Raw genomic sequence first — 114,249 nt, 5'->3', positions numbered from 1 at the left:
TACAACAATCTCGGCGGGTTCGGCGAACGCCCCCTGCGCGAGTTGATCGCGGCGGCCGGCGCCGACTGTACGCCTCTCAAGACCGCCAATCCCGACCCGAACGTGCTGACCGCGGACCTGCCCGCCAACAGCTGGACGCCCGAGAGCTATCTCGGTGTCGATACCGGCCGGGCGAACGGTGTGCGCGCCACGCTCAAGTTCTCGAACGACGATGGCCTCACCGGCTCCACGACGATCCAGCGCTCCGAGCGCGTGGGGCCGACCCGTTGGTTTTACGAGTATGCGCGCCCGCTTTGGCGCAAGGACTACACCCATGTGCGCGTCGAACTCGACCAGCCGGCCGAGAAGGACGCCACGCTCTCCACATGTACCTTGAAAGGATCCCAGACATGATGAACAAGCGAACGCTTCTGCTTTCCCTCCCTGTCGCGCTGCTGACCGCGCTGCCCGCGGCCGCGCAGGATGAAGGGCTCTACCCCGAGCCGTCCTCGCCGGATGCCTCCTTCCTGCGCGTGATCGCGCCCGATGCGGATTCGGTGTCGATCGACGGTACGCGGCTCGAGACCTCGGATGCGGGCCTGACCCCCTATGTCGAGGTTTCTCCCGGCGACGTGGACCTCACCGTCGGCGACGAGGAACGCTCCGTCGAGGTGGGCGCCAGCACCCATTACACCATCCTGTCTTCGGTCAAGGACGAACCGATGATCAAGGACGACATAACCGAAAGCCCCGCGCAGGCGGATCTGCTGCTCTACAACCTGAGCGACATGAAGACTTTCGATCTCTATGCAACCGAGGCGAAAACGGCGGCACTGTCCGATGTAGCGCCCGGCACTGAAGGGGCAGTCGGCCTGAAGGCACCGCTGACCCTGACCTTCGAGCTGCGTCAGGACGGTGAGACGCTCTCGAGCCTCGATCCGCTGGAGCTGCGTCGCGGTACCGCGACCACGGTGATCGTCGGCGCCGATGGCGCGCTGACCGCCACCGACAGCACCTACGCGAACTGAAACTGACACGCCTCGTCCTGGAGAAGATCACCATGTCTCTGACACGCATCCTTTCCGCCATAGCATTGGGCCTGATTGCCCAGACCGGATCGGTCCATGCAAAACCGGTCTCGGTGCCGTTCGATCCTCCCCAGGTCGAGGCTGGCAGCGATACCTGCAGCCCCCGGCCTCCGCAGCACGTCCTGACCGAAAGGTGGAAGGACTATGACGGCGGGCCACTGGGCGACCGCGACGTTAGGCTCATCCGCCGCGACCTGCGGCTGCTGCGCCAGAACGACGCGAAACGCTGGTTCGACGTCATCGAGGCGGCGGACCAGCGCCTGCTCAAGTCCGGAGACGGCTACGACAAGACCAACCTTCTTCTGGACCGCATCGACCTTCTCGTTGCTGCGGGCCGGATGCAGGATCTCGCGGATGAAGGTCTGGTCAAGAGCCTGCTCGACATGGCGCCGGCCGGGTCGGCTTCGGTCAAACGCACGGCGGCGGAACTGCTCTATAACGGCACCGGTGTCGCGCGCGATCGCAAGCGGGCCATCGCGCTCTGGCGTCAGGCCGCCTATGCGGGCGACAGTAGCTCGCTGCTGCGCATGGTCGAGCTGTCATACAAGCAGAAGATCGACGACTGGAACATCGCGCCCAACGTGGCCGTGACCATGGCGCTCGGGAACCTGCTGGGCGATCTCGATCCGCTTCTGTGCGACCGCGTGAACCGCATTGCCGCGATCTTCCGCGACGGCGAGGTCGTCGCACCAGATCCGAAACTGGCCGAGGACTGGTACCGTTTCGCGGCCAGGCTGGGCGGGGCCAACGCCGCCTGGAACCTTGCCGAAATGAACCGCGAGGCGACCGAAGTCGACCGGGACAACGACCTGATGATGAAGAGCCTGCGTCAGGCGGCGGATTTCGATCTGCCCTACGCGATGCTGCGCCTCGGGGGCATCCTCGAACGCGGTGCCCTGACCGAGCGTGATCCCGAAGAAGCCCGCGCGCTTTACGAGGAGGCCGCCGGTTACGGCGACCCAACCGCGCGGATCCGTCTCGTGAACATCGCCCGCGCCCATAAGAACGAGCCCGGCGGGCGGGCGCGTCTTGCGGATGCGCTGGACCGGATGATCGACGCGCCGGGTACCCCCGCCTGGGCCTATGCACAGCGCGGCAATCTCGTCCTCGAACAGCAGGGGCGGTGGGCCGGCGAGGACCGTGCCGCCAAGCTCTATGCCGAGGCGCTGAAGATCGATCCGACGCTCTCGGCGGCCCGGATGCACCTTGCGGAGATCAAGATCCGCGATGCCGACGGCGAGCAGGACCTGCTCAACATCGTCTCGGAGCTGCGTGACGCGGTCTATATCGACGGCAAGACTGAACCGATGCAGGATCTCCAGGCCATTTTCCAGTGCCGGTCGCGAGATGCCCCGATCCTCTCGGAGTCGAAATACTGGACGAAGATGGAAGAATTCGCCGGCGACTCGACGGTCGAACTCACTCCGAGCCAACTCGACGCGGTGAACCCCCAAGACGATCCGCTGACGGTGGCCCGGCTGCAATCGCAGGCGATCAACATGCGCGCGCGGTCGCTGGCCAATTTCCATGACGTGAACCCCGAAGGCGCGGGCGACAAGATGCGTCGGATGACAGAGGCCTCGGGTGGCGCGCTCTACACGGCCGAAGCGAAACTCGCGCTCAATCGCGGCCATGTCGGCGCCGCCGAGGATTTTCTGGCGCAGGCCATCGACGCGGGAGAGACGGGGGCGAAGACGCTCTACCTCTCCGTGCTGGGAAGCCGCACCGAACTCGACAAGACCCAGCGTGAACGGATGATCTCGCTTGCCCGCGACCTTGCGAAGAACGGCAACGGCACCGCGATCGGGGTTCTGATCGATCACGGTATCATGGATTCCGACACGGCATGGCGAACCTATCGCGACGCCATCGCGCGAAACGGGGACGTGAAGGCCATGCTCTTCGCGCTGCCCTATCTCAAGAAGGCCGGCGATGTCGCGACCTACCGGGCCCGCATTCGCAGCACCATCGACTGCACGACGTCCATGGCGCTCGACTATGCACATGTCCTGCGCAAGATCGACGCCAAGGATGGGGCGCATCATTGGCTCAAGATCGCGAGCGCGGTTTCCGAAGGCGACGGGTGGGAAGACGTGGCCGTTGCCGACGCCCTGCGCGAAATGGGGTCGACCGAGGACGACAAGGCGCGCGCGATGAAGCTTTACCGCGCTGCCGCAGACCGTGGCTATCCCCTTGCGCTGCGCCGGCTTCTGTCGCTGCGCCAGGACGGCAAGATCGAGATGAGCACCGAGAAGACGGCTGCGATGACGGTCCGCCTGCTGAAGATCGCGGCGCCCAAGGACATCGCCGATATCTTCAATTTCCTCGAATATTCGGACCCGAAAGTGCGCGAGATCGTTAACGCGAAGGTAGATCGCCGTGCCCTTTACGCCGAGGCCGCAAAGAAGGGGAATGCCGCGGCACAGCTCGAACTGGCCCGGATCGTGCGCGAAAGCGACGCACCCGACGACACGGCAGAGCGCTACGCCTCGCTGCTGCAAAGCGCGGCAGACGGGGGCAACGCCGACGCGATGTATCTGTTGTCGCAGGCCTATGCCTACGGGGTTGGCGTCGACCAATCCATGGAGCGGTCGCGGAAACTGCTTCTCGCCGCCGCCCGTGCGGGCAACGAAACGGCCGCCGCCACGGCGCGCCTCATTCAGTAACGCGAGACACGAAAGAAGAGTCATGAAACGATTTCTTATCATCGGGGCGCTCGTCGCTGCCTTGCCGGCGCCCGCCCTCTGGGCGCAGGACGCAAGCGACGTCACCTGCATGAACGTGCCAGAGCCTGTCGTCTCTCTCGACTATGGCAGCCGCTACACGGACGACAGCAAGGACCGTTCGGACATCGACAAAGCCTCGAACGCGGCGGTGAACGAGGCGCTGGGACCGATCGACGATTTCATCGTGGATCTCACAGGCAAGGCCAACAAGGCCGCCAAGGGCGGGGACGGCGCCGAGGACGCCGCCGCCTGCGTGGTGGACGCGCTTAACGTCTGGGCGAAAGCTGATGCGCTCAGCGATCTTCAGAGCATGAACGCCAATCTCTCCTCCCCGTCGCGCTTCGGCGCGATGGCGCTGGCCTATCTTCAGGCTGAATCCGCCACGGAGGTCGATCCCGACAAGGCGAAAACGATCGAGGACTGGCTGAAGGCGCGGGCGCGTCACACTGCCAAGTGGTTCGACACCGAAGCGCCTGACATGGCGAGTCAGAACAACCTGCGCGCCTGGGCAGGGCTCGCCGCAGCGGCCGTCGGCAATGCTGCGGGCGACGATTACCTCAAGGCCTGGGCCAATACGAGCTTCGCGCTCGTCGCCTGTCAGGCCGACGAGGACGGCGCGCTGAAATGGGAGATGGAGCGCGGTCCCCGCGCGCTGCACTATCAGCTTCACGCCGTCGCCCCGCTCGTAGTCGGCGCGGCGCTTCTGCAAGGTGATGGCTATCCGACCTTCGACATGTGCGACGGCGCGATCCATCGCGCGGTCAAATTCATCCCGGCCGCCTTCGACAACCTCGACATGGTCGCCGAGAAGGCCGGCGAGGAGCAGACCTTCGCCACCGGCGACGAAAAGCTGAAAAGCTTCGAACTGGCTTGGGCCGATGCGTATCTGTCGCTCTTTGACGCGCCGGAAATCGCTTCCTTCGTCGAGGAGTATCGCCCCCTCAGCAATTCCAAGCTCGGCGGTGAACAATCCGCCCTGTGGTAAGCAAGGCGAAGCCGAAGCGAAGGGTCCGCCCTGATGTCCGGACGGGCAGGGCGGACCTCACCGGAGCTTAGCTCCACATCTGTCGCATCGACGCTGCGACGTCGATGGGGGCGGGGGAAGGGCGTTGGGCCGCCCCGCCATGTTGCACCGGCGACCAGTGAACGGACTCGAAATGGTGCAGGATTTCCCGCGGGATGAACCGCGTCCGCATCGCATAGACATGCCGGTCGCCGTTGCGGGTCTGTTGCGTGACGTAGAACCGCAGCGGTAGCCCCAGGGTCAACTGATCCTTCGCCCGCGTCATCGCGACGTAGAGCAGCCGCCGCTCCTCCTCCAATTCGTGGCTCGAACCGGTCCCGAGGTCTGACGGCATGCAGCCGTCGACGGCGTTCAGCAGATGGACCGATTTCCATTCCTGCCCCTTGGCCGAGTGGATGGTCGACAGGATCAGGTAATCCTCGTCCTTGAGTGGCGCGCCCGCCTGATCGCTGGTGGCGTCGGGCGGATCGAGCGTGAGATCGGTCAGGAACGCCTCGGCTGAAGGGTAGCCGGTCGCGATCTGTTCGAGTTGCAGCAGATCGGCGCGCCGGGCCTCGGCATCCTCGTGCAGCCGGTCGAGATGCGGGTCGTACCATGCGCGGGCAAGGCCAAGTGCTGCGGGCCATGCGGCCTGCGTGCTCATGGCCTCGACAAAGCCTTCCCAGTCCGCTCCGGCGCGGGCTGGCGGCGCGACATCGGCAAGCGCTGCGCGGGGATCGGGGGCGAGGTCGAGCGCGTCCAGAATGCGCCCCGCCGCCTTGGGCCCGATGCCCGGCATCAGTTGCAGCACCCGGAACCCAGCCACCCGGTCGCGCGGATTGCGCGCCAGCCGCAGGAACGACAGCAGGTCTTTCACATGCGCGCTGTCGAGGAACTTGAGCCCGCCGAATTTCACGTAAGGCACATTGCGCCGCGTCAGCTCGGCCTCGATCTGCACCGAGTGGCTGGAAGTGCGGAACAGCACCGCCTGCTCCTTGAGCTTCATGCCGGTCTCGCGGTTCTCGAGAATACGATCGACCATGAAACGCGCCTGCTCGGTCTCCGTCTGGACGGTCACCAGCTGAGGTTTCGGCCCCGAAGCGCGCTCGGTCCAGAGATCCTTGGTGAACCGCTCTTTCGCGAGGCCGATGACCGCGTTGGCTGCGGCGAGGATCGGCTGGGTCGAACGGTAGTTGCGGTCGAGCGTGATGACATCGGCGCGTTGGTCGAAACTGTCGGGAAAATCGAGGATGTTGCGCACGGTGGCGGCCCGGAAGGCATAGATCGACTGGGCGTCATCTCCGACCACGGTCAAGCCGCGCCCGTCCGGTTTCAGCGCCTTCAGGATACGCGCCTGCAGACGGTTGGTGTCCTGATACTCGTCGATCAGAACGTGGTCCCAGGCCCCGCCGATATGCGCGGCAAACCCCGGATCCGCCATGACCTGCGCCCAGGCCAGCAGCAGGTCGTCGTAATCGAGCACGTTCTGTGCCTGCTTGGCCTGCACGTAAGCGCCGAAGAGTTGCTTCAGCTCCTCCTGCCACTGCGCGCACCACGGAAAGCTGTCGCGCAGCACCTCGCCCAGCGGCGTTTCGGCATTCACCGTGCGGGAATAGATCGCAAGGCAGGTGCCCTTGGCGGGAAAGCGGCTTTCGGTTTTCGAAAAGCCCAGCCCGTGACGGCAGAGATTCATCAGATCGGAGCTGTCTTCGCGGTCATGGATCGAGAACTCCGGGTGAAGCCCGATCGACAGCGCATGCTCGCGCAGGATCCGCGCGCCGATGCCGTGGAACGTCCCGGCCCATGTCAGGGCCTCGGCGGCGACAGATGTGCCCATGGCCTGCGCGGTGATCCGTTCCACCCGACGCGTCAGCTCGGTCGCGGCGCGGCGCGAGAAGGTCATCAGCAGGATGCGTCGCGGATCGGCGCCGTTGACCAGCAGATGCGCGACCCGGTGGGCGAGCGTATTGGTCTTGCCCGACCCGGCCCCCGCGATCACCAGAAGCGGCGGCGAGAGCGCCTCGCCGCCGACGCCGAATTCCACCGCGGCCCGCTGGTTGTCGTTCAGCTTGTCGAGATAGCCTGCCTCTGGCATTCTCTGTCCCCCGTTCCGGTCCGTGGAGGAAAGTTAACGGAATGGGAACGAAATGAGAACTCGAAATGTTCGCCTTTCGTGCCGAGCTTGCACGGTGGGCTATCAGCCGCCGACTGAACGCGCGCGGCGCCGGATCACCTGCACCAGCGACATCACGATCAGCCCCGCAGCTGCGATCATGAAAGCCGCGGCGAGCGGGCGCTCGAGAAAGACCATCGGGTCGCCGCGGGCGATGAGCAGGGCGCGGCGCAGGTTGGTCTCGATCAGCGGGCCCAGCACGAAGCCCAGCAGCAGAAGCGCCGGGTTGAACCGGGCCAGCGAGAGCGCGTAGCCCACCAACCCGATCGCGGCGACGGCGAACATGTCGAAGCTAGATCCGCGCACCGAATAGACGCCGAGGCAGACGAAAATCAGGATCGCCGGATAGAGCCAGCGGAACGGGATACGCAGCATCGACACCCAGATGCCGATCAGCGGCAGGTTCAGGATCAGGAGCAGCAGGTTGCCGATGCCGAAGCTCGCGATCAGGCCCCAGAACATGTCGGGCCTTGCATCGAGCATCAGTGGGCCGGGCTGCACGCCGTGAATGACCAGCGCGCCCAACATCAGCGCCATGATCGGATCGCCCGGGATGCCAAGCGCGAGCGTGGGGACGAAGGCGCTGATCGCGGCGGCGTTGTTGGCGGCCTCGGGCCCCGCGATCCCCTCGATCGCGCCGGTGCCGAACTGCTCGGGTCGGCGTGAAATCCGGCGTTCCGCAGCATAGGCGAGGAAGGAGGAGATCGTCGAACCGGTGCCGGGCAGCGCGCCGAAGAAGCTGCCGAGGCTGGCGCCGCGCAGGGCGGGGAAGGGGATGCGGCGCAGCTCTGCCCGGCTGGGCAACAGCTCGCGCAGCGCGACGCGGGGCGGCACGCCGGTACGCTCGGCGACGTGGATATTGGCGATCACCTCGGCCACCCCGAACAGGCCCATTGCGAGCGCCACGAGGTTGACGCCGTCCATCAGCTCGGTCTGGCCGAAGGTGAAACGTTGAACGCCGGAATTCACATCGGTGCCGATGCAGCCGAGGATCAGCCCCAGCACCACCATCGCCAGCCCCTTGGCGGGGTATTTCGCCCCCACCGTCGAGGCGGCGACGAGGCCGAGGATCATCATCGCGGCATATTCCGCCGCACCGAAGGCGATCGCTGCCCGCGCCAGCGCGCCCGACAGCAGGATCAACACGACGATCCCGATCATCGAGCCGGAGAAGCTGGAGATCATCGAGGTGAAGAGCGCCACGCCCGCGCGGCCGCTCTGGGCCAGCGGATAGCCGTCGAGCGTTGTCACCGCCGATTGTGGAGTCCCGGGCAGGCGTAGCAGGATCGAGGCTACCGCGCCGCCATATTGCGAGCCGTAATAGACCCCGGCCAGCATCACCAGCGCCGCCTCGGGCGACAGGTAATAGGTGATCGGCAGCAGCAGCGAGATCGTCGCCATCGCGCCGATCCCGGGCAGGACGCCCACGAAGGTTCCGAGGAGCACGCCGAAGACGCAATAGATCAGCACGTCGGGTTGCGCCGCGACGCTCAGCCCGTGAAGGAACCCGTCCCAACCGCTCATAGCCAGATGCCTCTCATCGTCCCGGCCAGAGCGGGACGGTCATTTTCAATCCAAAGGAGAACACCGCGACCGACAGGAGCGTGACGACGATCGCGAGCGCGATGCGCCAGCCGATCCGGCGGTCGGGAGCGGCCAGCGTCGCGATCAGTACGCTGGCTAACGTCACCGGCACCAGCCCCACGCGGTCGAGGCCCGCGGCAAAGACGAGGATCGCCGCCAGCACCGCGAGACATTCCTTCCACGCGATGCGGATCGCCTCACCACGCCGGGCGAGGGCGGGTAGGGCGATCATCACCCCCAAGACCGCCAGCACGCCGCCAAGAAGCGCCGGGAAGAACCCCGGTCCCATCCGGCGCAGCGAGCCGATCTCGTAGTGATCCACCGCGTAGAGGGTGACGAAGAGGCCGATGGCGGCCAGAAGGACGCCACCCGCCAAATCAGGAATGTCGCGCTTCATCGATCAGTTCTTCGCGTCGATCCGGTCGAGCACCGCGCCCCAGACCTTGGTGTCTTCGGCGATGCGCTGTTTCAGATCCTCGGGCGAGCCGCCAGCCGCCTGCCAGCCCATGTCCAGCAGCCGCTTCTGCACGGCGTCATCCGCGAGGATCGCGTTGATATCGGTGTTGAGCGTGTCGATGATCGCAGGATCCGTCCCAGCGGGGGCGATGAAGGCGTTCCACAGCTCGGCGCGGAAATCGTCGGGCAGACCGGCCTGACCCGCCATGACCGGGACGCCCGGGGCCTGCGCGAACGGCTTCTCGGAGGTGATGCCGAGGATCTTCAGCTTGCCCGCCTCGACATATTGCATCGCAGCCGAGGGCGCCATGAAGCCGCAATCGATTTCGTGCGCGATGATCGCGGTGGTGACCTCGGCATAGGAGGTGAAGGGGATATGCAGCATCTCGACGCCGGCGCGGTCGGAGAACAGCTCTGCCGTCAGATGCGCGCCCGAGCCCTTGCCGACCGAGCCGTAGGCCAGCGCCTCGGGCTCTTTCCCGGCGGCTTTCACGAAGCCCGCGAGATCGTCGGCGGGGAAATCGGCAGCCACGACAAGCACCAGCGGCGAGGTCGCGATCAGCGTGACCGGCGCGATATCCTTGGCGACGTCATAGCCGAGATTCGGCGTCAGGCGCGGTGCGGTGGTCAGCGGGCCGTTGATCGTGGTGGCGAAGGTGTTCTTCTGATCCTGCGCGTTCAGCATCTGCTGGATGCCGATCACGCCGCCCGCGCCGGGCTTGTTCTCGATCACGATGGGCTGGCCCAGCTTGTCGGCCAGTGGCTCGGTCACGATCCGTGCCAGCAGGTCGGGCGAAGAGCCCGCGGGGAAGCCCACGAATACGTGCTGCGGCTGGCTCGGCCAGTCGGCATTCTGCGCCAGAGCGGGCTTGCAAAGCGAAACAGCGGCAGCGCCCAAAAGGGCCGCGCGACGCGAAATGATCATGGTAGAGCCTCCCGGAGTCATATTTGGCAAAAATGCCCGTAATCGCGCGCAAGATTGCGGAATGTTCTGGGCTTGGCAAGGCGTTACCGGAAATTGGTCGGCATCGGCGCAGCTGCTACTCCGCCGCCAGCCGCAACAGTTCGTCGCGCAGTCTGAGCGCGAGTGGCGACAGCGGGCGCCGCTTGAGGCAGAGCAGGTAATAGGGCGACACGCTTAGCTGATGGTGCATCCGCAGGATCTTGAAGCTCGCATTCACCGGCGCGCGGATCAGCAGTTGCGCGACCTCTTCCGAGACCGAGGCGACCGCGTCGCTCTGCGCGAGATAGGCGATGGTGAACAGAAGCGAGGGGCTGTTCACGCAATCGCGCGGCTCGGACAGGCCGAGCGCGGCGAAAGCCTCGAAGGTGGCCTCCCGGATCGGCGCGCCGCGCTGCTGCATGATCCATTCATACTCGCCCAGCTCGGTCATCGTCACGATGGGCGCGCGGGCCAGCGGGTGATCGGAGCGCACGAGGAAGACGACCTTCTCGTCGCGCATCGGCGTGATGTCGAACAGTGCGCTGTCGAATTCGGGCAGAACCCGGGCGAGGATGAAATCCATCTCCCCCGCCGCGAGATAGCCCAGAAGATCGCGCGAAGGCAGAACCTCCACGGAGATGTCGGTCTCGGGCGAGGCGCGCTTGATCGCGCGGATCGCGGGCACGAGATAGCCCACCGCCGGGCCGGTCACCGCGCCGATCCGCACCCGCCCTGCGTGGCCGTGGCGCAGCGCCTCGATGTCGGAGCTCATGCTCTCCAGTTCGCGCAGAACCGCGCGGGCGCGGCGCAGGACGGTGAGCCCGATCTCGGTCGGCTCCATCCCGGTGGGCAGACGGTTGAAGAGGGGGGCGCCGACGCGGCGCTCCACCTCGGCCAGCATCCGCGACGCGGCCGGCTGGGTCATCGCGCAGCTTTCGGCGGCGAGTTGCAACTGGCCGGATTCAGCGACGGCGCGGATCAGGCGCAGCTGCGCCGGTTTCAACATCAGGTGGGAAAGTGACATATCAATATTGGTATGCAGATCGCGTTGAATGTAATTTTATCATCATGCACCGACATTGCTAGTGTCTCTTCCACGCCCGGTATCGGGCTGCGCGAGGAGATCGACGGACCGCGCACCGTCATAGGGAGGACACCATGAAAATCAAAACCGCCGCCGCAGCGCTGGCGATCGGCACCGCATTGCTCGGGACCGGCGCCTGGGCCGAAACTGTCGGCATCTCGATGCCCACCAAATCGTCGGCCCGCTGGATTTCCGACGGCAACTCGATGGTCGAGCAGTTCCAGGCCGCAGGCTACGACACCGATCTGCAATACGCCGAAGACGACATTCCCAACCAGCTCGCCCAGGTCGAGAACATGATCACCAAGGGCGTGGACGTTCTGGTGATCGCCGCGATCGACGGCACCACACTGTCGAACGCGCTGGCCAACGCGAAGGCCGCCGATATCAAGGTCATCGCGTACGACCGCCTGATCCGCGACACCCCGGATGTCGACTATTACGCGACCTTCGACAACTTCAAGGTCGGCGTCGAGCAGGCCAATTCTCTGGTGCAGGGCCTCGAAGAGCGTTTCCCCGATCAGAAGCCGTGGAATGTCGAGCTGTTCGGCGGCTCGCCGGACGACAACAACGCCTATTTCTTCTACAACGGCGCGATGTCGGTGCTGCAGCCGCTCATCGACTCGGGTGATATCGTGATCCCCTCGGGCCAGATGGGCATGGACACGGTCGGCACGCTGCGCTGGGACGGTGCGGTCGCACAGGCGCGCATGGATAACCTGCTCTCGGCCAACTACACCGACAAGAAGGTGCAAGGGGTTCTGTCGCCCTATGACGGGCTGTCGATCGGCATCCTGTCCTCGCTCAAGGGCGTGGGCTACGGGTCCGGCGACATGAAGATGCCGATCGTCACCGGTCAGGACGCCGAAATCCCCTCGGTGAAATCGATCCTCGCGGGCGAGCAGTATTCGACCATCTTCAAGGACACCCGCGAACTGGCGAAAGTCACCGTCGGTATGGTCAACGCGATGCTCAAGGGCGGCGAGCCCGAGATCAACGACACCGAGACCTATGACAATGGCGTCAAGGTGATCCCGTCCTTCCTGCTCCAGCCGGTGCCGGTGGACAAATCGAACTGGGAAAAGGTTCTGATCGACTCCGGTTACTACACCAAAGATCAGATCGAGTAAGCCGGGCCTGCCCCGACTTGCCACGCTGGCCGCCCTTCGGGGCGGCCAATTCCCCCCGATTTGACGCCGGAGAGGTCGGATGACCACCCTTCTTGAAATGCGCAACATCACCAAGACCTTTCCTGGTGTGAAAGCGCTCGACGACGTCTCGATCGCGGTCCGCGAGGGCGAAATCCACGCGATCTGCGGCGAGAACGGCGCGGGAAAATCGACCCTGATGAAAGTGCTCTCAGGCGTCTATCCCGCAGGCAGCTATGAGGGCGAGATCGTCTATGACGGCGCCGCTGCCGAATTCCGCGACATCCGCGACAGCGAGGATCGCGGCATCATCATCATTCACCAGGAGCTGGCGCTCGTGCCGCTTCTGTCGATTGCCGAGAACATCTACCTCGGCAATGAACGCGCCCAGAGCGGCGTGATCAACTGGCAGGAAACCTTCCAGCAGACCGAGGGCCTGCTGAAGAAGGTCGGGCTGCGAGAGGCGCCCGGAACGCTGGTCGACAGCCTCGGCGTGGGCAAGCAGCAGCTTGTCGAGATCGCGAAGGCTCTGTCGAAGAACGTGCGCCTGCTGATCCTCGACGAGCCGACTGCGGCCCTGTCGGAATCCGACAGCCAGGCGCTCCTCGATCTGCTGCTGGAGCTGAAGGCGCAGGGCGTGACTTCGATCATCATCAGCCACAAGCTGAACGAGGTGAAGCGCGTGGCCGACAGCGTGACCGTGATCCGCGACGGGGCCACGATCTCCACCATCGACGCGCGCGGCGGCGATCTTACCGAAGACCGCATCGTGCGCGACATGGTGGGCCGCGACATGGCGCATCGCTTCCCCGACCGGGAACGGCGCGCGGGCGAGGTGCTGTTCGAGCTGAAGAACTGGAACGTGCGCCACCCCGAACACCGCGACCGCCAGATGATCCGCGACCTGTCGATGCATGTCCGTGCCGGCGAGGTAGTGGGCATCGCGGGGCTGATGGGCTCGGGCCGCACGGAACTTGCCATGAGCGTCTTCGGGCGCAGCTACGGGCGCGACATCTCGGGCGAGGTGCTGATCCACGGCAAGCCCGCCGATGTCTCGACCGTCGACCGCGCCATCGCGGCTGGGCTCGCCTATGTCACAGAGGACCGCAAGAGCCTCGGGCTGATCCTCGAGGAGACCATTCAGCGCAACACCACGCTGGCCAATCTCGGCGCGGTGGCGAAGAACGGCGTTGTCGAGGATTATCGCGAAACCGAGGTGGCCGAGAAATACCGCCGCGACCTCAATATCCGCACGCCTTCGGTGTTTCAGAAGGTGATGAACCTCTCGGGCGGCAACCAGCAGAAGGTCGTGCTCGCGAAATGGCTCTTTACCGAGCCGGAGGTGCTGATCCTCGACGAGCCGACGCGCGGCATCGATGTCGGTGCGAAATACGAAATCTACGGGATCATCAACGAACTGAGCGCGGCCGGGAAGGCCGTCATCATGATCTCTTCGGAGATGCCGGAACTCCTGGGCATGTCCGACCGAATCTATGTGATGAACGAGGGCAGTTTCGTGGGCGAGTTGAACGCCGACGAGGCCAGCCAGGAGCGCATCATGTCCTTGATCGTTAGGGAATAGGAAAAGTCATGGACCAGATCGAACAAGCGAATTCCGAGCCCTCCGGTGGCCTTGGGATCGGCGCCTATATCGCGCGCCACATCCGCGAATACGGACTGCTGTTTGCGTTGATCGCGATCATGCTGTTCTTCCAGATCGTGACGGGCGGCACGCTGCTCAAACCGGTCAACATCACCAACCTGTTCCTGCAGAACAGCTACATCATCATCATGGCCTTGGGCATGCTGCTGGTGATCGTGGGGGGCAATATCGACCTCTCGGTCGGCTCTGTCATGGGCTTCATCGGGGCCTTCGCCGCCGTGCTGATCGTGTCTATGGACCTGCCGGTCGCGGTGGCGATCCCGGCGTGCCTCGTCATGGGCATGGCGATCGGCGCGGTGCAGGGTTATTTCGTGGCCTATTGGAAGATCCCGTCCTTCATCGTGACGCTGGCGGGGATGCTGGTGTTCCGCGGTCTGTCGCTCTGGCTGCTCGAAGGACAGTCCATCGGGCCGTTCCCGAAATCGTTCCAGGCGCTCTCGACCGGGTTCATCGCTGACCCGTTCGGCGTGGGCCGCCCCAATTCGCTGGCGCTGGCGGTGGGTGTCGCCGCGGTCGTGCTGCTGGTGTGGCTTGGCGTCCGTGCGCGCTCCCGCGATGCGCGCTACGGGATCGAGGGTGAACCCCTTGGCCTTTTCGTGCTGCGCAACGCCATCGTCGCGGCAGCCCTTCTCTTCGTGACATGGAAGCTCGCATGGTTCCGCGGCCTGCCCAACGTGCTGCTATCGATGGTGATCCTGACGATCATCTACGTCTTCGTCACCGAACGCACCACGCTGGGCCGCCGGGTCTACGCGGTGGGCGGCAATGCGAAGGCTGCCAAGCTGTCGGGCATCCGCACCGAGCGGCTGACCTTCCTGACCTTCGTGAACATGGGCCTGCTGGCCGCGCTCGCCGGTCTCGTCTTTGCCGCCCGCCTGAACACCGCCACGCCGAAAGCGGGCTTCGCGGTGGAGCTGGACGTGATCGCGGCGGTCTTCATCGGGGGCGCTTCGATGTCGGGCGGCTCGGGCAAGATCATCGGCGCGGTCGTCGGCGCCTTCATCATGGGCGTGATGAATAACGGCATGTCGATCCTCGGGATCGGCATCGATTACCAACAGGTCATCAAGGGGCTCGTGCTGCTCGCCGCGGTCTTCTTCGATGTCTACAACAAGAACAAGGAAGCCTGAGATGTTGCTCTCGCAATTGACCCTTGCCGACGGATCGCGCGCCGTGGCCGTGCGTGAAGACGGCCCCGCGCATCTGGTGCCGGGTGTCTCCACCACGCGCGATCTGGCACTGGCCGCCATCGCCGCCGGACATGATCTGGCTGCCGAGATCGCCGCGCGCGGGCAGGGGGACGAGGTGGACCTGGAGGCCGCCTATGCCGAGGGGCGCATGCTGGTGCCGCTCGATCATCCCGTTGCCGCGCATCTGCATCTGACGGGGACGGGGCTGACCCATCTGGGCTCCGCCTCCACCCGCGACGCGATGCACACCAAGGTCACCGAGGAGATGACCGACAGCATGAAGATGTTCCGCATGGGGCTGGAGGGCGGCAAGCCCGCCGCTGGCTCCGTGGGTGTGCAGCCCGAGTGGTTCTACAAGGGCAACGGTCTGGCCGCTGTCGCGCCGGGCGCTGCGCTGACCTCGCCGAACTTCGCGCTCGACGGTGGCGAGGAACCGGAGGTCGCGGGGCTCTACGTCATCGCGCCCGACGGGCAGCCGGTCCGCGTGGGCTTCGCGCTGGGCAACGAGTTCTCCGACCACGTCACCGAGCGCGGGAACTACCTGTGGCTCGCCCATTCCAAGCTGCGCCCGGCGAGCTTTGGTCCCGAGATGCTGGTGGGCGATCTGCCGGACAGCGTCGAGGGCACCAGCCGCATCCTGCGCGGTGGCGAAACGCTCTGGGAAAAGCCATTCCTGTCGGGCGAGGCGAACATGTCCCACACAATCGCCAATCTCGAACATCATCACTTCAAATACGCGCCGTTCCGCGATCCGGGCGATGTGCATGTGCATTTCTTCGGCACCGCCACGCTCAGCTTCGCCGACGGGATCAGCGCCGAGCCGGGGGACGTCTTCGAGATCGAATGCCCACAGTTCGGTCTCGCGCTCCGCAATCCGCTCGCCCGCAATTCCGACGCGTCGGCCCCCGTGGCCGTCGCCAGCCTCTGAGGTCCGACATGGCTTTCACCCCCGCCCCCTGGCCCCGCAAACTGCGCTCGCAGGAATGGTATGGCGGCAATACGCGCGACACGATCTACCACCGCGGCTGGATGAAGAACCAAGGCTATCCGCATGACCTATTCGACGGTCGCCCGATCATCGGCATCCTGAACACATGGTCCGATCTGACGCCCTGTAACGGCCACCTGCGCGAGCTGGCCGAGAAGGTAAAGGCGGGCATCTGGGAGGCCGGTGGCTTCCCGGTCGAAGTGCCGGTCTTCTCGGCCTCCGAGAACACCTTCCGCCCGACCGCGATGATGTTTCGCAATCTCGCGGCCCTCGCGATCGAAGAGACCATCCGTGGCCAGCCGATGGACGGGGCGGTGCTGTTGGTGGGCTGCGACAAGACCACGCCATCGCTGATGATGGCGGCGGCGAGCTGCGATATCCCGTCCATCGTCGTCACTGGCGGTCCGATGCTGAACGGTTATTTCCGGGGCGAGCGCGTGGGCTCGGGCACGCATCTGTGGAAATTCTCCGAAGCCGTGAAGGCGGGCGAGATGACGCAGGAAGAGTTCCTCGAAGCCGAAGCCTCGATGTCGCGCTCCTCGGGCACCTGCAACACGATGGGCACGGCAAGCACGATGGCGAGCATGGCCGAAGCGCTCGGGATGGCGCTGTCGGGCAATGCCGCGATCCCGGCGGTGGATAGCCGCCGCCGCGTGATGGCGCAGCTTTCGGGGCGGCGCATCGTGCAGATGGTGAAGGACGATCTGAAGCCCTCTGACATCATGACCAAGCAGGCCTTCGAGAACGCGATCCGCACCAATGGCGCGATCGGGGGCTCGACCAATGCGGTGGTGCATCTGCTGGCGCTGGCGGGCCGGGTCGGCGTCGATGTCACGCTCGACGACTGGGACCGCTGCGGGCGCGATGTGAAGACCATCGTGAACCTGATGCCATCGGGCAAATACCTGATGGAGGAATTCTTCTACGCGGGCGGTCTGCCGGTCGTACTGAAGCGTCTCGGCGAGGCGGGGCAGCTGCACAAGGACGCGCTGACCGTGTCGGGCGGGGCGATCTGGGACGAGGTCAAGGACGTCGTGAACTGGAACGAGGACGTGATCCTGCCCGCCGACAAGCCGCTGACCGATCAGGGCGGCATCGCGGTGCTGCGCGGCAATCTCGCGCCGAAAGGGGCGGTGCTCAAACCCTCCGCCGCGAGCCCGCATCTTCTGACCCACCGTGGGCGCGCCGTCGTCTTCGAGGATATCGACGACTACAAGGCGAAGATCAACGACGACGCGCTCGATATCGACGAGACCTGCGTGATGGTGCTGAAGAATTGCGGCCCCAAGGGCTATCCCGGCATGTCGGAGGTGGGCAATATGGGCCTGCCGCCGAAAGTGCTGAAGAAGGGCATCACCGACATGGTGCGAATCTCGGACGCACGGATGTCGGGGACGGCTTACGGCACGGTCGTGCTGCACACCTCGCCCGAGGCCGCCGCCGGTGGTCCGCTGGCGGTCGTGCAGAACGGCGACATGATCGCGCTCGACGTGCCGAACCGCAGCCTGACGCTCGAAATCTCGGACGCGGAACTGGCCGAGCGGCTTGCCAAGTGGCAGCCGAGCCATGAGCGGCCGGAAGGTGGCTATGCCTGGCTGCATCAGGCGCATGTGATGGGCGCGGATACCGGGGCGGACCTCGATTTCCTCGTCGGCTGCCGCGGCAACCCGGTCGGAAAGGACAGTCACTGATGAAACTCGCGCTCGTCGGCATCGGCAAGATCGCCTTGGATCAACACGTGCCCGCCATCTCCGCCAGCCCGGATTGGGAACTGGCAGCGACGGTTTCGCGGCATGGCACGGTCGAGGGGGTGCCAGCCTACACCCGGATCGAGGAGATGCTCTCCTCCCATCCCGAAATCGAAGTTGTGAGCCTCTGCCTGCCGCCCGTGCCGCGCTTCCTCGCGGCGCGTGCAGCTCTTGAGGCCGGGCGGCATGTCATGCTCGAAAAGCCGCCCGGCGCGACCCTGGCCGAGGTGCATGCGCTCGAGGCGATGGCCGCCGCGCGGGGCCTCACGCTGTTCGCGACATGGCATTCGCGCATGGCCCATGCGGTGGCGGCCGCCAAATCATGGCTCGCGGATCGCAAGGTTCACTCGGGCCGGATCATCTGGCGCGAGGACGTGCGCAAATGGCATCCCGGGCAGGAATGGGTGTTCGAGCCCGGTGGCATGGGCGTCTTCGATCCGGGCATCAACGCACTCTCGATCCTGACCGAAATTCTTCCCGCGCCGGTTCACCTTACGGCGGCAGAGCTGGAATTTCCCGCCAACCGGCAGGCCCCCATCGCCGCGCGGCTGAGCTTCACCGGCTCCATCGAGGCGGATTTCGACTGGCGTCAGGAAGGCCCGCAGACCTGGGATATCGAGATCGACACCGATGCCGGGGCGATGGCGCTGCGTTTGGGCGGCAATGTGCTTGAGATCGGCGGTACGAAAGCCGAGGGTGCCGAGAGCATCATGGAAGAATACCCCGCGCTCTACGCCCGCATGGCAGGGCTGGTGCGGCAAGGCGCATCCGATGTGGATCTTGCGCCGATGGTGCATGTGGCCGACGCGTTCCTGCTGGGCCGCCGCACCGCTGTTGAAGACTTCGAATTCTGAAGGATACCGAAATGACCTATACCCCGCATGGCAAGCATCTGATCGCAGGCGACTGGATCGAGACCGAGCCGAAATTCACATCGGAGCCTGTCGAAGGGCCGTCGCATGAGTTCTGCATGGGTACGGTCGAGATGGTGAATGCTGCCTGCGAGGCGGCGGAGGAGGCGTTCTGGGACTATGGCTATTCGAGCCGCGAGACCCGGGCGACATTCCTCGACACCATCGCCGACGAGATTGACGCCCGCGGCGAGGCGATCACCGAGATCGGGACGCAGGAAAGCGGTCTGCCCGAGGCGCGCCTGAACGGCGAGCGCGGCCGAACCGTTGGCCAGTTGCGCCTCTTTGCCGATCATATCCGAAAGGGCGATTACCTCGACCGGCGTCACGATGAAGCACTCCCCGACCGCCAGCCGCTGCCGCGCCCCGATCTGCGGATGATCCAGCGTCCGATCGGCCCCGTCGCGGTCTTCGGCGCGTCGAACTTCCCGCTGGCCTTCTCGACCGCGGGCGGCGACACAGCCGCGGCGCTCGCGGCGGGCTGCCCGGTCGTCGTGAAGGGCCATCCGGCGCATCCCGGCACCGGCGAGATCGTGGCCGAAGCGATCAAGGCCGCGGCCGATAAATGCAACATGCCCAAGGGCGTGTTCAGCCTCGTCCAGGGTGGCTCGCATGATGTGGGGCAGGCGCTGGTGCAGCACCCGCGGATCAAGGCCGTGGGCTTCACCGGATCGCTGGCGGGCGGCAAGGCGCTCTACGATTTGTGCGCCCAGCGTCCCGAGCCGATCCCGTTCTTCGGCGAGCTGGGCTCGGTCAACCCGATGTTCCTGCTGCCCGAAGCGACTTCGGCGCGCGGCGAGGATCTGGGCGTCGGCTGGGCAGCCTCGCTCACCATGGGCGCGGGCCAGTTCTGCACCAATCCCGGCATCGCGGTGGTGATGGAGGGCGACGCGGGTGAAGCCTTCGTCAAATCCGCGCTGGCCGCCCTCGAGGCGAGCGGCGCGCAGGTCATGCTGACCGACGGCATCGCCGAAGCCTATCGCAAGGGCGCGGCGCGGATGCAGGAATCCGGCGGCGTGCAGGAGCTGCTGACCCAGGTCTGCGACCGGCGCGAGGCGAAGCCCTACCTGTTCCGCGTCTCCGCCGCCGACTGGCTGGAGAACGCGGCTCTCTCCGAGGAGGTGTTCGGCCCGCTCGGCCTGATCGTGACCGTCAAGGATGCCGACGAAATGGTGAAGGTCGCACGCAGCTTCGAGGGCCAGCTGACCGCGACCTTGCAGATGGATGACGCCGACGCCGATCTCGCCCGCCGCCTGCTGCCGGTGCTCGAGCGCAAGGCGGGCCGGGTGCTGGCGAACGGCTTCCCCACCGGTGTCGAAGTCTGCGACGCGATGGTGCATGGCGGGCCGTATCCCGCATCGACCAATTTCGGCGCGACCAGCGTTGGCACGCTCTCGATCAGACGCTTCCTGCGCCCGGTCTGCTATCAGAACATCCCCGAGGTGCTGTTGCCCGAAGACCTTCAGGGCTGAGGAGGCCCGCCGGTTCGGGCAGGGCTTAGCGAAATGGCATTCGGCCCGGCGAGCAGATCGCCGGGCCGAATGTCGTTCGGATGCGCAGGTAGTTCTTTGCTTGGGCTCGGGTCTTCAAGGCCGGCGTTGGTAAAGGACCGCGATCAGACGCGCCGGGTGAGCTATGCCATTGAAATGCAAAGGTGAGGGAGACGAAGCGGGACCGCGTGGCTCTGCCGCTCTCGCGGAATTTGGGCCGACCAATCGCCTGGCCGAAACCCGGCAGGCATAACTGGAATGTGTGATGGCGGAGACGAAGGGATTCGAACCCTCGAGACCCTTCCGGGCCTACTCCCTTAGCAGGGGAGCGCCTTCGACCACTCGGCCACGTCTCCGTCGACGCGTATAGCCAAGGAAACGTGGGGGTTACAAGGCGAAACTGCCCTTCATCGCAAAAAACTCTCCACCCCCTTAAATCTGCTCAAAGTGCATGGAAATGCACTGGAAAGCACCGAGTTTGGGCAAGATTTGGTCAATTTCCCTTACGGCGAAAGCGGCTTCAGTTCTGTCGAGAAGACCAAATCACGACACAGGCCAAGCGTTTTACTGCGACCGAGAATATTCTTACCGCAGTTGTACGCACGAACCGATCTCCTTCCTGGAAGGAGATGTTCAGATGACTCATACACCCGAAGAAGGACGGAATGGCACTCGACAGCTCGCCAGAATGCTCGCTGTGCACCCGCCACCAGTTTTGTGGAACCGGGATATACAACGCCGTTGGCGATGCAGTCGCGCGACGGTTGACCGCTACAGGAAGAAGCTTGGATTGACGAGCATCTCAGATGAGGGGCATCCAGCCTTCAGTCTCCTCGACCTGCTTAAAGCTGAGGGTTTCGCCGAGCCAATCGCGGCTTGGGCTCTCGGGGCCGATGAGGACCGCAAGGTGCTCGCCGCTCCGCTGTTGAGCATCGAGGACCTTGAGATGCTTGATGACCACCTTCGGCCGCACCATCCAGAGACGCATCGTTCAAGAGCAAGGGATGGCCGCGGACGACCTGGCATCAAGATCGGCCATCGCTGGCTCTTCCGGCCGACGATCTCCGAAATAGAACGCATCGAAGCCTGCCACCGTCGGCGCGTGGAGGGCAAATGACGACGTTTTTGCGCATTGGCCAATATCTGCGTCACTGGACCAGGATGACGAAAACACCCCGGCGGATTTATCTGGGAAATCCGCCGGGGTGTTTTCGTCATTCGTCACCCTCGATGCCTCATCACCCAAATTTTTAGTCATTCGGCAGTCCAACGCGGCGGAGGACGCTCTTCCGTGTAGCGTCCACCCCCACCTTGGAAGGAGAACCACAGCAATGACCAGCCTGACAGACTTGGACAAGAGAGGTGTGTCTCTCGAAGAAAGCCTTGGCGCCTTTGAGGCCGGCATCCTCGTCAATCCTTGGCGGGAAAGCACCTGGAAGAAAATTCGTGGATCGCTGACCACTGCCGCGCGGGTGTACCCAAAGATTACGCCAGAAAACCATTCGGGGATGATAATCTGCGATCCCGAGGAGCTGATGCGGCTTGTCGCCCCCTACAAGCGGGCAAAAAGCTTTCCGGTGAATTGCGGTTTCAAGAACTATGAGTCCTTTTACACTTGGCAATCTAACGTCAAGCGGTTCTTCGAGCATGTTTCCGGACAGCGTCAATCGCGTTGTGCTATCAATTCCAAGAAGGACGCCGGTGCGCGGTTACTCAAGGTGATCGGGATTGGCGTCGATGGCCAGCCGCTTCTTACGGGTAGCGAAACAATCCCGATTGCCTCGTTCATCGGGCTTTGCCGCGAAGCAGATATCGATGTGAACAAGGCAACACCGGATTGGGTCAGAAACCAGATAGCAATATCGACTGCCGGAAGGGCTTCTACAATACGGCAAGCAGCTGCGCGCATAGACAAACTTAGTGACTCTGGTAAGGTTCCACGCGATGTCCTGCCACCTTGCCGGTTCGGCGATCTGTCCGACGTATTCTATGCTGGACAGTGGAGGACACCAGAGGTCCATCCGGAGTTTGCCGAGGCAAGGGATCGTTACATCAAGAATTTATGCGAGGGCACAAAACGAGCGCGGCTCGGCTTGGAGGACTTCGCGATCTCAACGCATGGTCGTATTGGAGAAAAGCGCGCGAAATCCATCCGTCAGGCAATTAACTGGTTCCATCACGGTTTGGTGGTTGCCGGGCTTGTGAGGGAAAATCGACCCTTCCCATGGCGTCAAGTGGCTGTGCCGTCGTTATTGTTAGAAATCGCAGACCTCGATGCGGCAGGCGCGATTCAGCGCAGCACACAGGGGGAAACCCGCGGAACCAGAATCAAAATAGTTATCAATTTCCTCGATACTATTTTTCAAGGATACAAGTCTGAAATTGGCCCGGGTTTCTTCGACTACGATATTCTCAATAATCCCGAGAATTTTGAAACAGATAAAGCCAAGTGGAAGCGGGATATAGCGCTGAAATTCGTTGAAAGTCCAGAACTACAGCGCATTTTTTATGGTATGCCGGAGCGCTTCTTTTCTGAGGCCGTGGACCTGATCGATCGCTGGGACAAAATCGGCCCGGCCGCCGGGAAAGGCCGGCTTTCGGCGCTCCAGGGCAGGGGACTGGATCTCGCAATACTTGCGGTTAAAACGATGATCACTACACGTTTTCCTCTTCGTCTGGACAGTGTGATCCAACTCACGGCGTTTGGCAAAACGCCACATCTCATCCAGTCGGGCGATCCGAGAAATCCTATCCGGGTCGATATTCCAGGATACATTGTAAAGAACGGAAAACTTTTTTCCGGTGTTCCTCTATTGCCTTCGCGAACGCTCGACCCGAGCGCAGTACTTAAGTGGTATCTCGAGAAAGTTCATCATCTCGTGCTCGAACACAAGGTTCGAGGTGCCAACAGGTCGAGGCATCTACTGTTCGCCGGGTTGACCCGCGAGCCGATGGCTCGAAAGTACAAGCGATATACCGCCGAAGCCGGCCTTGGTCTTGATGCTCACATGGTGCGGCACCTCGCAGGGTCGATCCTCTATGCGCGGGGCATTCCCGTTGAGGTGATCGCCGAACTGCTTGGCATTAGCGAGCAGACAGTCATCAAGAACTACATCTACATCAACCGTAGCCGTTTGCGCCAGAAAGCCATCGACGAGGTTGCAACGATCTATCGGGAACTCGAACTATGACCAACAAACATCGAATTCCGCCCTCATGGCCGCAGGAGTGGGAAAAGGAATACGAGGCGGCGGCGAGAGAAATCAAAACGAAACTTGGACACAGCCATCTTTTCAATTCGGCTGTGCGCCATATCGATTATTGTGCGACAGCGGGTAAGCGTTTCCTTTCCTGTGATGCCATCGTTGCGCATCGCCATTCGATGAGATGCGAGCTGAGTTGGTGCATTGCAAATGCTTATGCGAATAAGCTGGTCGGCGTCGCGCGCAAACGGAACGACAAGATCATTCGTGACGATCTGTTGGAGTTTTTTCGCGACAGGCGTTCTGGGTATGAGATGCTAATGGCACGGCACGTTCCGCGCGAGGTGGAGGTTCTCGCCCACCGTGCGCTGCAACGGGGCGAGATCACGCGCCAAGAACTCAAGTCACTGGATCATTATCTGAGGGTTATCGATCGGCTGGGTTCGCTTCCGGCGGCAGCTCCGAACATACTTGCCGCGTTTTGGCGGTATCCGCCTACGAGCAAGCATTGCTGCGATGAGCTGGGAAAGGCGGCAGCCATGATCGATTTGTTTCTGCCGGGTTCTCCTGATGCGAATAGGTTGCGAGCCGCGATGAGATCACTAAGGCCGAACAGCTCTGTTGTCGCGCGGTCGACGCGCACCGCCAGTCGCGAAATTGCGGAATTGGTCGGCGCGGCGCGGCAGAAAAAGCCTGGAAGTAAAGGACGAGCTTATTCTGACACGAAGAGGGCTGAGCAGCGCGGTGTTCTCATGCGACTCGAGAGAACGCTCAAGGCCGTAGGTCGATCGTTCGCATTGGACAGGGAGGCAATCGATATTTTTGCCCAGCACGCGCATGCGCAGTTCAAAGCTTGCCGTACTAAGAATTTTCAGGTGCTGCGGTCTGAGGAAGGTGACAAATTGGAGAAGGGCAATGGATGGAGCGCGATCTATATCGCTCGGACATTCGAAACGCTTGCTGATTTTGTAGAAGATGCGCAGTTGCGCGCCGACCTTTTGGCAGATGCCAGTGACTATCATTTGGAAGCCAAGAAGGAGCCAAAACGAAAGGAAAGGCATTTGGCCGAGCGTCCCACGACCTTGCCAGAGCTCTTTGCGAAAGCAGTTCTGCTTGTTCGCGAGTCGGAAAACGTTCCGGTCAAGAGCCGCACGCGGTTATTGAACGCGGCCGCGATTGTGGCTTTGCTCTGCAGCTATCCCTTACGCAGGTCTGACCTCGTCAGGTTGAGGTACGGACATGAACTGGTCCGACTTCTTGGGGGCTGGTGTCTGTCAGGCTTAGATACGCAAAAGACCGGCGAACATGTCGAGCCGCTGCATCTTCCATCCGAAATCACTCAGGTCCTTGACGCGGGATTGCTTCAGGGCGCAAACGAAAGTTTCCTCTGGCAAGTCTATTCGGAGAGAGCGGGTCGGGCGCTCTGGGCCGACTGGAAGACTGGACTTCCGCTTTCGAAGGGGTTGCTCACATCAAATATTAAAGAGTTGGTCGGGTACTCACCCCACATCTTTCGGACCGTCTGGGCCGACCACCTCATTGAGAATGGTGCCGATCGGGCCGCGATTTCCATCATTCTGCAGCACGGTGCGATAATCTCCCAGAAAGAATACGAATTCCTTGCATCCAAGCTACGGCTCTCGCAAGGCATCACTGCTCTTGCTGAAGTGATCGACGATCGAGGCCGTGGGGAAGCTGCACCGTGATCATGGATTCGCCATTTCCACTTCCGATTATGGCGCGCCGCCATCCGTGCTGGACCCCGCGCGCAGGAGTGACACCCAGGTGCGGTTTTCTGAGATCTCGTTCCCATGAACCCGAATTGAGAGGTTAGCGGTCAGTTGCGCTGCGGCTTATCCTTGGGCCGCCGGAAGCTGGAATTGACCTGCCCCCCGCGGGATCCCTCAACGTAGTGTAGAGTCTGCGCCAACTCTGAAGGAGCAGACGAATGCGAAAAAGCCGTTTCACCGAGGCGCAGATTATTGGGATGATCAAGGAGCAGGAGGCAGGCATGCCGACAGCTGATGTGTGCCGCAGGCATGGCCTCAGCCCGGCGACCTTTTACAAGTTCAAGGCCAAGTATGGTGGCATGGAGCTCTCCGAGGCAGCCAGGCTGAAGGCGCTCGAAGACGAAAACGCCAAGCTCAAACGTCTGTTGGCCGACACCATGCTCGACAACGTGGTTCTGAAGGATCTGCTGGGAAAGAACTGACGACATTGACCAGGCGGCGAGAGGCGGCGCTCAGGGCGATGCGGGATCATGACATCTCGCAGCGTCGGGCCTGCCAGCTTGTCGGTGTCGACCCCAAGACGGTCCGGCGCACACGCCCGCCGGACTGCCCCGAGATCCGCGAGGAGATGAAGGAGATCGCCGGGAAGCGGCGCCGGTTTGGCTATCGCCGGATCGGCATCCTGCTTGAGCGCAAGGGCATGACCATGAACCACAAGAAGCTGTATCGGCTCTATCGCGAGGAAGGGCTATCGGTGAAGCGACGGCGTGGACGCAAGCGGGCTCGCGGGTCACGCACGCCGATGCCTGCGGCGGCGCATCCCAATGCGCGCTGGTCGCTCGACTTCCTGGCGGACAGCTTCGGCGCCTCGCGCAAGTTCCGTATTTTGGCCGTGATCGACGATTGTTGCAGAGAGAACCTGTGCCTGGTCGCCGATACCAGTATATCGGGCAAGCGTGTTGCCCGTGAACTCGATGCGCTGGTGCGGATCTACGGAAAGCCTGCTTGCATTGTCAGCGACAACGGGACGGAGTTCACCAGCCGGGCCATCCTGAGATGGGCCGACCAGAACGCCATTCCCTGGCACTACATCGACCCCGGCAAGCCGCAGCAGAACGCGTTCATCGAGTCCTTCAACGGAAGCCTGCGCGACGAATTATTAAACGAGGAGATCTTCGACACACTGGACGATGCCCGGCGCAAGTTGGCGCTCTGGCGCTACGACTACAACGCCGTCAGACCGCACTCGTCTCTGGGAAACCAGACGCCGCTCGAAGCGCGCCGGACGCTTGAGCAATTTGAGGGCTCCGCGCCCGGCGCGCTTGCCCACAACAACCGATCCGACTACCAATCTCAAACCTGCAGACTCTCGTTATGAACGAGGGCCCCAAGGGGGGCAGGTCACTCGGTCTATTGCGCAGCCTGGCTTCCGATCCTGTGTATTGTCATAGGCTTCTCGTAATAAGAGGCGGCCGTCCACCTTAAGGAACTGCGAGACAGAGGTGCCCGAGTCGCGCGTATTGGTCCGCCGATACAGCTGGAAGGGTGGTCGCTCCATCCTTTCCCCGAAACGCTGGAGCAGGGGAGTAACCTGGTGCAGCTTGGCGCGGCGTTCATTCCTTTTCCACCTGCTAACCGTCGATTGGTCGACGCGGCATAGCTTCGCGATCTCGTCTTGAGTCATTCCCGACTTCATTGCGATGTTCACGAGCTTCTGTGTCTGCTCGTACTCTGGTCCCTTTGATGACATTCTGCTCTTCTTTCTACTATCGTTGGTGGGGTACAGTGCACCCCACCAACGTTCTCATGCCTTTTTGGGATCGGATGGGCGCTGGTTTGGGTTCAATTGCTTGCCCCGATTGCCCTCATTCTTGGCATGGGTCTGGTTCTGTCCAGGCGTGCCTTTGTTTGCGTTCTTCATGTCGGCGGCGTGGTTCGGTTTTTTCATCGTGTGCTCCATCGGCATCTGGTTGAAGATGGACACTTAATCGCTTGGCCAGGTCACTGATTGAACCCGCGCGATCGTCATAAATACGCATACTTCGGCATACTGTGATTGTATTGCGTTTTCGCGCAAATCTGTGAAAAATTTTTTACGCCTTGGGCCAAGGAACGAAGGTCGTAAAAAAGGGCGGCAATAGCCGCCCTTTTGCGAGGCACATCTGATTTCTCTATGCCGATCGCCAGATTCGCAGCGCATTTTCGACGCGCGCATAGGCCTGAATGGCGTCGTGTTTCGAATGCGTGTCTCTGCTGGATTGATGGACGTAGATGTCCGCAGCCCAACTTTCGAAAACGTAGCCGAGCGCGAGAAATGCTTCGTGCGCCGCTTCAATCAGCCCTGGTGGAGGACTGGATAGGAGCATAACGGCGATGCCCGCGAGATCTCGGTCGATTTGCGGGAAGTGCCGTTCAACCGAGACGTGGATGGGGGCTACGCCGTACGTTTCAATAAGCCAAAGCGTTACATCGCGGAGATCCCGCTCCAGTGTGTCACAGCTCGCCGCGGTCTCAGTCCCCATGGCGAAACCGGGCGATTATTTCGCTGATGCGCGCGCCATGCCAGCGCGTCATGTCGTTGGCGTGTAGGCCCCTCTCTCGAGAGATCCGTTCGAGTGCCGAAGGTGCCTGACCCGCAAGAACTCGGTGAATGTCCCGCAGCGCCCTTTCGACGATATCGGGATCGGCGATCGGCTGTCCGAATGCGCTGTGCAGGTCGCAAAGAGCTCCGAACCCGCTTTTATCATCGAGCGCGTCGAGCAGGTCGCAGAGACTCGCGCCGTGACGACGAAGGTGTTGCTCTGCGGTGTATACGGCCGCGTGACGGGCCTCTGTAGTTTCGAGGTTGGTGATGTTGACCATGATCTTCTTCCTTTATGCGTAGCAGCAACGGTGGTGGGTGCCTATTCTTCGGCTTCACTGCGGGTGCATCAGGGGAGGTCGTTCGAACCGAACTGGTCCTGTCGTCTGTTTCGCGCCGGACTTCTTGTTCGTGGAAGGAATGGCTATCGTTCATTGGGGCGACGAGAAAGAAATTTTCAGGACGCTCCATCTTGGGTCTCGAGCCGTGCCGACAAAGCTGTAGTAAGCTTTCGGAGTGGATCTTTTGCTCATTCCTCGGCGTATGGCGCCGGCCGTGCAGCCTGCATATGGCCGGCGCACCGTGTCAGGCTGCGTCCTCTGCAGGGAGGGCGAGCGCGACTGCCTCGTGGTCTTCATCGAGCTCCCCAATTTCGACTAATAGCTCGAATAGCTGGTCGGTGAGGAGGCAAAGCTCTTCTACTCCAGGGCTTTCGGGGTCGAGAAGGACGCAACACGAAAAATCGGGCTCGCATGCGTCCATAAAAGGATCCAACGACAGGAGACGATGAAGGTCTACGAGCTTACGCCGAGTCGTCCGGTCGAGACGCGATGCTTCGCGCAGGCTGGACATAATGCGTAGAACGCGAGCAGTTCCAGCATCGCCGTCGATGAGCTTCGCCGCGTTGCACAGGGCGGTGCCGTGCTCGGCGAAATGGGCGCGAACGGCGCTAAGTTGCGGTTCAGTGGACAGGGTCCGGTTGGGGAGCGTGCGCAGCATGGTGGTTCTCCTTTTGTTGCGCGACTGCCAGTCGTGGCAGCTTTCAAGCCTGTCCGGTCACTCGTGTCTGGATGCCTTTCTCGGTCTGCCCCTGAGCTGAAGGGCTGCTTTTCGTTTCTCAATATGGAGATTGGCCAACAGGTCGCGAGACGAAGAAAAAAGTTCTCCTAATCGCCGCGACGCGGAGCCGCTCTGTAGCGGTCTTGTGGCGAGCTGGTAAAGACGCGTCACGCCCTGAAACCCGCGCGCGACCGGCCGAGGCCTTCACAAGGAAAAAATTGTCAGTCGTCCGGCGCATCTTGGCTCATTCCGGGATTTGGGACATGAAGGCCGAGAAACGATTTGTCTCTCGGCCTTCTCCATTCCGAGGGGGCGTAGCGTCGCGGTCTTGTCGGTCGATGATTCGGGGGTTTTCCGGCGCCAGTTCAGATGATGGCCTCGATGCCTTTTCGATCAATGACATCGAGCAGCCTCGCCGAGGAGCCGCCCGGGGATTTCTTGCCCTGTTCCCACTGAGCCACCGTCGTCGCGGCGACATTGAGAAACTGGGCAAAAACGGGCTGGCTCATACGGCTCTTGGCCCTGATCTTCTTGATCCTGGCCGGCGTGAAGGAAGGTTTCTTCGGAACGCAGATCCGATCCATGACGCGCATGGTGATGTCGTCCATGGCGCCGACCTCGTGCAGGTCCTTCGCCATGTCGTGGGCCATATCCAGAATGTCACTCATGCCTTGCACTCCAGCTCTGCGATGGTGCCCTTCGCCTTCAGCGCCTTGATCTGTCTGTCATCGGCCTCGATGAGCGCTTTGGCGTTGACCGAGAGGGCGTCCTTTTCCCGGCGCGTGATGTTCGATCGACTGCTCTTCGGAAAGCCGTAGAGGAAGAAGATCCGATCAGATTTCTTCTTCCGGAAGCCGATGATGGTCCGGAAACCACCCGACTTGCCTCCGCCTGTGCGCGCGATCCTCTTCTTGAAGAGGTAGCCGCCAAGGTCGGCTTCGACATTGCCGTCAAAAGCCTCCTTTGCCGCCGCACAGAGGTCGCCGTCCGATATCGCTTCGGAGCCGGCCCACTTTCTGAACGCCTTTCCAACAAATACTCTCACGCGTCTCTCTAACACTTAGTGTTACACTTGTCCATTTCAATCAGCGGTCGACGGTTTCGACCGAGATCTGCGACAGGTGACGATCGAGAACGAAGTCGACGAAGGTGCTGCGTCGCCGCATGTGTTGAGGTTGAAATCCTCTCGGAAAGCAGGGTAGGCTTGCTGAAGGTTCAGCGGCTGGATCTTCTTGACCATTCGATCTCCGATCTTTCGGTATTTCTCTGTCAAAATGGCCTCCAAGACCACACGGGATGTTGGCCGGTTTCTCCTACCCCGAAGTCCCGAAACAATTTTTTCTGCTATGTGTTGCGCCGGGACAAATCTCCCGAGATGCCTCTAACCGGCGCCGAATTTTCCTTGTATAAAAGATCAGACGGCTAACGAGGTTTTCCTCGGTATCCGTTGCATTTGTGTCCCAAAAGCCGGAACGAGCCAGGCGCATCTTGAGGGTGATTTTGAAAGCTGCATTGATGAAATGGTTCGCATTGGTCCTGGGGAAAGGGTGAAGCCCGGGCGAAAAGGTCGTCCATCTCGCTCGTCGTTACCGGTGAGGTCGGGGAGCCGCTCCAGACGCAGACCGCCCACTCTGTTCAGAAAGCGATCCCCAGGCATGCTGCCCTCGACAAACCGGGCGGCCAAGGCGGGGAGCAGTTATGTGCTTCGCTTCATGAAGAATTTGAGCCTAACGCGGTTGTAGAGCACAAGACGAAGATCAGTCCGGTTCTTCCGGGCGAAACCGAACCGATACCAGCTCTCCGAAACGAACAGGCTCACTTTCCTCGGGCCGAAAGTCCCAACCATAGGCAAGAAGCTGGTTCGCCAGGTCTTTTGGCGCGATCTTCCTGTAACGATTTGCGGTGTCTGAGCGTCCCCACCCACCATAATCGAGCAAAGCGGCCCAGTCCTTGGTTTGAGCGTAAAACCAGGTCGCCCAAGTATGGCGAAGCGTGTAGGGGACGACGTCTGTGCCTAAACCGGCCGCATCGCGCACCTTCCCGAAGGCGACCGCCATCTGAGCTCCCCGGTTTGCATGAAGTTTGTAGGGGTAGCCATTCGGAGCAGGGAAGGCCGGTCCGCTGGCCGGTATCTCGCCGACAAGCTCAAGCGCGCGCTGCGGCAAGAAGACAAAGCGCGGTCTAAACGTCGTCTTAGTGCCCGGCAGCCACCACTCTCGTGTGGCGGGGTTCCAACCTTTTCCATCGAGCGCCATCGTCTCTCCGGGCCCCGCACCGGTGCCGAGCATGAAGGCGATCTTGCGCAGGGTCTCGCGTCGGGGATCACGCAGACCGATTGCGTGAGGGTCGCTGGCAACCTGGAGCATCCTTTCCGCCTCTTCCGGGCTTAGCCATCGAACTCTCCGCGTATCGGTGGACTTCTGTCGACGCTTCCCGGCGGCAAAATTCTGTATCGAACGAATAGGGACACGAACCTGACGTCGGATCGTATCGGGTCGCGCTTCGGGGTATAGAGCCGCAGCAGCTTCCATGATGCGAACTTCATCGATGTCCTCGATGAAAGTGTCGCGTCCAAAAAAACGCTTGAGTTTAGGTAGAAACCGGGCTTCCCCGCCGCCTGCTTCGTATAGCTCGGCAGCTTTGACGAAGGATGTCTTCCTCGGCTTTTTTTCCGCCTGTAGCTCGTTCTGCCAAGCTGATTGATAGATTTTCTCTGCCAGCTTCTCGGCGATCTTGCGTTGGGACTTGTCGCGCACCGGGAGTCTTCGGCGGATGCGACGTGACCCGACGCGAAAGTCGATGGCCCAGGTCGCGTGTTTTTCCTGCCAGACCGGTGTCCATGGATTTGCCAAGCGTTTGTGCCTTCCATCTTGTCCTGGACAAATTGGGGCGTCATGGAGATGCGCCCTGAGTTGCCCGTCTTACGCAAAGGAGGTTGGCGACTTTGTTCGGGGACGAAGAAAAAACTTCGGGAAAAAGAATTCCCAAGTCACCTTGCGGGACCCAGAAGGTCTTCGTCGACTTGGCGGATGACATGATCGATCCCGAGTACGGAAGGCATCAGCACAGAAGAGGCGATAGAAGCAGGGATGGATATCGCCATTGCTGGGAGTCTAAAGGCGGCGGTCGACCTTGCCGAGATGGGGTACAAGGTTGCAACCTCACGCCCAAGTCGCTTCATCGGCCGCCAAATCGTGAGAGCTATTGATGGAAGTGATCGTTCCACCGAAACCCATCCACGCGATGGCTGTCAAACGACACGCAATATTGAGCCTTAGTCTGCTTCCAGACATAGAGGCCGATTACCCTAAAATGGGGGGAAGGCTGCATGTCTGTTCATGGCCTGCTGATGACCCTCCCGTGGCTGCGTCGATCTGGCTGTGTGCTCTAATTTCGGTGTCGGACCATTCGATTCTTTGCTCTTTAGCGGAGCGGTTTGCAATGCTTCACCTAAAACGTCTGCAGTGAGAGCCCAGCAGTTTGGGGAGGAACGCCGTCTCCTCGCTCCTGCATCCTCGGTTGCTGAAGGGCTACATTGCGCACACCGACGCATCCGGTCGGGCATTCCGACAACATCCAGTCAGCTGTTCCGGATATCCGGTCGCCGCGAGATGTCGCCAATGAGCGTGCTTTCTTGATGCCGCCTCTGTTTGATGCGGTCAAGCTTTTCGAGGCTCGCGATAGGGGAGCCGCGCGGCGCGCAGTGCGCGCCCTCCGACTCTGGCGCGGCATCGCGCATGGCGGTGCCCTGTCGCGCGGGCGCAGCCCCTTAGGTCGGAACAAGATAGGGTGCGAAATCTTCAGGCGGGTTTATCACCGAGACGATCTTGAGCTGCGCAATGGTTCGGCGCAGAGCGTTTTCCAGATGCGTCGAAAGCATGCTGGCCGCCGCGGTGGTGGTCCCCGCGCGCAGCAGGTCGATTACCATGCACAACTCCATCAGCGATTGTCGGTCCGGCGGCAGACCGATAGAGAACAGCACGCTGCGCAACGCCCAAAGGCCGCTGCGGTTTCTGTTGACGTAATGCGCCAGGTCGCGGTTCGGGGTAGAAAGGATTGCCAGCTGGAAGAACCGATGATCCAGGTCGAACCACGTCCGCGGTTTGACCGGGTCATCCTGCGGCAGTGCCCTGATCTCGTCCGCCAATTGCGCCAGCGCTTCGGCGTCCACCTCGGAGGATTGAAGAGCGGCGACCTCCAGGATCATGCAGAGTTCAAACTTGTTCTTAATCCGCTGGGCCGTCAGCGGCTCCACCACCCAGCGGGAACTTGCGCTTTTCTCGACCAGGCCGCGTTCCTGGAGGCGGGAAAGGACATCTCGCACCACGGTTCGGCTCACATCGAACTCCTGTGCCAGAAGGGCCTCCACCACGCGGTAGCGGCCGAACACAAGACAGCGCGAAAGCTCCTTTTCCACGACGTCCTGAATGCGTTGCCAGTTCGGCTGGCCGACGGATTGGTCAAGTAATTCGAGGTCCAATTCGACAGTGCGCAAATCGAGTCGGCGGGGCGTTTCGTCCGACCCTGCGACAAGGTATCCACGGCCCGAGAAGCGCCTAATTAGTCCCTCCTCTGCCAAAAGCGCCAGAGAGCGCTTCACAGTTGCGCGCGACATCGACAGCCGTTCAGCCAATGCGCTTTCCTGAAGCACGACGCCGGGCGCGAGTTTGCCGTGGGAAATATTCGCACGGATCAGGTCAGCGGCCGCTTCGAAAAGTGTTGACGGGTGCGGCTCGGACGCGCGCACGAGGGTCGCCTTCCGGGTCATCGAATCGTTCTCCCACTGCCGCTGCATAGTGTTCAGGGCGCCAGCATAGCGCGTTTTTCGCCGGTCAAGGTTTGAATGTTGTATGCAAACGACGCTGCGATCAAGTGCCTTCCGGGTCTTTTGTGCCTGAAAAAAGCGGGGGCCATGCGTGTGTTGCCGTTCGATTAAGCACCTTATGGCAAGTTTCACCAGCTAATGCGCAAGATAAATGCATGTTGCATACACAAATCAAATTTTTCTTGCATGGGTGAAAAAATGGTGTTTGCATGCAAAAAGCGATTAACGGAGGAGGGGCAGTTGCTTGAGCTAAATGGCGTCACCAGGCTTTACGGGGATGTAGTGGCCCTGGACGGCCTTGATCTGAGCGTTCCGGACGACACCTATCTGTCGCTGCTGGGCGCGTCGGGAGCGGGCAAGACCACGTTGCTGCGCCTCATCGCTGGATTCGAGGAGCCCAATCGCGGTGAGTTGCTGCTCAATGGTGAGCGGCTCGACGGCAAACCACCGCACCTTCGCGACATTGGGTTCGTTTTCCAAAACTTCGCACTGTTTTCTCATCTCTCCGTGGCGGAGAACGTCGCCTTCGGCTTGCGCTACCGCGAGGTCGGCCGGCTCGAGAACGAGGCCGAGATTCGGGAAAGAACCCAGCATGCGCTGGAGCTGGTCGGGCTCGAGGATTTTGGCCATCGCGGCGTCGGTGAAATTTCGGGTGGCCAGCGTCAGCGCGTCGCCTTAGCCCGCACACTTGTGACCGAGCCGCAGATCGTACTGCTCGATGAGCCGCTCGGCGCGCTGGATGCCAATCTCCGAGCGCGCATGTGCGATGAACTGCGAGCCATCCGGGAGCGGCTGAAGGTTAGTTTTCTTCACGTCACCGGTTCCGAGACCGAAGCGTTGACCATGGGGGACACGGTTGCAGTTCTGGCCGAGGGCCGGATCGCACAGGTCGATAATTCCCGCTCGCTTTTCACGCAGCCGAAAAATCCGGCCTCGGCACGCCACCTCAATGCCTGGAACCTACTGTCAGGCGTAGTGGAAAACGGCGCTCTGCGCACCTCGGTCGGGCTACTGCCGATCGGCGAGAAGGTGGCCGACGACACGCCGGTTCAACTTGCCGTCCGGTTCGACGATATCGGTGTTTGCGCGCCGTCAGACGTTCCGGCCGGACATGATCATTTCGAAGCGACCTATGTGACCGGTGAGTTCAACGGTCCCACGGCGCTTTCGTTCTTCCGCACACCCGACGGGGAGCTGATCCAGGTGGTGGACCACCTGAGCGATCCGCGCCTGCCGCAGCTCGAGGAGGGCAAGAGCTACGCGCTGTTCTTCTCGCCGGACTCTGCGGTGCTGTTCAAGGGAGCCGCTTGATGAAAACGACCAGCAAAGAAACGCTTAGTACGCCAGTCTTTGGCGCTGATGCGTCAGCCGTCAGCCCTGCCGTCATGCGAGAGACCAAGGATCGGCGCCGGGCCTTCCTGCTTTTGACCCCTGGCGTGCTTTGGATGCTGCTTTTCATGCTGCTGCCGTTGGGGATGGTGATTTACGTGTCCTTCTGGACGCAGACCACCTTCGCGGTGAAGCCCGAGCTGACCACCGCAAGCTGGGAACGTTTCCTGAGTTCTTCCACCTACCTGACAGCAATCGGCACTACGCTCAGGGTCTGGGTCATCGTGCTTCTCGCGACGCTGATCGTGGGCTACCCGGTCGCGCTTTTCATCGGTCTCTTCGTCAAGAACAGGACGCTCCAGACAGCCCTTCTGGTGGCTTGCGTGATCCCCTTTTGGACATCGTTTCTGATCCGCGTGATCGCGTGGCGCCCGATGCTCGGCACAGAAGGGGCGATCAACATCATTCTGATGAAGCTCGGCATCATATCCGAGCCTCTGAGTTTCCTGCTCTTCTCGGAGTTCTCGGTCATCGTGGGCATGACGCAGATCTACTGCGTGTTCATGGTTGGTCCAATCACGTTCATGATAGCCCGCATAGACGAGTCGGTGATCGAGGCCGCGCGCGATCTTGGCGCGTCATTCGGGACGATCTTCCGGCGCATCGTTCTGCCCCTGTCCCTTCCAGGCGTGATCGTGGGCACGATCTTCGTTTCGGTCATGGTCTTGGGTGAGTTCGCTACCGCAGCATCCCTGTCGGGTCGGAAGGTCAATCTTCTGGGCAACATCATCGTCAGCCAAGTCGGATCGCTCAAATGGGCCTTCGCCGCCGTCGCAGGCGTGGTGCTGACAATCATCATCACTGCGGTCATTGCGCTCGCCTTGCGCGTCGTTGACCTCCGGAAGGAGATGTAATCGTGGAAGTCCGTCTGCTCCGCCCCGTGCTGGTGCTCTACACCGCTCTGTTCCTGCTGTTCCTTTACGGGCCGATGATCATCCTTGCCATTCTTAGTTTCCAGGGAGAGGGCGGGGGCCCTCAGTTCCCGATCCAAGAGTGGTCGATCTACTGGTACAAGCATCTTCTCGGCCTGGCCGAAACCTCACGCGTGTCGCAGCTTCCGGTGGGCGCGAGCCTGGTGCGGTCGCTGGTGCTGGCTTTCATGACTACGGTCGTGTCGGTCACTTTGGGTACGATGAGCGCAGAAGCCTTCCGCACCCGTTTCAAGGGGGCCGGGCCGATCTTCTACCTTATCATCTTGGGCATGATGGTCCCGGGTGTTTTGGTTGGGCTTGGAGTGGCGCTACTGTCGAACTTCCTGGACATCGGCAGGGCTTGGTGGAGCACCTCTTTCGTGCTGCATGTTGTCTATACCTTTCCCTTCGCATTCCTCGTGATGCTCGCCATCTTCAACCGCTTCGACCGATCGGTCGAGGAAGCTTCGCTCTCGCTCGGCGTCAGCCCGGCGCAGACTTTCCGGCGCGTGACATTCCCGCTGATCTTTCCTGGGGTGCTCTCGGCCATGCTGTTTAGCTTCACGCTAAGCTATGACGAGTTTTCTCGCACGCTGTTTACCGCCGGTGCCGATCTGACGCTGCCGCTTTCGATCTATGGCACCTTCTCCGTCGAGATTTACCCCAATGTGTTCGCGTTCGGCGTGCTAACTACGCTGTTCAGTTTCACTCTGCTGGTGATCTACGGTCTGCTGATGAAACGCTTCACTGCGCGTTCGAAAAGCCGCTTTGCCGGCCAGGAGGAAGCATGATTGCCTTGGTGACAGGCGCCGGCTCCGGCATCGGCGCGGCGATTGCTGAACGGCTGGCGCGCGACGGCTACCGGGTCGCTGTTAACGACCTTCACCTTGAGGCCGCCGAAAAGGTGACCGCCGGAATCCGGGCCGCAGGCGGCCAAGCGAATGCCTTCGCAGCCGATGTCAGCGACGAGGCCGCGGTCGATGCGATGATGCACCGCGTGAGGAAGGAAATGGGAGCGCCGGGCATCGTAGTGAACAATGCGGGGTTCGGGCATCAGGCGCCGTTCGTCGATATTCTGCCAGCTGAGTTCGACCGCATGTTCGCGGTGCATGTCCGCGGAACCTATCTGGTGACCCGTGCCGCCCTGCCTGCAATGCTCAAGGCCGGCGAGGGGATCATCGTCAACGTGGCGTCCCAGCTCGGCCAGATCGGCGGTGTGGAGCTGGCCCATTATTCGGGCGCTAAGGCCGCGATCATCGGAATGACGAAATCTCTGGCGCGCGAAGTGTCGGCGCGGGGGGTGCGGGTTAATGCTATCGCGCCTGGTCCAATTAATACGCCACTGGTCGAGGGGCTGTCGGAAGACTGGAAAAGCGCCAAGCGGGCCGAGCTCCCACTGGGACGGTTCGGCGAACCCGCAGAGATCGGTGGCGTGGTGTCCTTTCTTTGTTCGGATGATGCCGCACTATTCGTGGGTCAGACGCTGGGGCCGAATTCTGGGGACGTGATGCTGTGAGGGACGATATGGACAGAAGAGTTGTAATTTTGACGGGCGCTGGGATCGGGATCGGCCGAGCCTCCGCCAAGAAATTTGCCGCGCAGGGCGATCACGTCGTCGTCACCGACGTGCTGACCGACGAGGGCGCGGCTACCGCCGCAGAAATCGTCAACGCTGGCGGTAGCGCCGAATTCATGCCGCTTGACGTGCGCGATACCGCGGCCGCGGATGCTCTCGTGGCGGATGTTGCCGAGCGCCATGGTCGCATCGACGTGATCGTGGCGAATGCAGGGATCGCCCACCGCGTCCCAATCGCCGAGATGACTGACGAGAAGTGGGATATGACCTTCGACATTGATCTGAAGGGCATGTTGCGGGTCATCCGCCCTTCATTGCCGGTAATGAAGGAGGGAGGCGCCATCATCTGTCTCAGCTCCATTATGGGCGTGGCGTATGGCTGGGACGAGCACGTCCACTACTCCTCCGCGAAGGCCGGGGTTGTGGGGCTTGTGCGGGGCCTGGCCGTGGAGATCGCCAAGCGTGGTATCCGGGTGAACGGCGTTGCGCCTGGCTATACGCGCACCGCTCAGCTTCTGAGCGAAAAGAACAGTCTTGGGCCGAACGCGGATGAGATAGCGTCGCCCTACATTCCGATGGGCAGATTGGGCGAACCAGAAGAAATCGCGAGCGTCATCGGTTTTCTTGCATCTTCCGAAGCCTCCTACCTGACAGGGCAGGTGGTTGCGGTTGATGGCGGCTTATTGCCGGGCCGCTACTGAATACTAACCAACTAAATCAGGGAGTTTTAATCATGACGTCAACGAACCGTCGGACCTTCATGAAAGGCACCGCCGCGCTCGGCGCGGCAGCGCTGGGGTCGGGTATGCACCCATGGACCCGCTGGGCTCAGGCACAGGATTTGTCTAATCAGGCACTTCGAACGACCGGCCTTTCGACCACGGTGCAGGATCGCATCCTCGAGAAATTCCAGAAAGCAAGCGGCGTCGGCTCGGTCTCCGGCACACCGGCGACCTTCCCGGATTCGCAGACCAAGATTCTTTCGGGCGCGTCGGACTTCGACACCTGGGAAATCATCGCCGAGCGTCTGCCCGCGCTGATCGCTACTGACAATGTCGAGACCATTCCAGTTTCGGCGGTTCCGAACTGGGCCAACATCCGCGACACCTTCACTAAGGTGAACCCCAAATGGGAACGGCGGTCCCAGATCGTCGGGCAGATTTGGGCGGATGATGCGCAGACCGAGCTTTACATGGTTCCAGCGGTCTACAACTACGACTCCATCGGCTATAACCCCGATGTTCTGACGGACGAGGAAGCCAATACTTGGACCGCGATCTTCGACGACAAGTGGCGGGGTAAATCGGGCCTCAACGTCGACCCGCTGATCGCATTTGGGCAAGCCATCCTCGCTATGAATTCCTTGGGCATGCTGGAGGTTGAAAACCCGGGCAATCCCAGCGTCTCGGACATCGACGAAGCGACCAAATTTTTGATCTCAAAGAAGAAAGGCGGTCAATTCCGTGCGCTTTGGGGTGATTTCGGTGAACTGGTGAACCTCATGGCCTCGGGCGAGATGGTTGTGTGTGACGCTTGGCAGCCCGCAGTCATGGCCGTCAAGGCGCAGGGCAAGCCCGCGAAATATGCGCGTCCGAAAGAGGGCTATCGCGCCTGGGCTATCGGTCCGTCGATGCTCAAGGGCACGCCGAACCGCGAAGCGGTGATCGCCTATGCGAATTTCTGGCTGTCCGGTGAACCAGGCATCACCGTGACTGAGCAGGGCTACTATTCGCCTTCGACCAACATCAAAAAGGTGATGGATCCGAAGAAATACGCCTTCTGGTACGAGGGACAGCCGTGGGAAGGTGAACCGGAGCGCGGCATCAACCCTGGCGACCTGCGTGATGGCGGATCGCTTGAGGAGCGTGCTGCGAACGTCGCCTACTGGCATCAGTGGCCCGATGAGTATGACCACCTGATCCAGCGCTGGGACGAGTTCCTTAACGCCTGATCCAAGGCCCGGGCGTGCAGCGGAGCGGCTGTGCGCCCGGCGCACTATGAACCAATTCCCGAGGCAAGGTGGAAATGCTCTACGATCTTGAACTTAAATCGGTCGGCAAGACCTACCCCGACGGCACGGTCGCCGTGTCGGATTTCGACCTCAAAGTCGAGAAGGGTGAATTCGTGGCCTTCCTTGGGCCATCGGGCTGCGGAAAGTCTACCACTTTGCGGATGATTGCCGGCTTCGAGGAGATCACGAACGGCGAAATCTTCATCATGGGGCAGAACATCTCGCACACGCCGCCGGAAAAGCGCCCGACATCCATGATTTTCCAAAACTACGCGCTGTTCCCGCACATGACGGTTCGCCAGAACATCGCCTTCGGGCTGGACATCAAGGGCGTGCCGAAGTCCGAGAAGGATCGCAAGGTTGATCGAATCCTCGACATGTTCGATCTGACCGAATTCGCGGACCGCAAGGCCGACAAGCTTTCCGGCGGGCAGCGCCAGCGAATTGCGCTTGCCCGCGGCCTTGTGGTCGAACCAGAGATCCTGCTGCTCGACGAACCGTTAGGGGCGCTGGACGCCAACCTGCGGCGCATCATCCAGAACGAGCTGAAATTGCTTCAGCGCGATCTGGGGATCACCTTCGTCTTTGTAACCCACGCGCAATCGGAGGCACTGGGCCTGTCGGACCGCGTCGTGGTCATGTCGAACGGCGTGGTCGAGCAAATCTCGGCGCCGAAAGAGCTTTACACGCGCCCGGCGACGCCCTTCGTGGCCGAATTCATCGGCTCGAACACGATCATCGAAGGCAAGCCCGCGCAGGGCGGCGACCAAGGATTGCGGCTGATTGAAACGCCATATGGCCCTATTTCGGGAGTCGGCGCAGCCGGCGCCAACCTTGCGGTGATCCCCGCTGAAGCCTTCAACCTCGGCCTGCGTAATACGCCCGGCGAGATCAGGCTTGAAGGCACCGTGACCGCCAAGCAGCTCGTCGGCTCCATCGGGTATCTCAGGGTCAAGCTCAGCGACGGTCGCGAGATTGACGCGGAAACCCATGTCGGCGCGCTTGAGGCGCACAGCTATTCGCCCGGTTCACCCGTGACCTTGGGGATCGACCCCACGTCGGTCACGCTGATCCATAACTGATCCAACAAGGAGACTAAACATGGCAAAGGATATTCTGGTCGGCTTCGGCATCGACGTGGACGCGGTTGCGGGCTGGCTTGGCTCATATGGCGGGGAGGACAGCCCCGACGACATCTCGCGTGGTCTTTTCGCAGGCGAGGTCGGCTCGCCGCGGCTTCTCGACCTCTTCGACAAAACGGGACTGAAAACCACTTGGTTCATTCCGGGCCACTCCGCCGAAACCTTCCCCGAGCAGATGCACGATGTCGCAAAGCGTGGCCACGAAATTGGGATTCATGGCTATAGTCATGAAAACCCGATCGCGATGACGCGGGAGCAGGAAGAGGCGGTGCTCGATAAGGGGATTGAACTGGTCACCAAAATCTCGGGTAAGCGCCCCACCGGCTATGTCGCCCCGTGGTGGGAGTTCTCCAACGTCACGAACGAGCTGCTACTCAAAAAGGGTATTAAGTACGACCACTCGCTGATGCACAACGACTTCACTCCCTACCGGGTGCGCGTTGGCGACAAGTGGACGAAAATTGACTATTCCGCCAAGCCCGAGGACTGGATGAAGCCGCTGGTACGCGGCGAGGAGACGGACCTCATTGAGATCCCGGCGAACTGGTATCTCGACGATCTGCCGCCGATGATGTTCATCAAGAAGTCGCCCAACAGCCATGGTTTCGTGAACCCGCGCGACATTGAGCAGATGTGGCGCGACCAGTTTGATTGGGTTTACCGAAATATGGATTACGCGGTCTTCCCGATCACTATCCACCCCGACGTGTCGGGCCGCCCGCAGGTGCTGATGATGCTCGAGCGCTTGATTGCGCACATTAAGTCGCATGAAGGCGTGCGCTTCGTTACGATGAATGAAATGGCGGACGACTACGACAAGCGCTTCCCGCGAGGCTGATCACGCGGATCAATCATCGGGTCGCCCTCGATCGGGCGGCCCCTCACAAACAACAAAGGCAGAACCGATCATGTGCTCGCTGTGCGGAATACTGGGGTGCGACGACCACTGGACCCATGCGGTGGACCGTCCAGGCGTCTTCACCCGCAACACCGACCGCCGCTCGCGGCGGGTCGAAAGCGCGCGGCGGGTCGCGGCGGCCAATCGCGTGTTGTCCTACCGGAGGGTAAAGCTGGCTGAGTGGCAAGGCACGTCATACGTCGTTTCGAACGCCACCGGAGCATCCTCGGTCTTCGAATCCTTCTCTCACCTCTGGCCCGAGGCCGAGGCTCTCGCGGGGCGCGAGATCGATCCGCTTGATGATGCGCTCATCGATTGGGTGGGCGGACAATGATTCCGGTTACGCTGCTCACCGGCTTCCTGGGATCCGGGAAAACCACGCTCCTGCAGCGTCTCTTGACCGATCCGGGAATGGCCCGCGCTGCGGTGCTGATAAACGAATTCGGCGAGGTGGGGCTGGATCACCATTTGCTGGACCGTATCGACGACAATGTCGTGCTTATGAAATCCGGCTGCATCTGCTGCACCGTGCGCGGTGAGGTAGCCGACGCATTGATGAACCTTCACAGCCTACTGACGCGGGGCGAGATCGACTTCGACCGTGTCGTGATCGAGACGACCGGGCTGGCTGATCCCTACCCGGTGCTTCAGACGCTGCGCGCACATCCCGTGCTGCGCAGCCACTTCGATAACGGAGGCGTTCTGACTACGGTCGATGCCGTCAATGCGACACGCCAGGTCGAGCATCGAGCCGAGGCCGTGCGCCAGATCGCGGCAGCCGACCGGATTGTTCTGACTAAGACGGATCTGGCAGAGGATGGAGAGATCGCTGCGCTGCGGGCGACGCTCTCGCGGTTGAATCCCTCGGCGCGGGTGCTAACCAACATGGACGCAGCGGATGCGATAGTCCGCGATCTCGATCCCGGCGTGCCGCCGCTGCCGGAGGCGGAGAAAATCGACGGGCATCATCACCACCATGATCACGACCTAAATGAAGACCTGGGTGTCGTGACGTTTTCCTTGACCGTCGAGGAAAACGTGGACTGGACCGATTTTGGCATCTGGCTCACGCTTTTGTTGCACCGCTATGGTGACCGCATATTCCGGTTTAAGGGGATTCTGGCCATCGCCGGCGAGGAGCGACCGGTGGCAGTTCACGGGGTGCAGCACCTGGTTCATGCGCCGGTCCATATGGAACACTGGCCGGAGGGTGCGCGGGTTTCGCGGATGGTTTTTATCCTCGAGGGGCTTGATCCCGAACGCATCCGTCGTTCATTTGCGGCTTTCATGCGTTTGAAGAGTGTGAAAGCCGTAGCCTGATGGAACCGTTACGAATCCTGTGCACTGAGATTCTGCCTTGGCGGCTTCTGAAGGAACGTGCTGAGGCCGACCTCGGCTTTCCGATAGAATTCATGGAACAGGACTTCGTGACCGCCCAGCGAACGGCGGCGATGCGATCAGATTCCTATGATGTGTATGACCAGTGCTTTCACAACCTCGATATCGTCTGGCACTGGCGCGCGATTCAACCGATCGAGATTTCCCGGATCGACGCTTGGGAGGAGATGAGCGATCTTGCTCGTTGTGTTGGCGCCAACGGGACGGGCGGCGGTTTAGGCGACACACCCGCCAGCCGTCTATATGTGCAACCCGACTCCACCTTGTCGGCGAACCCGACGGGGCGGATCTCGATGCTACCTACGGTCTACAACTTCGACAGTTTCGCCATCAATCAGGGTGAGGCGGCGCTGGACGTGGATCGCGACGTCGTCAGCTGGTCCGAATTGCTCAACCCGCGTTGGCAAGGGCGCGTCGCATTGGTGGATGAACCCGCGATCGGGGCGTTCGACCTGACTATGGCGCTTGTTGCAGCTGGCCGCATGGAGGTGCGCGACCTGGGCAACATGACGGTAGAAGAAATTGATGAGATGTATGGCCACGCAGTGGAGCTGGTCAATTCTGGGCATTTCGCCCCGTTCTGGCGGCGAGCGTCGGAACCCGTTGACCGGTTCTCGGATGGTGACCTGTGCATTTCGTCAATCTGGTCGCCCTCTGTGGTGGCAATGAAAGCGCGCGGCATGAAGGTGCGCCAGGCGTCCCCGACCGAGGGTTACCGCGCCTGGCATGGCGGGCTTTGTCTGGCGCAGCATTTGCAGGGGAAACGGCTGGACATGGCCTATGCTTGGTTCAACTGGTTCCTCGACGGCTGGGCGGGGGCATGCATGGCGCGGCAGGGCTATTACATGTCTGTCCCTGAACGCGTGCGCGCGGTACTGGATTCGGACGAGTGGGATTACTGGTACGAGGGCAAGCCCGCCGCGCGCAATCTGCCCGATCCTCACGGGCGGGAGGCGATCCGCGCGGGCGATGTCCGCTCGGGCGGCTCCTACCGGGCGCGCGCTAAGCATATCGCGGTCTGGAATAGCGCCATGGACGAGCACAACTTCCTGGTGCGCCGCTGGAACAAAATAATCGAACTGGCGGAGGCGCGCCGCGCGCGCCGGCGGGCGGACTGTCCGCGTAGCGTTTCCGCGAATTGAGGATGTTGCCATGAAGAACGTCACACTTATCGCGACCGGGGGCACAATCGCTTCAACTGCCGAGCGCGCAGGTGGGCCGGTGAATGCCAACGTCGCCGCGCATCGGCTGCTGGATAGCCTGCATGAACGGCCTGATGGGATCACTGTGCAGGTCGAGGATTTCGAGGCAGTCGGCAGCTATGCGTTGGACCTGGAAACTGTGCATCGTCTGTGCACCCGGATTGGCGAGGTGCTTGCCGACGATGCCGTGGACGGGGTCGTGGTCACGCACGGTACTGACACCATGGAAGAAAGCGCGTTTCTCGCCGATCTCCTGGTCCGTTCGGACAAGCCTGTGGTCTTTACCGGCGCTCAGCGCCATGCGGGCGCGCCCGATACTGATGGGCCGCGTAACATTGCGGATGCCATCCGCTGTGCAGCCTCGGAGGGGCTGCGAGGGCAGGGTGCGGTTATCCTTTTCGAGGGGGATCTTCACGCCGCCCGCGAGGTGACGAAGGCGCACAGCTCGCGTGTCGATACTTTCCGCTCGCCCGGCTTGGGCAAGCTGGGCGAGGTTGATGACGGTGCTGTATATCTTTATCGCCGTTCGCTGGCCCGGTCCCATGTCGAGGCGCCGAGGCTCGATCCAGGGGTCGAGCTAATTCTTTTGGGACTCGGCAGCACGCCGGATTACCTCGATTACTGCGCGTCGGCGGGCAAGTCTGGCGTTGTGCTGTCCGCTTTTGGCAGGGGGAATGCCCCGAGCGGTTTCGCTGAACGTATCGCGCGTCTGACGGAGGCCGGTGTGCCCGTTGTTGTCGCCTCGCGCTGCGCCGAAGGCCGGACACTGCCCGTTTACGGTAAAGATTCGGGCGGGCGGACATTGCAGGAAGCCGGCGTAATCTTTGCAGGAAGTCTCTCGCCCATCAAGGCGCGCTTACTGTTGAGCGCATTGCTCGGGGGCGGTGCCGGTGATGCCGAGATCCGCGCGGCTTTCGAAGGGGCGGGTAGTCTCGTCTGAACGGCGGTGCTGCCAACTGAGACCAGCTTGGAGCGTCGGGCGTTCGGTCGGGCGCCGCTTGACCAGCGTGCAAATGCGTGGCCCGGGCGCTGGCTAAAGGGAGCGCTGTGATTACGTGCCGCAGGATTGCAAGAATTTATGCGCAAATCGGCAAGAACGCCTGCGCGCCCTGTCACTATCCTGTCTTTAAGGGACGTGTCGGGCCCTTCAATCCAGAGGCACGAGAGACGGAAAATGATCATCAGTAGTGGAGGGTCCGCCACGCCGGGCGGACGCGATAAATGGCAGAAGATGGTGTCCGAGGCCTATTTCCCCCTCGACACGGAATGCCTTGATCGCCAAGCGTTCCGTGGCGAGATGCAGCAATGGTCGCTGGGCGTGATCGGGCTGTCCCGGATAGATTGTGACGGGGTTCTCTACCAGCGCAAGCGTCATCACTTCCTGAACGAGACCGAAAGCTCGCTCCTGATTGCTATCCCGGAAAACGATGAAGTGCAGTATTCGCAGAACCAAAGGCGGACCTGCTGCAAGCCGGGCAGCTTCATCGTCGAGCGCAGTGACGCGCCGTATGAATACTGGCATGCGCGCCGCAATATCCAGTGGGTGCTGAAGGTGCCTTCAGCCAACGTGCGCGCGCGGATCGGCCCCTCCGAGCGGCTGGGCGGGCTTATCTTCGACGGGCGGCATGGCGTGGCCGGCTATTTCCTTAGCAGCATGCGAGCCGCCATTTCCCATATTGAGCAACTCGACTATTCGGCGCGCGAGACGGCCGGAAGCCATCTGCTGGAAATGCTTTGTCTTGCGATACGCAGTGACGAGCGCGTACTCGACAGCACTACATCGACGGTGCGGGCCGCGCATCTTTACCGAGCCGAGCAGTTCATCCGCGAAAACCTGAAGGATCCGAACCTGTCCCCGCAAAGCGTTGCGCGGGCCTGCGGAATCTCTTTGCGCTACCTGCAACAACTCTTTTCTGACGCGGGCCCATCCGTCAACGGCTATATCCGCGACCGCCGCCTGACCCGTTGCTCGGAAGAGCTGCGCGCCCAGGGAGCGGGCGCAACCGTCGCCGAGATCGCATATCGCTGGGGTTTTGCCGACCAGGCCCAGTTTTCAAGGCATTACAAGGCGAAGTTCGGATGCACGCCGACGGAAACGCGTAAGGAGGCGGGACGCCTCCGCAGGGCAATGTAATGGCCGCGCGAGCCGTGCCGGCTTGAGCCGGCCCGCTCTCCCGTAGACCAAGACGTCCAGTCAATGAAGCAAGAAGCTGCCGAGGACTCCTCTTCGGCAGACGGGCCCATCGTGTCCGCTCAAACCTGGAGGAACCAGAATGGCTAACACCCGAGTCGCCGTCGACGTTGGCGGCACCTTTACTGACATCTGTATCATGGACGAGGCGACAGGCCGGATTCGTATTGAGAAGACCGCCTCCACCCCCGATGATCCGATGCGAGCGATCATTAACGGGATCGAGCAGGGTCGCATTGACCTCTCGGATGTCTCGATGTTCTCGCATGGCACTACTGTTGCGACGAATGCGCTGATAACTCGCAATCTTCCGCGGGCTGCGATGGTCTGCACCGAGGGTTTCAGAGATGTCGTCGAAATACGGCGCGCCAACAAGGAAGACTTGTGGGACACCTACAAAGACGTGGCCAAGCCGTATATCCCGCGCCGCGACCGACTGACCGTGCGCGAACGGGTCAGCGCCGAGGGCGAGATCCTGAGCGCGTTGAACGAGGAGGACGCCTATCTGGTGGCCGAGGTGTTGAAAAAGCGCGGCGTGGCGGCGATCGCGGTCTGCTTTATGAACTCCTACGTCAACGGTACCAACGAACAGCGCATGCACGACATCCTCAAGGAGGTGATGCCGGATGTGCCCGTCTCGATCTCTTCGCAGATCATGCCCGAGATTTTCGAGCATGAGCGGTTCTCGACTACGATGGCCAATGCGGTGGTGTCGCCAGTGGTGGTCGACTACGTCTCGCGGCTCGCGGATAAATTGGCAGATGGCGGTTACGCGCGCGAGCTGTTGTTGCTGCACACGGGCGGCGGTGTGATGACGACGCGCGCGGTGCGCGACTTCGCGGCGCGGCTCGCCGGTTCGGGCATCGCGGCGGGCGCGATCGCCAGCCGTTTCATTGGCAATCTCTGCGGGTTCCCCAACACCATTGGCTTCGACATGGGGGGCACGTCTACCGATGTGTCGGTCTCTTACCAGGGCGAGTCTCGGATCACCAAGGATTGGTATATCGAATACGGCTTCCCGATCCGCTTTCCTTCCATCGAGGTGCTCACAATTGGGGCTGGTGGCGGGTCTCTTGCCTGGAAGGACGAGGGCGGGTCGCTGCGCAACGGGCCGCAATCGGCTGGCGCTGATCCGGGGCCTGCCTGCTACAAGAACGGCAATACCACTGCGACTAACACGGATGCGAATGTGGTGCTTGGACGGCTCGGCAGCACGCTTGCTGGTGGCAAGATCACCCTTGATTTTGCGCTCGCTGAAGCTGCGGTGCGCAGCACTGTGGGCGCGCCTTTCGAGATGGAGCTTCACGAGGCCGCCGAGGCGATCGTGCGTGTGGCCAACGCTAACATGGCGAACGCGGTCCGGCTGCTGTCTATCTCGCGCGGTTACGACCCGCGAGACTTCGCGCTGTGTGCTTTCGGAGGGGCCGGGGCATTGCATGGTGCGGCGGTGGCCCGCGAATTGTCGATTCCGACGGTGATCGTGCCCCCCAATCCGGGTGTGACATCGGCGCTCGGCTGTTTGCTTGTCGACATCCAACACGATTTCTCGGACAGTTTCATGGGGGCCGCGGCCGAGACCGAGCCGGCCGACCTGGAGACCGCCTTCCAACGCATCGAGGACGAGGCGCGCGCCCAGCTCAAGCGCGAGGGTGTGGCTGAAAAGGACATGATGCTGCAGCGTTCTGTCGAGATGATGTACCAAGGGCAGTGGCGCTCGCTCGAGGTGTCGGCGCCGCCCCGGATCACCGATATAGAGGCGCTGATCGCGGCGTTCCACGAGGCGCATGAGCGCGAATACAACTACGCTCTGAAAACGTCGCCCGTCTCGTTGTTTCGCGTCGCCGTCAAGGCGGTTGGGATCGTTCCCAAGGCGGAGCCGGCGAAGAACGAGGTGCGCCCTGGTACGCCGGAGCCCATTGGCCATCGCAAGGTGTGGTTCGATGGCAAGGCGCATGACGCAGCCATCTACGACCGTGATCGCCTGAGCGCAGGGGCGGCCTTTTCGGGGCCGGCAATCGTCGAGCAGTTCGACTCGACTATCGTAGTGCCGCCAAGCATGAACGCCGAGGTGGACGCCTACATGAACATTCTAATTCACACGAAGGCTTAACCCATGGACAAAATGCTCAATGAACAACTTGACCCAGTGACCTTCGAGGTTCTGAAAAACTCCTTCATCACCTCGGTCGATCAAATGGCCGAGCAGATGCTGCGCACATGTTATTCCTTTGTGATCTATAACCGGGACTTTTCGAACGGCCTCCATGACGCCGAGGGAAATTCCGTCGCGCAGGGCAACCAGGACATCGCTGTGCATGTCGGCACCCTGCATTTCACCTGCAAAGACGTGATCCGTGCCTTCGACGGTGAAATGATGCCCGGTGATGTCTATGCAATCAACGATCCCTATGCCGGCGGCACGCATTTCAGCGATGTGCGCCTCGTGCGCCCCATCTTCGACGATGACACCTTGATCGGTTTCTCGCAGTCCAACGGGCATTGGTCGGATCTTGGCGGTTCAGTGCCCGGATCCTTCGATGTCACTGCTCGCGACATGTTTCGCGAAGCGGTCCGGATCACGCCCGTGCGCCTTTTCCGCGGCGGCGAATTCTGCAAAGATGTGGCCGGGCTGATCGCCGCAAACTCGCGTGACCCAAACTCGATTATCGGCGATATTCACTCGCAGGCACAAGCCACCCAAGTGGCTGAGCGCGAAGTCCTGCGGCTGGTGCAAAAATACGGGCGCCGTCAGGTTCTCCAAGGCATGAACGAGGTTCAGGATTACGTCGAGCGCGCCGTCCGTCAACGGATCGCGGCCCTGCCCGACGGCACGTGGGAAACGGTTGATTTCATCGACCGCGATCCCGGCCAAGGCGAAGGCATGATACCGATCCATATCAAGATGACGATCAAGGGCGATCGTATCCACTATGACTTCACCGGAAGTCACACCACCATCGCGTCGATCTACAACTCTGCCCCCGGCGCAACGTTCTCGGCCGTGGTAGCAGGGATGAAGACTTTTTTTCCTGACCTGCCGCTGAACAGTGGGTTCTACCGGATGATCGACATCTCGGCGCCCGAAAACAGTGTCGTAAGTGCTCAATGGCCTGTCGCGGTGACTGGCTTTCTCATGCCTTTCGAGAAGATCATGAACGCCATCTTTGAAATGTGGTCCCAAATCATGCCCGAACGCGCTATCGCCTGTGCGTTCAACCTGGAATATCTGCTGGCGGGGGGGCGCGATCTTCGCTCCCCTGAAAAGCCGATGTTCATGTTCTATGAATGGCTGCCCGGCGGCTGGGGAGGGCGCAATGGCAAGGACGGCTCGGACGTGACGACGGCGTGTTTCGGAACCGGGCTGATGTCGCAGCCCAACGAGGGGAACGAGCGGGTCAATCCTACGCGCACGACAGAATTCCAGATCCTGCGGGACAGTGCGGGCCCGGGAAAGTGGCGTGGAGGGGCAGGTGTGCAGAAAACTTCGATCCTTCTCGATAGCGAGGATGCGGTGATGTCCTATATCTGCGACCGTGAACGCGCTGTCGTCTGGGGGGTCGAAGGCGGTCTACCGTCGATGCCTCATGGCCTGACCATCAGGCGCAACGGCGAAAGCGAACGGAAATGGCTCGGTTCGGTCTTTTCGGATTACCCGGTTCATCCGGGCGACGAATTCGCACGCCCCACGGCCGGCGGCGGCGGCTTCGGCGATCCGCTGGAGCGCGCACCCGAAAAGGTGCGTGACGACGTGATCGACGACTATGTTTCGATCGAGAGGGCGGCACGGGACTACGGCGTCGTTCTCAAACAGATCGATGCCGACCTCGGCGAGTATGAGGTCGACGAGAGGGCCACCGACCGGCTTCGCGCTGAAATCCGAGCCGAACGTGTGCAATGGGCGCGGATGGACCCAGAAAAGGTCGCTGCGCTCTACAATGCGGGCGAGATCGACATGCTCGACGCGGTGCGCCGCTATGCCGTGATCCTGGAATGGGAAACGGGGGAGTTGCTGCCTAAGACGACGGCACAGTTCCGCGAGACATTCGAACGACGCACCGTTGCGCATTGGGAGTGATGCTCTGGCTCACGGAGCAGACGCCCCCCAGCGCCGCCAGCCCGTCGATGCCGGTGGCGCTGGAGGTGGCGCGGGTCACGAGGCTTCGTCGCCAAGATGCATGAATTCGCGGAACGCCGACGCGGCGCTGCCCAGCGGCACGTTGGCGGGCCACGCCAGGCCCACATCCATCGTCGGCACCTTGTCGGCCAAGGAGATAACCTCGACCCTGCGGCCGTCGAGGGACCACGGGCGATAGACCATGTCTGACAGGATCGTCACGCCCATGCCGCCGGCGACGAATGAGCGAACAGCCTCGACCGATGAGGTTCTGAAGACAGTGTTCGGCCGATAGGCGGTCTGGTTCCAGTATCGCTGTGCAGTATTGCTGGCCTCGTCCACCGTCAGCATGATGTAGGGTTCGCGTGCTACATCGGCCAGCGTGACGTTATTCTGCGACAGCAGAGGGTGGCGCGACGCCAGCCATAGGCGGCGGCGCGACTGCATGAGGGTTTCGAATTCGAGCCCTTCCTGGTCGATGATGTTCGAGGTCAGCATCACCGCAAGGTCGAAGCTGCCCGAGGCGAGGCCGTCCTCGATTCTGTCACGAGGCGCTTCGGTCAGTTCGAGCTGTACACCGGGGAAGGCGCGCTGGAAGCGCTCGATATGCGGCGGGATGTAATAGCCCGCGACGGTATAGGTCATCGCAAGGCGCAGGCGCCCGTTGACATCGTCGCGCTTGCGGCTGGGCGAACGCACGGCCTCGTCTACCACCGCCAGGACCCGTAGTGCATGATCGAGGAAAATGTTGCCTTCGTATGTCAGTGTGACACCTCCGCCATGACGCTTGAAAAGAGAAACGCCCACAATGTCCTCGAGCTGTTTCACCGCGTTGGTAAGGGCTGATTGCGAGACATTGAGCACTTTGGCCGCGCGCGAAACCTGCCCGGCATTGGCCACGGCCGTGAAGTAGCGGATCTGGCGAAGCGACGGCTCTTTCATTTTTTGAATATCTTCTTTTTTGTTTTCGAATTTCAACTCCTCAAAGTAACCACTGCGCTGGCGCGCTGCAAGCAATGCTTCGGAGCGGGGCGGCAAGGCAAGACAAAGAATATATTGAATAAAATTAGCTAAGTGGCCAGTAATGTACCGCCATGGTCTGGACCGGCGCGCGCCAGGCGATGGGTGCTGTGGTATCAAATAAACTAATAAATGGGCATTGATATTCGTATTTTACAAATTCTATTCTTGGCCTCTAAACTTTCCAGCGAGGCGCCGCAAGGTTCGAGCGGAATACTTGGTGACATGCCGCTGCGACCGAGGAGGGGCGCTATCATCGGCGGGAGCGCGGGGATGTATGCCGGTCCAGGCCGGTAGACGCCTTACGCCACTTCGGCTGGTACGATTGCAGGAATGAAGGAGGAGAGCCCATGCGGGCGGAGATCAACTGTGACATGGGCGAGAGTTTCGGCCTTTACCGGATGGGCAATGACGCAGAGATCATGCCCCATATCACGCAGGCGAACGTGGCCTGCGGGTTTCATGCCTCCGACCCAGGCCACATGCACCAGACGGTGGCATTGGCCAAGACCCACGGGGTAAAGGTGGGCGCCCATGTCTCATTGCCCGATCTGCCCGGTTTTGGCCGGCGCGAGATGAAAATCGAGCGCGAGGAAATGGCGAACATAATCCTTTACCAAATCGGGGCGCTCAGTGCGTTCCTAAAGCAGGCGGATGTCGCGCTTAGCCATATCAAGCCCCATGGCGCGCTTTACGGAATGGCGGCGCGCGAGCCGCATATCGCCGAAGCGGTGGCCGACGCGGCGCTCGTCTACGGGGTTCCGGTTACGGGACTTTCCGGCACTCTGCATGAAAAGGTCTATACCGAGCGCGGCGTTACCTTCCTGCCGGAGTTCTTTGCCGATCTCGATTATGATGACGAGGGGCGGCTCATCATCACCCGTGAGCACGAAGCGGTGTCTCCCGACCTTGCTGCCAGCCGAGTTGTAGCGGCGGTGCGCGACCGCACTCTGACGACCGTGGGTGGCAAGACGCTGCCGGTGAAAGCCGAGACTATTTGCATTCATTCGGACACGCCGAATTCGGTCGAGATCGCCCGCGCGGTGCACGAAGCGCTGGGGCAACTCAAAACGGCCTGATCGGTCGCAACCAACAAGAACAGGAGAGACGACATGGCGAAACACGAAATCAAGAGCCCGATCCCGGGAACCTTCTATCGCAAGCCCTCGCCGAACGAGCCGCCCTTCAAGGAGCCGGGCGACAAGGTCACAAAGGGCGACACCATCGCGCTGGTCGAGGTGATGAAGACCTTTCACGAGATCAAGGCCGATGCCGAGGGGACGATCACATCTTTCCCTGTCGATGATGGCGAGCCCATCACCGCAGGCCTGACCATCGCCGAACTGGATTGACGCATGGCAGAAGATCTTCCGATTAAGACGATCCTGATTGCCAACCGGGGCGAGATTGCCTGCCGGGTGAACCGCGCGGCGAAGGAGCTGGGTCTGCAGGTCGTGCAGGTCGTCAGCGAAGCCGACATTGACAGCCTTGCGGCCCGGCTCGCTGACGAGGTCAAGGTAATCGGCCCGCCAGCGGCAGCGAAATCCTATCTGGATACTGACGCGATCCTGGCCGCCGCGAAGGAAAGCGGCGCTGACGCCATCCATCCCGGCTATGGCTTTCTGTCGGAAAGCGCCGACTTTGCAGATGCGGTTGAGGCCGCGGGCCTGATATTCGTGGGTCCGTCCGGGGACACAATCCGGCTGATGGGCGACAAGGCCGCGGCTCGGGAACAGGCGCGCAAGGTCGGTGTGCCCACCGTTCCCGGCAGCGACGGCGTGATTGCCGACATGGATGCTGCGCTGGAGCTGGCCGAGGCAGTTGGGTTCCCCGTAATGATCAAGGCGACGGCTGGCGGCGGCGGCCGAGGCATTCGTATCGCCGACGACGCCGAGACCTTCCGCAAACTCGCGCCTCAAGCCGCGAACGAAGCAAAATCGGCCTTCGGCGACGGCGGTATCTACGTCGAGAAGGTCATCGAACGCGCCCGACACATAGAGGTTCAAGTGCTGGGCGACGGCCACGATGTCGTGCATTTCTACGACCGCGAATGTTCACTTCAGCGCCGGCGGCAGAAGGTATGGGAAGAGGCGCCCTCGGCCGCGCTGAATGACGATACGCGCAAGCGCTTGTGCGACGCGGCCGTCGCGCTGGCCCGTTCGGTGCGATATCGCGGCGCAGGGACGGTGGAATTCCTTTTCGATGATCTGACGGGTGCGTTTCATTTCATCGAGATGAATACGCGCATCCAGGTCGAGCATCCGGTGACCGAGATGATCTGCGACACCGATCTCGTGGCCGCTATGATCCGGGTCTGCGCAGGTTCCCCGCTGGGACTGACGCAGGCCGATATCGCCCGGGAGGGGCACGCCATCGAAGTGCGCCTGAACGCCGAAGACCCGGCCAATGCTTTCATGCCGTTTCCAGGGGTGGTGAGCCGGCTGAAGCTGCCCAAGGGCGAGGGTATTCGCTTCGACCACATGCTCTATGAGGGCTATGCGATTCCGCCCTTCTACGACTCGCTCTTAGGCAAGCTAATAGTCTGGGCCCCGGACCGTGCGGGGGCGATCGCTCGCCTCGAGGGGGCTCTCGGCAATCTGGAGATCGACGGGCTGCCCACCACCGCCCCACTCTTCGCGGCGCTTGCGCAGGATCGGGATGTGCAATCCAACGCGGTGCACACCCGTTGGCTGGAGCTCTGGCTGGAACATGCCGCCGATACACTCACCAAGCAGGGAGAGACAACGACATGAGCCGATACACATTCGGAGGCGATGAGCATGTCTTCGTCGAGGTTGACGAGGAAATGTCGCTCGAGGCGTTCTTCACGTCATTGGCGATGACCAACGCCGTGCGAGAGGCTAATATCGACGGCGTGATCGAGATCTGCCCGGCTAACGCCTCGTTTCAAATCAAGTTCGACCCCGACAAGATCCATCCACAGAAAATGATGGATATGCTCAAAGAGATGGAGCAGACCGCCGAGAAAAAGGAGGCCAAGCTCGACACCCGCATCGTCGAAGTTCCCGTCTATTACCAGGATCCCTGGACACACGAGACCCTGATGCGGTTCCGAGAGCGTCACCAGGACCCCAACGGGACGGATCTTGACTACGCCGCGCGCATCAACGGTTTCGACAGCGTAGAAGCGTTCATCAAGGCGCATCACAGTGCGCCGTGGTTTGTCTCGATGGTGGGTTTCGTCTCGGGGCTTCCTTTTCTGTACCAGATGGTCGATCGCTCGCGGCAGATTCAGGTGCCGAAATATCTGCGGCCCCGCACCGATACGCCGAAACAGACTGTTGGATATGGCGGCTCGTTTTCCTGCATCTATTCCGTGCGCGGCGCTGGCGGTTACCAGATGTTCGGCATCACGCCGATGACCATTTACGACCCCAAGCAGGAAGCACCTTACCTGCGGGACTTCATGGTGTTCTTCAAACCTGGCGACATCGTAAAATGGCGGCCCATCAATCGCGAAGAGTACGACTCGATTAACGCAGATGTCCAGGCTGGGCGGTTCGAGCCGCGAACGAAGGACGTGGTCTTTTCGCTCGACGATTTCAATGCCGACATGGACGGCACCAACGCCAAGCTGATGGAGGCCCTCTATGCCGATTAACGTCATCTCCTCCGGCATCATGACCACGATTCAAGATTTGGGCCGGCCCGGTTATTACCATCTCGGCATTCCGATGGGCGGGGCAATGGATCGCTTGGCAATGCGCACGGCAAACCTGCTGGTGGGCAACCCCGAAGACGCCGCCGGGCTCGAATCCGTATTCGTCGGGCCGGAGTTGGAATTCACCGAGGACGCGACCGTCGCCGTTTGTGGCGCTGAGCTGCCGCCCCGTATCGACGGCGAGCAACAGCCGACCTGGACCGCGCTTTCCGTGAAGAAAGGGCAGGTGCTGTCTTTCGATTTCCTTAAGGCGGGGGCGCGGGCCTATATCGCCATCTCAGGCGGGATCGACACACCGCCACATCTGGGTAGCCGCGCCACCTATCCCATCGGGGCGCTTGGCGGTGTGGATGGTCGCGCGGTTCAGCCGGGCGACTCGCTCCCCCTGGGGAAGGCCAGCGGCAAGGCCCGCCCCGGTACTTCGGTTCCCGAAGATTACCGGCGCCTGCCCGGCGCAACGGCGAAGCTTCGGGTGCTCCCGGGTCTCTACTGGCACCGGATCACTGAAGAGTCGCAACGCCGTTTCTTCGAAGACATCTGGAAAGTGGCGAATGAGGCAGACCGGATGGGATATCGCTTCCAGGGTGGGCGACCGCTGGACTTCGTGCCTCGCGAACAGCCGTTCAGCGCAGGGTCGGACCCGTCCAACATAACCGATGCCTGCTATCCCTACGGCTCGGTCCAGGTGCCCAGCGGGCAGGAGCCCATCGTATTGCACCGCGATGCAGTGTCGGGCGGGGGCTATTTCATGTTGGGCACGGTGATCTCGGCCGACATGGACTTGATTGGACAACTGCAGCCGAACACGACGACGCAATTCGTGAAGGTGGACATGGAGGCCGCGCTTGCCGCGCGGAAGGAACGCAAGGCGCTCATTGCCGCCATCCGCGAGGCAGTCGGCTGACCCGGAACAAAGCAAGGGAAAAAAGTATGACCAACATGGCAAGCAGAAGGCCTATGCCGGCCGAGAGTATCCTGCCGGTCGCGGACACGGCGCTGAGAGGTCGTCATGTGTGAAGCTGACAAAAGCGCGGGCAGCGCCGTGGGAAGCGTCTTGATCGAGAACGCCCGCACCCGCGTTACAGAATGGCGCTTCCCTGCCAAGGGGGACAATACTGGCTGGCATCGGCACGAGCATGACTATGTTGTGGTACCGCTTGCCGACGGGCAGCTCGAATTACGCGAACCGGGCGGGCAAACCCGGTTCGCGGAGTTGCGCAAGGGTGTTCCCTATTTTCGCGAGAAGGGTGTGCGGCATGACGTGGTGAATTACAATGCGTTCGAGTTCGCCTTCATCGAGATTGAATTCTTGGACGGCGGCGGCAGCTGATCCCTGCCGCTCAGCGCGCTATAAACCTGTGCGGCACCCCCGCTGGTGCCGCGCTTTTTTTGACTGAGCTAACGGGATGAGCTGCTCTGCGCGATGGCATTCGCTTGAAGCTATTGCTGAGCTTGGTGCTGCCTATCATAGCCTCCTTGCTTCAAAATTAGCAAAGAAGGCGTCCATGAATTCCGGGGCTATTCAACTTGAATGCGAGCATTTGCCAGGCTGCCCGCCTCAAGAGAGTGAAATGGCCGATCTTGACCACTACAGGCCAATGTCAGGCACCCTCATGCCACCTGCATCGATCAACCACACTCGGCAAGGTATACGTGCAGTTTACCATTGCTCGGCGCAATGGAACATACCAGCCAACAGAGTGCTCAGCCGGGAGACGCCATCTTGCTTGATGCTGCCAATGACGGGTGAAGACTGGAGCGCGGAGCCCGTTCTGCAACTCCGCGATTCTAAGACAGAGACTGACCTGCCACTGAACTTTCATCCAGCCGCGACCGGAGCCCGGTTGGTGTTTACGCCGATCGGCGCAGGTTGAGCAATCGCCCGACGCGCGGAGCTATCATCTCGCGCAGCGGGGCGGGCGATTGCGGAGGTCAGGGCCCGCGCGTAGTCAGCCGGTGTCTGGTAGTCCAAGGCCGAGTGCGGGCGTTCGGTATTGTAGTTGGCAGCCCAGGCGGCGATCACGATCCGCGCGTGGGCCAGGTTTCGGAACATGGTCTCGTTGAGCAGCTCGTCCCGCATCCGCCCGTTGAAGCTCTCCACGAAGCCGTTCTGCATCGGCTTGCCCGGGGCGATGTAGTGCCACTCGATCCGGTGCGCGGTAGCGAAGGTTAAGATTGCGTTACTGGTCAGTTCGGTGCCGTTGTCAGAGACGATCATCCCCGGCTTTCCGCGGCGCTCGATCAGGGCAGTCAGTTCACGAGCCACACGGCGCCCCGAGATCGAGGTGTCCGGGATCGCCGCGAGGCACTCCCGGGTGACATCGTCGACCACGTTGAGCACCCGGAAACGCTGACCGTTGGCGAACTGGTCGTGAACGAAATCCAACGACCATCGCGCATTGGGCCGCGCCTCGACCAGGATCGGGGCTCGCGTCCCGACAGCCTTGCGCCGTGCCTTTCGTTTGCGCACCGTCAGGCCTTCTTCGCGGTAGAGCCGGTAGATCCGGTTGATCCCCGAGGCTTCTCCCTCGCGCCGCAGCAGCACGAAGAGCCGCCGATAGCCGAACCGCCGACGCTCGTTGGCCAGCTCCCGCAACCGCCCGCGCAGCACCGTGTCCGGCGCACGCTGCGTCTGGTAGCGGACCATCTTGCGATCCGCCCCGGCAATCCGGCACGCCCGCCGTTCCGAGAGCCCGAACTGGGCCTTCAGATGCGCGACCGCCTCGCGCTTCAAGGCAGGCGTTACCACTTTTTTGAAACCAGTTCCTTCATCGCCGCCAGGTCCAGCATCTGCTCGGCCAGCAGCTTCTTCAGCTTGGCGTTCTCGTCTTCGAGCGTCTTCAGCCGCTTTGCCTCCGGCACCGTCATGCCGCCGAACTTCGCCTTCCAGTTATAGAAGGTCCCTTCCGACATGCCGTGCTTGCGGCACAAGTCCGCGCACTTCGCGCCTGCCTCGTGTTCGGCCAGGATGCCGATGATCTGCTCGTCCGTGAATCTCGTTCGCTTCATTGTCCGTCCTCAAGTTGGGTCGGACTCTAATCGATGGTGGAGGAAAAATCCCGTGGCAGGTCAAGACCTCTTCGCCGCATTCAGACCCGTCTGGCGCATGATGGCGGTTTCATATTTCTCTTGACGTATTGCAATTATGCAACAATCTGCGCGCCCCCAAATCATCCCGGCCGACTTTGGCGCTCGCCCAAAGGGGGTAAATAGGGAAAGTCGCTTCCGCCCAACGAGTGCGCATGCAAGTGCACCGGAGTGCAAATCTGTCGGTCGCATAGAGGAGAGGATTTTACGAGAAAATCTCCACTTTTTTGAAGATTTACTGGGTCGACGATCCACGGATCGCCCCTCCGGAAAAATTCGCGCAAACTGGACCTCTCACTGGGAAACGCGCTCAGCGCGCAACCACATTTAACCGTAACACACACGGAAAAAGCGAAGGGGTATCCTCGGACCAGGATTTCACTTCCTGCGTTGGCTACGGGCGTGACGCCGAAGAAACTGGCGGCCACTGAAAAAAACACTTGACGTCGAGGAGGCTACCCTCCGGCTTTTTCTCGAAGATGCAACGGCTGATGAAAAATGCGCGTTGCATCATGCGGACCAATCGGCCGCCGACAGCAGGGGTAAGTGGCTGGTGCTTTCGGCGTCTTGGAGGGCCTTCGGCGTGGTCTGTTCAGGATCGCTTTTTTCCGTCGGCTGCGCTCGCAATGATCTCTTCGAGACGGGCGATTGTGGTAGTCGAAGTACGGCAACTTTCACCCGAGTGGGCAATTCGCAAGGAGTAACCGCTCAGCCTTGGCCGTCCGTGTCTCGTGCGGGTCTTTTCTCCGGGGGAGGAGGCCACAGACATGGCGAAGATCACGGATTTTCTTTTCTCTCTGGCGCCAACTCTCCGGACGGGCTTTGCAACATCCTCGACCGTCGGCCAGCGAGTCCAGAAGCTGCGTCATAAAGGACAAGAACACCCCTACAGCGTTCGTAGGAAAAGTGCGCCTGACGTATCGGAAAATCACTGCTGCACATTTGAATGAATTTCGAGAGTTGCAAGGGAGAAAGCCCGCCCAAAGGGGCTACCGCACGGCTGTTTCACTCAGTCCCCGCGTTGAGGCATTGGAAACGCAGCCAAACGTTTAATCCTCCGAAGGTTGGCTGCATGGCGTCCCTGCATGCGCTCGAATTAATAGGATGTTTTTTCCGCACCCGCACGGAATTTTGTTGGAGCGTGGGATCATTTTCTTAGAGACTGGACACGAGGGTGTAGATTTCCAATTCCTGCTGGCGCTCTTTTCGAAGATCATCAAAAAAGGATCGCGGTATCGTGTGTTTGCATCGTGCAGAACGCCCTCCGTCAGCGCAGACGCTGAGATTGCGAGCTGTCATTGGCAGATCATCGATCATCAAACCGGCTTGTTCGGAGCTGTATGAGGGCGAGACGGCTTGCGGTCGGAAATTTCCACATTGTTGATAGACTCAGCATAAAGCCCAAAGTCGGAAAAAACTTCATCAAACCACCGTCATGTGTCATATACTCCATGCAGCACATCAGCATTTCTAAATACAATCCATCATAGATTTTATGGAGGGGTTTTCGGTGGATGTCGGGCAGAAAATCGGCGCCCGTGATGCCCTGAGAATATGCCCCTCGCCGGCGGCTTACCAATATTGCGTCTCGCTACCATCGGTTCCTCAAGCACTCCAAGGATGGTCTCTCTTCGAGGGCGGGCCTGCAGACCGAATTACCTGGTCGTTTTTTCCGTCCCGGCGTCACGAACAACGGGTTCTTGGTGGCGCCGTCCGAAGGCCCTAAAAGCACCGTTGGAGCGACAGATTGCGCATGCGCTTCTGCTTGAACGCTGAAGCCCCTTCAAAAGGTCGGTGCTCGAACTTTGTGTTCATCAATGGTGATCTTGGTCGTTCAAAAATCGTTATCGTGCCGCCTTTACAGGGACGAGTGGTAGGGGCTCCTTTTGTCACTCCAATCGCAACAAAGGGACTTTTCCATGGTATACGACCACCTCGAACTCATCGCCGGGGCTTCGTCCGGCAACTTCTATCCACCCGGACAACGAAATGCTCTAACCCAGGAGCCCCCCAAGTATCCGTTGACGACCACGGGAGCCGCAGATGAGCTGGGCATCTCTCGCCGTGAGCTGTTCAAAACTCTTGCGCGATACGCACACGCAAAAGGCATCGTCGAGAAACATGGCCGAAAGAACCTATTCTATCGCGAAAACATCGCGATGATCAGGGCTCTACGTCGCCAGAGCGCGGCGAACAGTTCCCGTCAGCGGAAGAACTCGCCGAACAGCGCCGTTACTGCGGAATACGAACGTTTCGTGGCCGAGTTGCGAAAGAAGCGGAAGGGAGGTCGGGATGTTTGATTTTTCTCACGGATTCTTTGGCGACGACCGTAGAGACGAGCCGTTCTTCTGCGTGGGGACCGAATTCAAAGAGATCACTGAGGATCCGCGCCCTTGGGACAGGTTGCTCGAATACGCCGGGCCCTCGATCACGTTTCGTCAGACTCTCGACCCAGCGTGGCGTGCCCGAGCAATTGCAGAGCTCCATCCTGGCTGCGTGAAGAGCACGATCCAGCGCAATTTCCTCGGACCCTTGCGGTCTCTTGACAAGTACCTGACGAAAACGCGGCGCGAGAAGGGTTGTGACACGCGTCGGATGTTCTGGCTTACCCCGGAGCAGGCAGAAGATCTTCTGCGTGTTGCCAGCACACCTGAACGCTATGGCGTTGACGATCCACAGAGGCGAATCCGCACTGCCATCGCGTTTCTGCTCGGCACTGGCTGCCGGACAGGCGAGAGCTTCGTTCTGGCTGCTGAAGACATCAACTGGAACACGCGTGAATGCTTGGTCCGTGGCGAGGTGGAGGGTGCCGGAAAGACTCAGGCAAGCACGCGCCTCGTCTATCTCCCCTCGAAGGCAATCGACCACATGGAAGCGTTGCCGGATAAAGGGCCGATCATCCTCAATCGCGAGGGTAAACCTTTTACGCTCCGCTACAAGGGTGGCGGTCAGATCCGACGCGAGTTCAAGAAACTGCGAGAGGCAGCCGGCCTCCCGGAGGCATGCACACCCCATTCTTTGCGACATTCGTTCGCCACATGGACGTATGCCGCTACGAAAGACATGAAGCTTCTGATGAGCCGCGGAGGTTGGGCAAAGCATGACACGGCACTCCGCTACACCAAGCTGGCGCCTTCGGATCTACCGATGCGACTGAAATCCTACGGCTGGGACTTTGGGAATGATTTGGACAACTGAAAGGGGAAAGGTTCTATGGCTCTGATTATAGAGCCTTTTCCCGTATGCGTCGCTCCCTTAGCAGGGGAGCGCCTTCGACCACTCGGCCACGTCTCCGCGGACCCGTATAGGGATCGTCTCGGGGGGAGACAAGCGGTTTTTCGACGGAATTTCTGGTGGTTTGCGATTTCTCTCGTGTGGGGCCGAACGGGCGCCGGTGGGGCGCGCGGCTCGGCGTCGGGCAGGGCGCTGGCCCTCATGAAAAACGCGCGCGAGAGGGCTCGCGCGCGTTACATTGTCTTGGCTCGTGGTTGGCTCTAGCGCGTCGTCTCGCCGCGCCGGCGCACCACCACGTCGACCGTGATCGACGCGAGCAGCACCGCCGCCGTCGCCATCAGCTGCACCGCCGCCGGCAGACCCAGAAGCGCCATGCCGTTGACGATCGCCGCGATCACGACGCCACCAAGGATCGCGTGGATCGGATGGCCGCGCCCGCCGAACAGCGAGGTGCCCCCGATCACCGCGGTCGCGACGACATAGAGCACGATCGTGCCGCCGTCGAAGCTGGTGGAGATCGAGCGCAGGCGCGAGGCGTAGATGATGCCGCCCAGACCCGCCGTCGTCGCGGCCAGCGTAAAGGCTGCGGTCCGGATCAGGCGCAGGTTGATGCCCGCCCGGCGCGCAGCCTCGGCATTGCCGCCGATTGCGAGGACATAGCGGCCGAATTTCAGCCGTCCCAGCAGGAAGGACCATGCCAGCAGCACCGCGAAGACGATCGGGATCACCCACGGCATCCCCGAGAGCGGGAAGCGCGCGACGCCGCGGTTCATGTTCGAGATGGTCACCAGCACGATACCCGCGATCACGGCCGCGGCGATCTTCGCGATGGTGAGGCCCATCGGCGGAGCGACGAGGCCGCTCTTGCGACGTTTCGCATCCTTGCTGAAGGTGAGGATCGCGAAGACGAGAACCACGACGCCGGTCATCAGCCAGCCCATCAGCGGGCTCAGCGTGCCATTGGCGAAGTTGTTGATCGTGTCACTCGCCACAGGGATCGTCCCCCCGGCGCCCAGCAGTTGGATCATCAGACCGTTGAAGCCCAGAAGGCCCGCCAGCGTGACGACGAAAGAGGGCAGTTTCAGGCGCGTGATCAGCGAGCCCTGGAAGATGCCCAGAACCGCCGGCACCGCCAGACCTGCCAGAACCGCCGCCCACCAGGGCCAGTCGGAGCCCGGTGCCACCAGCAGTGTCGCCACTGTCGCCCCGATCCCGGCCACGAAGCCGAGCGAAAGGTCGATCTCGCCCAGCAAGAGGACAAAAACCTGTCCCATCCCGATCATCATGAAGACCGAGCCCTGGACGAGCAGGTTCACGATGTTCCCCGGCGAGAGGAATTTCGGGTTCTGCAGCTGGAAGATCAGCGAGATCAGCACGAAGCCCAGAAGCACCGGGAGCACGCCGCTTTCGCCTGCCTTGATCTTCGCCCAGGTGCGCGAGAGGTAGCTCGAGAAGCTCTGATCCTCGGTCGTGGCGCCCACCACGGCAGAGGGGCCGCTTTCGCCCGATGCCTCGCGTTGCGCCGCGACGTCCTTGGCGTTCTCTGCCGCGATCGAGGCGGCGGCGCGCATCGCGCCCGGCTCGACCACATGGTCGGATTTGCCCGTGGTCATCAGCTCGACCACGCGCTGGGTGTCGTATTCCTCGATCGGGCCCTGGCTCACCATCTCGCCCAGACGGAGGATCGCGATCCGGTCGGAAACTGCGAAGACGTCGTTGAGGTTGTGCGAGATCATCACCACCGCGAGGCCCTGATCGGCGAGGCGACGCACGAGTTGCAACACCTGACCGGTCTGGGCCACGCCGAGCGCCGCCGTGGGCTCGTCGAGGATCACCAGTTTGGAATTCCACATCACGGCCTTGGCGACCGCGATCGATTGCCGCTGACCGCCCGAGAGCGCCGAGACCGGCGCGCGGATCGAGCGCAGCGTGGTCACGCGCAAGCCTTGCAGCGTCTCTGCTGCGGCGCGCTCCATCGCGTCCTCGTCGAGCATCCCGTTGGTCAGGATCTCGCGACCGAGGAACATGTTCTGCACGACGTCGAGATTGTCGCACAGCGCGAGGTCCTGATAGACGACCTCGATGCCCAGCTCCGCACTGTCGCGCGGCGAGCGGACGCGGACCTCGTTGCCTTCCCACTCGATTACGCCGCCATCGGCTTCATGGATGCCGGCGATGGTTTTCGTCAGCACGGATTTGCCCGCGCCATTGTCACCGACCAGTGCCGTCACCTCGCCGGGGCGCACGTCGAAATCGACCCCGCTGAGCGCCTGCACTGCGCCGAAACTCTTTTCCAGACCCCGAATGCGGAGGATCGCGTCGCGATCCTCCGCTTGGGACCCGGTGCCGTTGCCCGTGTCCATCATCAGCTATCAGTTCCCGATGCCAGCGGATTTGCACGCGTCAGCCGCGTCGCCCGCACAGAGCTTGGAGGTGTCGACGAAGCCGTCTTTCACGACGGTGTCGGCCATGTTCTCCGGGGTGACCCAGATCGGCTTGAGCAGGATCGAGGGCACGTCCATGCCGCCCTGGCTGTCATTGACCTTGCCGTTGACGAGACCGTCGGGCGGGTTTTCACCGGCGCGCATGTAGAGCGCGAGTGCGGCGGCCGCCTGGGCTTCGAGATAGATCGGCTTGTAGACGGTGCCGCACTGGTAGCCGGTGAGCACGTTCTGCAGGCCGGTGACGGTCGCGTCCTGACCGGTGGTCGGGAAGGCTTTCGCCGGCACGTTCAGCGTCTTGAGATAGGAGATGACCGCGTTGGCGTTGTCGTCATTCGGGGTGACGACGGCGTTCATGTCCTGATGCGCGGTGAACTGCTGCTCGAAGGTGGTCCGTGCGACAGACGGGTCCCAGGTGCCCGCGGGCTCGCCCGCATTGGTGTAGCTGCCGTCGTCGAATTTCGGCTGAAGCACCTTCATGTAGCCCTGCTTGAACAGCGTGGCGTTGTTGTCATCGGGGGAGCCCGCCATCACGAGGATATTCGGCTTCTCGATGTTCCAATCGCTCAGGCACTGTTCCATGCCCTTGCCGATCAGCTCGCCGACATATTCGTTGTCGAAGCTGATATAGTAGTCGCGCGAACCGCCAAGCGTGATCCGGTCATAGTCGATGACCGCGACGCCGTGCTCTTTCGCGTATTTCTCGACAGCGGCACCGCCGCCCGAGGAGATCGGGTCGATCAGCAGAACCGTCGCGCCCTGGCTGATATCGGTCTGCGCCTGCGTGAGCTGGTCGGCTTCCGAGCCTTGCGCGTTGGTGATGATCAGGTCGTCCGAGGACAGGCCCGCCGCTTCGAAGGCTTTCTTCAGGTAGGGCTCGTCGAAAGAGGTGTAGCGGGCGGAGCTGGCGGTGTCGGGCAGCAGCACGCCGACCTTGCCTTTGCCCTTGGACGCGATGTCCTTGAGTTGGCTCATGGCCGAGAAGTCGGCGCCGAAGCTGTCGGCGGTGATGTTCTGGGCCTGCGCGGCACCTGCAATCAGGCCGAGCGCGAGAACGCTGGTTCCGGCGAGACGCGCGGCGGTTCCGCACGTCGAGCGACGAATGTTTTTCATTGTAATCCTCCTAAGGCCGGATGGGGTTCCTCCCGGTGGAGCGGGCAACGCCTCACTCCCGCGCGCCGCCCGTGCCGACCTCCGGCAGGACAACGCCGGGACGCGCATCCGGCACGCGCCCCGTTAGCGCCATCATGGAGCGAATTGTTGCTCTGAACAGGGGGCGAAAGCCAAAATTTACTCACGAAACCGTGACGGAACGCAGCGTCGGGAGCCTGATGGGAAATTTGCTGGGGCGGGCAGGTGGCCGCCTCGTGGGCGGAGAGGTGGGCAGAGAGGCAGTCTGGCGGGCCGGATCGTTCGCGTTCCCCGGACGTCTCGCCCGGAGTGGTTGACACCCGCGCGCGCCGATGTATAAGCCCGCCATCCCGGTAACGCGAGTTGCCGGGGTTATTCATTGGTGTTGGTGGACCTCGCAAGAGGAAACCTGTCGCCGGTCGCCGCAAGGCCCGGAGGAGGACAACGCCCTTCGAAACGCTAAAGAAGGAGATCAGCCGTGACCAAACGCACGTCTGCCAAGTACAAAATCGACCGCCGCATGGGCGAGAACATCTGGGGCCGCGCCAAGTCGCCCGTCAACCGTCGTGAATACGGCCCCGGCCAGCACGGTCAGCGCCGCAAGGGCAAACTGTCCGACTTCGGTATCCAGCTCCGCGCCAAGCAGAAGCTCAAGGGCCATTACGGCGACCTGACCGAGAAGCAGTTCCGCCGCATCTACGCCGAAGCCGAGCGTGTGAAGGGCGACACCGGTGAAAACCTGATCGGTCTGCTCGAGCGCCGCCTCGACGCGCTGGTCTACCGCGCCAAGTTCGTCCCGACCGTCTTCGCGGCACGCCAGTTCGTGAACCACGGCCACGTGCTCGTGAACGGCAAGAAAGTGAACATTCCCTCGTACCGTCTGAAAGAAGGCGACGTGGTGGAAGTCCGCGAGAAGTCCAAGCAGATGGCTCTGGTTCTCGAAGCCGTTCAGTCGCCCGAGCGTGACGTTCCGGATTACATCGAAGCCGACCACAACAAACTGACCGCCAAATTTGTGCGCACCCCGGCCCTGTCCGACGTGCCCTTCGCGGTTCAGATGGAGCCGAATCTCGTGGTCGAATTCTACGCGAAGAACTGATCTCTCAGTCTTCGCCGATCATTTGGAAAGGCCGTGCCCCCGGGGCGCGGCCTTTTTCTTTTGGGCGATGGGCGAGGGGGGCTTTTGCCCGGAACAGCCGCGCAGCGGCCCGGGCAGCGCCCGGCCGCCCCCCTCGGGCGGGCGCTCTTCGGCCTCATCGCGCGCGGCGAGGTCGTGCGGATGTGGTGAGATGAAGGGGCAACCGCTGAATGAAGCGCGCCCACCCGGCGGTCGGGCGCTGCCCTCCGGCACCCGTGGGCAATACATCTCTCATCGACGTGCTATGACATCCGTTGCATCCCTGCCGCGTCTGCTATGCGGGTGATCTTCTCACTAGCCCTGTCGCGCCATGGCGGATAGAACTCGGGCCACGATTCAGGAGTGCACAATGACCACGCATATTCGCCCCCAGCCCGGTATTATGGACATCGAGCTCTATCAGGGCGGCGCCTCCCATGTGGCGGGGCGCACCGATGCCGTGAAGCTCAGCTCGAACGAGAACCCGTTCGGCCCCTCGGACAAGGCCAAGGACGCGTTCGCGAAATGCGCCCATTCGATGCATCGTTACCCCTCGACCGACCACGGCAAGCTGCGCACGGCCATCGGTGACGTGCACAAGCTCGATCCCGACCGGATCATCTGCGGGGTGGGCTCGGACGAGATCATCCACTTCCTGTGCCAGGCCTATGTCGGCGCGCGCGACGAGGTGATTTTCACCGAGCACGGCTTCCTGATGTATCGCATCTCGACCATGGCCGCGGGCGGCACGCCGATCGAGGTGAAAGAGCGCGACCGCACGACCGATGTCGATGCGATCCTGAGCGCCTGCACCAAGAAGACCAAGCTCGTCTTCCTCGCCAATCCGAACAACCCGACCGGCACGATGATCCAGCTGGCGGAGCTGGAGCGGCTGGCCGCGGGCCTGCCGAAAGGCGCGCTGCTGGTGATCGACGGCGCTTATGCGGAATATGTCGAAGGCTATGACGGCGGGGCGGAGCTGGCGACACGCCTGCCCAACGTCTTCATGACGCGGACCTTCTCGAAGATTTACGGTCTCGGCGGGCTGCGCGTCGGCTGGGGCTACGGGTCGCGCGAAGTGATCGACGTGCTCAACCGTATCCGTGGTCCGTTCAACCTCTCGACCGCGCAGCAGGAGACCGCAGAGGCCGCCGTGCGCGATCAGGACTGGGTCACGAAATGCCGCGATGACAACACGCGCCTGCGCGCATGGCTCGCAGAGGCGTTGGCGGAAAAAGGCGTTCCGTCAGATACTTCCACGGCGAACTTCATCCTTGCGCGTCTGGCTTCCGAGCAGGAAGCGGCCGATTGTGATACCTACCTGAAATCCGAAGGCATCATCGTGCGCCGGGTCGCCGGCTATAACCTGCCCAACTGCCTGCGCATCACCGTGGGCGACGAACCCTCGTGTCGCCGCGTCGCGCATCTGATCGGCGTCTTCAAGGCAGGCGGGATCGAGGTGCCCAGATGAGCCAACTCTACCAGCGGGTCGCGCTGATCGGGCTCGGCCTGATCGCCTCGTCGATGGCCCATGCGATGCGTGAGAAGGGTCTGGCGGGCGAGATCGTCGGTCACGCGCGCTCTGCCGAGACGCGTGACACCGCGCTGGAGATCGGGCTGGTCGATGCCGTCTACGAGACCGCCGCCGAGGCGGTCGCGGGCGCCGATCTGGTTGTGCTCTGCGTGCCGGTCGGTGCGATGGACAAGATCGCCGAAGAGATCGCCACGCATCTCGCCCCCGGCGCGACCGTCACCGATGTGGGCTCGGTCAAGCGCGCGGTGATCGACGCGGTCGGCCCGCATATGCCCGACGGTGTGCATTTCATCCCCGGCCACCCGCTGGCGGGGACCGAGCAATCCGGCCCGCGCTCGGGCTTTGCCACGCTGTTCGCCAATCGCTGGTGGCTGTTCACGCCGATCGAAGACACCGACTCCGAGGCGCTGACCCGGTTGAAAACGCTGGTCGAGGCGATGGGTGCCAATACCGACGAGATGGCGCCCGATCACCATGATCTCGTGCTCTCGGTCGTGTCGCACACGCCGCACCTGATCGCCTACACGATGGTGGGCGTGGCGGATCATCTTCGTCGTGTAACCCACGAGGAAGTCATCAAATATTCCGCCACGGGTTTTCGCGATTTCACCCGGATCGCGGCCTCGGACCCTACGATGTGGCGCGACGTCTTCCTGACCAACAAGGAAGCGACGCTCGACATCCTCGGCCGCTTCACCGAGGAGCTGTTCATGCTGCAACGCGCGATCCGCATGGGCGATGGCGACATGCTGCACGACTATTTCACGCGCACGCGCGCGATCCGTCGCGGCATCATCGAGGCGGGTCAGGATACGGATGCGCCCGATTTCGGCCGCGGCGCGCCGAAGAAAGACGCGTAAGGCGCACGCGGGCAGGCGGTCCGCGCCCTGCTGCCCGCCCCGTGTTTCACTGCCGTTGCGCGACCAGTTGCGGTGCGGGGCCCAGCGGCACCGGACCGAGGCTCATCTGCCCGTCCTTGAAAATCAGCGGCACTTCCAGCGCGCCATCGGGGTTCTTCGCGGCCAGCATTGCGCCTATCCCGGTGACGAGTTTCACCTCGTCCTTTCCGATCAGCCCCATGCCCTGCGCGATGCCGACCCAGTTGCGCCACGAGGCAGAGCGGATCGTCAGCGTGCCGTCTGGATAGCCAGAGGGATCGACGGTCAGGTTGCCCTCGACCGAGACGTCGTTATCGCCCCAGCTCAGCGACAGGTCCGAGATCGCGAAGGTCATCAGACCCGGCAGTCCTGCCTCGAGCGCGCTTTGGTCGATCGGCTCCCGCGTGCCCATGAGCGCGTCGAAATGGAGGCGCGTGATCGTGTCGGGCAGCGTGCCCTTCGGGTCGATCCGCTCGAGCAGATCGGCCGGCAGTTTCAGTTTCTTGGCTTCCGCGCCCAGACGATAGGCGGCGGCGGGCATCACCAGATCGGCGGCTTGGGCCGAGGCGCCGATCGCGCCCTGCGCCTTGTCCTTGCGCGCGATGGCGAGGCGCAGCTGATCGGCCGAAAGCTCCGGCTTGGCGGCCCCCTGGGGCGTCAGCGCGGGGGACGCCACCACGGCGACCGCGTTTTCCAGCGGCAGCGCGGTCGAATAGCCCACCGTCATCGAGGCGCGCATGTCGTCTTGCGTCAGGCGATAGGTCTTGTCGCCCAGATGCAGCATCTGGCCCGACGGCAGGTAGGCGATCACCTTGTTGGGCTCATATCCCAGCGCGAAGATTTGCGCGAAGGGGGCGCTCCAGCGCCACAGGCCGCCCCGATCCTTCAGTTCCGGCTTGTCGAAGGTCAGATCGAAGCGCGAGGGGAAGCCCGCCAGCGAGACCGATTGCGCATCGCCCCAGCCTTCCTGCCGGGCCTGTGCGAGCATGTCGCGCGCGCCGTTCTCGATCTTGTGCGCGCCGTAGAACCAGTAGCCGCAATAGGCCAGCGTCGCGACCAGCACCAGAATGATCAGTTTGCGCATCGTAGCCTCTTTGCAAAACGGGTGAACCCCATGTAAGCCCTGAGCCCATGCAGGACCAGAGCGACGACAACAGGATCTGGGTCTTCGGCTACGGCTCGCTGATCTGGAACCCCGGCTTCGATTTCGACGAACGGATGCTTGCCCGCGCGCCGGGTTGGGAGCGCAGCTTCTGCATGCGCTCGCTGGTGCATCGCGGCACGCCCGAGGCGCCGGGACTGGTGCTGGCGCTCGACGAGGGGCAGGGCGCCTGCGCGGGGCTCGCCTTCGCGGTGAAGCCCGGACAGGAAGACGAGGTCATGACCTACCTGCGCGAGCGCGAGCTGGTGACCGCGGCCTATCTGGAACGAGAAATTGATGTCGATCTGGATGACGGGCGGCGCGTGCGCGCCGTGACCTACGTGATCGACCGCCATCACGACCAATATTGCGGAGGCCTCAGCGATGACGAGCAGGCCCGGATCATCGCCTCTGCCACCGGCGGGCGCGGTCCGAACCGTGATTATCTGTTCAATACTGCCCAGCATCTTCACGAATTGGGCATTCCCGACCCCCATCTTGATGCATTGGTGGCACGGCTGCGTGTCTTGTCGCGATAGGCCTTGGCGAAGGGCTGCGCCGTCGCTAGGCTCTGCGCAAACAGGCAAGAGGGGCAATGATGCAAGAGCCGATCCGGCTGGAGCCGCAATTCTCACAACCCGTGCGTCAGGTGATCCTGATGCTTCTGGTGCTCGGCTTGGTCGCTGCGGGAGGCTACTTCGCCTATTCGCGCATCTTCCCGATTTTCCTCGCCAATCCCTGGCTGAACGGGGTGATCCTCGCGGTCTTCGTCTTCGGCATCCTCGCCTGCTTCTGGCAGGTGGTGCAGCTGGTCAAGGCGGTGAACTGGATCGAGAGCTTCGCCGCCGATCGTCCGGGCCGTCCGCAGGTGCGCGCGCCGTCGATGCTGGCGCCGCTCGCAGCCCTTCTGGGCTCGCGCGAGGCGCGCCGCGCGGTGTCGTCCTCCTCCGGCCGCTCGATCCTCGAATCCGTCGCGACCCGGATCGACGAGGCGCGCGACATCACCCGTTACATCGCGGGCCTGCTGATCTTCCTCGGCCTTCTGGGGACGTTCTACGGCCTCGCAACCACCGTCCCTGCCGTGGTGGAGACGATCCGCGCGCTCGCACCGAAGGAAGGCGAGAGCGCGATCGGCGTGTTCGACAATCTGATGACGGGGCTCGAAGCGCAGCTGGGCGGCATGGGCACGGCGTTCTCCTCGTCGCTTCTGGGTCTTGCGGGCTCGCTGGTGATCGGCTTGCTGGAACTGTTCGCGAGCCACGGTCAGAATCGCTTCTACCGCGAGCTGGAGGAATGGATTTCTTCGATCACGCGGCTGTCCTTCACCGCGCTTGAAGGGGGCGATGGCGAAAGCTCTATGGTGGCGGGCGTCCTCGATCACATGTCCGAGCAGATGGACCAGATCCAGACGCTGTTCGTGCGCTCCGATGCCGGACGCGTGCAGACCGAGGCGCGCATCGCGCATCTGTCGAACGCGATCCACGACCTGTCGGAACGGCTCTCGGCGGAGATGGATGCGCGCAACCGCCAGCAAGGCGCGCTGCAGCAGATGGCGGAGGGGCAGGAGCGGCTGATCGGCGCGCTCGATCATCTCGCGCAGCGCACGGCCGAAGGGGCCCCCGAGGCAGAGGCGCTGATGGAGACCCGGATGCGGCTGCGCTCGATCGATCAGCAGATGATGCGGATGCTAGAGGAAGTCAGCGCCGGGCGGCAGGAAAGCATGGCCGAGCTGCGCCATGATTTCGCAGGTCTCACCCGGGCGATCCTCGGCTACAAACCGCATCGCGAGGAGTAATTTATGGCTCTGGCACGGCGCGGCGGCAATCGGTTCTCGACCAACATCTGGCCGGGTTTCGTCGATGCGATGACGGCGCTTCTTCTGGTCCTGATGTTCGTGCTGTCGATCTTCATGATCGTGCAATCGGTTCTGCGCGACACGCTGAGCACCAAGGAAGGCGAGCTGATCCAGCTCAACGAGCAGGTCTCGAACCTCGCCAAGGCGCTGTCGCTGCAACAGACGAAGACGCAGCAACTGACGGGCGAGCTGGAGAACGCGAAGGACAAGGCCGATCAGCAGGATTCGCTGATCGCCACGCTGACCTCGCAGCTCGATGACCGGAAGGCCGCGCTGGCGGATGCGAAACAGAAGATTACAGAATTCGAGGCCCGCGTCGCGCAACTCGTGGGCGAGCGCAACGCCGCCCAGCAGGATGCGAGCGCCAAGGCCGACGAGATCCGGCTGAGCAAGGAAACCATCGCCGATCTGCGCGACAAGCTGACGAAATCGGGCGACGAGGTCGCGGCGATGACGCTGCAACTCGAAGAGGCACGCAAGAAAGCCGAGGACACGTTGACCAAGCTCGCCGCCGCGCAGACCGCGAAGGCCGATCTGGAAAGGCAGCTGGGCAAACAGCTCTCGGAGGCCGAGAAGCAGGCCGCGCTGAAGGCCACCGCGCAGAAGGCGCTGGCCGATCAGCAGGCGATCTCGGAGGGCGCGCAGAAGAAGGTGGCGCTGCTCAATCAGCAGGTCGCGGCTTTGCGCAGCCAGCTTGCGCAGCTTCAGAATGTGCTCGACGAGGCGCAGCAGAAGGATGCCGAGGCCAAGGTGCAGCTCGACAACCTCGGACAACAGCTGAACGCGGCGCTCGCCCGCGCGGCGTCGGAGGAAAAGAAACGTGCCGATCTGCAGGAGAAACTGCGCAAGGAGGCAGAGGCCAAGGCGAAGGATTTGCAGAACTACCGCTCGGAATTCTTCGGCAAGCTGTCGCAGCTTCTGAAGGGCAAGCAGGGCGTGAAGGTGGAAGGCGACCGCTTCGTCTTCTCCTCCGAGGTGCTCTTCGCGCCGGCTTCGGCCACGCTCTCGGATGCGGGCCGCGCGCAGATCAAGCAGGTCACAGCGCTGCTCGATCAGCTGCGCGGGGAAATCCCGAGCGATATCCCGTGGATCATCCGCGTCGACGGCCATACCGACGACACGCCGCTGTCTGGGCAGGGCGAGTTCAAGGATAACTGGGAACTGAGTCAGGCACGCGCGCTTTCGGTGGTGAAATACATGGTGGACAGCCTCGGCTTCCCGCCGGATCGGCTCGCCGCTGCCGGGTTCGCGCAGTTCGACCCGGTGAACACCGCCGACACGCCCGAGGCGCGCGCCCAGAACCGCCGGATCGAGTTGAAGCTGACCGAGCGCTGAGGCGCGAGGGACAAAAGAAAAGGCTGCCGGGCGATGCCTCGGCAGCCTTTTGCGTTCCGTGTCACCTGAGAGGGGTCAATGCCCCTGCGTCATCTCGCCCTTCGCCATCGCCAAATGGTGCGGCTGATGATGCGCGCCGACCGTCAGGATGCCGATGAAGCCGAGCGCGCGGATTTTCTGCGCATCCGCCCCGGTCACGGTGAGCGCGCTGCCGCCGGGGATTTCCTCGGCTCTCATCTCCCAGCCCCGAATACCGTTCTTCGTCGCGACATGGGCGGGCACCATTGCGCGGATGGAGGCGGTAACCGCAGGATCGTCCGAGGTCGCCTCGAAGCGCGCACCGCCCTCGATGTCGCTCTCGCTGACCTTGGCGTGCAGGGTGACATTGTTCATGTCGATCAGATGCTGGCGCAGCGCCTCGATATCGACGCGGTTCCAATCCGTGTCGGGATCGGCGAGCAGATGGGCCACGATCTCCTGGATCGCCGCGAAAGCGGATTGACCCGGCTCGGTAATCGCGCCCGCTGCCTGCATCCCGGGCATCAGCTCGGGCGCGGTCATGGGCATCTGCCCGTCGGCATGGGCCTCGTCCGGCATCATGTGGTCGTCATGGGCGGGCATGTCCTGGTCGGCGCCCATATGCGCGTGGTCGCCCATCTCCGCATCGTCCATCATCATGTGATCGCCCGACATCATGTCATGCGTGTCCCCATCCGCGCTGCCATCCCCGTGCGCGTAGCTGACGGTGGGCAGCGCCACGAGGGCGAGAATGCTGAGAAAGCGTGTCATGAGTCCTCCGGAGTTTTGCGTTACCCTGTCATCTTTCTTCGGGAATGTCACAGCTTCAGCCTCCGCAGCCGCAACGCGTTACCGATCACCGAGACCGAGGAGAAGCTCATCGCGAGCGCCGCGATCACCGGCGAGAGCAGCAGGCCGAAGACCGGGTAGAGCACGCCCGCCGCGATCGGCACACCCGCGGTGTTGTAGGCGAAGGCGAAGAACAGGTTCTGGCGGATGTTGCGCATCACGCCCTCGGCCAGACGGCGCGCGCGGACGATGCCGGTCAGGTCGCCCTTGACCAGCGTCAGCCCGGCGCTCTCCACCGCGACATCCGCGCCGGTGCCCATGGCGATGCCGACATCGGCGGCCGCCAGCGCAGGCGCGTCGTTTACCCCGTCACCGGCCATCGCGATGGAGGCGCCGTCCTTGCGCAGCTTGTCGACCAGCGCGGCCTTGTCCTCGGGCGAGACCCCGGCATGGACCTCGTCGATGCCCAGCTCGCGTGCGACGGCCCGCGCGGTGCCCTCGCTGTCGCCGGTAGCCATGACGATCCGCAGCCCCTCGTCGTGGAGCGCGCGAATGGCGTCCGCGGTGGTCTCCTTGATCCGGTCGGCCACCGCGATCACGCCGATCACCGCACCGTCGCGGGCGAGATACATCGCCGTCTTGCCGTCCGATTGCAGACGCTCGACCGTGTCGGACTGGGCGGAGGTATCCGCGCCGATCTGCTTCATCAGGGCCGCATTGCCGAGCGCGATCTGCGCGCCGTCGACGCGGCCCGTGACGCCCTTTCCGGTCACCGCCTCGAAGCCTTCGGCCTCGAGTTTGGGCGCACCTTCCGCGCCTTGCACGATGGCCTCGGCAAGCGGGTGCTCCGATCCGCGTTCCAGCGCGGCGGCGAGCGATTTGACCTCTTCCTCCGAGGCCCCGTCCGCGATCACATCGGTCAGCGCGGGCTTGCCCTCGGTCAGCGTGCCGGTCTTGTCCACGATGAGCGTGTCGACCTTGGCGAAGCGTTCCAGCGCCTCGGCATCGCGGATCAGCACGCCTGCACTCGCGCCGCGCCCGGTGCCCACCATCACCGACATCGGCGTGGCGAGACCCAGCGCGCAGGGGCAGGCGATGATCAGCACCGACACCGCAGCCACGGTCGCATAGCCCAAGGCCGGGGTCGGCCCGAAGGCGAGCCATGCGATGAAGGCGAGGATGGCGCAGGCCACGACGGCGGGCACGAAGTAAAGCGCCACGCGATCGGCCAAGCCTTGGATCGGGGCGCGCGAGCGTTGCGCCTTGCCGACCATCTCGACGATCCGTGAGAGCGTGGTTTCCGAGCCCACGGCCTGCGCCTCCATCACGAAGCTGCCCTGCTTGTTCAGCGTGCCGCCGGTGACCGCATCGCCCTGGGCTTTCTCGACCGGGACCGGCTCGCCCGTGATCATGCTCTCGTCGATGGCGGAGGAGCCTTCCGTGACCACGCCATCGACCGGCACGGTCTCGCCCGGGCGCACGCGAAGCTTGTCGCCCGTCTGTACCTGATCGAGTGGCACGTCCTCGTCACCGTTTTCGCCCACGCGACGCGCGGTTTTCGGCGCGAGGTCCATCAGCGCGCGGATCGCATCTCCGGTCTTCTCACGCGCGGAAAGCTCCATGATCTGGCCGATCAGCACCAGCACGAGGATCACCGCCGAGGCTTCGAAATAGACCGGGGGAAGCCCGTGTTCGTTGAGCATCTCTGCCGGGAAGATACCCGGCAGCAGAAGGCCCGCGAGCGAAAACAGGTAGGCCGCGAGCGTACCCAGCGCGATCAGCGTCCACATGTTTGGCGAGACGTTCACCACCGATTTCCAGCCACGCACGAAGAAGGGACGCGCGAACCACAGAACCGGCGTCGCCAGCGCGAATTGCAGCCAGAGGAAGGCTTTCGGCCCGATCCTGTCCGCGACGGGCAGCCCGATATGCGCGCCCATCTCCAGCACGAAGACCGCCGCCGCCAGCGGCCCCATGATCCAGAGCCTGCGGCGGAAATCGACAAGCTCGGGGTTCGGGCCGCTATCGGCCGTGGGGCTCATTGGCTCCAGCGCCATGCCGCATTTCGGGCAATCTCCGGGATGATCCTGCACGATCTCGGGATGCATCGGGCAGGTATATTGCGTGCCCTCGGGCATCGGCTTCGCCGCCGGGCGCGCGCCCAGATAATCCTCGGGCCGGGCCTCGAACTTGTGCTGACAGCCTTCGGAGCAGAAATAAAATCGCTCGCCATCGAGCTTGGCCATATGCTTCGCCGTCGCGCGCTCGACCGACATGCCGCAGACAGGGTCGGTCGCCTTGATGTAGTCATTCGGTTTGGCCACGAACTTGTCGTGACAGCCCTGCGAGCAGAAATGGTAAAGGTGCCCGTCATGCTCGGCGCTGGGTTTGTCGGCATTCGGGTCGACCGTCATGCCGCAAACCGGATCGCGCGTGATTGCGTCGGTGGTTTCCTTGGTATGATGGGCGTGCTGCGGTGTCATCCGTTCATCCTTTCGGCAACTTCGCCCCATCAGATAGGGCTTCCAGTAGCTGGAGGGTCAAGAGCCTGATTGATCTTTCCACGCCAACCTTCGATCGCGTGGCGCCGTTCCCGTATTTCTCACGCGAGCGTGACTTTTGCCTCCAGCCGCTGGAAGGTTTATATGTGTCGCAGGAGGCACGCGCTCATGAATATCGGAACCGCCGCGACGCAGGCCGGGCTGCCGGTCAAAACAATCCGCTATTACGAGGATATCGGCCTGATTTCGCCGGATCGGCGGGCCAATGGCTACCGGGATTTCTCGGAAAGCTGCGTGGAGCAGCTGCGGCTTCTGGCGCAGGCGCGTCACCTTGGGTTCTCACTCGAGGAATGTCGCCGCCTTCTTGCGCTGAGCGCCGATGAGGGACGGGCCAGCCGCGATGTACGCGCGCTGGCGCAGGAAAACCTCGAAGCGGTGCGCGAGAAGATCGCGTCGCTCGCTGCGTTGGAGTCGCGGCTCGAACATTTGATCGCGCAATGCCACGGCGACGATGCGCCCGATTGCGCGATCCTCGACGACCTGATGGGACTGCGCGGGAATTGACAGCCGCGTCAGAGCCCACCAGATAGAGGCAGGGAGAAACCGGGAGAGCCATGCGCAAAGCGCTGCATATCGTGATGATCGCACTGGTCTGCTTGATCGGTCTGTCGCAGTTGGGCGCGCCCGCTGCCGCGATGACACATGCACGCGCGATGGACGCGGTGGACACGGTCGCCGTGACCGACTGTGCGGCCTGTCCCGACACCCATCACGATGCGGGACCGATGCAGGACCAGTCCTGTCCCCATGCCCAGATGATGGTCTCTGCCGGGCTCGATCATGCGCCGGAATTCTCTCTGAGCCGCGCCGACCTGTCGATGACGCTCCGTCCTGCGGAGACGCCCGCACCCGTGGCGCATGAGCCGCAACTCGACCTTCCTCCGCCCCGTATCTGATCGATCACACCGTCGCTGGCCCCCGAGGGGGCTCGTCTGTCGCGTCCGTGCAAAGGACGCATGATCGAACAGGATACCCTGATGAAACGCTACATACTTTCTGCCGTCGTCGTCGCGGCCCTCGCTGCGGGCGGCTGGCTCGTTCTGCAGCCCGACACCGCGACCGAGGCGGAGGCTGCGCCCGCACGGGGCGAACCGCTTGTCTCTGTCTCCCTGCCGAACACGCTCTCCGAGCAGGCCCAGATGGGCAAGCGCGCATTTGATGCGACATGCGCCGCCTGTCATGGCGCGAATGCCACGGGCAAGATGGGCTTCGGCCCGCCCCTCGTGCACAAGATCTACGAACCCACCCATCACGGCGACATGGCCTTCCAGGCCGCCGTTCAGACCGGGGTGCGGGCGCATCATTGGCGCTTCGGCAACATGCCCCCGCAAGAGGGCCTGACCCGCGGCGATGTCGCGAATATCGTCGCTTACGTACGCGAATTGCAGCGTGCCAACGGGATCGAGTGAGATGCGGAACTTCCAACTGACCCGCCGTGCCGTATTCGCCGGGATGGGTGCGTCTGCGCTGACCGCGCGTGCAGGAGGGGCGGCCACCGCCCCGACGCTGCTCACCGCACAGGTGGCCAAGGCCCAGATCGCCCCCGAGGGCTATCCGCAGACCGAGGTCTGGTCCTATGACGGCACGCTGCCCGGGCCGCAGCTTCGGGTGGCCCAAGGCGTGCGGCTGCAACGCCGCTTCGTCAACAAGCTCGACGTGCCAAGCTCGGTGCATTGGCACGGCATCCGCATCGACAATGCGATGGATGGCGTGGCCGGGCTTACGCAGGACGCCGTGCCGCCCGGCCAGACCTTCGACTATGATTTCCGTGTGCCGGACGCGGGCACCTATTGGTATCACGCGCATACCAAGTCTATGGAGCAGGTCGCGCGGGGTCTCTCCGGTGCGCTGATCGTCGAGGAGCCAGAGGCGCCAGATGTCGATCGCGACGAGGTGCTGTTGCTCGACGATTGGCTGCTCGACCCCGATACTGCGCAGCTGGAGCCGGATTTCACCCATCCGATGGACCTCAGCCATGGCGGGCGTTTCGGCAATCTCGTGGGCACCAACGGGCATTACGCCCTGACCCTGACGGCGAAGCGCCATGAACGGTTACGCCTGCGGCTGATCAATGCCGCCAATGCGCGGATTTTCGTGCTGCGCCTGACCGGGCTTTCGGGCTGGCAGGTGGCGCTCGACGGGATGCCGCTGCCCGCGCCGGAGGCTATTCCCGAGGAACTGGTGCTCGCGCCTGCGCAGCGCGTGGACCTGATCGTAGATGTGACCAGCGATGGCGCCGAGGCCGCGATCGAGCGGCTCAACAATGATCAGCAATGGCAGCGTCAGGTCGGCTTCGCGATCTCGGGCGAGGCGAGCCGAACGCGGCGCGATCCACCTGCGGCCCTGCCGCCCAATCCGAACATGGCCCCGCCCGATCTGACACAGGCCCGTCCGCTGGAGATGAAGATCGAGGGCGGCGCGATGGGCCGAATGTCACGCAACCGGATGCAGGCCCTGATGCAAAGCGGCAATTTCTGGACGCTGGCCGGTCAGGCCGGAATCGGCGATACGCCATTCGCGAAGCTGTCGCAGGGCGAACCGGTGCGGCTGCGCTTCGTCAACGATACCGCTTTCCCGCATGCGATGCACCTGCACGGAATGCATTTCCGCGAGCTGCGCGAGGATGGAAGCCTCGGCCCGATGCGCGACACGGTGCTGACGATCCCGGGGCGCAGCCACGAGATCGCCTTCACCGCCGACAACCCCGGCAAATGGCTTTTGCACTGTCACATGCTGGCCCATGCGGCGGCGGGGATGACGTCCTGGATCGAGGTGGCGTGATGGGGCGGATATTCCTTCTCAGCCTCGCGATCACAGGGGGCGTTGCCCTGTCTCCGGCGGTCGCCAGCTCGCTTGAAGGGCGCGATATCGCTCGGGGCAAGCAGCTTTACGCGACCCATTGCGCGAGCTGTCATGGCGCCGATCTTGAGGGGCAGCCCGACTGGCGCGAAGCGGGGCCCGATGGGGTTCTGCCGGCGCCGCCGCATGATGCCACCGGCCACACGTGGCACCACGAGAGCGCGTTGCTGTTCGATTACGTCAAGCAGGGCGGGGCGGTAGCTTTGGCCGCGCGTGGGGTCGCCGATTTCCCGAGTGTGATGCCGGGTTTCGGCGGAACGCTGAGTGATGCGGAAATCCTCGACATCCTCGGCTTCATCCGCTCGACATGGCCCGAGCGGATGCAGGCGGTGCAGGCGGCGCGGGACGGGCAGTAGAGGCCGCCGCCGGCGCGATCCGGGAGTTGAAACGGTTCCGGCCATTCGCGAGAGGCGAATGGCCGGTGACTGAAGCGCGGCTGTGCGAGGGCCGCGAAGCCCTCGCCGCAGGCTTATTTCGCAATCCGGTCGAGAATCCGCGCCCAGGAGCGGATCCCCTTGTGGAAGCTTTTGACGTCGTATTTCTCGTTCGGCGAGTGGATCGCGTCGTCGTCATTGGCGAACCCGACGAGCATCGCATCCATGCCGAGGATCGACTTGAAGTAATAGCCGATCGGGATCGAGCCGCCCATGCCGACGATAACCGCCTCGCGGTTCCATTCGTCGCTCAGCGCCTGGCGCGCGGCTTCGAATTCCGGGCGCGAGGTGTCCATGACGGAGGCCGGCGCGCCATCGAGATCGTTGTCCCAGGTGATGCGCGCATCGACGGGCAGGCGGTCCTCGACATGTTTACGCAGAACCTTGCGCACATGGGCGGGGTCCATGTCGCCCACCAGACGGCAGGTGATCTTGCAATGCGCCTCGGCCGGAATCACGGTCTTCGAGCCCGCGCCCTGATAACCGCCCCAGAGACCGTTGATCTCCAGCGTCGGACGTGCCCATTGCTGCTCCAGCGTCGTGTAACCCTCTTCGCCGTGCGGCACGGTCATCCCGGCGTGGTGAAGGTATTCCTCCTCGTCGAAGCCGCAGGTCTTCCAGGCCTCGAGCTGCTCCTGAGGCACTTCGTGAACGCCTTCGTAGAAGCCCTCGACGGCGACGCGGCCCTTGTCGTCATGGAAGCTCGCGATCAGTTTGGAAATCTCGCGCAGCGGGTTCAGCGCGGGGCCGCCGTAATGGCCCGAATGCAGGTCGATGCGCGGACCGTGCAGGGTGAATTCGTCTTTCAGCATCCCGCGCAGGCTGCCCGCAATCGAGGGCACGCCGGGGGAGACCATCGAGGTGTCGCAGATCAGCGCCAGATCGCAGGTCAGTTCCTCGCGGTTGTTCTCGAGAAACGGCACCAGCGAGGGCGAGCCCGATTCTTCCTCGCCTTCAAGAAAGATCACGAGATTGCCAGGCAATTCGCCGTTCACGGCCTTGTAGGCGCGGCAGGCCTCGATGAAGGTCATCAGCTGACCCTTGTCGTCGGAGGCCCCGCGGCCACGGATGACGCGGCCGTTCTCGGTGTCCTCGATGCGCGGCTCGAAGGGGGGCGTGTCCCACAGCTCCAGCGGGTCCACCGGCTGCACGTCGTAGTGGCCATAGAACAGCAGGCGCGGGCCGTCGCCCTTGGAATGCGCGACCACCATCGGATGGCCCGTGGTCGGGCGCAGCTCCGCGTCGAAGCCAAGCGATTTCAACTCCTTGACGAGCCATTCCGCGGCTTCGTGGGTCTCTTCGCGATAGGCCGGATCGGTCGAGATCGAGCGGATTTTCAGCAGCTCGAAAAGACGGTCCATCGCGGCGTCCAGACCATTGTCGATTTCGGTGAGAACCTCGTTCAGTGCCATGCAGGCCTCCTTTATTTTTGCCACAGCCTAGGGCCGCGCGCGAGACTGTCCAGAGGGGGTGACGCAAGGGTGCGACAAATTGCGAAAAGTGAATGTTTGCTTTTCATGACTATCTGCGACATTTTTACGCTTCAGGGAGAGGAATTTGACATTTATCAATGTCGCGCTTTGTGGAGCCCTCTAGGGCAGACCCAGCGAACAGTCATGCAAGGGAAGCATAAGATGGATTACGACCGCGCACTCGATCAGGCGATTGACAAGCTGCACGAGGAAGGCCGCTATCGCGTCTTCATCGACATCGAGCGCGAGAAGGGCAATTTCCCCCATGCCGTCTGGACCAAGCCGGACGGATCGAAGCAGGACATCACCATCTGGTGCGGCAATGACTACCTGGGCATGGGCCAGCATCCGGCTGTGCTGGCGGCGATGCACGAGGCGCTGGACGCCACCGGCGCAGGCTCGGGCGGGACGCGCAACATTTCCGGCACCACGGTCTATCACAAGCGGCTGGAGCATGAGATCGCCGATCTGCACGGCAAGGAGGCCGCGCTGGTCTTCTCCTCGGCCTATATCGCCAATGACGCGACGCTGAGCACGCTGCCCAAGCTGTTCCCCGGCCTGATCATTTATTCGGACGAGCTGAACCACGCCTCGATGATCGAAGGCATCCGCCGCAACGGTGGCGCCAAGCGTATCTTCCGCCACAATGACGTCGCCCATCTGCGCGAACTGATGGCCGCCGACGATCCCGCCGCGCCGAAGCTGATCGCTTTCGAGTCGGTCTATTCGATGGATGGCGATTTCGGCCCGATCTCGGACATCTGCGACCTCGCCGAGGAATTCGGCGCGCTGACCTATCTCGACGAGGTGCACGCGGTCGGCATGTATGGCCCGCGCGGCGCCGGTATCGCCGAGAAGCTGGGCGAGATGGACCGGATCGACATCTTCAACGGTACGCTGGGTAAAGCTTTCGGTGTGTTCGGCGGCTATATCGCGGCTTCGGCCAAGATGGTGGACGCGGTGCGCTCCTACGCGCCGGGCTTCATCTTCACCACCTCCATCCCGCCGGCGGTCGCGGCTGGCGCTGCCGCGTCGATCGCTTTCCTGAAAGGCGAAGGCGGTCAGGAGTTGCGCGACAAGCAGCAGCTGCACGCGAAGATTCTCAAGATGCGCCTGAAGGGCATGGGTATGCCGATCATCGACCACGGCTCGCATATCGTGCCTGTGATCATCGGAGATCCCAAGCATACCAAGGCCTTGTCGGACATGCTGCTCGACGAGTTCGGCGTCTATGTCCAGCCGATCAACTTCCCGACCGTCCCGCGCGGGACCGAACGTCTGCGCTTCACGCCCTCGCCGGTGCACGACACCGGTATGATTGACGCTCTGGTCAAGGGCATGGATGCGCTTTGGGCGCGCTGTGAGCTAAATCGCGCCGAAGCGAGCGCCTGAGCCACATAGGCGCGTGCGCGGCTCGCTTGCTTGTGATAAGCCTTTGTTAATCGAAGGGGCTATTGGCTCCGAATCGACGCAGGCGGGAAAACGGCAGGGACAGGCAGCATGATCGGGCGAAGGGCTAAACCTTCGACGGAGGACGAAGTCAAACCTAAAGGGTTTGACGATTTCGAACTTCGTCTTGGCGATGTGATGCGCGGCGAGCGGGCGACGCTCGCCAAATCTCTTCTTGATGTTCAGCGCGAACTCCGGATCAAGGCAGCCTATATCGCGGCCATTGAAGCCTGCGATGTGGAAGCTTTCGACACGCCCTCCTTCATCGCGGGCTATGTGCGCTCCTATGCACGTTACCTCGGTCTCGACCCGGAATGGTCGTTCCAGCGCTTCTGCAACGAGGCTGGCTATTCGCCCGCCCACGGCATGTCGGAGGCCGCCTCCGGCCCCAAGCCGCAGCGCGACCCGAAGGACATGGCCGAGGCGCTCGCCAATCCCGCTTTCATTCCGCGCAAGGAATCGATCTGGAGCAAGATCGAACCGCGCGCGGTCGGTGCGCTGTTCGTGCTGGCGCTGATCGGTGGCGGGATCGGCTATGGCGGCTGGACCGTGCTGCAGGAAGTGCAGCGCGTGCAGCTGACCCCGGTGGATCAGGCGCCCGGCGTGATGGCCGATCTCGACCCGCTCGACTCGGTCAAGGACGGGCCGGAGATGGCGCAGGCCGATGACACGCTGCCCGAGGTCAACCAGCCCGAGCGCTCCGCACGCATCTACCGCCCGGCCGCGCTCGACGCGCCGGTGCTGGTCTCGCGTGACGGGCCGATCGCCTCGATCGACCCCAATGCGACCGGCGCGCTGGCCGGGCAGGGGGTGGGCGCAGCCGCTCCGGGCCTGACGCCCAATCTGATCGGTCTGGCGCAGAACAACGATGCGCCCAAAGGCACGCAGCTCGCCTCCGCGGCGGGCCCCGAGAACAACATCCAATCCGCCGTCGCCAAGGCGCTCGAAGCCGATCAGCCCGACGTCGTCGTGCTGGCCGTGCGCCCGTCCTGGGTGCGGATCAAATCCGCCGATGGCGCGACGCTGTTCGAGAAGGTCATGGATGCGGGCGAACGCTACGTGCTGCCCAAGCTCGAAGAGCCGCCGACGATGCGCACGGGTGAATCCGGCGCGATCTATTTCGCGGTCAACGGCGTGACGCATGGCCCGGTCGGCAAGCGCGGCCAGGTCACCAAGAACATCAAGCTGTCTTCGGCTGCGCTCGACGAGACCTATCCGGTCGCCAATCTCTCGCAGGACAAGGACCTCGCGAAGATGATCGCCGTGGCCGATGCGGGCGATGCTGCGACGCAGGCCGCAACCGACCAGCAATAATCCGCAGATCACGATCCGCCCCGGCCCGTTGCACCGCAGCGGGCCTTGGCGTATCAGGAGCCGAGGTCTCGAAGGAGCGTTTGCATGTCTCTCAACCCGGTCCGCCCGTGGCGCAATATCTATCGCCGCAAGTCCCGTCAGATCATGGTCGGCAATGTCCCCGTGGGGGGCGATGCGCCGATCTCGGTGCAGACGATGACCAATACCGACAGCTCGGACGTGCGCGCGACGCTCGATCAGGTGATCCGCGCGGCCGATGTCGGCGCGGATATCGTGCGTGTCTCGACCCCGGATGAATCGAGCACCCGCGCCCTGCGCGAGATTTGCCGCGAGAGCCCGGTGCCGATCGTTGCCGACATCCATTTCCACTACAAACGCGCGATCGAAGCGGCGGAGGCGGGAGCTGCCTGCCTGCGCATCAATCCCGGCAATATCGGTGATGAGAAGCGCGTGGCCGAGGTCGTGCGCGCCGCCAAGGATCACGGCTGTTCGATCCGGATCGGCGTGAATGCGGGCTCTCTCGAGAGGCACCTGCTGGAGAAATACGGCGAGCCGTGCCCCGAGGCGATGGTCGAGAGCGCTATGGACCATATCCGCATTCTCGAGGATCACGATTTCCGCGAATACAAGATTTCGGTGAAGGCGTCGGACGTGTTCCTCGCCGCCGCAGCCTACCAGGGCATCGCCGAGGCCACCGACGCGCCGATCCACCTTGGCATCACCGAGGCGGGCGGCCTGACCTCCGGCACGGTGAAATCCGCGATCGGGCTGGGCAACCTGCTGTGGATGGGCATTGGCGACACGCTGCGCGTCTCGCTCTCGGCCGATCCGGTCGAAGAGGTGAAGGTCGGTTTCGAGATCCTGAAATCGCTCGGGCTTCGTACCCGCGGCGTGCAGATCATCTCCTGCCCGTCCTGCGCGCGGCAAGGGTTCGACGTGATCGCGACCGTCGCAGAGCTCGAGCAACGGCTCGAACACATCAAGACACCGATCTCGCTGTCGATCATCGGCTGCGTCGTGAATGGTCCCGGCGAAGCGCTGATGACCGATATCGGCTTTACCGGCGGCGGAGCCGGATCGGGCATGGTTTACATGGCCGGCAAGCAGGATCACAAGCAGTCCAACGCGGATATGATCGACCATATCGTTGAATTGGTTGAGAAAAAATCGGCAGAGATCGAAGCGGAGAAAGCTGCCGCCGAGTAAGCGGAAAAGCGCCTCCGGCCTCCTGAATTCGCCCCACCTCACGCTGGCGTGATGAGGTGGGCGCGGAACGATTTGGCCCCCTCCACATTTCCCTCTCCACAAACGGAGAGAGGCCGTCGCTGATGACGGTCAGGGTAATAACGGAGGTAAGTCCAATGACCCGCAAACTCGCTACTATTCTCGCTGCTGCTGCCAGCACCACGATGATCGCCGGCACCGCTTTTGCTGAAACCAGCCCGCCGCTTATGGCGACGGCGCAGGGCGACGTGACGATCCATGCCGGGGTCGAAGCCTCGTCGAAAACCGTTGCGACCGTGATGGCCGGCTCGACCATTCCGGTCGAAGGCTGCCTGCCCGACGGCACGATCTGCCAGGTTACCTATGACGGCATGAACGGCTATGCCCCTGCCAGCCAGCTGGGTGTGATGGTCGACGGCCAGATGGCGCTTCTGTCGACGAACCCGCAATCGGTGACGGTGAACCAGATTCAGGTCCCGGGCGATAACGCCAGCAAGGACGCTCAGGGTGCCGCGGCGCTGACCGGTGCTGCCGCGGGTGGTGCGGCCGGCGCTGCCGTGGGCGGTCCCGTGGGGGCCGTGGTCGGCGCGCTCGTCGGTGCCGCAGGTGTCGGCGCTGCCGCCAAGCCCGAACCCACCACGATCACCTGGGTCGAGAAGCACCCTGTCGCACCGGTCTATCTGAAAGGCGAGGTTGCGACCGGCAAGGTCGTCCCGGACGTGGTGACGCTGACGCCGGTGCCCGACAGCACCTATGCCTACGGCAACATTAACGACCGCACGGTCTTCGTGAATCCCGACAACCGCGCGATCGTCTACGTGGTCCCGGCCTCGTAAGGCCCCGAGACGGAAAGCGACATGAGAGCCGGCGCGTCATCGCGCCGGTTCTTTTATGGGGGGCATTTTTACCTTGCTGGCGCTGGTGCGCCGCGCCGCCGCGATGCGCGACCCACCGAGGACCGCCTAACGCGCAAAAGCTTTGGAGGGTCACGGCAAACGACAGGAAAACGCCGCCCGGATCGTGATCGAATCGGGCGGCGCTGACAATCTCGAAAAATTAACCTGAAGAAGGCTTTGCACGGCGTTCTTCAGGTGTGGATCACTCGGATTGGCGCTCTTCGGCGACCATTTTCGCCATCGCGGCTTCGGGGGCATAGCCGCGCAGCATTTGGCCGCCGATCACGAAAGCCGGGGTGCCCGAAATCGCCATGCGCTGTGCCAGCTGGTAGTTCTGGCGCAGAACCTCGGTGACCGAGTCGTCGTTCATTTGCTTCAGGATCGGCTGCGGATCGAGACCCTGATCCTTCGCGATCTGGCTCAGGCTCTCGACGGTCAGGTCGCCCCGCGCGGTCATCAGCGTGTCGTGCATCTTCGCATAGGCGTCGTCGCCGTTGATCTGCTTCGTCGCCACCGCGAAGCGCGCCGCGAGTTCGGATTGCTGGCCGAGGATCGGGAATTCCTTGACGATGAAGCGGATATTGCCGTCCTTCGATATCAGGTCCGAGACCTCGCTATAGGCTTTCTTGCAGTAGGTGCATTTGTAATCCATGAACTCGACCATGGTAATGTCACCATCGGGATTGCCGCCGACCCAGCTGTGACCGTCCTCGAAGATGTCCTTCGCATTGGTCTGGATGAGCTTCTTGTCATTGTCGGCCTGCTGGGCCTGTTGCTTGGCCTCCAGCTCGTTGATCGCCTCGACCAGAACCTGCGGGTTCGCCATCAGATATTCGCGCACGGCGTCGCCGAATGCGGATTTCTCGCTGTCCGACATATTGGCGAAGTCGAAATCCTGGGCGGCTGCCGGGGTGAGCGGGGCGGCCGTGGCGAGCGCGGCGAAGGCGGTCGCGGCCAGAAGCGTGCGGAGCATGGGCATTTCCTTTGGATCGGGTCCTGTTGGTTCGCAAGCAAACTGACCGCTCGGGCGCGCGGGATCAAGTGGGCGTTATCGCGCAGGACGATATGCGGGCGCATTGACGCTCGGGTGGCTTCGGCCTAACCCCTTGGGCGAAATCTCAAGCGGCAAGGAGTTGGCAGGATGCGGCAGTCGAAACGCGGGCAGGTGGAACCGTTCATCGCGATGGATGTGCTGCGCATGGCAGCCGAGGCGGAGGCTGCGGGCCGCGACATCGTGCACATGGAAGTGGGCCAGCCGGGCACCTCCGCACCGAAAGCCGCCAAGCGTCGTCTGGCCGAGGCGCTGGAGAGCCAGCCGATGGGCTACACCGTTGCGCTGGGGCTGCCCTATCTGCGCGAGGGGATCGCGAAGCTCTACAAGCGCTGGTACGACATCGATCTGGATCCCGCGCGCGTGGTCATCACTTCGGGATCTTCCGGGGCGTTCCAGCTGGCCTTCACGGCGCTGTTCGACGTAGGCGACAAGGTGGGTCTGGGCGAGCCGGGCTATCCGAGCTACCGCCAGATCCTCAAGGCGCTCTCGATCGAGCCGGTGGGCATTCCGACCGAGGCGCAGAACCGCTACCAGCCGACGCCCGAGGAAATCCCGGACGATCTGGCCGGGCTGATCGTGGCCTCGCCGGGCAACCCGTCGGGCACGATGCTGGGCAAGCCGGAACTGCAGGCGCTGATCGAGCATTGTCAGGCTCGCGACATCGCTTTCATCTCGGACGAGATCTATCACGGGCTGCAATATGAGGGCCGTGCGGTTTCGGCGCTGGAGATCAGCGACGACGTCTTCGTGATCAATTCCTTCTCGAAATATTTCTCGATGACGGGCTGGCGCGTGGGCTGGATGGTGGTGCCGGAAAGCCATCTGCGCACCGTGGAGCGTCTCGCGCAGCACATGTTCATCTGCGCCCCTCATGCGAGTCAGGTCGCGGCTCTGGGCGCGCTCGAGAGCCTCGACGAGATGGCCGAGAATGTCGCGCGCTACGGGCAGAGCCGGCAGATGCTGCTCGAAGAGCTACCGAAGATGGGCTTCACCCGGATCGCGCCCCCCGATGGGGCGTTCTACCTCTATGCCGATGTGTCGGAGCTGACCGAGGATAGCGCCGCTTTCGCTGCGGAAATCCTCGAGAGCGTCGGGGTGGCGGTCACGCCGGGGATGGATTTCGATCCCCATCGCGGCGCCCAGACCATCCGCTTCTCCTACGCGCAAAGCCCCGAGCGGGTCGCCGAGGGGATCAAACGGCTGCGGAGCTTCATGGAGAACCGCTGAGGTTGCGATGAAGGGTGCGCCCGACCCTTGGGTGGGCGCGTCGTATCGTTGGTGGCCGGGCGCTTTATCCCGCAGGCCCGCAAGTTGGTCATGCGCGAGGTGACATCGCCATTGCGCCCTGCCATGGGGGAGGGTCGGGCGCGGCCCGGGTTGGTCGCCCGTGCCAAGGGCGGCCCCATTCGCCCTTTGCTCCGCGCGAACCCGGCCGCTATAGTGCCCGCAAAACGAAAGCGCATAAAAACGGGGCGCGTATGATCGGGCGGTTCATTCTTCTTCTCGCGATGTCTCTCGCGCTGGCTCTGCCTGCGCGCGCTCAGGATCTGTCGGCCTTGGCGCAATACGCACCCGCGCGCAGCCAGATCGCGCAAAGCGGCGACAAGCTCGCGATTACGCTCGGGATCAGCCAGCCGGTGCCGTATCGCGCCTTTCTGCTGGCCGATCCCTACCGGCTGGTCATCGACTTCCGCGAGTTGAATTTCGGGGCCAACCCACCTGAAAATCTGCTGAAAGGCAGCGATGCGATCAAAGGTCTGCGCTGGGGCAAGTTCCGGCCCGGCTGGTCGCGGATGGTGGCCGAGCTGGCCCATCCGATGCGCCTCGTGAGCTCCGAAGAGCGCACCAAGGGCGACCCGCAAATCGCGCTGACTCTCGCAAAAGTCCCCGCTGCCAAGTTCACCCCGCGCAAGGGGGCAGCCGATTCCGCGCTCTGGGACTTGCCGCAGCCCGCGCCGACACCCGCGCCGCACCGCCGTCAGGATGGGACGCGGCCGCTGAAGGTCGTGCTCGATCCCGGCCATGGTGGCATCGATCCGGGTGCGGAGGATGGCGGCGCGCATGAGGCCGATATCGTGCTCGGCTTCGCGCGTCAGCTGCGCGACGCGATGCGCCGCGCGGGGATGCAGGTGGTCATGACGCGCGATCAGGACGTGTTCGTGCCGCTCGAGACCCGCGTGACGGTCGCGCGTGCGGCGGGGGCGGATATCTTCATCTCGCTCCATGCCGATTCCATCGCCGAAGGCCGGGCGACGGGCTCCACGATCTACCGGCTCGACGATCATGCCGAGACCGAGGCCACGCGCAAGCTGGTCCAGCGCCACGACCGCGACGATATCCTTGCAGGTGTCGATCTGAACGGGCAGGGCGATGCGATCACCCATATCCTCGTAGATCTGGCGCGGCGTGACACGCAGCCGCGCTCGGTCCGGCTGTCGCAGGTGCTGGCGGGCGCGATCAAGGGAGCGGGGCTGCATATGCACAAACGCCCGGTGCAGGGCGCGAATTTCTCGGTGCTGAAATCACCCGATATTCCGTCCGTCCTCGTGGAGCTGGGTTTCCTGTCGTCGCCTGCCGATCGGGCGCGGCTCAAAGACCCCGACTGGCGCGCCCGGATGGCTGCGGCGATCACCAAGGGTGTCGAGACCTGGGCGCAGGCCGATGCCGCCGAGGCGAAGCTTTTGCGCCAGTAATCGCGTGTTTTTCCTGGTCTGACGCGCGGTCATCCGCCCATTCGGCGAGATTATGACCACGCGGCGTCTTCTCGGAAGCGTGAGCGCACATTACTTTGACCGTCACGAAGGCGCGATGTATAGGCTGGCGCGATGGGGTAAACTGCCCCGAGGCAAGGGGTGTATCTGTGATCCGTTTCATTCTCGGCTCGATCGGCGGCGTGTTTTCCTGGGTTGTGACCGGGCTGTTCTTTGCGGCGCTCACCATCGGGGCGATCTTCTGGATCTATTCGCGCGATCTGCCGAGCTACGACCAGCTTGCGCAATACCGCCCCAAGACCATCTCGCGCATCTATAACGGCGACGGCCGCCTGATTGACGAATTCGCCGAGCAGCGCCGCCTCTTCGTGCCGATCCGCGACATTCCCGACCGGGTGAAGGGCGCGTTCGTCTCGGCGGAGGACAAGAATTTCTACATCCACCCCGGTTTCGATCCGCGCGGGATCGCAGCGGCGATGTTCACCGCCGTGAAATCGGGCGGGCGCGACGTGCGCGGGGCCTCGACGATCACCCAACAGGTGACGAAGAACCTGCTTCTGTCCTCGGACCGCTCTGTGGAGCGCAAGATCAAGGAACTGATCCTGTCCTCGCGCATCGAACATGTGCTGAGCAAGGACCGTATCCTCGAGCTCTATCTCAACGAGATCTATCTCGGCCAGAACTCCTACGGGGTCGCTGCCGCGGCGCAGACCTATTTCAACAAGCCGCTCGCCGATCTGACGGTGGGCGAGGCCGCCTATCTCGCGGCGCTGCCGAAGAAGCCCGCCGATCTGCATCCCGTGCGCGACTACAAAACCGCCGTGGATCGCCGCAACTATGTGCTGCGCCGGATGTACGAGGATGGCCGCATCGACAAGGCGACGATGGAAGCGGAGCAGAACAAGCCGCTGAAATCCGTGCAGAACGGCGATTACGCCCCGTTCCGCGCACAGCTTCCGCCGCGCGACTATTTCACCGACGAAATCCGCCGCCAGCTGTCGAAAAGCTTTGGCGAAGAGGAATTCTTCGGCGGTGGCCTGACCATCCGCGCGACCGTGAACCCCGATCTTCAGTCCCATGCGACGAAGGCGCTGCAGCACGCGCTGGAGAAATACGACCGCGAGCAGGGCGTCTGGCGCGGCACCGGCGCGAAGATCGCCGAGGACAAGCTGAAGAAAGAAGCCGATTGGCGCGCCGCGCTCGACGATGTCTCGACCGCGAAGGCGCCGCGCGACATCGAGGGATGGCACCCGGCCGTGGTGCTGGGCTTCGAGGGCGGTTCGGCCCGGATCGGCATCGAGGGTATCGAGGAAGACAAAGACGGCCACTGGATTCCGCCGGAAGACGTGACTTGGGCGCGCAAGCTGAAAGAGGACGGCAAGCTCGGCCCGCGCGCGAAGCAGGCGCAGGATCTTCTGGAGACCGGCGACGTGGTCGAGGTCCGGGCGATGACGAGCGATAGCGACGGCTCCTTCATCCGCTGGACGCTGCGCCAGGTGCCGAAGGTCGAAGGCGCCTTCATGGCGATGGACGTGAATACCGGCCGCGTGTTGGCGATGCAGGGCGGCTTCTCCTATCAGGCTTCGGTCTATAACCGCGCGACGCAGGCGATGCGCCAGCCGGGCTCGAACTTCAAACCCTTCGTCTACGCGGCGGCGCTTGATTCCGGCTTCTCGCCCGAGACGATCGTGGTCGACGCGCCGATCGAGGTGAACACGCCGCAGGGCATGTGGCGCCCGAAGAACGCCTCGAACAAGTATTACGGCCCGACGCCGATGCGCACCGGTCTCGAGCATTCGCGCAACCTGATGACGATCCGGATCGCGCAGGAAATCGGCATGGACACGGTCGCCGCCTATGCGGAGAAATTCGGCGTCTACGACCATATGCGCCGCTTCCTCGCCAACGCGCTCGGCGCGCAGGAAACCACGATGTTCCGCCTGATCTCGGCCTACGCGATGTTCGCCAATGGCGGCGAGCGGGTGGAGCCGACGCTGGTCGACCGCGTGCAGGACCGCTACGGCCGCACGATCTACCGTCACGACCAGCGCAGCTGCGACAATTGCGACGATCCGAACCTGCCGGAGGGGCAGGGCCCGAAGATCGTCAGCCACCGCGACCAGATCATCGACCCGATCACCGCCTACCAGATGATCTCCTTGATGGAGGGCGTGGTGAAGCGCGGCTCCGGCTACGGCGTCGACCTGCCGGTTCCGATCGCGGGCAAGACCGGCACCACGAATGACGCGAAAGACGTCTGGTTCACCGGCTTCAGCTCGAACATCGTGGCTTCGTGCTACATGGGCTACGACAACCCGCGCTCGCTGGGCCGTCACGCTTATGGCGGTACACTCTGCGTCCCGGTCTTCAACGAGTTCATGCGCGAGGCGATCAAGGAATTCGGCGGCTCGAAGTTCAAGGTTCCGCCGGGTGGCACCTGGGCCAAGTTCAACCGCTATACCGGCGAGCGTCTGTCCGACTCCGCCACCGGCGAATTCGTCCAAGCCGAATATCTGCGCCCCGGTCAGGACATGTCGGGCCTCGGCTCGCTGGTCGTCGATGGCGGCTTCGCGATGGGCTCCAACCTGCCGCTCTTCGCGCAGGGGGAGCGTGACGACGCGGGCTCTACCACGGTCACCACCTCGACGGGTCAGCAGAAGGTCATTCCGAAGAAGAAGGCCGATTTCGGCTCGCTCTCGGCAGGCGGCCTCTACTGAGCGCACCACGCGTCAAAACCGACCGACAGTAAAAAAGGGGGGCGCTCGCCCCCCTTTCTCGTTTCTGCTCGATTATTCCTATCTCGGAGGGCGTCCTTCGGGCTTGCGCAAATATCCCGGGGGAGGCCCGCAAGGGACGGGGGCAGAGCCCCCCGCTACCCCGATCAGAACCCTTCGCTGCCGTCGCCCTGCCAAGGCTTGGCGAGATCCGAGAAGCGCGTGAACTGGCTCTCGAAGGCCAATTCCACCGTGCCGATCGGCCCGTGACGCTGCTTGCCGAGGATCACCTCGGCCTTGCCGTGTACGCGTTCGGCCTTCTGCATCCATTCGGCGAATTTCGGGTCGTCTTCCGGTGGCTTGAGGCGTTCGTGATAATATTCGTCGCGATAGACGAACATCACCACGTCGGCATCCTGTTCGATCGAGCCGGATTCCCGAAGGTCGGAAAGCTGCGGGCGCTTGTCCTCGCGGCTTTCCACCGTCCGCGACAGCTGCGACAGCGCGACCACGGGGATGTTCAATTCCTTCGCGATGGCCTTCAGACCCATCGAGATCTCGCCGATCTCCTGCACACGGTTATCGCCCCGGCCCGATCCGCGCAGCAGCTGCAGGTAGTCGACGATCACCACGTCGAGCCCGTGCGTCCGCTTCAGTCGGCGGCAGCGCGCGGCGACCTGACCGATCGGCAGGGCGGGCGTGTCGTCGATATAGAGCGGGCATTTCTCCAGCGCTTTCGCGGCCTCGACGAAGCGGCGGAATTCGCTCTCCGTCATGTCGCCGCGCCGGATGCGCTCGGAGGGCACTTCGGAGGCTTCGGACAAGATACGCGCGGCCAGCTGTTCCGCGCTCATCTCGAGCGAGAAGAACCCGACAACGCCGCCTTCGATTGCGCCCTCGACCCCGTCGTGGCGCATGCCCTTCTTGTAGGCCTTGGCGATGTTGAATGCGATGTTGGTCGCAAGCGAGGTTTTCCCCATCGAGGGACGCCCCGCGAGGATCAGCAAATCCGAAGGGTGGAAGCCACCGAGCTTCTTGTCGAGATCGCGCAGCCCCGTCGAGACGCCCGCCAGACCGCCATCGCGCTGATAGGCGGCATTGGCCGATTGCACGGCCTCGGTCACAGCCGACAGGAACGAGGTCCAGCCCTTCTGCGCCTGACCCTCTTCGGCCAAGGTGTAGAGCCGCTGTTCGGCCGCCGCGATCTGCTCTTTCGGATCGTCGTCGATCTGCGGTTTGCCCGCGCGCGACGAGATATCCTGACCCAGTTCGATCAGCCCGCGCCGCACCGCCATCTCGTAGATCATCAGCGCGTAGTCGCGCGCCGCATAGGCCGAGATTGCCGCCCCCGCCAGACGCGCCAGATAGGCTGGCCCGCCCAGTTCCTGAAGGCCCGCATCGTCCTCGAGATAGGCTTTCAGCGTCACCGGCGAGGCGAGCGCGTTCTTCTGGATCTTCGCCGCCGCCACCTCGTAGATTCGCTGGTGGACCGGCTCGTAGAAATGCTCCGGTTTGATGACGGAGGCGATCCGGTCGAAGATGTCGTTATTCGTGAGGATCGCACCCAGAAGCTGCTGTTCGGCTTCGATATTATGGGGCAGCGCGGTGCCCTCTGCGGGCAAATTTCCGGGCTGCCCCTCATCGGGGCGTTGTGCCTGATCGTTCATGTTCCTGCCTCGGTGTCCCCGTCCCTCAGGCGGTCTTTTAACCGCAGTCGGGGGGAATAGGAATCTGGATAAGATTGGGGAAAACCCCGCTGTTTCAGCGGAGTCTCCGGAATTTATAGTGTGCGGTCGCGACCGAACCTACCACATTTCGCGAGAGGGCGCGATTAGCGAGAGTCGCGGGCGAAAATGCTCCCCAGAGCATCCACAGCTTCATCCACAGAAATCTCGGGCCGTTTCAGCCCTTGCGCGCGTCCTGCCACGGGCGCGGATCGCTCAGGAAGGCTTCGACCTCGTCGAGCGTCTCTTTCGAGAAGCTGCCCTGTTCGCGCGCCTCGGCCAGAACGTCCCACCAGGTGCACAGGTGATGCAGCTCGACGCCATGCTCGCGCAGGTTCGGGACCGTCTCGGGGAAGATTCCGTAATAGAAGATCACCGCGGTATGGCCGCAGGTCGCGCCGGTGTCGCGGATCGCATCGACGAAGCTCAACTTCGAGCCGCCATCGGTCGTCAGATCCTCGACCAAGAGCACGCGCTGGCCCTCGGTCATCGCGCCTTCGATGCGCGCGTTGCGCCCGTAGCCCTTCGGCTTCTTGCGCACATAGGTCATCGGCAGTGCCAGACGCTCCGCCACCATCGCGGCGAAGGGAATGCCCGCCGTCTCGCCGCCCGCGATATTGTCGAACGCCTCGAAGCCGGCTTCGCGCATCACCGTCACGGCGAGGAAATCCATCAGCGTCGAGCGGATACGCGGGAAGGAGATCAGCTTGCGGCAATCGATATAGGTCGGCGAGGGCAGGCCGGAGGCGAGCGTGAAGGGCTCGTCGGCGTTGAAATGCACCGCTTCGATTTCCAGAAGCATCCGCGCGGTCAGGCGGGCGATTTCTTCTTTGCTGGGGAAGGAGCTGGGGATCATCATCTCGTCCTTATCAAGACTGGCTTCGGCTTGGTCTAAATATCCCCCGCGGAGCGTGCGTCGGCGGGCCTGGGAGCCTCCGGCGGGGATATTTGCGCCAAGGCGAAGATCAGCGTTTTACATGCCAATGGACCGGGAAACCCGGATCGAAGAGGGTGACGGGGCCCGCGCCGGTCTCGATCTTGGCGGGCCAGTTGTTGGGCTGGTCGGTCTTCTCGAGCGTGAGCGTCGCCTCGTTGACCGGAAGCCGGTAGAAGGCGGGGCCGTTGCGCGAGGCGAAGGCCTCCAGTTTATCGAGAGCGCCCTCGGCCTCGAACACATGCGCCAGAAGCGGCATCGTGTTGGTCGCGGTGAAACAGCCCGCGCAGCCGCAGCCGCTTTCCTTGGCCGCGTCGACATGCGGCGCAGAGTCGGTGCCGAGGAAGAAATGCGGATTGCCCGAGGTCGCGGCGGCGACAAGCGCCAGCCGATGCGTCTCGCGCTTGGCGACCGGCAGGCAGTAGTAATGCGGCTTGATCCCGCCCACGAGGATATGGTTGCGGTTGATGATCAGGTGATGCGTGGTGATCGTTCCGCCCATGTCCTCGCCCTGCGAGGAGACGTAATCGACGCCGTCCTTGGTGGTGATATGCTCCATCACCACGCGCAAACCGGGCGTCGCGCGCCGGATCGGGTCGAGCACGGTTTCGATGAACACGGCTTCGCGGTCGAAGATGTCGACTTCGGGGCGGGTCACTTCGCCATGGACGCAAAGCGGCAGGCCAATCTCGGCCATCTTCTCCAGCACGCCGCGCACCTTGTCGAAATCGCGCACGCCGGAATCGGAGTTCGTCGTGGCGCCCGCCGGATAGAGCTTCACCGCCTTGACCAGCCCGGAGGCTGCGGCTTTGGCCACGTCTTCCGCGTCGGTCTTCTCGGTCAGGTAGAGCGTCATCAGCGGCTCGAAATCGCTCCCTTCCGGCAGCGCCTTCAGGATGCGCTCGCGATAGGCGGCGGCATCGTCCCCGCGCACCACCGGCGGCACGAGGTTCGGCATGATGATCGCGCGGGCGAAATCGCGGGCGGTTTCGGGGGCGACACCTTCCAGCATCGCGCCATCGCGCAGATGCAGGTGCCAGTCATCGGGGCGGGGCAGGGTGATCGAGTTCATGGGAAAAGTCCTTAGCCCGAGGTCGCGCGCGAATCCAGAGGGTGCGCGCATGCCGCGCTGCAGCATATGCATGGCGGGGATGCGCAGATGGCGGTAGTAGAGGCAGCGAGGCTGACCTAAGTTCATCGCCAAGGGAGGAAACGAACCTGTACGCTAAACCCTCAGGAGGTTTCCATGGCATTCGTTACCACCGCCCATGGCGGACAATCGATCTTCGCTCGTATGGGCCAAGCAATCGCACAAGGCCTCGTCGCCTACATGGAGCGCCAGTCGCGCCAAGACCAAATCCGCGCGCTCGACGCGAAAAGCGACGCTGAGCTTGCCGATATGGGTCTGACCCGTGACGGCATCGTGCGCCACGTGTTCCGCGACCGTTTCTACATCTGAACCCGGTCCGGGGCGCCGAAGCGCCACGTATTGAAAAAGGGCGTGCCCCCCGCCGGGGCGCGCCCTTTTTACATGTCTGCAATACTGTTCGGGGTTTCAGGCGGCGCCCGCGCGTTGCAACGGCTCGGGCAACTCGATCCCTTCTTCGGCGAGCTTCTGTGCGAGCGCTTCGTAGCGATTGCGGAATTTCGGGCGGTTCTGGCTCGTCCCGACCGCGCGGCACATGATCGCCTCCAGTACCGGACGGCGCGCCCTCCGCAGGTGGTCGAGCAGGCGGAAGACATAGCGTCTCGACAGCCGCCGCGCGCGGAAGAAAGTCCAGAACAGCGACGGGGTCAGCTTGCCGGCGCCAGCGGCGATCAGCACCTCGTCGAGAATATCCATGTCGAGCAGCGCCGTCGCCGGGTCCGGGCCGATATGCCGGCAGGGCATCAAGGATACGCAAGGCCGCGCGAACAGTGCTGCGTGCATCGCGTCGAGTCGCTCGAACGGGTCATAGAATATGAACGCCTGCGCTACGCCGTCGAGCATCTCGGGCGCGAAGCCGTAGCGATCGGTGAAGGACATGCGGCGGGTCTGCGGGAAACGGTCGTCCCAGCCCGCGAGCGTCGGATCGAGCGTCGCCTGCGGGGCGAGCGCGACCACCGTGGCGCCGGGCGCCGCGACCGAGAAAGCCGCCGCCGCGTAGCCGCCGGGGCCCGCACCGTAGAAGACTACCCGGTCGAAATCTTCGAAGAAGGCCTCGTCGACGAGTCGGTCGAAATAGGCATAGACCGCCGAATCCCGGAACCAGCTTTCGTCCGAAGCGATCACGCTGAGCGCGGACCAGCCTTCGTCGCGGGCGATCTTGTAGCCGAAGGGCAGGGCCTCGTCGGCATCGGCCTCGATCTGGGCTCGGGTCTCGAAGCTGACGATCAGGACGGGCGAGTCGTCATGGAACAGCACCTCGTGATCGGCGCCGAGCGGCTCGTAATAGCCGGTCTCGTCCGCGATCTCTTCCAGCCGTGCGCGCCACTCCGTGTCTGCCTTGCTCACCTTCGCCTCTTTCAGCTTTCGTGCGCATCTCGCGGGTTGCGGATGCGGGCGGGACACCGCCAATTCTGCTCTCCCAACGTATCACCGCAAGAAAGGGGCACAAATAGGAGCCAAGCGAGGAATCTGCCGCCACATTTCTTAACAGGCAACAATTGGCCCGTTTTCGGATGTTTGTTTACGGGTTTTCGGTCGCGGCCGCTTTTGCAAGGCGCACCATGAGCTTAGCGGCTTGAGGCGAGAGCGGGCGGCTCGGCGGGCACAGGAGAAGCCGGCCGAAAAGCCCGCGGTAGGCTTCTTCGCGCAAAAGCGTGCGGGCCCGCTCCTTGCGCCACAGAACTGCCGCATTGTGCAGGCGGGTCAGCTCGGGATCGGCGCTCAGCTCTGTAAGAGCGTCCTGCGTGCCCGCATCGTGGCGACGAATCGAATCGTCCTCCACCTCCGAGAAATTGCGCTCCACCCAGTAGGACATGTCGAAGTCGCCGGCCCGCCGGTTCGACCGGCCCCGGTCGTATTTCACGAGGTAACCTTCAATCGACCCCAGCGGGTAATGGTTGAGCTGCACGAAGTCGTAGGGCGCGCTGCCGGGCGGGGTGAACAGCTTCTGGCGCTGATAGTGCGGCGGCAGTTTGCGGCCCGATCCGTCGACCCAGAGCGTGCCTGCCAGCTTGTCGTCCTGTGGTGCACGGGGGCGGTGGACGCCGAGCTTGGCATACGCGCCGATATTGGCGAACAGCGTCTTGAACATCGAGGCGCGCCACGGCCAGAGCATGTCGGGCGGCGCACAGCGAGTGAACTGTTGCGTGACGGGGCGGTCCTCGAACGCGACGACGCCGCAATTGCCGAAGAGCCGCCAGGTCATCGCAAAGGCGGTGGCCTGCGGCACGGCCTCGATCAGCGCGTCCAGCGTGCCGTCACCCGTCTTTATCGTGACGAATTCGTCAACGTCGATCACCGCGATCCAGTCGGCCTGGGCCACCAGCGGATGGGCATCGGCCTGTTTGAGCGCGGCCCATTGGGGGCCTTCCTTCCACGGGCCGGGATTGGGCACATGGGTCAGCCAGCCGATCTCCTGCAGCCGATCCAGCATCGCATCGGTGCCGTCGTCGCAGTCGTTGGAAAAGACAAGGAAATCCGTGAAGCCGATGGCGCGGTGATGGGCCAGCCATTCCAGCAGAAACGGGCCTTCATTCTTGACGGATGTGATCGCGAGCGCACGCATTGCGCCATTCTAGAGGGGCCGCGCGCGCTCGCAAGTGGTTGGGATCACACGGTGACGCGGCGCGGCAGGGCTGCCACGCTTGCAGCGATCTCTTCGGTGCCGTCGGTCAGCTCGAGGATTTCAAGGCTCACCTCGGGGGTGTCGATCAAGGCCGCGAGCACCGCCGCGACATGGCCGCGCGCGACCGAGCCGTAATTCAGCGCATGGGCCAGCGCCACGCGCCCGTCGCCATCCTCATCCATCAAGGTGCCGGGGCGCAGGATGACATAGTCGACCCCGCTCGCCACCACGGCGGCATCGGCGGTTTTCTTCGCCAGCATGTAATGCTCGAAGCCCGGCTTGATCTCCTTGCCGCGCCCCGCATCGGGGAAGACCGAGACGAGGTAGAGCCGCGGCACGCTCATCCGGTTCATCGCGGCGATCACGTCGAGCGGCGCGTCGCCGTCGATCCGGGTGGTGCGTTCGAGCCCGGAGCCTGCAGCCCCCGCCGAGAAGACGACCGCGTCTTGTCCCTCGAACATCGGTTCGAAATCGCCCGCGGTGAGTTCCATCAGATCGCCCTGAACGGGTGTGGCTCCCATCGCGCGCAGGCTGTCGGCCTGCTCGGGTTTGCGGTGCAGCGCCGTAACCTCGTGGCCTGCGTCGATCAGAAGCGGGACCAGCCGATGCCCGACGCCGCCTGTCGCGCCGATGACGAAAATGCGTGCCATGTTTGGTATCCTTTCCTTTGACCGGAAAGCTAGGTCAGGGCGCGCTTGGGTAAAGGCGGCGCGCCTAGTGCGCGGCCTCGTCCGGAGCTTCGACGGTAAAGAAGAAATCCGCGGGCAGGTTTCGGGCATGCAGGTCGTCGGGAATTACGTGCGGGCCGGTGTTGAACACGGCAGAGCCGAAGACATGCAGCATCCGCGAGAGCGCCTCGAACCGCTCCGATGTCAGCGTCTCGTAGAACTCCCGCTGGTCGGGGCGCGCCATCAGCTCCGCGATCTTCGCACGGTGGCTGGCGACAGCGTGGTGATGCGCCGCCGCGATCTCGGGATCGGCCATCATCCGGTCGAACTCGGCGCGGGCCGCAGGCAGCATCCGCTGGATCGAGCGATCCTCGACCGCGTTATGGTTCATCCGGAACCAGTAGTTCAGCCCCTGATCGCGATCGACATGGTTCACCCGGCCGCGGTCGCGCTTCACGAGGAAGCTCTCGGCCGAGCGCACCGCGTAATGGTTCAGCTGCACCCAGTCATAGCCATAGGTGTCGAGCGTCGAGCGCCAGCCATTGCGGAACATCTCGCGCGGCATCGGCTGGCCCGAGCCGTTGAGCCAGTTCACCTGATCCCAGAGGTCCGGGTTCAGCCCCTTGGGGCGGTGAACGCCCAGCTTCTTGTAGAGCGCGATATTGCGAAACAGCGTCTTGAAGCCCCAGGCCTGATGCGGTTTGCGCACGATCTCGGGGGCGCAGCGGGTGAATTGCCCGGTGATGAAGCTGTCCGCGTATGCGTGGACGTCGTTATTGCCGAACAGCCGCCAGGTGAGCGAGATCATGTTCGCCTCGCCCATCGCCTTATACAGCGCTTTCAGCGTGCCGTCGCCGATCTTCACATTGATGAACTCGTCCACATCCATGCAGATCGACCAGCCCGCCTTGGTGATCACCGGCTCGGTCTCCGCCGCCGCCAGCGCCGCGTGCTGGGGCTTCATATCGACCATCGTGCGGAACGGGTTCTCGCGGTGCTGGACGTAGCCCTTGGCCTGCAGCAGATCGAGCATCGTATCGGTGCCGTCGGTGCAGTCGTTCGTATAGACGAGGAAATCATCCACCCCGATCGCGCGGTGATAGGCGATCCATTCGAGGATGAAGGGGCCTTCGTTCTTCATCGTGGTGACGATGGCGGTGCGGCCTGCCTCGACCGCCTGCGCGGGCGCGTCCTTCACCTTCGAGACCGGTGGGCGCACCGGCTTGAATCCCCAGACATCGCGCGACATCTGCAGCAGGCGCGGGTCTTCCACCAGCGAGGTCTTGGGGGCGAGTTCCGCGGGCGAGGTGCCCGGCACCCGCAGCGCCATCGCGCGCCAGAAGCCATAGGTCAGCCCCGGATCGGGGCGGCAATAGCTGACGCGCAGCAGCCGCCACGTATTGTCCAGTCCGGCCTTGGCCGGCGCGCAGCCCCAGCGCGCGATGCCGCGCCGGGCGTCGAACTGACGGCAGACATGGTCGGGGAAGCGCGCGGGCTGATCGTTGCGCACGCGCCAAGGGTAGATTCGGCGGCCCACCAGAAGGATCACGCCGTTCTCGGCCTGTTGCGTGGCCTCGAAAGCCGAGGGCTGGCCCGGCTCGCGCGCCGCCAGAAGATCGGTCACGTCGAGCACCAGCACCGAGGCCGCCTTCGCGAAGAACCGCCATTTCGCGATCTCGAAGATCAGCGCCTGACCCAGCGGGCTCAGCTGCGGATCGGGGGCGGGCGGCTCCATCCGGTCCTTGCCGGGGGCGTCGGGCGCGAGGAAGACATGGTTCTCCGGTCCTATCCCCGGCTTGCCGAGCGGCAGCGGGCTTTCAAGGATCGCGACCGGCAGGTCCAGCTCGCGCAGCGCCATGCCCGCCTCCAGCGCGTCGGCGAAAGCTTCGCCGCTACCTGCCGGACTGCCCTCGGGCGCGCGGTTCACGATCACCGCGCCCGTTGCGCCGTGATGGTCGTGATGCCAGCAGAGCCAATCGAGCACCGTCTCGACGCTTTCCTCCAGACGAAGCCCGAACAGACAGTTGCGGCCCTCGAACATGTCCCAATCTGGCGCGGCAGGGGTGATCTCACGCAATACCGGACCATCAGGCCCGGCCATCGCGGCCTGGATCGGTCCCGGCGCGGGCGGTTCATAGATCCCCATCACCGCGCCCGCGACATTGCGCGCCTCGGCCAGATGCGCGGCGCCCGGCACCGGGTCGAGGTTCAGATCCTCGGCCTGCGAAGGGGCGGCGAAGAAGGCGCGCAGATGGTGACGGGGGCCGAGATCGGTCTCGTCGGTCCAGCCCACCGCGTCGAGCAGCGCGGGCTTGCCCGTTTGCGCCTCCATCCTGCGCCGGATCACTCGTTGCTTGCCCATGTCGATCTCGAAACTGCCTTTCGTTGCAACTAGCATGCAGGGGGCGACGCGATAAAGGCCACGCGAACCCGCGCGTCCGGGAATCGATGTCGCCTCCGAACGGGGCGATTTCGCGCGATGGGAATGGCGAAACCGGGGCAATCGCGGCGGAGCGCGCGCGACAGCGGATTAGACCGCGAAAAAAGCCCCCCAATGACGGCGCGGGGCGAGGCGCTTGCGTGAGCGCGTCGTGTGCTCTCAGAGCCCGAAAATACAGCCTTGCAGGAGGGTGGATCGGCGACGGGTGTGGTTCTCCTCACGCCCGCCTCACCGAGCCTGCCAGAAACGTGACCATTGGAACAGTTTGTCGCAGTTCAAACGCGATGAGTTTTGACCTAAGTCAAGTTCAGCACACGGATACTCCCATATCACAAGTGCATCGGGTTCTTGATCTCCCTGACGCGGTCGACGCCGCACAGAACCCGACCAGAGGAACAGACGTTCTCCCTCGTCTTTCCCCAAACGCGCCGCGGGTCTCCCTCCCGCGGCGCTTTAATTTTCAACCTCTGGAGATGCGCCCGCCGCCCGCCACGGGCCATGAAAAAACCCTCCCGGTGAGGGGAGGGTTCAAACCGTCTCGGAAGGCTCGGCCGCTTATTTAGCCGGGGCGATCATCATCACCATCTGGCGGCCTTCGAGCTTGGGCATGTTCTCGACCTTGCCCAACTCGCCCACGTCGCTCCGGACGCGGTTGAGCAACTCGAGACCCAGATCCTGGTGCGCCATCTCGCGGCCGCGGAAGCGCAGGGTGACCTTCACCTTGTCGCCGTTCTCGAGGAACTTCACCACGTTGCGCATCTTGACGTCATAGTCGTGCACATCGGTGCCCGGGCGGAATTTGACTTCCTTGATCTCGATCGTCTTCTGCTTCTTGCGGGCTTCGGCTTCGCGCTTCTGCTGTTCGTATTTGAACTTGCCGAAATCCATGATCTTGCAGACGGGCGGGTTGGCGTTGGGCGAAATCTCCACGAGATCGAGCCCGGCCTCTTCGGCCATGGCCATCGCTTCGCGCGGGGAAACCACGCCGACATTCTCACCCTCTGCACCGATCAGGCGAATCTCGGGCGCGCGAATGCGTCCGTTCACTCGGGGGCCGGTATCACGGGTCGGCGGGGCGTTGTGGGGTCTGCGGGCTATGGTGGGAATCCTTCTGTAGCCATTGAGTAATTTCGGGCGGAAAAGATAGTCCCGAGTGCCGCCGTATTCAACCGCAAAGGCACGGGAACCGGGCAGGGAGGATCTGCGTTGTGTCCCGCCGGGCAGGGCCAAGGCGTTTGCCGCGCGATCGCGGGCCTCGCGGGCCGCTGCGTTCGAAGTTCGTGGTCGGGCGAAGAGGGCCCGCAGAGCAAGACAATCAAGGGAAATAGCGTGATGAACAAGCTTGTGGCAGCAGTGATCGTGGTGCTGGGGGTGGCCGCCGGACTGATCATCCTGAATACCGATATCTCGGACGGAACCGAAGCGACCGATGCGACGCCGAAGGCCGCTACGAGCGCCGAGAGCGCCGGAAAGACCATTGCCGACAAGGCTAGCGATGCGGTGAAATCCGCAAGCGAGTCGGTGAAGGCCGCCGCGGACAAGGCGACCCAAGCCGCTTCCGACGCGGCCGACAAGGCGACGCAGGCCGCCTCGGATGCCGCAGAAAGCATGAAGGACACGGCGGCAGGCGCGACGGATGCCGCCTCGAACGCGGCGTCGGATGCGGCGGATGCCGCGAAAGAGGCCGCGAAGAAGGGGGCCGATCAGGCGCAAACTGCTGCCTCCGATGCCGCCCAGAGCGCTGCCGATACCGTCTCGAAAGCGACCGATACAGCCAAGCAGGCGGCGAGCGACGCGACCAGCGCCGCCAAGGACGCCGCTTCGGCTGCGAACGAGGCTGCAAAAGCCACGATGAATTCCGCCAGCGATGCGGCCAGTGCTGCCGCCACCGATGCCGCGAAGGCCGCGACGGCGGCAGCGGAAGCGGCCGCGAAGGCTGCGAACGCGGCGGCGTCCGCCGCCAGCGGCGCGCAGGCCGATGCGAGCGAGACCGCGATCGAGGGGGCGAGTTCTGCGGCGCAAGCAGCCGCCGAGGCCGCCAGCCAAGCCGCGAATGCCGCTGCCGACGCCGCAGCCGCCGCCACCAATGCGACGCAGGCGGCAGCCCCCGCAGGCGCCGCGAGCGGTGGCGATACCCAGACGCCGGTGCAGGGCCAGGGCGTGATGAGCGCCGCGAAGGCGCTGACCGTGGAAGGGTTCGACGCCGACAGGGTGATCGACATCGTCGATACGTCCGAGCTGCCCGAGGCCACGAAGGCGCAGTTGCGCACGGCGGTGCAAAGCGCCCGCGACAATCCGCAACTCGTGGAAGGGGTGGTCGATCAGATCCGCGCGGCGCTCGGCTTCTGATCGCGCCGCTACCCCTCGAAAACCCCAAGGGTCGCGCGACATCCAATCGCGCGGCCCTTTTCTTTGCGCATTCCGCGGATCGGATGGGAACGCCTGCGCAAAGCCTCGCGTTCGCTCTTCAACGAAAGGAGCCGTTCATGAGCACCCGTCTCGAATTGCAAAGTATCAGCCCCGTCACCCATGACACGCATCACCTCGTCTTCCCCCGCCCCGACGGGTTCGACTTCGACCCCGGTCAGGCGGTCGAGCTGAACCTCACCCGGGAGGGCTGGACCGACGAGAAACGTCCCTTCACCTTCACGAACCCGGTGGACGGCGACACGCTGGAATTCGTCATCAAGTCCTATCCGGACCATGACGGCGTGACCGAGCAGATCGCGACGCTCAAGCCCGGCGAGGCGGTGGAAGTCTCCGACCCGTGGGGCGCTATCAAGGACAAGGGCCCCGGCACCTTCATCGCAGGCGGGGCGGGGGTGACGCCCTTCATCTCGATCCTGCGCGCGCGGCTGGCCCGTGAAGGTACGCTGGAGGGTTGCCGCCTGATCTTCTCCAACAAGACCGAGGCCGACATCATTCTGCGTGACGAGTTCGAGGCGATGTCGGGGCTGGAGACCGTCTGGACCGTGACCAAGCAGGACGATCCCGGCGCGGGCGTGCAAACCGCCAAGATCGATCGCGGCTTCCTCGCGCCCTATGTCGAGAAGGAGAGCGGCAAGTTCTATGTCTGCGGCCCCCACGAAATGGTGGACGAGCTCGAGGCCACGCTGAAAGAGCTCGGCGTCTCGCAAGATCGCATCGTCCGCGAAGATCTCGACTGACGCATCGCGATCACGCCTAAGTGGCCTCGGCCCGCGCATCCCGCGCTCTCCCGCCCCCTTGCCCCCGGTAAGGGGGCGGCCTAGTTTGCCCTCGCGCAAATTCTTGCCGAGAAAAGCCGACAGACAAGCCGGGGGTCCGCACGCATGGCCGAAAAACGCAGCATCTTCGAGGAAGTCGGAGCCGAGGGCAGTGCCAAACGGGCCGAGCCCAAGGGAGGCATGATCGACGCCAAACCGCGCGGCGCGCGCCGCGCGATCCGGATGTGGCTGTTCGTGCTGTTCACGCTGGTCGTGGCGATGATCGCGGTAGGCGGGGCCACGCGCCTCACCGATAGCGGTCTGTCGATCACGCGCTGGGACCCGATCTCGGGGGCGATCCCGCCGATGAGCGATGCGGACTGGCAGGCGGAATTCACTCATTACAAAGAGAGCCCGCAGTTCAAATACATGAACCCGAACATGACCGTGTCCGAGTTCAAGGGCATCTTCTGGTGGGAATGGGGGCACCGGCAGCTGGGCCGCCTGATCGGCATGGTCTGGTTCATCGGCTTCATCGGCTTCTGGCTGACCAAGAAAATCCCGACCGGCTGGACGGGTCGACTGTTCAGTCTCGGGATACTGGGCGGTTTGCAGGGCGCGATCGGCTGGTGGATGGTGTCTTCGGGCCTCGTGGGGCGGATGACGTCGGTCGCCTCTTATCGTCTGGCCACGCATCTCGGCCTCGCTTTCATCATCCTTGGTCTGATCTCCTGGTTCGCGCTGCAACTCTCGCGCCCGGAATCGGCGCTGTTGCAGGCACGTAGACTGGCCGAACCGCGCCTGACCCGGATCGGCTCGGTGCTGATCGGGCTGGTTTTCGTGCAGATCCTTCTCGGCGCGCTGACCGCGGGCATCGATGCCGGGCTCGCTTTCCCGACATGGCCCTCGATGAACGGACAGTTCCTGCCGTCGGAGAGCTTCGATTACACGCCGCTGTGGCGCAACTTCTTCGAGAACCCGGCGCTGGTGCAATTCATGCACCGCATGGTCGGCTATCTCGTCTTCGCCTCGGGCCTTTATGCCGCATGGCGCGCGCGCAGTTCGGCCCATCCGCGCACCAAGGAAGCCTTCGCGCTGATGGCCGCGATGATCTTCTTCCAGATGGTGTTGGGCATCACCACCGCGCTTGAGCTGGTGAATTACTGGTGGCTGGGTCTCATCCATCAGTTCGGCGCCGTTATTACATGGGTCCTCGTGATCCGCGCGCGTCACATGGCGCGCTTCCCCCTTGTTCGTTCCATCCGGGAGGGCCGCGTATGAGCGCCTATCAGGACCTGCTCGCGCATCAGCGCGAAACCGAAGCGCTGGGCAATATCGCCGGGCTGCTGAGCTGGGATCAGGAAGTGATGATGCCGCGCGGCGCCGCCGATCAGCGCGCCGAGGAATCCGCGGCGCTGGAATCGGTGCTGCATGCGCGCCGCACCGATCCGCGTATCGAAGACTGGCTGGCCCGCGCCGAGGCCGACGACGCGGTGAGCGCGCGCATCCTCGATCTGGTCGGGCGCAGCTACAACCGCGCGACCCGTATCCCGGCGCGCCTCGCGACCGAGATGGCGCGGCTGACTTCTCTGTCCCAGGGCATCTGGGCCGAGGCCCGCGCCAACGAGGACGCGTCCGCCTTCCTGCCGACGCTGGAAGAGGTTGTGCGCCTGAAGCGCGAAGAGGCGGAATGCCTGTCCGAGGGCAATCTCTACGATGCGCTGCTCGACGACTATGAGCCGGGCGCGACGTCGAAGGAAATCGCCACCGTCTTCGACCGGATGCGTGGCCCGCTGGTGGAGTTGCGCGACCGGGTGCTTGGCTCGGAGGTCTCGCCGCAGCCTTTCGACAAGGTCTTCCCCGAGAACGCCCAGCTGCGGCTCGCGCGTAAATGCGCCTCCGCCTTCGGCTATGACTGGACGCGCGGGCGGCTGGATATGTCGGTCCACCCGTTCTCCTCGGGCGGCGGCGATGATGCGCGCATCACGACGCGCATCTCCGAAAGCGACCCGTTCGGCAATATCTACTCGACGATCCACGAGGTCGGCCACGCCACCTACGAGCAGGCGATCGACCCGGCCTATCACTTCACGCCGCTGGGCCATGGCGTCTCGATGGGCGTGCATGAAAGCCAGAGCCGGATCTACGAGAACCAGCTTGGCCGCTCGGCCCCGTTCACCGGCTGGCTGCACCAGCGCATGACCGATGCGTTCGGCGATCTCGGCATGGATAGGGAGGCCTTCCACGCGCTGGTCAACCGCGTCGATATGGGCTTCATCCGCACGGAATCGGACGAGTTGAACTACAACCTCCACATCATGCTGCGCTTCGATCTGGAGCGCGACCTGATCTCGGGCAAGCTGGAGGTCGCCGATCTCGAAGAGGCGTGGAATGCCCGCTTCGAGCAGGATTTCGGCGTGAAGGTCACCAAGCCCAGCCAGGGTTTCCTGCAGGATGTACACTGGTCGGTGGGGCTGTTCGGCTATTTCCCGACCTATGCGCTCGGCAATGTCTATGCGGGCTGTCTCGACGAGGCGATGCGCGCGGTTACGCCCGGGATCGACGCAGCCCTCGCCGAGGGCGATGCGACGCCCGCGAAACAATGGCTCGACGAAAACCTGCGCGTCCACGGGGGGTTGCGCACGCCGCGCGAGACGATCCGGCATGCCTGCGGGGTCGAGCCGACCGAGACGCCGCTGCTGGCTTATCTCACGCGGAAATTCGAGGGCATCTACAAGCTGTGAGCCGAAGCGCTTGCCGAAAGGGCAGGCGCCTCCGTCGGGGATATTTGGGTCAAGAGGAAGGGGCGGGCGGCCCCTTCGACGATCTTAATTTTGCTCAGCGGTTTCCAGCTTTTCCAAGGCCGCCATCCAGAGTGCTTCGGCCTTCTCCATCGCCTGCGTCGCCTCGGTGTGCTTCGCTTGCCAGACCGCGAGGTCCTTTGCCTTTTCCGGCTCGTAAAGCGCGGGATCGGCGAGTTTCGCGTCGAGCTTCTCCAGCATGCTGCTGAGCTTCTCGACCCGGGCCTCGCAGTCGCGCACCTCGCGTTTCATTGCCGTCATCGCATCGCGGGAGGGCTTGGCCGTTTTCGGTGCTGCGGGCTTCGCGGGCTTGTCTTCGGGCGGCGGCGCCAGCAGCTCGGCGCGGTAGCTTTCCAGATCGCCCTGATAGGGCGCGACCGCGCCGCCTTTCACCAGCCAGAGCCGGTCCGCGACCAGTCCCAAGAGGTGCATGTCGTGGCTGACGAGGATCACCGCGCCGGAATATTCGGTTAGCGCAGTCACCAGCGCCTCGCGGCTCTCGATGTCGAGGTGGTTGGTCGGCTCGTCGAGGATCAAGAGATGCGGCGCGTCGAGCGTCGCCAGCAGGAGCGACAGCCGCGCCTTCTGTCCGCCCGAGAGCTTGCCCACCGCCGTCTCCGCCTGATCCGCGCCGAGGCCGAAGCCCGCGAGCCGCGCGCGCAGCTTGGCGGGATGCTCGTCGGGACGCTCGCGCTTGAGATGGGTGAGCGGCGTTTCCTTCAGGTCAAGCTCATCCACCTGATGCTGGGCGAAATAGCCGATCCGAAGCTTGGAGGACCGCGTGATCTTGCCCTCCATCACCTGAAGTTTGTCCGCCAAGAGCTTGGAAAGCGTGGATTTCCCCTCACCATTTCGACCCAGAAGCGCGATCCGGTCGTCCTGATCGATACGCAGGTTGAGACGCTTCAGGATCGCCGGGCCGCCATAGCCGACAGCGGCGCTTTCCATCGCGATGATCGGCGGCGAGAGCTGCTCGGGCTCGGGGAAGGTGAAGACCTGCTTTGCCGCTTCTTCCGGCGCGGTGATCGGCTCCATCTTCTCGAGCATCTTGACCCGCGCCTGCGCCTGCTTGGCCTTGGTGGCCTTCGCGCGGAACCGATCGACGAAGCTTTGCAGATGGGCCCGGCGCGCGTCCTGCTTCTTGGCCTGCGCGGCCTGCGCTTCGCGGCGCAGCCTGCGGGTGCGCGCGAAGGTGTCGTAGCCGCCCTGATAGAGGGTCAGTTGCTTGTCTTCGAGATGCAGGATCGAGCCCACCGCGCGATTCAGCAGATCGCGGTCGTGCGAGATCACGATCACCGTATGCGGGTAGCGCATCAGGTAGCTTTCCAGCCAGAGCGCGCCTTCGAGATCGAGATAGTTCGTCGGTTCGTCCAGAAGCAGCAGATCGGGCTGCGCGAAGAGCACGCCCGCCAGCGCCACGCGCATCCGCCAGCCGCCCGAGAAATCCGAACAGGGGCGCTTCTGCGCCTCCATGTCGAAGCCGAGCCCCTTCAGGATGGCGGAGGCCCGCGCCTCGCCCGACCATGCGTCGGTATCAGCGAGCCGCGCATGCACTTCGGCGATGCGATGCGGATCGGTCGCCGTCTCGGCCTCGGCTAGAAGACTGGCGCGTTCCTCATCGGCGGCCAGCACGGTGTCGAGCAGCGAGGTCGAAGAAGACGGCACCTCCTGCGCGACGCCGCCGACGCGGGCGCGCGAGGGCAGGGCGATCTCGCCGCCATCCAGCGTCAGCTCTCCCCGGATCAGCCTAAACAGCGTGGTCTTGCCCGCGCCGTTGGGGCCGACGAGGCCGACCTTGTGGCCTTCGGGGATCGTAGCGGAGGCGTTCGCAAAGAGCGGACGGCCTTCGATCGAAAAAGAGATATCGGAGATGCGCAACATGGGGCCTGACTTGGCGCAGGGGCGCGCGACAGTCAATCGCTGCTGCGCGCCGCGCCCCTTCGGCTTGGCAAAAATATCCCCGCCGGAGGCGTCCTTCGGCGCGTGACGCCCGGCGGCCCGCCGGTCTGCCTTGACCAAACGGTCACGAAACCGCGCTAGACTCGCCCCGGGCCCGCCCATGAGGGCTTTTCAAGCCAGCCCCTGCATGATAGCAGGCGCGGGATATTTCGGACCGGCTTTCCGGCCGCGAACACAAGGAAAGGGTCACACATGGCCATCGAACGCACGCTGAGCATCATCAAACCCGACGCGACCAAGCGCAACCTCACTGGCAAGATCAATGCCAAGTTCGAGGAAGCGGGTCTGCGCATCGTCGCGCAAAAGCGCATCCAGCTGACCATGGAACAGGCCGGCAAGTTCTATGAAGTGCACAAAGAGCGCCCCTTCTACGGCGAACTGTGCGAATTCATGGCGTCCGAGCCGGTCGTCGTTCAGGTCCTCGAAGGGGAAGGTGCGATCGCCAAGAACCGCGAAGTGATGGGCGCGACCAACCCGGCGGAAGCCGACGAGGGCACCATCCGCAAGGAATACGCGCTCTCCGTGGGTGAGAACTCGGTGCACGGCTCCGACGCTCCGGAAACCGCTGCGGAAGAAATCTCGTTCTTCTTCTCGGGTCTCGAGATCGTCGGCTGATCTAGCGTTTCGCGATCAGACCAATTTCCGAGAGGGCCGCGTCCAGCCGGGCGCGGCCCTTTTCTTTTGCGGAAGGCGCGGAGCTGTCCTCCGCTGCGATCCGCGCCTTGAGCGCGTCGAATTTGTTGCGGAATGCGGCCTTCTCGGCGCCGCGGCAGTCGTTCCACGGCCGACCCTGCAGCGCCATGTGCAGTGCGTAGTAACCGATGAAATGGGCGGGGTTCCCGGCCTCGATCCAGGCGGCATAGGCGGCGTCCGCTCCGATCTCGCGCAGGTCTTCCGCCGAGGTGATCCCGGCGCGCATGAAGCCTTCGGCGGTGGCGGGGCCGATCCCCTTGATGGAGGTGAGAGAGGTGCTCATCGTGCCGGACGGTCCTTCGGGCCGCGCGGCAAGGGCAGCGCGACGGTTTGGCGGATCATCGCAGTCTGAAGCTGGACTTCGCGCCACGCAAGAGCAGCGCGAAGGAGAGATCGAATGGCGGGCGGCGCAAAAACCGGCGGTGGATGAAGATGCCGGTTGCGGGGCCTGCCTGCGCCGCTATCATCGCGGCGCGAGAGAGGGCGTCAGATGGACGCCCAATCGTCGAATACGGTGCCGTTCTGTTGGGTCGTATTGCCCGTTTGGCCTTGTTGCTGGCCAGGACGGTTCGTGCCGCCTTGCTGTTGCTGGCCTGATTGATTGCCCGATTGCTGTTGCATGACCTAAGCCTTGTGATGAGTCGCGTTCTAGCGGGGTCTTCCCGTTGCTGCGACAAGTAGCCACAGGCTCTCGCCGAGAAAAGGGTCGGTCAAGCGAAACTGATTTTTGGTCGCATTGGCGTGAGCGACCGTCATGAAACTGTGACGTCGCCGACACGAAAGCGCGGATTTTGGCGCGAGTGCGTCAAGAATTCGGACCTATCGGGGCCGCCTGCGCGGAGCCTTGTTTCAAAGGGCTATCGCGCAGCTCGCGCCGCCGTGCAGATCGGGATGGGTTGCAGGCCGGGCAGGCTGAGCATCGCCTCCAGCGCGGTGTTGTTCTCGACCAGATCGGCGATGGTCTTGCGGTCGAGCGTTCCGTAGAACGCCTCGAGCGCCTCGCTCAGCGCATCGCGGAACAGGCAGGCGTCGCGCAGCGGGCAGGTGTTGGTCTCGGTGTCGAAACATTCCGCGAAAGGCAGGCGGGCCTCGAAGGCGCGCAGCACGTTGCCGACGCCGATTTGTTCGGGTGGGCGCGCAAGTTTCATGCCACCGGCGCGGCCGCGCAGGGTGGTGATGAAATCCTCATGCGCAAGGGTGTTGATCACCTGCGCCAGATGGTTCTCGGACGCATTGCAGGCTTCCGCGATCTCGTGTTTGCGCACGGTGCGGTCCGGATTGACCGCACAGAACATCAGCACACGCATCGCGAGATTGGTTCGAGTGGTCAAACGCATCGTAACTCCTCCAGCTCACGCGGCGGTGATATAGATAAGTTTGCCTCGCAAGTTTGACCTATGTCACATTCATTGGAAATTTTCGCGCCGAGGCGAGATTTGCCGCGCCGTTGTCACGCGGGCCAATATCGGTTGGGTGAAGCGGGGCTGCCGGGCCGGCGCGGCGGGCGCGTCCATTCGGTGAAGTCGCGACACACGGTGGCGTGAGCGAATGAGAGCTTCGGTCTTCTGCGCCCGGTTCGCGCGGTTGCGGGCGCTGCCCGGCCCGGATCGTCCCGGGCGGGCCCTTGTCGGAGTGCGCGAGCTCGGACGCATCCCTCGTCGCCTTGCGGGGCAACTTGACCTCCTGCGAGGGCTGGCGCAGATTTCGCGGGCGAAAGGGAGGGCGACCATGGCTCTGGAAGATGCGAAAACCCAAGTGGATCAGGCCTTTACGCGCGCAGATGCGCGCGGTCTGAGCTTCGAGAATACCTTCGGTGGCGCGACCAGCTTCCTGCGGCGGCGCTACACGAAAGACCTCGCAGGCGCGCAGATCGCCGTGACCGGCATCCCCTTCGATCAGGCGGTGACCAACCGCCCCGGCACGCGGTTCGGGCCGCGCGCGATCCGCGAAGCCTCGACGCTGCAGGCTTTCGATGCGCCCTATGGCTGGGGCTATGACCCGCTCTCCGAGCTGGCGATCGTCGATTACGGTGACATGCCCTTCGACTATGCCAATGTGCCCGAGGTGCCGGGCCGGATCGAGGCGCATCTCGGCGCGATCTTCGGGGCGGGTGTGGTGCCGATCACGCTCGGCGGCGATCACTTCATCACGCTGCCGATCCTGCGCGCGGCAGTCGCCGCGCATGGCGAGATCGCGCTGATCCAGATCGACGCCCATTCCGACACATGGGCCGATGACGACATGGACCGGATCGACCATGGCACTTTCCTCTACAAGGCGATCAAGTCGGGCGTCTTGCGGGCGGAGAATGTGGTCTCGGTCGGCATCCGCACCGACAATCCCGATACGCTGGGCGTGAACATCGTGGATGCGCCGAGCGTGCATCGCGAAGGGATCGGTCCCACGCTCGAACGCATCCGCGCGGTGGTGGGTGATAGACCCTGCTACCTCACCTTCGATATCGACGGTCTGGACCCGGCCTTCGCGCCCGGCACCGGTACGCCTGTCTGGGGCGGTCTGGCGAGCTGGCAGGCGGCAGAGCTGTTGCGCGGGCTGAAGGGCATCAACCTGATCGGCGGCGACGTGGTCGAGGTCTCTCCGCCCTACGATCCGACCGGGGTGACGGCGATCGCCGGGGCCCATGTCGCGACCGAGCTGATCGCCCTTGCGGGCTGGGCGATGCGGGAGAGGGCGGCATGAAACGGGCCGTGACGATCCTCGCGCTCGGGCTCGCCGTCGTGGTGGCGGCCGACGGATGGGTGCGCCTCGCCCCGATTGATCCGGCGCGCTTCGATGTCGACGGGCTGGCGAAAGCGCCCGGTGACCACCCGGAGACAGGCGGGTTTCAGGCCGTGCGCGACGTCTCCGATCCGCCGGCGCAGATGGCCGCGCTCGACAAGATCATCCGGGGCACCGCGCGCACCAAGCGCGTCGCGGGCAGCGCCGACGAGGGCTACGCGGCCTATGTGACGCGCTCGGCCCTCTGGGGCTTTCCCGATGTCACCACGCTCTGGATCGAAGGCGATACGCTGCAGATCCGCGGGCACCTCGTCTACGGGAAATCCGATCTCGGGGTGAACGAGGCGCGGATCAAGGGCTGGCTCGACGAGGTCGGGCTCTAGCGGGCGCGACCCGCCGTGCGCAGGGTATCTTGCGCCGCGTTTTCCCGCCGACCCGCCCCACGCCGTAGGGTCACACAGACCAACTCTGACAGTGCGCTCCCTTGCGAAGACAGGGGGCGAAGCCTAAGTGAGGCCTCATGCAGCCGGAGCCAGCATGACCATCATGTATCGTTATTTTTCCTGGGCCATCGCCGTCACGGTGGCAGGGCTGGTCGGGTCCTTCGCGCTGGGGTTCGCCCAGACCGGCGGGCTTGGCGGCGCGGTCTCTTTCCTGATGATCACTGCCGTGCTGGCCGTGCTGGAAATCTCGCTGAGCTTCGACAACGCCATCGTCAACGCCAACAAGCTGCACCAGATGACGCCGAAATGGCAGCGTCGTTTCCTGACATGGGGCATCCTGATCGCGGTGTTCGGGATGCGTATCCTCTTCCCGCTTCTGATCGTCGTGATCGCCGCGGGCATCGGACCTTGGGATGCGGTTCTTCTGGCTGCGAAACACCCGGCCGAATATGCCGAGATCATCGAGGACGCGCATCTGTCGATCGCGGGCTTCGGTGGCGCCTTCCTGATGATGGTCGCGCTCACCTATTTCATCG

The 114,249-nt window shown here is 63.0% G+C and carries 101 protein-coding genes and 1 tRNA gene (2 of these 102 only partly in view); 65 read left to right on the top strand and 37 right to left on the bottom strand.

The genetic code is table 11. From position 1 onward, the window contains the following. The 4 genes in view from BMG03_RS12800 to BMG03_RS12785 are tightly spaced (at most 32 nt apart) and all read left to right on the top strand, a layout consistent with a single transcriptional unit that may run on beyond the window. On the top strand, window positions 1-393 hold the final stretch of the coding sequence (locus BMG03_RS12800) for an alginate O-acetyltransferase AlgX-related protein (RefSeq protein WP_075777058.1). 927 nt of this gene lie to the left of the window's left edge; the window shows 393 of its 1,320 coding nt (coding positions 928-1,320); its start codon lies off the left edge, out of view; it ends in the stop codon at window positions 391-393. Continuing rightward, complete coding sequence (locus BMG03_RS12795) at window positions 390-1,007, top strand: alginate O-acetyltransferase AlgF (RefSeq protein WP_075777059.1); 618 nt, start codon at window positions 390-392, stop codon at window positions 1,005-1,007. Before BMG03_RS12800 ends, BMG03_RS12795 begins: the two co-directional genes overlap by 4 nt. A gap of 32 nt (window positions 1,008-1,039) precedes the next feature. Continuing rightward, on the top strand, window positions 1,040-3,733 hold the full coding sequence (locus BMG03_RS12790; protein ID WP_075777060.1) for a tetratricopeptide repeat protein: 2,694 nt from the start codon (window positions 1,040-1,042) through the stop codon (window positions 3,731-3,733). A gap of 22 nt (window positions 3,734-3,755) precedes the next feature. Next, entirely contained in the window at window positions 3,756-4,778 is a 1,023-nt protein-coding gene (locus tag BMG03_RS12785; RefSeq protein WP_075777061.1) for an alginate lyase family protein, read from the top strand. 67 nt (window positions 4,779-4,845) lie between these two features. Here the strand turns inward: BMG03_RS12785 and BMG03_RS12780 are convergent, their stop codons facing one another. The 5 genes from BMG03_RS12780 to BMG03_RS12760 all read right to left on the bottom strand — a co-directional run bounded on the left by BMG03_RS12780 (window position 4,846) and on the right by BMG03_RS12760 (window position 10,976). Beyond that, complete coding sequence (locus BMG03_RS12780; protein ID WP_075777062.1) at window positions 4,846-6,891, bottom strand: ATP-dependent helicase; 2,046 nt, start codon at window positions 6,889-6,891, stop codon at window positions 4,846-4,848. 102 nt (window positions 6,892-6,993) lie between these two features. Next, the gene (locus tag BMG03_RS12775; protein WP_075777063.1) at window positions 6,994-8,493 is read right to left on the bottom strand and encodes a tripartite tricarboxylate transporter permease; all 1,500 of its coding nucleotides are present in this window, start codon (window positions 8,491-8,493) and stop codon (window positions 6,994-6,996) included. A 13-nt stretch (window positions 8,494-8,506) separates the two neighbouring features. Then, on the bottom strand, window positions 8,507-8,950 hold the full coding sequence (locus tag BMG03_RS12770) for a tripartite tricarboxylate transporter TctB family protein (protein WP_075777064.1): 444 nt from the start codon (window positions 8,948-8,950) through the stop codon (window positions 8,507-8,509). Window positions 8,951-8,953: 3 nt separating this feature from the next. After that, window positions 8,954-9,934 (bottom strand): Bug family tripartite tricarboxylate transporter substrate binding protein, encoded by a 981-nt coding sequence (locus tag BMG03_RS12765; RefSeq protein ID WP_075777065.1) that lies wholly within the window; start codon window positions 9,932-9,934, stop codon window positions 8,954-8,956. Window positions 9,935-10,049: 115 nt separating this feature from the next. Beyond that, window positions 10,050-10,976, bottom strand: coding sequence for a LysR family transcriptional regulator (locus BMG03_RS12760; protein WP_075777066.1), 927 nt, complete (start codon window positions 10,974-10,976; stop codon window positions 10,050-10,052). A 134-nt stretch (window positions 10,977-11,110) separates the two neighbouring features. On the opposite strand from BMG03_RS12760, the gene chvE reads away from it, so the two are divergent. The 7 genes from chvE to BMG03_RS12725 all read left to right on the top strand — a co-directional run bounded on the left by chvE (window position 11,111) and on the right by BMG03_RS12725 (window position 20,156). Beyond that, on the top strand, window positions 11,111-12,166 hold the full coding sequence (chvE, locus tag BMG03_RS12755) for a multiple monosaccharide ABC transporter substrate-binding protein (protein ID WP_075777067.1): 1,056 nt from the start codon (window positions 11,111-11,113) through the stop codon (window positions 12,164-12,166). A 79-nt stretch (window positions 12,167-12,245) separates the two neighbouring features. Next, complete coding sequence (mmsA, locus tag BMG03_RS12750) at window positions 12,246-13,766, top strand: multiple monosaccharide ABC transporter ATP-binding protein (protein WP_075777068.1); 1,521 nt, start codon at window positions 12,246-12,248, stop codon at window positions 13,764-13,766. A gap of 8 nt (window positions 13,767-13,774) precedes the next feature. Beyond that, on the top strand, window positions 13,775-14,977 hold the full coding sequence (gene mmsB, locus BMG03_RS12745; protein ID WP_075777069.1) for a multiple monosaccharide ABC transporter permease: 1,203 nt from the start codon (window positions 13,775-13,777) through the stop codon (window positions 14,975-14,977). A 1-nt stretch (window position 14,978) separates the two neighbouring features. Further along, the gene (gene araD1, locus BMG03_RS12740) at window positions 14,979-15,965 is read left to right on the top strand and encodes an AraD1 family protein (protein ID WP_075777070.1); all 987 of its coding nucleotides are present in this window, start codon (window positions 14,979-14,981) and stop codon (window positions 15,963-15,965) included. Between the two features lie 8 nt (window positions 15,966-15,973). Then, window positions 15,974-17,716 (top strand): L-arabinonate dehydratase, encoded by a 1,743-nt coding sequence (araD, locus tag BMG03_RS12735; protein ID WP_075777071.1) that lies wholly within the window; start codon window positions 15,974-15,976, stop codon window positions 17,714-17,716. Further along, complete coding sequence (locus BMG03_RS12730; protein WP_075777072.1) at window positions 17,716-18,627, top strand: Gfo/Idh/MocA family protein; 912 nt, start codon at window positions 17,716-17,718, stop codon at window positions 18,625-18,627. The genes araD and BMG03_RS12730 overlap by 1 nt, the downstream gene beginning before the upstream one ends. 11 nt (window positions 18,628-18,638) lie before the next feature. Next, on the top strand, window positions 18,639-20,156 hold the full coding sequence (locus BMG03_RS12725) for an aldehyde dehydrogenase (NADP(+)) (protein WP_075777073.1): 1,518 nt from the start codon (window positions 18,639-18,641) through the stop codon (window positions 20,154-20,156). A 284-nt stretch (window positions 20,157-20,440) separates the two neighbouring features. Here the strand turns inward: BMG03_RS12725 and BMG03_RS12720 are convergent. The 3 genes from BMG03_RS12720 to BMG03_RS20780 form a co-directional block, all read right to left on the bottom strand. Beyond that, window positions 20,441-20,530 (bottom strand) — tRNA-Ser (locus tag BMG03_RS12720). Window positions 20,531-20,976: 446 nt separating this feature from the next. After that, complete coding sequence (locus BMG03_RS12715; protein WP_157771593.1) at window positions 20,977-21,150, bottom strand: hypothetical protein; 174 nt, start codon at window positions 21,148-21,150, stop codon at window positions 20,977-20,979. A 15-nt stretch (window positions 21,151-21,165) separates the two neighbouring features. Next, the gene (locus tag BMG03_RS20780; RefSeq protein WP_157771592.1) at window positions 21,166-21,432 is read right to left on the bottom strand and encodes a hypothetical protein; all 267 of its coding nucleotides are present in this window, start codon (window positions 21,430-21,432) and stop codon (window positions 21,166-21,168) included. A gap of 73 nt (window positions 21,433-21,505) precedes the next feature. Here BMG03_RS20780 and BMG03_RS12710 point away from each other — a divergent pair, with 73 nt between their 5' ends. The 3 genes from BMG03_RS12710 to BMG03_RS12700 all read left to right on the top strand — a co-directional run bounded on the left by BMG03_RS12710 (window position 21,506) and on the right by BMG03_RS12700 (window position 26,485). Continuing rightward, window positions 21,506-23,365 carry a tyrosine-type recombinase/integrase gene (locus BMG03_RS12710; protein WP_075777074.1) on the top strand — a complete coding sequence of 620 codons (1,860 nt, stop codon included), beginning with the start codon at window positions 21,506-21,508 and terminating at the stop codon, window positions 23,363-23,365. Beyond that, window positions 23,362-25,083: a site-specific integrase gene (locus tag BMG03_RS12705; protein ID WP_075777075.1), complete on the top strand. Its 1,722-nt coding sequence runs from the start codon at window positions 23,362-23,364 to the stop codon at window positions 25,081-25,083. The genes BMG03_RS12710 and BMG03_RS12705 overlap by 4 nt, the downstream gene beginning before the upstream one ends. A gap of 242 nt (window positions 25,084-25,325) precedes the next feature. Next, window positions 25,326-26,485, top strand: a protein-coding gene (locus tag BMG03_RS12700) for an IS3 family transposase (RefSeq protein ID WP_244270937.1) whose coding sequence is annotated in 2 segments (ribosomal slippage) — window positions 25,326-25,575 and window positions 25,575-26,485 — 1,161 coding nt in all. Because the reading frame shifts where the segments join, the coding sequence is not laid out codon by codon here. Here the strand turns inward: BMG03_RS12700 and BMG03_RS21330 are convergent. The 9 genes from BMG03_RS21330 to BMG03_RS12655 form a co-directional block, all read right to left on the bottom strand. Then, a complete protein-coding gene (locus BMG03_RS21330) occupies window positions 26,480-26,803 on the bottom strand; it encodes a helix-turn-helix domain-containing protein (protein WP_425275169.1) in 324 nt (107 codons plus the stop codon). The two genes, BMG03_RS12700 and BMG03_RS21330, sit on opposite strands and share 6 nt — an antisense overlap. A gap of 108 nt (window positions 26,804-26,911) precedes the next feature. Then, window positions 26,912-27,055: a hypothetical protein gene (locus BMG03_RS12690; RefSeq protein ID WP_167733377.1), complete on the bottom strand. Its 144-nt coding sequence runs from the start codon at window positions 27,053-27,055 to the stop codon at window positions 26,912-26,914. 563 nt (window positions 27,056-27,618) lie between these two features. Next, window positions 27,619-27,969, bottom strand: a complete 351-nt coding sequence (locus BMG03_RS12680; protein ID WP_075777457.1) for a hypothetical protein — start codon at window positions 27,967-27,969, stop codon at window positions 27,619-27,621. Window positions 27,970-28,273: 304 nt separating this feature from the next. Then, window positions 28,274-28,687, bottom strand: coding sequence for a hypothetical protein (locus BMG03_RS12675; RefSeq protein WP_075777458.1), 414 nt, complete (start codon window positions 28,685-28,687; stop codon window positions 28,274-28,276). Window positions 28,688-29,112: 425 nt separating this feature from the next. After that, on the bottom strand, window positions 29,113-29,415 hold the full coding sequence (locus tag BMG03_RS12670) for a helix-turn-helix domain-containing protein (protein ID WP_075777459.1): 303 nt from the start codon (window positions 29,413-29,415) through the stop codon (window positions 29,113-29,115). Further along, window positions 29,412-29,792, bottom strand: coding sequence for a type II toxin-antitoxin system RelE/ParE family toxin (locus BMG03_RS12665; RefSeq protein WP_075777460.1), 381 nt, complete (start codon window positions 29,790-29,792; stop codon window positions 29,412-29,414). The genes BMG03_RS12670 and BMG03_RS12665 overlap by 4 nt, the downstream gene beginning before the upstream one ends. Before the next feature lie 36 nt (window positions 29,793-29,828). Beyond that, window positions 29,829-29,987: a hypothetical protein gene (locus BMG03_RS20775; RefSeq protein ID WP_157771591.1), complete on the bottom strand. Its 159-nt coding sequence runs from the start codon at window positions 29,985-29,987 to the stop codon at window positions 29,829-29,831. 517 nt (window positions 29,988-30,504) lie between these two features. Beyond that, entirely contained in the window at window positions 30,505-31,599 is a 1,095-nt protein-coding gene (locus BMG03_RS12660) for a tyrosine-type recombinase/integrase (RefSeq protein WP_157771590.1), read from the bottom strand. Window positions 31,600-32,516: 917 nt separating this feature from the next. Next, window positions 32,517-33,515 carry a GntR family transcriptional regulator gene (locus BMG03_RS12655; protein ID WP_075777481.1) on the bottom strand — a complete coding sequence of 333 codons (999 nt, stop codon included), beginning with the start codon at window positions 33,513-33,515 and terminating at the stop codon, window positions 32,517-32,519. Window positions 33,516-33,812: 297 nt separating this feature from the next. Here BMG03_RS12655 and BMG03_RS12650 point away from each other — a divergent pair, with 297 nt between their 5' ends. The 15 genes from BMG03_RS12650 to BMG03_RS12580 all read left to right on the top strand — a co-directional run bounded on the left by BMG03_RS12650 (window position 33,813) and on the right by BMG03_RS12580 (window position 50,365). After that, entirely contained in the window at window positions 33,813-34,883 is a 1,071-nt protein-coding gene (locus BMG03_RS12650) for an ABC transporter ATP-binding protein (RefSeq protein ID WP_244270949.1), read from the top strand. After that, complete coding sequence (locus tag BMG03_RS12645) at window positions 34,883-35,815, top strand: ABC transporter permease (RefSeq protein ID WP_208858021.1); 933 nt, start codon at window positions 34,883-34,885, stop codon at window positions 35,813-35,815. The genes BMG03_RS12650 and BMG03_RS12645 overlap by 1 nt, the downstream gene beginning before the upstream one ends. A 2-nt stretch (window positions 35,816-35,817) precedes the next feature. Continuing rightward, window positions 35,818-36,663, top strand: a complete 846-nt coding sequence (locus BMG03_RS12640) for an ABC transporter permease (protein ID WP_075777462.1) — start codon at window positions 35,818-35,820, stop codon at window positions 36,661-36,663. Further along, a complete protein-coding gene (locus BMG03_RS12635; RefSeq protein WP_075777463.1) occupies window positions 36,660-37,388 on the top strand; it encodes an SDR family NAD(P)-dependent oxidoreductase in 729 nt (242 codons plus the stop codon). Before BMG03_RS12640 ends, BMG03_RS12635 begins: the two co-directional genes overlap by 4 nt. Before the next feature lie 8 nt (window positions 37,389-37,396). Beyond that, on the top strand, window positions 37,397-38,149 hold the full coding sequence (locus BMG03_RS12630) for an SDR family NAD(P)-dependent oxidoreductase (protein ID WP_075777464.1): 753 nt from the start codon (window positions 37,397-37,399) through the stop codon (window positions 38,147-38,149). A gap of 32 nt (window positions 38,150-38,181) precedes the next feature. Then, entirely contained in the window at window positions 38,182-39,399 is a 1,218-nt protein-coding gene (locus BMG03_RS12625) for an ABC transporter substrate-binding protein (protein WP_075777465.1), read from the top strand. Between the two features lie 74 nt (window positions 39,400-39,473). Beyond that, window positions 39,474-40,541, top strand: coding sequence for an ABC transporter ATP-binding protein (locus BMG03_RS12620; protein WP_075777466.1), 1,068 nt, complete (start codon window positions 39,474-39,476; stop codon window positions 40,539-40,541). Window positions 40,542-40,560: 19 nt separating this feature from the next. Further along, window positions 40,561-41,439 carry a polysaccharide deacetylase family protein gene (locus BMG03_RS12615; RefSeq protein WP_075777467.1) on the top strand — a complete coding sequence of 293 codons (879 nt, stop codon included), beginning with the start codon at window positions 40,561-40,563 and terminating at the stop codon, window positions 41,437-41,439. A 70-nt stretch (window positions 41,440-41,509) separates the two neighbouring features. Then, on the top strand, window positions 41,510-41,833 hold the full coding sequence (locus BMG03_RS12610) for a hypothetical protein (RefSeq protein WP_075777468.1): 324 nt from the start codon (window positions 41,510-41,512) through the stop codon (window positions 41,831-41,833). Beyond that, entirely contained in the window at window positions 41,830-42,819 is a 990-nt protein-coding gene (locus BMG03_RS12605) for a CobW family GTP-binding protein (protein WP_075777469.1), read from the top strand. The genes BMG03_RS12610 and BMG03_RS12605 overlap by 4 nt, the downstream gene beginning before the upstream one ends. Before the next feature lie 92 nt (window positions 42,820-42,911). Further along, on the top strand, window positions 42,912-44,039 hold the full coding sequence (locus tag BMG03_RS12600; protein WP_244270948.1) for an ABC transporter substrate-binding protein: 1,128 nt from the start codon (window positions 42,912-42,914) through the stop codon (window positions 44,037-44,039). Between the two features lie 10 nt (window positions 44,040-44,049). Next, the gene (locus BMG03_RS12595; protein WP_075777471.1) at window positions 44,050-45,039 is read left to right on the top strand and encodes an asparaginase; all 990 of its coding nucleotides are present in this window, start codon (window positions 44,050-44,052) and stop codon (window positions 45,037-45,039) included. Window positions 45,040-45,273: 234 nt separating this feature from the next. After that, window positions 45,274-46,233, top strand: a complete 960-nt coding sequence (locus BMG03_RS12590) for an AraC-like ligand-binding domain-containing protein (RefSeq protein WP_075777472.1) — start codon at window positions 45,274-45,276, stop codon at window positions 46,231-46,233. Between the two features lie 139 nt (window positions 46,234-46,372). Beyond that, on the top strand, window positions 46,373-48,400 hold the full coding sequence (locus BMG03_RS12585; RefSeq protein ID WP_075777473.1) for a hydantoinase/oxoprolinase family protein: 2,028 nt from the start codon (window positions 46,373-46,375) through the stop codon (window positions 48,398-48,400). A 3-nt stretch (window positions 48,401-48,403) separates the two neighbouring features. Beyond that, window positions 48,404-50,365 carry a hydantoinase B/oxoprolinase family protein gene (locus tag BMG03_RS12580; RefSeq protein ID WP_075777474.1) on the top strand — a complete coding sequence of 654 codons (1,962 nt, stop codon included), beginning with the start codon at window positions 48,404-48,406 and terminating at the stop codon, window positions 50,363-50,365. A gap of 75 nt (window positions 50,366-50,440) precedes the next feature. Here BMG03_RS12580 and BMG03_RS12575 read toward each other — a convergent pair whose 3' ends face one another. Then, the gene (locus tag BMG03_RS12575) at window positions 50,441-51,421 is read right to left on the bottom strand and encodes a LysR family transcriptional regulator (protein ID WP_244270947.1); all 981 of its coding nucleotides are present in this window, start codon (window positions 51,419-51,421) and stop codon (window positions 50,441-50,443) included. 353 nt (window positions 51,422-51,774) lie between these two features. On the opposite strand from BMG03_RS12575, the gene BMG03_RS12570 reads away from it, so the two are divergent. The 6 genes from BMG03_RS12570 to BMG03_RS12545 all read left to right on the top strand — a co-directional run bounded on the left by BMG03_RS12570 (window position 51,775) and on the right by BMG03_RS12545 (window position 56,436). After that, window positions 51,775-52,503, top strand: a complete 729-nt coding sequence (locus BMG03_RS12570; RefSeq protein ID WP_075777475.1) for a LamB/YcsF family protein — start codon at window positions 51,775-51,777, stop codon at window positions 52,501-52,503. A gap of 33 nt (window positions 52,504-52,536) precedes the next feature. Beyond that, window positions 52,537-52,776 (top strand): acetyl-CoA carboxylase, encoded by a 240-nt coding sequence (locus BMG03_RS12565; protein WP_075777476.1) that lies wholly within the window; start codon window positions 52,537-52,539, stop codon window positions 52,774-52,776. Window positions 52,777-52,779: 3 nt separating this feature from the next. Next, window positions 52,780-54,177: an acetyl-CoA carboxylase biotin carboxylase subunit gene (locus tag BMG03_RS12560; RefSeq protein ID WP_075777477.1), complete on the top strand. Its 1,398-nt coding sequence runs from the start codon at window positions 52,780-52,782 to the stop codon at window positions 54,175-54,177. Beyond that, window positions 54,174-55,046, top strand: a complete 873-nt coding sequence (locus BMG03_RS12555) for a 5-oxoprolinase subunit B family protein (protein ID WP_075777478.1) — start codon at window positions 54,174-54,176, stop codon at window positions 55,044-55,046. The genes BMG03_RS12560 and BMG03_RS12555 overlap by 4 nt, the downstream gene beginning before the upstream one ends. Then, window positions 55,036-56,010 (top strand): 5-oxoprolinase subunit C family protein, encoded by a 975-nt coding sequence (locus BMG03_RS12550; RefSeq protein WP_075777479.1) that lies wholly within the window; start codon window positions 55,036-55,038, stop codon window positions 56,008-56,010. Before BMG03_RS12555 ends, BMG03_RS12550 begins: the two co-directional genes overlap by 11 nt. Window positions 56,011-56,160: 150 nt before the next feature. Then, window positions 56,161-56,436 (top strand): cupin domain-containing protein, encoded by a 276-nt coding sequence (locus tag BMG03_RS12545; RefSeq protein ID WP_244270946.1) that lies wholly within the window; start codon window positions 56,161-56,163, stop codon window positions 56,434-56,436. Between the two features lie 489 nt (window positions 56,437-56,925). Here BMG03_RS12545 and BMG03_RS12540 read toward each other — a convergent pair. Further along, window positions 56,926-58,115, bottom strand: a protein-coding gene (locus tag BMG03_RS12540; protein ID WP_099049364.1) for an IS3 family transposase whose coding sequence is annotated in 2 segments (ribosomal slippage) — window positions 56,926-57,863 and window positions 57,863-58,115 — 1,191 coding nt in all. Because the reading frame shifts where the segments join, the coding sequence is not laid out codon by codon here. A gap of 845 nt (window positions 58,116-58,960) precedes the next feature. Here BMG03_RS12540 and BMG03_RS20770 point away from each other — a divergent pair. The 3 genes from BMG03_RS20770 (at window position 58,961) to BMG03_RS12530 (ending at window position 61,391) form a co-directional block, all read left to right on the top strand. Further along, a complete protein-coding gene (locus BMG03_RS20770) occupies window positions 58,961-59,143 on the top strand; it encodes a hypothetical protein (RefSeq protein ID WP_157771588.1) in 183 nt (60 codons plus the stop codon). A gap of 969 nt (window positions 59,144-60,112) precedes the next feature. Next, complete coding sequence (locus BMG03_RS12535; RefSeq protein WP_075775102.1) at window positions 60,113-60,493, top strand: hypothetical protein; 381 nt, start codon at window positions 60,113-60,115, stop codon at window positions 60,491-60,493. Next, entirely contained in the window at window positions 60,486-61,391 is a 906-nt protein-coding gene (locus tag BMG03_RS12530; protein WP_075775101.1) for a tyrosine-type recombinase/integrase, read from the top strand. The genes BMG03_RS12535 and BMG03_RS12530 overlap by 8 nt, the downstream gene beginning before the upstream one ends. Before the next feature lie 296 nt (window positions 61,392-61,687). Here BMG03_RS12530 and BMG03_RS20765 read toward each other — a convergent pair whose 3' ends face one another. Both BMG03_RS20765 and BMG03_RS12520 read right to left on the bottom strand, forming a co-directional pair. Next, window positions 61,688-63,793, bottom strand: coding sequence for an ATP-binding cassette domain-containing protein (locus BMG03_RS20765; protein WP_088718414.1), 2,106 nt, complete (start codon window positions 63,791-63,793; stop codon window positions 61,688-61,690). 6 nt (window positions 63,794-63,799) lie between these two features. Further along, window positions 63,800-64,981 carry a sugar ABC transporter substrate-binding protein gene (locus BMG03_RS12520; RefSeq protein WP_075775100.1) on the bottom strand — a complete coding sequence of 394 codons (1,182 nt, stop codon included), beginning with the start codon at window positions 64,979-64,981 and terminating at the stop codon, window positions 63,800-63,802. A 496-nt stretch (window positions 64,982-65,477) separates the two neighbouring features. Between BMG03_RS12520 and rpsD the strand changes: the two genes are divergently transcribed. The 3 genes from rpsD to BMG03_RS12505 all read left to right on the top strand — a co-directional run bounded on the left by rpsD (window position 65,478) and on the right by BMG03_RS12505 (window position 68,510). Next, window positions 65,478-66,098 (top strand): 30S ribosomal protein S4, encoded by a 621-nt coding sequence (gene rpsD, locus BMG03_RS12515; protein ID WP_075775099.1) that lies wholly within the window; start codon window positions 65,478-65,480, stop codon window positions 66,096-66,098. 388 nt (window positions 66,099-66,486) lie between these two features. After that, the gene (gene hisC, locus BMG03_RS12510; RefSeq protein WP_075775098.1) at window positions 66,487-67,587 is read left to right on the top strand and encodes a histidinol-phosphate transaminase; all 1,101 of its coding nucleotides are present in this window, start codon (window positions 66,487-66,489) and stop codon (window positions 67,585-67,587) included. Beyond that, a complete protein-coding gene (locus BMG03_RS12505; protein ID WP_075775097.1) occupies window positions 67,584-68,510 on the top strand; it encodes a prephenate/arogenate dehydrogenase family protein in 927 nt (308 codons plus the stop codon). Before hisC ends, BMG03_RS12505 begins: the two co-directional genes overlap by 4 nt. Window positions 68,511-68,556: 46 nt before the next feature. Here the strand turns inward: BMG03_RS12505 and BMG03_RS12500 are convergent, their stop codons facing one another. Beyond that, on the bottom strand, window positions 68,557-69,612 hold the full coding sequence (locus tag BMG03_RS12500) for a DUF2125 domain-containing protein (RefSeq protein WP_075775096.1): 1,056 nt from the start codon (window positions 69,610-69,612) through the stop codon (window positions 68,557-68,559). 47 nt (window positions 69,613-69,659) lie between these two features. Between BMG03_RS12500 and BMG03_RS12495 the strand changes: the two genes are divergently transcribed. Genes BMG03_RS12495 through BMG03_RS12485 form a run of 3 tightly spaced genes read left to right on the top strand, consistent with a single transcriptional unit; the run spans window position 69,660 to window position 72,859 of the window. After that, window positions 69,660-70,208 (top strand): gamma-glutamylcyclotransferase, encoded by a 549-nt coding sequence (locus tag BMG03_RS12495; protein ID WP_199224640.1) that lies wholly within the window; start codon window positions 69,660-69,662, stop codon window positions 70,206-70,208. A gap of 56 nt (window positions 70,209-70,264) precedes the next feature. Beyond that, a complete protein-coding gene (locus tag BMG03_RS12490) occupies window positions 70,265-71,464 on the top strand; it encodes an SPX domain-containing protein (RefSeq protein WP_075775095.1) in 1,200 nt (399 codons plus the stop codon). Between the two features lie 3 nt (window positions 71,465-71,467). Beyond that, the gene (locus tag BMG03_RS12485) at window positions 71,468-72,859 is read left to right on the top strand and encodes a peptidoglycan -binding protein (RefSeq protein WP_075775094.1); all 1,392 of its coding nucleotides are present in this window, start codon (window positions 71,468-71,470) and stop codon (window positions 72,857-72,859) included. A gap of 75 nt (window positions 72,860-72,934) precedes the next feature. On the opposite strand, the gene BMG03_RS12480 is transcribed toward BMG03_RS12485, so the two are convergent. Together BMG03_RS12480 and BMG03_RS12475 are read right to left on the bottom strand one after the other, a co-directional pair. Further along, the gene (locus tag BMG03_RS12480; protein WP_077701250.1) at window positions 72,935-73,648 is read right to left on the bottom strand and encodes a hypothetical protein; all 714 of its coding nucleotides are present in this window, start codon (window positions 73,646-73,648) and stop codon (window positions 72,935-72,937) included. Window positions 73,649-73,695: 47 nt separating this feature from the next. Next, a complete protein-coding gene (locus tag BMG03_RS12475) occupies window positions 73,696-76,149 on the bottom strand; it encodes a heavy metal translocating P-type ATPase (RefSeq protein ID WP_075775093.1) in 2,454 nt (817 codons plus the stop codon). A 186-nt stretch (window positions 76,150-76,335) separates the two neighbouring features. Between BMG03_RS12475 and BMG03_RS12470 the strand changes: the two genes are divergently transcribed. From BMG03_RS12470 to BMG03_RS12450, 5 genes are all read left to right on the top strand, one after another. Next, complete coding sequence (locus tag BMG03_RS12470; RefSeq protein ID WP_075775092.1) at window positions 76,336-76,731, top strand: MerR family DNA-binding protein; 396 nt, start codon at window positions 76,336-76,338, stop codon at window positions 76,729-76,731. Window positions 76,732-76,781: 50 nt separating this feature from the next. Then, window positions 76,782-77,123, top strand: coding sequence for a hypothetical protein (locus BMG03_RS12465; RefSeq protein ID WP_075775091.1), 342 nt, complete (start codon window positions 76,782-76,784; stop codon window positions 77,121-77,123). A gap of 81 nt (window positions 77,124-77,204) precedes the next feature. Beyond that, window positions 77,205-77,636: a c-type cytochrome gene (locus BMG03_RS12460; RefSeq protein WP_075775150.1), complete on the top strand. Its 432-nt coding sequence runs from the start codon at window positions 77,205-77,207 to the stop codon at window positions 77,634-77,636. A gap of 1 nt (window position 77,637) precedes the next feature. Next, window positions 77,638-79,008, top strand: coding sequence for a multicopper oxidase family protein (locus tag BMG03_RS12455; RefSeq protein WP_075775090.1), 1,371 nt, complete (start codon window positions 77,638-77,640; stop codon window positions 79,006-79,008). Further along, complete coding sequence (locus BMG03_RS12450) at window positions 79,008-79,442, top strand: c-type cytochrome (protein ID WP_075775089.1); 435 nt, start codon at window positions 79,008-79,010, stop codon at window positions 79,440-79,442. The genes BMG03_RS12455 and BMG03_RS12450 overlap by 1 nt, the downstream gene beginning before the upstream one ends. 113 nt (window positions 79,443-79,555) lie before the next feature. Here BMG03_RS12450 and BMG03_RS12445 read toward each other — a convergent pair whose 3' ends face one another. Continuing rightward, the gene (locus BMG03_RS12445; protein WP_075775088.1) at window positions 79,556-80,932 is read right to left on the bottom strand and encodes a dipeptidase; all 1,377 of its coding nucleotides are present in this window, start codon (window positions 80,930-80,932) and stop codon (window positions 79,556-79,558) included. A gap of 222 nt (window positions 80,933-81,154) precedes the next feature. Between BMG03_RS12445 and hemA the strand changes: the two genes are divergently transcribed. The 4 genes from hemA (at window position 81,155) to BMG03_RS12425 (ending at window position 85,815) form a co-directional block, all read left to right on the top strand. After that, window positions 81,155-82,384 carry a 5-aminolevulinate synthase gene (hemA, locus tag BMG03_RS12440; RefSeq protein ID WP_075775087.1) on the top strand — a complete coding sequence of 410 codons (1,230 nt, stop codon included), beginning with the start codon at window positions 81,155-81,157 and terminating at the stop codon, window positions 82,382-82,384. Window positions 82,385-82,492: 108 nt separating this feature from the next. After that, window positions 82,493-83,755, top strand: a complete 1,263-nt coding sequence (locus tag BMG03_RS12435) for a helix-turn-helix domain-containing protein (RefSeq protein ID WP_075775086.1) — start codon at window positions 82,493-82,495, stop codon at window positions 83,753-83,755. 84 nt (window positions 83,756-83,839) lie between these two features. Continuing rightward, complete coding sequence (gene ispG, locus BMG03_RS12430; protein WP_075775085.1) at window positions 83,840-84,961, top strand: flavodoxin-dependent (E)-4-hydroxy-3-methylbut-2-enyl-diphosphate synthase; 1,122 nt, start codon at window positions 83,840-83,842, stop codon at window positions 84,959-84,961. A 155-nt stretch (window positions 84,962-85,116) separates the two neighbouring features. Beyond that, window positions 85,117-85,815 carry a DUF1236 domain-containing protein gene (locus tag BMG03_RS12425; RefSeq protein WP_075775084.1) on the top strand — a complete coding sequence of 233 codons (699 nt, stop codon included), beginning with the start codon at window positions 85,117-85,119 and terminating at the stop codon, window positions 85,813-85,815. Between the two features lie 262 nt (window positions 85,816-86,077). Here the strand turns inward: BMG03_RS12425 and BMG03_RS12420 are convergent, their stop codons facing one another. After that, entirely contained in the window at window positions 86,078-86,848 is a 771-nt protein-coding gene (locus tag BMG03_RS12420) for a DsbA family protein (protein WP_075775083.1), read from the bottom strand. A 168-nt stretch (window positions 86,849-87,016) separates the two neighbouring features. On the opposite strand from BMG03_RS12420, the gene BMG03_RS12415 reads away from it, so the two are divergent. The 3 genes from BMG03_RS12415 (at window position 87,017) to BMG03_RS12405 (ending at window position 92,357) form a co-directional block, all read left to right on the top strand. Further along, window positions 87,017-88,156, top strand: a complete 1,140-nt coding sequence (locus BMG03_RS12415) for a pyridoxal phosphate-dependent aminotransferase (RefSeq protein WP_075775082.1) — start codon at window positions 87,017-87,019, stop codon at window positions 88,154-88,156. A gap of 251 nt (window positions 88,157-88,407) precedes the next feature. Continuing rightward, complete coding sequence (locus tag BMG03_RS12410; RefSeq protein WP_075775081.1) at window positions 88,408-89,622, top strand: N-acetylmuramoyl-L-alanine amidase; 1,215 nt, start codon at window positions 88,408-88,410, stop codon at window positions 89,620-89,622. Window positions 89,623-89,789: 167 nt separating this feature from the next. Further along, entirely contained in the window at window positions 89,790-92,357 is a 2,568-nt protein-coding gene (locus BMG03_RS12405) for a penicillin-binding protein 1A (protein ID WP_075775080.1), read from the top strand. Window positions 92,358-92,521: 164 nt separating this feature from the next. Here the strand turns inward: BMG03_RS12405 and BMG03_RS12400 are convergent, their stop codons facing one another. The 3 genes from BMG03_RS12400 to pyrC all read right to left on the bottom strand — a co-directional run bounded on the left by BMG03_RS12400 (window position 92,522) and on the right by pyrC (window position 96,084). Then, window positions 92,522-94,021: a replicative DNA helicase gene (locus BMG03_RS12400; protein ID WP_075775079.1), complete on the bottom strand. Its 1,500-nt coding sequence runs from the start codon at window positions 94,019-94,021 to the stop codon at window positions 92,522-92,524. Window positions 94,022-94,256: 235 nt separating this feature from the next. Continuing rightward, window positions 94,257-94,934, bottom strand: a complete 678-nt coding sequence (locus BMG03_RS12395; protein WP_075775149.1) for an orotate phosphoribosyltransferase — start codon at window positions 94,932-94,934, stop codon at window positions 94,257-94,259. A gap of 109 nt (window positions 94,935-95,043) precedes the next feature. Further along, window positions 95,044-96,084 (bottom strand): dihydroorotase, encoded by a 1,041-nt coding sequence (gene pyrC / locus BMG03_RS12390; protein WP_075775078.1) that lies wholly within the window; start codon window positions 96,082-96,084, stop codon window positions 95,044-95,046. 174 nt (window positions 96,085-96,258) lie between these two features. On the opposite strand from pyrC, the gene BMG03_RS12385 reads away from it, so the two are divergent. Further along, window positions 96,259-96,471 (top strand): DUF1127 domain-containing protein, encoded by a 213-nt coding sequence (locus tag BMG03_RS12385; RefSeq protein ID WP_075775077.1) that lies wholly within the window; start codon window positions 96,259-96,261, stop codon window positions 96,469-96,471. 96 nt (window positions 96,472-96,567) lie between these two features. On the opposite strand, the gene BMG03_RS12380 is transcribed toward BMG03_RS12385, so the two are convergent. The 5 genes from BMG03_RS12380 to infC all read right to left on the bottom strand — a co-directional run bounded on the left by BMG03_RS12380 (window position 96,568) and on the right by infC (window position 102,940). Beyond that, on the bottom strand, window positions 96,568-97,506 hold the full coding sequence (locus BMG03_RS12380; RefSeq protein WP_240497662.1) for a phosphoadenosine phosphosulfate reductase: 939 nt from the start codon (window positions 97,504-97,506) through the stop codon (window positions 96,568-96,570). Between the two features lie 175 nt (window positions 97,507-97,681). Continuing rightward, window positions 97,682-98,725 (bottom strand): glycosyltransferase family 2 protein, encoded by a 1,044-nt coding sequence (locus BMG03_RS12375; RefSeq protein WP_075775076.1) that lies wholly within the window; start codon window positions 98,723-98,725, stop codon window positions 97,682-97,684. A gap of 44 nt (window positions 98,726-98,769) precedes the next feature. Continuing rightward, complete coding sequence (locus BMG03_RS12370; protein WP_075775075.1) at window positions 98,770-99,435, bottom strand: SDR family oxidoreductase; 666 nt, start codon at window positions 99,433-99,435, stop codon at window positions 98,770-98,772. Between the two features lie 64 nt (window positions 99,436-99,499). Continuing rightward, window positions 99,500-101,815, bottom strand: coding sequence for a glycosyltransferase family 2 protein (locus tag BMG03_RS12365; protein WP_075775074.1), 2,316 nt, complete (start codon window positions 101,813-101,815; stop codon window positions 99,500-99,502). Between the two features lie 633 nt (window positions 101,816-102,448). After that, window positions 102,449-102,940, bottom strand: coding sequence for a translation initiation factor IF-3 (gene infC, locus BMG03_RS12360; RefSeq protein ID WP_233243048.1), 492 nt, complete (start codon window positions 102,938-102,940; stop codon window positions 102,449-102,451). Between the two features lie 285 nt (window positions 102,941-103,225). Here infC and BMG03_RS12355 point away from each other — a divergent pair, with 285 nt between their 5' ends. From BMG03_RS12355 to BMG03_RS12340, 4 genes are all read left to right on the top strand, one after another. Further along, on the top strand, window positions 103,226-104,242 hold the full coding sequence (locus BMG03_RS12355; RefSeq protein WP_075775073.1) for a hypothetical protein: 1,017 nt from the start codon (window positions 103,226-103,228) through the stop codon (window positions 104,240-104,242). A gap of 137 nt (window positions 104,243-104,379) precedes the next feature. After that, entirely contained in the window at window positions 104,380-105,060 is a 681-nt protein-coding gene (locus BMG03_RS12350; RefSeq protein WP_075775072.1) for an FAD-binding oxidoreductase, read from the top strand. Between the two features lie 144 nt (window positions 105,061-105,204). Further along, window positions 105,205-106,359 (top strand): heme A synthase, encoded by a 1,155-nt coding sequence (ctaA, locus tag BMG03_RS12345; protein WP_075775071.1) that lies wholly within the window; start codon window positions 105,205-105,207, stop codon window positions 106,357-106,359. After that, entirely contained in the window at window positions 106,356-107,822 is a 1,467-nt protein-coding gene (locus BMG03_RS12340) for a carboxypeptidase M32 (RefSeq protein ID WP_075775070.1), read from the top strand. Before ctaA ends, BMG03_RS12340 begins: the two co-directional genes overlap by 4 nt. 84 nt (window positions 107,823-107,906) lie before the next feature. Here BMG03_RS12340 and abc-f read toward each other — a convergent pair whose 3' ends face one another. After that, a complete protein-coding gene (abc-f, locus tag BMG03_RS12335) occupies window positions 107,907-109,760 on the bottom strand; it encodes a ribosomal protection-like ABC-F family protein (protein WP_075775146.1) in 1,854 nt (617 codons plus the stop codon). 270 nt (window positions 109,761-110,030) lie between these two features. Between abc-f and ndk the strand changes: the two genes are divergently transcribed. Further along, window positions 110,031-110,453, top strand: coding sequence for a nucleoside-diphosphate kinase (ndk, locus tag BMG03_RS12330; RefSeq protein ID WP_075775069.1), 423 nt, complete (start codon window positions 110,031-110,033; stop codon window positions 110,451-110,453). 1 nt (window position 110,454) lies between these two features. Here the strand turns inward: ndk and BMG03_RS12325 are convergent, their stop codons facing one another. Both BMG03_RS12325 and BMG03_RS12320 read right to left on the bottom strand, forming a co-directional pair. Continuing rightward, window positions 110,455-110,814, bottom strand: coding sequence for a TfoX/Sxy family DNA transformation protein (locus BMG03_RS12325; RefSeq protein ID WP_075775068.1), 360 nt, complete (start codon window positions 110,812-110,814; stop codon window positions 110,455-110,457). Window positions 110,815-111,388: 574 nt separating this feature from the next. Beyond that, the gene (locus BMG03_RS12320; protein ID WP_075775067.1) at window positions 111,389-111,868 is read right to left on the bottom strand and encodes an RrF2 family transcriptional regulator; all 480 of its coding nucleotides are present in this window, start codon (window positions 111,866-111,868) and stop codon (window positions 111,389-111,391) included. A 391-nt stretch (window positions 111,869-112,259) separates the two neighbouring features. On the opposite strand from BMG03_RS12320, the gene speB reads away from it, so the two are divergent. The 3 genes from speB to BMG03_RS12305 form a co-directional block, all read left to right on the top strand. Beyond that, the gene (speB, locus tag BMG03_RS12315; RefSeq protein WP_075775066.1) at window positions 112,260-113,231 is read left to right on the top strand and encodes an agmatinase; all 972 of its coding nucleotides are present in this window, start codon (window positions 112,260-112,262) and stop codon (window positions 113,229-113,231) included. Further along, on the top strand, window positions 113,228-113,653 hold the full coding sequence (locus BMG03_RS12310; RefSeq protein ID WP_075775065.1) for a DUF1499 domain-containing protein: 426 nt from the start codon (window positions 113,228-113,230) through the stop codon (window positions 113,651-113,653). The genes speB and BMG03_RS12310 overlap by 4 nt, the downstream gene beginning before the upstream one ends. A 163-nt stretch (window positions 113,654-113,816) precedes the next feature. Continuing rightward, a protein-coding gene (locus tag BMG03_RS12305; protein ID WP_369907757.1) for a DUF475 domain-containing protein crosses the window boundary here: on the top strand, window positions 113,817-114,249 show its start. 605 nt of this gene lie beyond the right edge of the window; the window shows 433 of its 1,038 coding nt (coding positions 1-433); it begins with the start codon at window positions 113,817-113,819; the stop codon falls past the right edge of the window.

Origin of the sequence: Thioclava nitratireducens (genome assembly GCF_001940525.2) — a bacterium.
GTDB lineage: Bacteria > Pseudomonadota > Alphaproteobacteria > Rhodobacterales > Rhodobacteraceae > Thioclava > Thioclava nitratireducens.
This window is presented reverse-complemented; position numbering and strand designations above follow the sequence as displayed.

Bases quoted from the DNA above. Each gene is read 5' to 3' on its own strand.
- BMG03_RS12760 (WP_075777066.1), bottom strand. From the start codon at position 10,976: ATGTCACTTTCCCACCTGATGTTGAAACCGGCGCAGCTGCGCCTGATC.
- BMG03_RS12780 (WP_075777062.1), bottom strand. From the start codon at position 6,891: ATGCCAGAGGCAGGCTATCTCGACAAGCTGAACGACAACCAGCGGGCC.
- araD (WP_075777071.1), top strand. From the start codon at position 15,974: ATGGCTTTCACCCCCGCCCCCTGGCCCCGCAAACTGCGCTCGCAGGAA.
- BMG03_RS12705 (WP_075777075.1), top strand. From the start codon at position 23,362: ATGACCAACAAACATCGAATTCCGCCCTCATGGCCGCAGGAGTGGGAA.
- BMG03_RS12480 (WP_077701250.1), bottom strand. From the start codon at position 73,648: ATGACACGCTTTCTCAGCATTCTCGCCCTCGTGGCGCTGCCCACCGTC.
- BMG03_RS12655 (WP_075777481.1), bottom strand. From the start codon at position 33,515: ATGACCCGGAAGGCGACCCTCGTGCGCGCGTCCGAGCCGCACCCGTCA.
- BMG03_RS20770 (WP_157771588.1), top strand. From the start codon at position 58,961: ATGGCGAAGATCACGGATTTTCTTTTCTCTCTGGCGCCAACTCTCCGG.
- BMG03_RS12500 (WP_075775096.1), bottom strand. From the start codon at position 69,612: ATGCGCAAACTGATCATTCTGGTGCTGGTCGCGACGCTGGCCTATTGC.
- araD1 (WP_075777070.1), top strand. From the start codon at position 14,979: ATGTTGCTCTCGCAATTGACCCTTGCCGACGGATCGCGCGCCGTGGCC.
- BMG03_RS12340 (WP_075775070.1), top strand. From the start codon at position 106,356: ATGAGCGCCTATCAGGACCTGCTCGCGCATCAGCGCGAAACCGAAGCG.
- BMG03_RS20775 (WP_157771591.1), bottom strand. From the start codon at position 29,987: ATGGTCAAGAAGATCCAGCCGCTGAACCTTCAGCAAGCCTACCCTGCT.
- BMG03_RS12690 (WP_167733377.1), bottom strand. From the start codon at position 27,055: ATGAAAAAACCGAACCACGCCGCCGACATGAAGAACGCAAACAAAGGC.
- BMG03_RS12630 (WP_075777464.1), top strand. From the start codon at position 37,397: ATGGACAGAAGAGTTGTAATTTTGACGGGCGCTGGGATCGGGATCGGC.
- BMG03_RS12550 (WP_075777479.1), top strand. From the start codon at position 55,036: ATGCCGATTAACGTCATCTCCTCCGGCATCATGACCACGATTCAAGAT.
- BMG03_RS12400 (WP_075775079.1), bottom strand. From the start codon at position 94,021: ATGAACGATCAGGCACAACGCCCCGATGAGGGGCAGCCCGGAAATTTG.
- abc-f (WP_075775146.1), bottom strand. From the start codon at position 109,760: ATGTTGCGCATCTCCGATATCTCTTTTTCGATCGAAGGCCGTCCGCTC.
- BMG03_RS12495 (WP_199224640.1), top strand. From the start codon at position 69,660: ATGCAGGACCAGAGCGACGACAACAGGATCTGGGTCTTCGGCTACGGC.
- BMG03_RS12625 (WP_075777465.1), top strand. From the start codon at position 38,182: ATGACGTCAACGAACCGTCGGACCTTCATGAAAGGCACCGCCGCGCTC.
- BMG03_RS12310 (WP_075775065.1), top strand. From the start codon at position 113,228: ATGAAACGGGCCGTGACGATCCTCGCGCTCGGGCTCGCCGTCGTGGTG.
- BMG03_RS12785 (WP_075777061.1), top strand. From the start codon at position 3,756: ATGAAACGATTTCTTATCATCGGGGCGCTCGTCGCTGCCTTGCCGGCG.
- BMG03_RS12350 (WP_075775072.1), top strand. From the start codon at position 104,380: ATGAGCACCCGTCTCGAATTGCAAAGTATCAGCCCCGTCACCCATGAC.
- BMG03_RS12455 (WP_075775090.1), top strand. From the start codon at position 77,638: ATGCGGAACTTCCAACTGACCCGCCGTGCCGTATTCGCCGGGATGGGT.
- BMG03_RS12795 (WP_075777059.1), top strand. From the start codon at position 390: ATGATGAACAAGCGAACGCTTCTGCTTTCCCTCCCTGTCGCGCTGCTG.
- BMG03_RS12425 (WP_075775084.1), top strand. From the start codon at position 85,117: ATGACCCGCAAACTCGCTACTATTCTCGCTGCTGCTGCCAGCACCACG.
- BMG03_RS12770 (WP_075777064.1), bottom strand. From the start codon at position 8,950: ATGAAGCGCGACATTCCTGATTTGGCGGGTGGCGTCCTTCTGGCCGCC.
- BMG03_RS12485 (WP_075775094.1), top strand. From the start codon at position 71,468: ATGGCTCTGGCACGGCGCGGCGGCAATCGGTTCTCGACCAACATCTGG.
- hemA (WP_075775087.1), top strand. From the start codon at position 81,155: ATGGATTACGACCGCGCACTCGATCAGGCGATTGACAAGCTGCACGAG.
- BMG03_RS12570 (WP_075777475.1), top strand. From the start codon at position 51,775: ATGCGGGCGGAGATCAACTGTGACATGGGCGAGAGTTTCGGCCTTTAC.
- BMG03_RS12395 (WP_075775149.1), bottom strand. From the start codon at position 94,934: ATGATCCCCAGCTCCTTCCCCAGCAAAGAAGAAATCGCCCGCCTGACC.
- chvE (WP_075777067.1), top strand. From the start codon at position 11,111: ATGAAAATCAAAACCGCCGCCGCAGCGCTGGCGATCGGCACCGCATTG.
- BMG03_RS12565 (WP_075777476.1), top strand. From the start codon at position 52,537: ATGGCGAAACACGAAATCAAGAGCCCGATCCCGGGAACCTTCTATCGC.
- BMG03_RS12725 (WP_075777073.1), top strand. From the start codon at position 18,639: ATGACCTATACCCCGCATGGCAAGCATCTGATCGCAGGCGACTGGATC.
- BMG03_RS12595 (WP_075777471.1), top strand. From the start codon at position 44,050: ATGAAGAACGTCACACTTATCGCGACCGGGGGCACAATCGCTTCAACT.
- BMG03_RS12710 (WP_075777074.1), top strand. From the start codon at position 21,506: ATGACCAGCCTGACAGACTTGGACAAGAGAGGTGTGTCTCTCGAAGAA.
- BMG03_RS12370 (WP_075775075.1), bottom strand. From the start codon at position 99,435: ATGGCACGCATTTTCGTCATCGGCGCGACAGGCGGCGTCGGGCATCGG.
- BMG03_RS12560 (WP_075777477.1), top strand. From the start codon at position 52,780: ATGGCAGAAGATCTTCCGATTAAGACGATCCTGATTGCCAACCGGGGC.
- BMG03_RS12670 (WP_075777459.1), bottom strand. From the start codon at position 29,415: ATGAGTGACATTCTGGATATGGCCCACGACATGGCGAAGGACCTGCAC.
- ispG (WP_075775085.1), top strand. From the start codon at position 83,840: ATGTCTCTCAACCCGGTCCGCCCGTGGCGCAATATCTATCGCCGCAAG.
- BMG03_RS12765 (WP_075777065.1), bottom strand. From the start codon at position 9,934: ATGATCATTTCGCGTCGCGCGGCCCTTTTGGGCGCTGCCGCTGTTTCG.
- speB (WP_075775066.1), top strand. From the start codon at position 112,260: ATGGCTCTGGAAGATGCGAAAACCCAAGTGGATCAGGCCTTTACGCGC.
- BMG03_RS12355 (WP_075775073.1), top strand. From the start codon at position 103,226: ATGAACAAGCTTGTGGCAGCAGTGATCGTGGTGCTGGGGGTGGCCGCC.
- BMG03_RS12435 (WP_075775086.1), top strand. From the start codon at position 82,493: ATGATCGGGCGAAGGGCTAAACCTTCGACGGAGGACGAAGTCAAACCT.
- BMG03_RS12385 (WP_075775077.1), top strand. From the start codon at position 96,259: ATGGCATTCGTTACCACCGCCCATGGCGGACAATCGATCTTCGCTCGT.
- BMG03_RS12580 (WP_075777474.1), top strand. From the start codon at position 48,404: ATGGACAAAATGCTCAATGAACAACTTGACCCAGTGACCTTCGAGGTT.
- BMG03_RS12505 (WP_075775097.1), top strand. From the start codon at position 67,584: ATGAGCCAACTCTACCAGCGGGTCGCGCTGATCGGGCTCGGCCTGATC.
- BMG03_RS12450 (WP_075775089.1), top strand. From the start codon at position 79,008: ATGGGGCGGATATTCCTTCTCAGCCTCGCGATCACAGGGGGCGTTGCC.
- BMG03_RS12475 (WP_075775093.1), bottom strand. From the start codon at position 76,149: ATGACACCGCAGCACGCCCATCATACCAAGGAAACCACCGACGCAATC.
- BMG03_RS12645 (WP_208858021.1), top strand. From the start codon at position 34,883: ATGAAAACGACCAGCAAAGAAACGCTTAGTACGCCAGTCTTTGGCGCT.
- BMG03_RS12590 (WP_075777472.1), top strand. From the start codon at position 45,274: ATGATCATCAGTAGTGGAGGGTCCGCCACGCCGGGCGGACGCGATAAA.
- BMG03_RS12375 (WP_075775076.1), bottom strand. From the start codon at position 98,725: ATGCGTGCGCTCGCGATCACATCCGTCAAGAATGAAGGCCCGTTTCTG.
- BMG03_RS12465 (WP_075775091.1), top strand. From the start codon at position 76,782: ATGCGCAAAGCGCTGCATATCGTGATGATCGCACTGGTCTGCTTGATC.
- BMG03_RS12460 (WP_075775150.1), top strand. From the start codon at position 77,205: ATGAAACGCTACATACTTTCTGCCGTCGTCGTCGCGGCCCTCGCTGCG.
- BMG03_RS12610 (WP_075777468.1), top strand. From the start codon at position 41,510: ATGTGCTCGCTGTGCGGAATACTGGGGTGCGACGACCACTGGACCCAT.
- BMG03_RS12730 (WP_075777072.1), top strand. From the start codon at position 17,716: ATGAAACTCGCGCTCGTCGGCATCGGCAAGATCGCCTTGGATCAACAC.
- BMG03_RS12365 (WP_075775074.1), bottom strand. From the start codon at position 101,815: ATGGGCAAGCAACGAGTGATCCGGCGCAGGATGGAGGCGCAAACGGGC.
- BMG03_RS12675 (WP_075777458.1), bottom strand. From the start codon at position 28,687: ATGCTGCGCACGCTCCCCAACCGGACCCTGTCCACTGAACCGCAACTT.
- BMG03_RS12680 (WP_075777457.1), bottom strand. From the start codon at position 27,969: ATGGTCAACATCACCAACCTCGAAACTACAGAGGCCCGTCACGCGGCC.
- BMG03_RS12605 (WP_075777469.1), top strand. From the start codon at position 41,830: ATGATTCCGGTTACGCTGCTCACCGGCTTCCTGGGATCCGGGAAAACC.
- BMG03_RS12415 (WP_075775082.1), top strand. From the start codon at position 87,017: ATGCGGCAGTCGAAACGCGGGCAGGTGGAACCGTTCATCGCGATGGAT.
- BMG03_RS12790 (WP_075777060.1), top strand. From the start codon at position 1,040: ATGTCTCTGACACGCATCCTTTCCGCCATAGCATTGGGCCTGATTGCC.
- BMG03_RS12520 (WP_075775100.1), bottom strand. From the start codon at position 64,981: ATGAAAAACATTCGTCGCTCGACGTGCGGAACCGCCGCGCGTCTCGCC.
- ctaA (WP_075775071.1), top strand. From the start codon at position 105,205: ATGGCCGAAAAACGCAGCATCTTCGAGGAAGTCGGAGCCGAGGGCAGT.
- BMG03_RS20765 (WP_088718414.1), bottom strand. From the start codon at position 63,793: ATGATGGACACGGGCAACGGCACCGGGTCCCAAGCGGAGGATCGCGAC.
- BMG03_RS21330 (WP_425275169.1), bottom strand. From the start codon at position 26,803: ATGAAGTCGGGAATGACTCAAGACGAGATCGCGAAGCTATGCCGCGTC.
- BMG03_RS12715 (WP_157771593.1), bottom strand. From the start codon at position 21,150: ATGGTGCGGCCGAAGGTGGTCATCAAGCATCTCAAGGTCCTCGATGCT.
- BMG03_RS12325 (WP_075775068.1), bottom strand. From the start codon at position 110,814: ATGAGCACCTCTCTCACCTCCATCAAGGGGATCGGCCCCGCCACCGCC.
- hisC (WP_075775098.1), top strand. From the start codon at position 66,487: ATGACCACGCATATTCGCCCCCAGCCCGGTATTATGGACATCGAGCTC.
- mmsB (WP_075777069.1), top strand. From the start codon at position 13,775: ATGGACCAGATCGAACAAGCGAATTCCGAGCCCTCCGGTGGCCTTGGG.
- BMG03_RS12490 (WP_075775095.1), top strand. From the start codon at position 70,265: ATGATGCAAGAGCCGATCCGGCTGGAGCCGCAATTCTCACAACCCGTG.
- BMG03_RS12615 (WP_075777467.1), top strand. From the start codon at position 40,561: ATGGCAAAGGATATTCTGGTCGGCTTCGGCATCGACGTGGACGCGGTT.
- BMG03_RS12420 (WP_075775083.1), bottom strand. From the start codon at position 86,848: ATGCTCCGCACGCTTCTGGCCGCGACCGCCTTCGCCGCGCTCGCCACG.
- BMG03_RS12470 (WP_075775092.1), top strand. From the start codon at position 76,336: ATGAATATCGGAACCGCCGCGACGCAGGCCGGGCTGCCGGTCAAAACA.
- mmsA (WP_075777068.1), top strand. From the start codon at position 12,246: ATGACCACCCTTCTTGAAATGCGCAACATCACCAAGACCTTTCCTGGT.
- BMG03_RS12410 (WP_075775081.1), top strand. From the start codon at position 88,408: ATGATCGGGCGGTTCATTCTTCTTCTCGCGATGTCTCTCGCGCTGGCT.
- BMG03_RS12320 (WP_075775067.1), bottom strand. From the start codon at position 111,868: ATGCGTTTGACCACTCGAACCAATCTCGCGATGCGTGTGCTGATGTTC.
- BMG03_RS12445 (WP_075775088.1), bottom strand. From the start codon at position 80,932: ATGGCACTGAACGAGGTTCTCACCGAAATCGACAATGGTCTGGACGCC.
- ndk (WP_075775069.1), top strand. From the start codon at position 110,031: ATGGCCATCGAACGCACGCTGAGCATCATCAAACCCGACGCGACCAAG.
- BMG03_RS12555 (WP_075777478.1), top strand. From the start codon at position 54,174: ATGAGCCGATACACATTCGGAGGCGATGAGCATGTCTTCGTCGAGGTT.
- BMG03_RS12535 (WP_075775102.1), top strand. From the start codon at position 60,113: ATGGTATACGACCACCTCGAACTCATCGCCGGGGCTTCGTCCGGCAAC.
- BMG03_RS12620 (WP_075777466.1), top strand. From the start codon at position 39,474: ATGCTCTACGATCTTGAACTTAAATCGGTCGGCAAGACCTACCCCGAC.
- BMG03_RS12635 (WP_075777463.1), top strand. From the start codon at position 36,660: ATGATTGCCTTGGTGACAGGCGCCGGCTCCGGCATCGGCGCGGCGATT.
- BMG03_RS12530 (WP_075775101.1), top strand. From the start codon at position 60,486: ATGTTTGATTTTTCTCACGGATTCTTTGGCGACGACCGTAGAGACGAG.
- BMG03_RS12585 (WP_075777473.1), top strand. From the start codon at position 46,373: ATGGCTAACACCCGAGTCGCCGTCGACGTTGGCGGCACCTTTACTGAC.
- pyrC (WP_075775078.1), bottom strand. From the start codon at position 96,084: ATGAACTCGATCACCCTGCCCCGCCCCGATGACTGGCACCTGCATCTG.
- BMG03_RS12775 (WP_075777063.1), bottom strand. From the start codon at position 8,493: ATGAGCGGTTGGGACGGGTTCCTTCACGGGCTGAGCGTCGCGGCGCAA.
- BMG03_RS20780 (WP_157771592.1), bottom strand. From the start codon at position 21,432: ATGACTAAAAATTTGGGTGATGAGGCATCGAGGGTGACGAATGACGAA.
- BMG03_RS12600 (WP_244270948.1), top strand. From the start codon at position 42,912: ATGGAACAGGACTTCGTGACCGCCCAGCGAACGGCGGCGATGCGATCA.